A 98,842-nucleotide genomic window follows, 5' to 3' on the forward strand; every position below is an offset into this window, starting at 1 on the left:
AGCGGCTGCGCGTTCTTCCGCGGCCCTCTCCGAAAGCAGCAGCCCTCCCCCGAAGACCGACTTCCCGTGCGGCCGCTGGGCGTCCATGGCGGAGATCCGCTCGAAGTCGCCGGGGCCCACGCGGAAGTCGGTCCCGTGGTTGCTCATGTAGTTGAGCCTGGCCGCCGTCAGCACCTCGTCGGGGTACTCGTACCGGGGCAGGCTCCGGCTGCTCTGCCCGCGCGTCTCCTCGACGGCGCGGGCCACGGCCTCGTTCAGGTCGGGGGCCGAGCGCGCCCGCCACCCGTCCATGTTGGTGACGAAGCTCGTGTTCACCTGCGCGCCGTTCTCGTACTCCACCGCCGCGCCCGCGCACACGGCGCACACGCCGTCTTGACGAAGGAGGCCGAAGACGGTGAGCGCCGGGGCGAACAGCAGGAAGTCGATGCCCAGCGAGAGGTAGAAGCGCACGATCCGCGCCAGGATGGAGAACGGCGGGTTGTCCACCACGGCGCAGCCCTCGGGGTACGGGTGGCGCTCGTAGTCGCCGCCGGGGAAGAACGGGCGGACGATCTCGCGGCCGTCCAGGCCGTACTCGCGCGATGCCCAGTCGAGCACCGCGCCGTAGACCAGCGGCGGCGTGTAGCAGTCGTCGGTGGTCCTCTTCGGCTCGAACTTGGCCACGAAGCCGTCGTAGTCGTTGAACAGCTCCGCGCTCTGCGACGTCGCCGCCATGTCAGGCCCCCAGCAGGTGCGCCCAGGTGTCGGGGCCGCAGGAGTAGTCCTGGGCGATGCCGAGGCGCTTCTGGGCGTCGCCGATGGCGGCGTGGGTCGCGGGGCCGGCGCTGCCGTCAACGGCCAAACTGCCGCCGAACCTCTCGTTGTAGGCCGATTGGAAGAGCGACACGTGGTCGCCCCTCATGCCCTTGCGAACGGATCTGAACGAGTACACCTCTTCCCCCCTCCCCGGCGCGGCGGGCTCCCCCGCCCTGGCGCCGTCGGTCACCTGGATGTTCACGTGCCTCTTCTCGTTGAGGACGATCGCGCCGCGAGGCAGATAGGCGTCGCCAGTCAGGAACCTCGATTCCGTGCGGGCCTCGTAGCCCGCCCCGACGAGGGCGGCGCGCAGGTTGCCTGTGTAGCAGTCCTTGGAGACTTTCTGCAGCCTCTCATCGCCGAGGCGGTGGCCCGCCCCCTGCACGATGGCGGCCGTGCCGCTTGAACAGTCGGCCTCGCAGTCGGCGGCGATCTTCTCGGGGCGCCACCCGGCGGCCTTCAGCTGCTCGTAGAAGGTCGTCCGGTGGGCCTGGCAGTAGCCCACGCGGTCGTTGCGGGCTGCCGCCTCGGCCATGTCGGCCACGAGGGCGTTCACCCGGGCGTCGGGGTGGACCAGCACCACGTTCTGCCTGAAGCCGTACCAACTGCGAAGGCGCCACTCGCCGCCGGTCTGGTCGCCGGGCCTGCCGCCGGTGATTCCGCCGAACTCGTTGGAGCCGCAGTTCGAGACCGTCATCGGGCCTCCTCGCTCGCCCCGTCCTCCGCAGGGGCGGCCCAGTCCACCATCTTGGCGTCGGCCGCGGCGCACTGCTCCTCGAACTCGCGCAGGCCGTAGGCGCTCGCGTTGGGCGCGGGCGCGTCGTAGAGCAGCGCGCGGGGGCTGTCGCCGTAGCCCTGCGTGGTGGTGTCCACGGGGATGCCGAGCAGCACCAGCACGGCGAACGCGGTGCCCGCCAGGGACAGCAGCGCCTCCATGACGGGGCCGTCGTACAGATGCCCCGCTTGGATGCTGCCGAGCACCACCCACAGCCCCCACAGCTGGTCGAGCAGCAGCAGGACGGCGGGGATCAGGGTGAGCCAGAACCACTTCTGGCGCACTCGCACCTTCCAGTTGATCATGCGCGTTCCTTTCATCTCTCTAGCAGGTGGTCGTGGATCGCGTCGCGCACCTCGGCCAGCTTGTCCACGTGGTTGCCGTCCAGCTCGTGGGTGATGAGCTGCATCTGGCCGCGCAGGAGCAGCTTGACCGACTCCTCCAGGGTGTCGATCTTCCGCTTGTCCCGCGCCAGGCACTGCCTGAAGCGCTCGTGCTCGGATATGGCCTCGTCCACGTGGGCGCGCCTCTCCTCGCCGGGGCGCCGGGCGGCCCGCCAGGCCCGCGCCACCCACGCGGCCGCGCCGCCGGCGACGACCACGGCGCCGAAGAGGCCCAGCGCGTAGTCGCTGCCCTGGGCCAGCCACTGGGCGAGCGTCACTCTCCACCGCCCTTCCCGTCGGCCGCGAGCATCGCGGCGACCTCAGCGCGCCAGCGGGCCGGCACGTCCTCCAGGCGCCACTTGCCCGCGCGGATCCGGTTGTAGTAGATCTTCGCCATGTCACTCTCCTTCCATCGCCGCGAGCAGCGAGCCCAGCTCGGCCACGGCGTCCAGCACTTCCTCCATGGTGACGGCGGTGCCGTCCGCCATCGCCCCCAGCTCGGCCAGCGCCTGGCAGGCGTCGTCCAGCTTGCCCGGGGCAGACTCCAGCCACGCCTCGCGCTCGGCGGCGGCGCGCTCGGCCTCCTCGGCCGCCAGACGGGCCTCCTCGGCCTCGACCAGCTCCTCGTCGGTCCACGGCAGGTAGCAGCCGTAGCGCCACATCTCGGCCATGGGCGTCTCGCGCGGCCAATCGGGGGGCACCTCGCCGTCCCACAGCCCGACGGGGCGGCCCTTCCCGTCGCGGGCCTCCCAGTGCCCCCGCTCGGGGAGGTCGATCACCCACGCGACGTCGCGGCCGCCCGTCTCCGGGTACTCGGCCGCCGTCTCCCAGTGGCCGCGCTCGGGCTCGTCTACCGCCCACGACACGGTAACGGCTAGCGCGCGCTCCTCGACGCGCCCCAGCGTCAGGTCGGGCTCCGCCACGGGCGCGCCCGACTCGTCTACGACGATCATCCGGTTCTCCTCTCTAGGCCGTGCGCCGCCAGGCGTACAGGTCCTGGTAGGCTGGCATATTGTTGTGGGCGCCGCCGGAGCCGGCGGCGTAGGTGCTCCAGGTCGGCTGCGCCGTCGTCGTGCCGCTGTCGCGGTACACCCACCGATTGGACGAGATCGCCAGCGAGCCATTTCCCGCCCACGCCATCGGCATGCCGTGGTCGTGCCTCGGCATCTGGGCGGCGGTCAGCGTGTGGGTGTCGGCGCCGCCGGTGGACACGTCGTTTGCCATGCGAACGAACCGCCCCGTCATCTGGACCCACGTACCGCCGAACAGGGCCGCCGGCGAGGTCGGCGAGTACGAGAAGTACACCGAGCCCACGGGGTGCGCCTTGAGCGCCAGCGCCTTGTCGGTGGCAACCCCCGTGCCGCCGCGCTCCACGGGCAGCGTGCCCGAGGAGATGTCGGCGGCGTCGTGGCCGTGGTCCGAGTCCGCCTTGTTGGCGATGGTCCGCGCGAACTCCTCGTCGATGGCCGACTCGGGCAGCGTGCGCTCCTCGATGTCGCCGCCGGAGTGCTTGTGCCCCGCTGCCGCGTAGGCGGCGTCGGCAGCGCGCTTTCCGGCGGCCCACAGGGCCGTGACCACGGTGGCGGTCGCCACCTCGCCGCCGTCCACCTTCTCGCCGGCCGCCACGGCCGCCACCTGCTCGGCGGTCATGGGGGCCACATCCATCTCGGGCGCGCTCAGTGCCTCCCACCGCTCGCCCTCGCCGTCCCACATCCATTTCGCGTAGACCACCGCGGTGCCGGCCACGGCCAGGGGCACGAAGTACAGCGTGCCGGCGTCGGGCTCGCCGACGGTCGGCGCCAGCGTGTCGGGGTCGTACTCGCCCTCGCCGCAGTAGCGGCGCAGCCACCCGCGCGAGCGCTGAACGATGTCCTCCCACAGACTCTGGCGCCGGGCCTCGGCACCGACGCGGGCGCTCTCCGCCTCGCGGCGCGCCCTCTCGGCCTCGCGGCGCGCCCTCTCGGCCTCCTCCGTCTCGTCGGCGATGGCGCCCGCAGCGCCGGCGGCGGCCAGGGCGTCCGACACGGCGCCCTCGGCCCGCTCCTTGTAGTCGGCCAGGTCGCGCTGGGACAGCAGCGCCGATGCGGCCGCGGCCCGTACCGAGCCGGCCGCCTCCTCCACGATGCGGGACACCGCCGGCATGTACGACTCGTACTCGGCCGCCGACATGTCCACCCCGGTGTTCACGTTGATCGAGAAGCCCTGGGTGGTCAGAGTGTCGGGCATGCCGTCCTCCCCCTCGCGGGTGAGGCTGAAGTACGCCAGGTCGGTGCGCCCCCGGTGGCCCAGGATGATGCCGGGCACCTCGTACTCGATGACCGAGCCCGACACGTTGCAGGCGTCGTCCATCACCTCCAGGTCGCCGGGCATGATCGCCATGAACGAGGCCGCGTACCCGTCGAGCGGCCAGTCGGCCCCCTCGTGCACGGCCCGCGCCCTGATGACGGTGGACCCCTCCTCGCCGCGCCGCAGCTGCACCGTGCGCGGCCGCGACAGCGTGGTCGCGCCCTTCGCGACGTCCAGCTCGATGTCGATGTAGAGCCTCCCCATCTACGCCCTCCTCTCCCATACGTGCCGCACGACGTAGGGCGGCATGTTGTCGTGAGCCTGCCCCGCGCCCGCCGATCCCGTGCTGGCGGCCGCGCTGGCCCTGGTGGTGCCCGACACGCTGTGCGCGTGCGCCCCCGCCTCCTCGGTGGTCAGGCGCCAGTCGGAGAACTCCTTCGACGAGTTGGCCGTCCACTGCTCGTGGCCAGACACCCAGTCGCGGCCCCAGGGCATCTTCGCCCGGTGGAAGTGGGCTCCGGCGACGGCCGTCGTCGCCGAGAAGGAGTGCGTGTGCTGGGGCGAGGTGTGCTTGTGGGCCGGCATGTGCGCCGCCGCGAGCGCCACCTCCTCGGCGCCGCCCCGCGCGCCCGCGTCCCGCTTGCCGCTGGCCAGCACGAAGACGTCCTCCAGCTTCACCCACTCCCCGCCGAACAGGTCGGCGGGGTCGTCGTCCTCGAACGTGACGTACTGCGAGCCCACCGGGTGGGCGTGGTCGTCCATCAGGGCCAGGAAGGCCGCGAAGACCGATGCGTCCGCCATCATCTACCTCCCGTCTGTCTCAGTGCCGTTGATGATATCGTCGTGGCCCGCGCCGAGAGCGGGGCCGCCCAGCTGGAGCCGACCCGCATGACGGCCGAGCCCGGCGCGCACATGTCGAAGCCCTCCACGGCCTCGCACAGGAGCGGCGCCGACAGCCCGAAGGTGGGCAGCTCGCAGCGCACGCGCACGCCGGGCCGGAACCAGTCGAGCTCGGACGGCCACCCGCGCGGGCGGTGCCGCGCGTCCTCGGGGCTGCGGTCGAGCGCACGCATCGACGCCGAAGCCGAGGCGCGCGACGTCGCCGCCAGCTCGGCGCAGGCCCGGGCGGCCAGCTCCTCGACCGTGCGGGCGTCCTCGAAGGTGATGCGCCTCGCGCGGGGGCCGCTCTCGGCCACGGCGCCCTCGTCGTACACAACGCGCCCGGCCTTCGCCATCCCGCGCGAGCCCGGCACGCTGGCCAAACCGGCGTCGGGCATCCACTCCGCCCTGAGATCGAGCCTCATCGAAGGGGCCGCGCTCGCCTCATACGCCGGAGATGCGAGCGCGAAGTCGGGCGCCCGCTCCTCCCCCTGCGCGAACACCCTCCCCGAGTGCGTCGCATCGCTCCACTCGGGCGCCCGCTCGACGTAGAAGGCCCCGTCTCGGAAAGGCGGAACGCGCCTACGCCAGCGGGGCGCGGCCCCGAAGGACGGAGCCCGCTTGGCGTACACCGCGTAGCGCCCCGCCGGCACGTCGCCCACCGTCGCGGGGAAGTCCACGAAGCCCCCCGCCAGCCATTCTGGGTGCCATTTGCCGAACACCTGGTTGGCCGCGAAGGGCGGGAAGGCGTCGGCGCCCAGATCGGAGAGCGTGACAAACTTGCCGCCACGCCGCACGGCATAGGTTGACTTGATGTCGTCGAAGTTGTCCCGGTCGTAGTCTGAGGGCCTGGCGGCGAGCGGCTGCCACGCGTCGATGCCGCGGTACTCGCCCAAGGGCGCCACGAACACGCTGTAATCGGAGTAGGAGCCGTGGTTCAGCTTCCAGCGCTCGTTCTCCCAGCTCCACCAGCTGTCCCAGTTTTCCGGCTTCCAGCCCTGCCGCACGTAACCCGGCACGGGGAAGTACGGGGCGGTGGGGCACATCGCGGGGTCCGGGAGCAGGTTCGCGTCGCGGCCACCCTGGTCGGTGAAGTACGAGGCCCAGGCCGTGTCCCAGTCGTCCGGCGCGGCGCCCAGGCGCTCGTGCACCTCGGAGACCGAGCGCCACGACCCCGTCCACGAGGTCCCGTGGACGGGGTCGTGCGCCGTGCTCGCCGGCTCGACGCACCTCTTCCACACCGGATCGACCCCCGTGTCCCAACTGGAGTACTCGGCGCCGTTGAACCAGTAGGTGAGGGGGCGCCCCGTCAGCCGCTGGAAGTTCGCGCGGGTGAGCGCCTCGCGGGCCGGCTCCACGGGGTTGCGGACGATGTAGGAATAGGCGGTCCAGCCCACCTCGGCCCCGGGCCGCAGCACGCCCGAGGCGTCCGCGGCGCCCTCGGGCACCGCGGGGCACACGGCCCGGCACACGTGGCCCGGCCGCAGCGCGCCGCCGGCGTCGACCACCCCCAGCGAGTAGGAGGAGTACGACGCGTCCCAATCGGCCGGCCTGCGCAGGATGGGCGTCCAGGCGTCTCCGGGGACGCTCTGGAACTGGGACCCCTCGTCGGCAGCGGGGTCGGCGGGATCGGCCGCGAGCGCCTTCCAGAACACCGCCGCGCGCCGGCCGTCGGGCAGCCTCGACGCGGGGTCGGTCTCGGCGATGAAGTCCGGCGCCGAGCTGAGCCCCCACACGGGATCGTCCAGGCGCCGGAACTGCGCCCACATGTCGCCGATCCTGGCGCAGCAGGGGCCGTCGGGCCGGGCGTCGGTGAGCCGCATGCCCCAGTACCGCCGCCATCCCACCGGCTCGCCGTCGCGGTACCCGTCCTCGATGGCCCAGTCGGCGGGCCTGCCCGTCAGGGGCTCGAACATGCGCCGCACCGAGTAGGAGGCCCAGGACTCGTCCCAGTCGGCCGGGCGCGCGGCCAGCTGCGAGTAGGCCGTGAAGAGCCGGCCCTGGTAGGGCGTCTCCGACAGAGGGGCGCCGAGGGGCTCGACGCACGGGGACTGGTCCACGGCCGAGCGGGCGAAGGAGAACCCCTCCGACATGACGTTCAGCCCGAGCACCGCAGGCTGGTTCGACTCGGGGAAGGCCTCCGCGTTGCCGGGCGAGCACACGTCCAGGTACACGCCGTCGTCCTCGTAGCGCAGGCGCATGCGGGCGCCCAGCGCCGTGCGGGCAGGGTCGGGCGACTCCACGAAGTAGCCGCGCAGCTCGGCGAGCACGGTGGCGTCGTCGGCCTGGCCGTCCGAGGCCGCGCGCACCGACGCCACCCCGAAGTCGTCCACGATGCCGCAGCGGATGCGCCAGTTGGCGCGCCCCATTGAGGCCCACCACCCGTTTGCGGCGGACAGCAGGAACTCCACGTACTGGCGGCAGGCGCTCGCCCCCGGGCGCGAGTCCAGCGCCACCGAGTAGGCCGGGCACGGCACGTCCGCCAGGAGCGACAGCTCGCCCACGGCCGTGATCTGCTTGCGGCCGTCCAAACCGTCGCGCCCGTCGAAAGACTCGTCCACGATCACCCCGCGCCAGAACACCCGGCCGTCGCGCTTGCACTGCAGAAAAGACTCCGGGTCGTTCAGCCGCAGAAGGTCGAAGGCGGGGTTCTCGGGGTTGACCGTCTCCACGAGCTGTCCGGCCGTGCCCGAGATGTTCCAGTCGAGGGCCATGCCGTACACCTGGCGCAGGCGCATGAGCGGGTGGTACACCGGCTCCTCGCCGCCGTGCAGGTAGTCTCCGAAGTCCTGGGTGAACACTACAGGCACCCCCTCTCCCACCTAAACGCGACGCGGACTCGCGACTGCCGCTCCCAGAAGAGCCCGGGCGCAAACGGGGGCCGGGCGCCGTTCGGCACGGGCTCCAGCTCATCCGAGGGCTCGAAGGCGGAAAACGTCCCCCAGGGAGGCAGCGCCACCAGGTCGGAGCAGCACACCAGCCCGCCCTCCTGCAGGACGCGCCACTCGCATCCCGCCGGGGGCCGGGCGAAGGCCTCCCACCCCTCCGGCTGCTCGCCCATGGCGCGGTAGCGCCACCAGGCCCCAGACGGAAAGTCGGCCGGCTCGTCTGCGAGGGGTGACCACACGGCGGGCTGGTATGGCACGCGCAGCAGGATCTCGTGACGCCCGTGGCCGAGCGGCCAGGGCAGCACAGCGGCGCCAGGAGGCAGCTCCGCGGTCTCGCCGCGGTAGGTCGCGCTCATCGCGTAGTTGCCCTCGACCGACACCTCGGAGCACATGTCGGTGTCCACAGAGAGCACCGCCGTGCGCTCGATGGGCATATGGGCGCCCTCTCCGTCGGCCGGCGACGAGACGGCGAAGGTGGAGCCGACGGCCACGGCGCGGTCGCCCAGCCCCACCACGGCGCGCGCGTCACCCACGGACGAGCCCTCGGCCCACGTCGCCATGTCGAAGGTGACGAAGCTGCGTCCCTCCCCGACGGCCACGACCGCGCCGCCCGCGGCGCACATCGACTCCACCGCCACGGGCAGCGCCGACTCGGCGAAGGAGCGGCCCGCGTCCCGGGTGGCGAGCACGAGCGTGCCCCCGCTGCCCGGGCACGCGAACAGCCGCGCGCCCGGCGCGCGGCAGGTCGCCGAGACCCCCTCCGCGGGCAGGTCTACGGCCCGCGCCCAGTGCTCGAAGTCGCGGGTAGCCGCCAGGCCGCCAGGCCCCGCGAACGCCGCCACGCCGTCGACCACGGCGGCCGACTCCAGGGGGACGGGCAGCCCCTCCGCCTCGCGCCACTCGGCCATGTCCCGGCTCCACCACGCGCCCAGCTCCGACCACAGCACGGCCAGCCCGCCGTCGGCGGCGATCCGCACGCCCGGCCCCATGGGCTCGGCCGCCTGCCGCACGAGAACGAGGCCGTCCGCGGTGGACCACAGGGTGCCGTCCGGGCACGTGACCCACAGCTCGCCCAGCATCGCGGCGGCCGAGGTCACCGCGCGGCCGTCGGCGGCCTCGAAGGTGGCGGCCCCAACGTCGATGGGCCACTCGGCGGCGAGCTCCTCCGTGTGCGTCCCGTCGGGCATGCGGCGGTACGGCCGCCGCTGCCAGGACACCCTGACCTTCTCCAGCGTCCCCGGGTCGGCGGACACGTCCTCCACCGAGCACGTGCCGTACCACTCCAAGGCGCGGCCGTCGTCGGCGGTGAACAGCGAGCAGGTCATGGCCGCGTCGGCGCCGTGCACGTTGGCCACGAGCCATCGCCACGCCGCCTGGCGCCCCTCGAAATCGTCGGCCATGACCCAGAAGTCGGCGTACTCGTCGTCCACCAGGCCGTAGGTCATGCGCCCCGCCACGAAGCGGGAAGTGTCCACCGGCTCGCCGTAGTCGGGGGTGGCCCACGTGACGTTCGGCGCCGCCGGGTGCAGGTTCACGCTCTTCGAGGCGACGAGGCCCAAATCGGTGGCCCTCACGCCGTCGAAGGTGAAGTCGAGCTCGGGAAAGTCCACTTAAGCCCCCTTCCTCGCGCGCAGGGCCGCCAGGCGGCCCTGCCTCTCGTCCACGCTGCGGGAGACGGCCCGCCCGTCCAGGCTCACGCTGAGGGCCGAGTACAGGTTGTCGGCCAGGAAGCGCAGGCACGCCACGGCCTCGTCGCCCGCGAGCGCGCCCGCGGCGCTCGCCGCGGGCACCGGCGCCGCCGGAGCGGGGGCCGAGAGCGCGGCGGCCGACGTTGCCGCCAGAGAGGCCGCAGACCTCGCGGCCATGGGGGCGTAGTCGTCGATGCCGCCGGCGAAGCCCTCCACGAAGAACCGGCCCGTCCTGCGGGTGGCCCTCGACGGCGAGTGGACCTCCAGGCCCGCGTTCAGGGAGTTCTTCGCCGCCTGGGCCATACGGAAGGCCATCGCCGCGGCCTCCGATATGTACTTCTCCATGCCGCCAACGAACCCCAGGCCCGCCATCTCGCCGGAGGACGCGAACGCCTCGGGCACGTCCAGCATGGGCGCCGTGGCCTGGATCGCCATCTCCTCGGCCGCGCCGGCCGCCATCGGGCCGCCGGCCTCGATGGACGCCACGTACCTCTCCACCGATTCCCGGGTCGGGGTCTCCAGGTCGAGGTTCGCGCGGATGGCGTCCACGATCTCCTGGCAGCTCGCCTCGGCCAGGTTCAGGCCCCCGGTCACGGCCGAGGGATCGCCCAGGGAGTTCACCATCTCCAGGAGCGCGTCCCTGCCGACGTCGGCCGCGCCGCCCTTCAGGCCGTCGAAGTTGATCAGGATGGCCTCGACCGCCGAGCGCGTGGAGGCGTCCAGCTGCCCCTCGGCCGCGGCGGCCTGCCCGGCCGCCTCCAGGATGCCCGCGGCCGCCTGGGCGGCCCCCTCGGGCATGGCGGCCCATGCCTCGAGGAACTGCTGCTTGGTGATGTGCGCGTTGTCGCGCAGCACCTGGTTCGAGTACACCACGTGGCCGTCGGCCGTCAGCTGCATCTCACGGAACTCCCCCAGACCCTGGGTCATGCGCCCGTAGGCGGCAACCACCTCGGAGGCGTTGGCGGCGGTCTGCAGCGCGCCGGCCGACTGGGCCTGCCCGATGGCGGCCTCGATCTCCTCAACCCGCTGCCCGTGCTCGGCCTTCGCCGCGAGGAGCGCCGCCGAGTACTGCTGCTCGTCGGTGATGCCCTGGGCGTGCTGCGCCGCGAGCTGGTCGCGCTGCCTCGCGAAGTTCTCCTCCTCCATGGCCAGCGCCTGGTCGCCGCGCTCCTTGATGCCGCCCACCCAGGCGGCCACCTCCTCGGCGCTCATGCCCCGCATGACCTCGGGCGCAACCTGGGCCTCGCTCTGCAGGGCCGCCACGTGGGCCGCGGCCTGCTCGCCGTAGGCCGCGGCGATGGCCTCGTTGTGCCCGTTGATGGCGTCGATCTCCTCCTGGCGCAGGGCGCGCTTCTCCTCGTTGGCCCCGCGGATGATCTCGACGATGGCCGCCTCGCCCTCGTCCACCGTGGCGGCCAGCTGCTCCACCGTGCGCCCCGACTCGCCCAAAAGGCCGTCGGAGGACACCCGCGACGCCCCCTCGCTGAAGGCGTCCACCATGGACCGGTGGCCCTGGGCCAGCTCGCCCATCTTGGACTCCAGCTTGCCGGCCTCGGTCTGGGCGTACCACAGCCCGTAGACGAAGCTGCCCACCTCGAAGGCCGCGAACCCCGCCGCGAGGAGGGGCACCGCGCCGGCGGCGAAGGAGAGGGTCTTGGAAAGCCCCAACACCATGGTCGAGGCCGCCCTGCTGCCGCTGGCGATGCCGCCGATGGCCGCGGGGAGGCCCGTCATGGCCCCCTTGCCGTTCCTCGCGGCCGTCGCCATCACCGCCATCTGCCCCTGGAACGATCGCACGGCCCCGACGCCGGAGCGCATGGCCCCGAACACGCCCCCGACGCCCGAGGCCAGCGGCCCCACGACCTTCAGGGCCGGCCCCGCCGCCAGCGCGATGCCGGCGAGCGCCTTCAGCTGGCCCTGCTGCTCGGGCGAGAGGTTGCCCCACATCTCCTGCGCCGTCTCGGAGAGCTCCCTTACGGCCTCCACGCCCTCCACCAGGCCGTCGGCCAGCATGGCGCCGCCCTCCGAGGCGATGTCGCAGAAGCCGTCGATGCCCTCGGTCGCCTCGCCGAGCAGCGGCTTCAGGCGGCCGAAGAAGCCCTCGCCGTCGTCGCCCGTGTCGAGGAAGGCCGCGCCCACGCGGCCCACGGCGGCCCACAGGTTGTCGATGGTGCCGGTCATGGACTCGCCCGACGCCAGGGCCGCGCCTCCGAAGGCGCCGCGCATGGCCGCCTCGAAGGTGGCGAAGTCGATCTCGCCGGCGGAGGTCATCTCGGTGACCTCCTCGGCCGTCTTGCCGAGGTAGTCGGCGAGCGTCTGCAGCACGGGCACGCCGCGCTCCGACAGCTGCAGCATCTCGTCGGCCTGCATCTTGCCCTTCGACATGACCTTGTTGAACACCGAGGCCACGCCCTGGTAGTCGCCGCCGGCGATGGTCGCGGTGTCGCCGATGGTGGCGAGCACGCGGGTGAGGTCGTCGCCCTCGGCCACGCCGGCCGCCAGCGCCGACACGGCGGCCCCGGCCGCGTCGCCCAGGCCGTAGGCGGTGCCCTTCACCGAGGCCAGGGCCGAGCCCATGATGCCCTCGATGCTCTCGGCCGAGTAGCCCAGGCCCTTCAGCTTGCTCTCGGCGGTGTCGATGGCCGTCAGGCGCTCCCAGCCCTTGGCGAGGAAGATGCCGCCCACGGCCGCGCCCGCCGCCAGCGCCGGCGCGGTGATCTTGGCCGTCAGCAGGTTGCCGGCCGAGGTCATGGCCGCGCCGCCGCCCTTGAGCGCGCCCGCCATGCCGGCCAGGAAGCCCTCGCCGGCGCGGCGGCCGGCCGAGGACATGCCCGCGCCGTTCATCTGCGCCATGAGCTGGGCGGAGAACGCGGGCGACAGGTACGGGTGGATCTCGACGCTCGCGCTGGCGAGCACCTCCGATTCGGCCACGGGCTACCCCCTCTTCCTCTTCAGCTTCTCCTCCAGCTCGTCGCGCGTCACCCCCGCCCCGTCGCCGGGCGGCTCGGGGCCGGGCGCGATCAAGCGCGGGGCGTTTCTGCCCTCGCGGCCGTCCTCGGTGTTGTGCCACGCGAGCACCCGCAGGCCGTGCTCGATGCGGGCCAGCAGCCACCGCGTGTCGTCCCAGCCCCACGGCTGGCCCTCCGGGGTCGCGCAGCGCGACCCGGCGGGCAGGCACGCGGCCAGGTCGGCCGCCTCAGACACGGGCAGCGACCGGCCCAACTCCCCCAGGCCGACCCCGTAGAACTGGCGCAGGTCGGCCCGCAGCTCGGCCGGCCGCGCGCGCATCAGGCGGCCGAGCGTCAGGAGTTTTTTGCGTTCGCCGCCTCGATGACGCGCAGCACCCACAGGCGCGCCGCCGAGATGGGGATGACGCCCCGCCCGTCGCGCAGGGACTCTCGCACGGCGCGGGCGCCCTCCTCGCCGGCCAGCTTCCCCATCACCGGGGGAAGCGCCGACGGGTCGCCGGCGTCCATGGCGCAGATCTGCTCGAACAGCTCCAGGTCGTCGCGCCACCCCTCGGGCAGCGCCGCGGCCACCTCGGCGGGGTCGGTGGGGACCGGGCAGCCCTTCGCCTTTTCCTTCTTCGCCACTACTCATCGCCGCCTTCCTGCTGGCCCTCGGCCGCCTTGATGGCGGCCAGGATGTCGGCCTTCAGGGCGAGGCCGGTCAAATCGATGGATCGCTCGGCCGCGTAGGCCCTCAGCTCCTCCACCGTCATATCGTCGAGGGCCTTGGGCGCGACGGGCTCGCCGTCGCCGCCGGGGGCGGACGGCTGGCCGCCCCCGTCGGGGCCGGTCGGCCCCTCGGGGTCGTCGCCGCCCGGCTCGGAGGGCTCCGGGGGCGCCACCACGGCCACATAGTCGTTGTAGGTGTCGCCATCCAGGTTGGAGAACATCGCGAGCGTGACCTTGTAGCTCATGAAGTCCTCGTTGTTGCGCTTGACCTCCTCGATCTCGGAGACCTGGGCCTTGTCGATGACCGTGCGCATCACCTTGTCGGCGCCCAGGAGCTGCTCGACCACCCACACGTGGCTCTCCAGCTCCTTGGAGTTGTGGCGCACGCGCCAGCCGCCCCTGCCGTCCTCGATCACGTTGTCGTCGCCGTAGACCAGGCGCAGGTTGGCCGCCGTGGTCTCCAGCATCTCCAGCGTGGCCGTGTCGGCGTACTCCGACTGGGAGCTGCCCACGGTGTCGCCGCCCCAGGCCTGCTTGGTCTCGCTCTTTCGCGTGTTGCTGGTGGCGAAGCCGTCGGCGGAGATGTAGCCGACGCAGGTGAACGCCTCGGCCAGCTCGCCCACGGCATCGGTCGGCACGGGCGTGCCCAGAGGCGCCGTGAACACCGCGCCGCCGACCCTCGGCTTCGCCGCGTATACGTTGTCGTTGTTGTTGGATCCGGTAGCTGCCATGGGGCATCCGCCTTTCCCCCGCTTCCGCGGGCTAGTCCGTCTCGTACGCGGTCAGGGAGTAGACCGCCTGGTAGCGCGGGCTCCCCTCGGCGGGGAACCGCGCGAATCCGATGCGCCTGCACGATGTGACCGGGCGCCCGTCGGCCAGCCGCGCCTGGATGGCGCGGTCGGCGGCGGCCATGAGGGCCTGGGCCTCGACCAGGGTCGGAGCCCAGGCCTGCACGGCCACGGTCGGCCGGTCCATGCGGAAGTCGCCGGCGCCACCGGTGCGCTCCACGGTGAGGAGCTGGTCGGGGCGCTCCTCCGGCACCTCGGGAAGGGCCTGCGCCCCCAGCGCCTGGGCGTTCAAAAAGCCGATCAGGTGCGGCTCGATGTCCACGCCCCTCACCCCCTCCCCGCGTCGATGCTGCGCAGGACCGTGTTGTTCCGCGCGTTGTCGCGGCACGCGGCCGAGGAGCCGGGGTGCACGACGGCCCGGCATCGCTGGGGGCCGGCCTGCACGTCGGCGTAGTAGGCCTCGCCCGAGGCCCGCCCGCAGGCCGACGCGATGCGCTGGGCGCGGGCGAGCACGGCCGCCTGCACCTCCGGGGCGTTTCGGAAGGCGTTGGCCCCCGCGGGCACCACGCGGCAGCCCGTGCACAGGAACCCGCCGTCAGCCATCGATTCTCACCGCCCCGGCCGTGACCCCGTAGGGAACCACGCTCACACTGGGCGCGGGGCGCTGCCACTCGATGCGGTAGCGCTCGCCGCGAACGAGCGCGTCCGTGCCGCGCACGTCGCGGTCGAAACCGACCGGGAAGCACAGCACCGCGTCGGTGCGCTGCCCGGCCGGCCGCGCGGCGTCGCCCAGGGCCGAGGCCCCGAAGTTCACGAGCACGCCGGGGACCTCCACCGGGCGCTCCTCCCACACGGGCTGGTTCATGGCGTCGCGGCCGGCCTCGGCGCGCTCCAGGAGCGCGACCGTCTCGCCGAAGGCCGCCAGCAGGTCGTCATCCACGGGGGCCTCCCATCTGCGCCATGGCCGCCCTGGCCGGGCGGCGCGAGAAGATGCCGAGCTGCTCGCGCTCGGCCTGGGTGAGCTGCATCACGCCGTCGGCCACCGCCGCGCTCGTGGTAACGCTCGCCTGGAAGCCGTCGGCGGTCTGGGTGCGCTGGGTCACGCCCACCATGGAGTCGCCCAGCGCCATGTGCCGGCGGGCCATGGAGCAGGCCACGTCCGCCAGGGACGCGGCCTGCAGCTCGTCGGCCGGGTCGATCTCAACCCGCGCGCTGCGCATGGCCGCGCGGATGGCCGTGGAGGCCCGGGCGAGCAGCACCTGCGCCCGGGCCTTCTCCGCCTCGCCCAGCTCGCGCCAGCCCGCCGCGAGGTCACCGACCGTCGCGAAGGGCTCCACGGCTACTCCCCGCCCTCGGGATCAGCGCCGTCCCCGGCCTCGGCCGCGCGGATGGCCTCCAGGATCTCGGCGTTGGTGCCGCACCCGGACACGTCGATGCCGCTGGCCTCGGCGTAGGCGGTCAGCTCGGCCTTGTTGGACTTTGAGTCCACCTTCTCCGGCGCTGGCTCGTCGGCGGCGCGGGGCTCCGCGGCGGCCGGCACGGCGCCGGAGGCTCCGCCGATGGTCGCCTTCACGATGTAGTTGGACACCTCGGCGGTCATGGTCTCGCCCAGAAGCGCGTTCACCTCGCAGGAGGTGCGGGCGTAGTTGGGCTGGTGGCTCACGCCGATCAGGCCGCAGTCGTCCACCTCGTAGGCGAGCCCCGCGTCCTGCAGCGTGGCGAAGTCGATGCCGTAGACGTGGATGTTCTCCGCTGAGGTGGCGTACACCGTGCCCTGGGGCACCTTGGAGGTGACGAAGATGTGCTGCACGCCGAGGAAGTCCTTCACGTACTCCATGCCGTAGACGGTCTGGGTGGTGATGGCCGCGTCCTCCAGGTAGTCGGCGATGTCTTTGCGGCACACGAAGTGGAAGATGCCCTCCGTGGTGTCGTCCTTGCTCTCCAGCTCGTCGCGCAGGGCGCAGTCGGCCTGGACGAGCGCGCCGGGCAGGTGCTTGCCCTGGGCGGTCAGCGTGCCCTTGCTCAGGAAGGAGAAGAAGTCGGCCACCACGAGGTTGCGCATGGCGGTGAGCATCTTGCGGTCGCCGCGCAGCACCGAGTTCTCGAAGCCGCCGCGCAGGATGGACTGGCCCGTGATGAGGCGGCGGAACGGGCGCGGGTCCGCCACGGCCGCCGGGATGCGCTCGGTCTTGAACTTGGACAGCGGCGTCTCGTCGCCCTCGGCCACCTCCTCGGCGGACAGCTCGCCGGAGACGACGTAGCGGAACAGCGCCGCGCCGGCCGGCACGGTCTCGGTGCCCACGATGCCCAGGATCTCCATCAGGCGGTCGTGGTCCTGCTTGTAGGAGGTGACGGCCTCGATGTCGAGGGCCTTGACGGTGTCGGCCGCCTTGGTGGTGTTGGCGATCTCTGCCATTGGCAGTCCTTTCTCTCGCGCCCTATCGGTACAGGGCGATGTTGTCGCGGCGGGCGCGCACGCGCTCCGCCGGGTCCTTGATGGCCTCGATGTCCTCCACGGTCACCGGGGCCGCGCCGGCGCCGCCGGCATCGGGCACGTCGGGAAACGCCGGCCCCTTGGCGAAGGCCAGGAGCGCGTCGGCGTTCTCGGCGATCTCCTCGGGGGTGTCGCCGGCCATGCGGGCGAGCAGCCCCGCGTCCACGCCCTTCTCGCGGGCCACCTCGGCCACGGCGCCCGTTCGGGCGATCTGGGCCTTCAGGCTCGCGATCTCGGCGTCCTTCTCGTCGGCCTTGGCCTTGTGGGCCTTGGCGCGGCTCTCCCACTGGCGGCTGCGAGCCTTCCAGTCGGTCTGGTCGGCCTCGGGCTCCGGATCGGGCTCGGCCTCCGGGTCGGCCCCTCGGGGCTCGTCCTGCGCGCCGCCGTCCGCCCGGGGATCGGCCGCCGCCTCCTGCTCGGGCCCGACGGCCCCGCTGTCCTCTCCTGCCATGGAAAGGCCTCCTCTCAGCGCCCCGTTCCGGGGCATCGGTGTTGCCGCCCCGTGCGGGGCGATTGATCAAATACCCGTCTCCGGGCATGAAAAAAGCCCCCGTTCGGGAGCCTGATTCCGTGGTATGATCGAACTGTGAAAGCCGATAGGTCCTCTGCTGTGACGGAGATCGCCTTCGGCTTTCTTATGTTCGAGAGATTGATTCCGTGGTATAATCCAAGCGTAAATTTACAGCTAAAGGCGGTACAGCCATCCAGCCAGTTGGAAGGCCAGGGCCGCCTTTAGTTGTGCTTCCATCGGCTTATGACGCCTCCGTCAGCCGATATGAACAAGCCCTCGGCACATCCGTACTGCGCAAGCCTCCTGAAAAACTCCGCCATAACTTCATCGTCTGGACGCCTGCTCTCGCTGTTGCTCAGAACGACCAGCGGATCTCGGAGGTTCAGCTTCCGCCACTTTTTCGCGGCGTCCCGAACGCGATCCTCGACCGCATGCTTTCCTCCGCCCGGGCTCTTCAGCTCCCAGAGATCGCCCCCTATGAGGAAATCGATATTTGCGGGGGCCGTCAGATCCTCGTCCTTTGCAACAACCTGGAAGCCGTGTCTGGCAAGAGCATCTACGGCTTTCCGCTCTTTGGGCTCCATGCGCTTGCGGGGCTTTTCATAGACGACCTCCGGCACCTTGCCGAACCACAGCCAGTCGGGGTCGCGGGTCTCGCACTCGGCCTGCACCAGCTTCCGGCGCTCCGCGTCCGAGGCCCGCTCCCAGGCGTCGCCGTGGGCCACCGCCGCCTCGCACTGCCCCCAGCGCCCGCGCATGGCGTCGAAGTCGAAGCCCTCCACGGACGTCTGGCCCTCGAAGCCCGGCACCACGCGGCACCGGCAGCTCGGGTGGTTGGGGTGGTCGGGGCTCTCGCCCTGCGCCCTGTAGGCGAAGCCCAGCGAGGCGATCATGAAGCAGAACCCGCAGGCCTCCGCGTCGGACGGCACGCGCGCGTAGCGCAGCGACGCCTGGAGCGCCGATGCCCTGGCGATGTTCTCGGCCATGGCGGCGTTCGGCGCGGCCTCCACGGAGGCCCTCAGCGTCGCCTGCAGGCTGCTGAGCACCTTGGCGTCGTCCCACCCGCGCTCGAACAGGCAGGCCGCGACCGAGCGGACGCGGGCCATCGCCTCGTCGCGGCCCATGGCCCCGTGGGCCGCGGGCGCCTTGCGCTCGATGCCCTCGGCCAGGGCGGCCTCGCGCCACAGCTCGTCGGCCAGGGCGGCGCACACCTCCTGGCCGTCGGCGGCGGCAGCCCGATAGGCGTCGGCCAGCGCCGAGCGCCACACGGCCCGCTCCTCCTCGTCGGCGGCCGCGCGGAACAGCGCCACCAGCTCCAGCATCTCGGGGCCGAACTCAGAGGCCGCCGCCTCCACCGCCGCCGCTATCTCCTCGCCGTAGACCCGCAGCCTGTCCCTGGTTACCTGCGCCATCGGCGGCGGCCCTCCTCTCGCGCAGGGCCGCGAGGCCCGCGCTCTGGCTCTTCTGCGACTGGATGCGCGCGATGTCCTCCTGGGAGAACCCGCACATCTCCCAGAACACGTCGGTGTCGGCGAAGCCCGGGCACGCCGCCGCCAGCTTCGTGGCCGCGTCGGTCTGGGACACCACCGAGGGCATCGACGGGTCGCGGAAGTGCGCCCCCACGGACAGCTGGCGCTCGGTCAGCCCCTCCACGGGGCAGTCGCCCTCCACGCACATGGCCATGAGGGCCACGTTGCGCAGGGCGACCTTGTTCGACGTGTTCAGGTCGTCGGCGGCGATGCAGATGTCCTCGCGGGCGGCCGCGATGGCCTGGGCGCTCGACGGGTTCTCGGTCGTCACGCCGAGCGAGTTCAGCGGCACGCCGGTCTCGGCGGAGAACTGCTGGGCGTAGATGCGGAACTGCTCCACGAGCGGCTGGGGGCTCGCGGCCGCCAGCTGCACCGCCTGGGGCACCTCGCCGTTGCCGCCGCGCTCGGCCAGGAACACCGAGTTCATGAGCCAGCGCCACTTGTCGCCGCTCATGGCGTCGAACTGCTCCTCGGTGAGGCCCAAAAACGCCCTCATCGGCACCGAGTAGAAGGCCGCCGCCACCGACAGGTAGCGGAACAGGCGCATGGCCTCGTCGGCGATGGCCATGACCGAGCGCGTGATGCGCGAGGCGCCGAAGGGGCGCCCTCCGTCCGCCCGGAACGCGAACGCCTCCATCATGGGGCGGTCGATGGGCAGCGGCAGGTACTCGGCGCGCCAGCGCACCTGGCTCACCCGATCCAGGGCCACGACGTAGCCGGGCATGTGCAGGTTCGCGCGCACGGGCTGCGGCCTCGTGCGGGACCAGGCCGTGCGCCGGCGGTCGGCGACCACCAGGCCCGCGCCCAGGCGGCCCGCGCCCTCGTCCCACAGCCCCGAGGCCTGCTCGGCGGTGTGGAAGCGCACGATGGCCCGCCCGGCGCACCGCCCGACGGTCGCGAACATGCAGCCGTGCTTCAGCTCGCTGGGCGCGTGGCGGCGGTAGGCGTCCACGAGCGCGTTGTCGCGCACCACGCGGTCGAGGGAGGGATCCCCCTCGCCGTCGGCGAACACGAAGCCGTCGAAGCGGCTGCGCTCGGCCACGGCCGTGACCGCCTTGCGCGGCCATCCGCTCGGCACGTGGGCGCCCACGCCCTCGGGCACGTTGGACACGCCGATGTCGGGCGGCTCCACCTCCTCGTCGTAGTAGGCGGTGCGCAGCGCGTTGCGCGCGGCCCTGGCCCGGGCCACGTCCAGAAGGTCGATCAGCGCCGCCCTGTCGGCGGCCCTCAGGCCCGCCGCGTCGGCGATGTTCGGGAGCGTCTCCACGTCAGCCCACCCTCGCTTTCCTTCTCGGGTTCCTCTTGGTGGTGCGGGCCGCCCAGGCGGCCAGCGCCAGCGCCTCGCACGCGACCTCGGCGGCCGGGTCGCCCTCGCAGCGGAAGCCGAAGCCCCCGGCGGCGCCGATGGGGCGCTTCTCGGCGAGCGCCACCACGGCGTCGAGGCCGGGCTGGCCGCCGTGGGCAACCGTCCCCTCGGCGATGCCGGCGACGAGCATCGAGCACGCCGCCGCGACATCGCCGGGGGCCGGCTCCACGATGCACGGCCCGGGCACGCGGGCTGTCCTCAGGCGGTCGGCCATGTCGACGGAGTGCGCCTTTCCGTCCACGACGATCTGGGCGGCGGTTCGGCCCCTCGCGGCGAGCCAGGACGCGGCCGCCGGAATTCCCTCAGTCGCGTCGAACACAGCCCAGTCGCCGGGGATCTCCGCGAACACCGACCCGTCGGCGCGGCGCACGGCGGCCGCCACCGCGCCGGCCGAGCCGTCGGGCGAGAACTTCACGGCCAGGCACTCCACGTCGGCCGGCTCGGGCTCGGGCGGCTCCCGCCGCGCCGCCTCCCAGGCAGCCTCCGGGATGACGCGCTCCACGGCGCGGCCCGACGGCAGCCAGTAGCCGAGGCATTCCTGAGCGAAGGAAAGGTCCTCCTTGAACATGTTCCGCAGGTCGAGGATGGTGCTCTCGTCGATGAGGTATCCCATGGTGGGGTTCAGGCGCCACCAGCGCTCTCTATCGGACACGTCGCCGACCTCGTCGGCGCTCCACTCCGACCACGACAGGGCCTCGGTCGCCCCTCCCGCGCGAGCCTTGGCCCTCATGTCGGCGAAGGTGCTGTTCGGGTACTCCGGCCCCGGCGGCGTGCCGAGGAAGATGAACTGCGGGCGGCGCGAGGTGGTGGCGGTCGATGCGATGGCTTTCTGGTGCTCGTCGGTGAGCGCCTGGGCCTCGTCGTATATGACCACGTCCACGGTGTAGCCGCGCTTGGCAGACTTTGTGCGCGTTGACAGGTATACAGCCGAGCCGTTCTTGAAGAAGATCGCCTCCTTGCCGGTGCCCTTGCGCACCGAGCGCACGAGGGCGTTCAGCTCGGGGTGCTGGGCGTCGGGATCCCCGGCTCTCTCGCCGAAGAACTCCTTGAGGCGATCGAAGAGCTTCGTGACCGTCGAGTAGTCGTGGGCGGTGTACAGGATCGTCTCGCCCATGGCCGCCACCCCTGCCAGGATGCGGGTCTCGACGAGGGCCGTCTTGCCGTTCTGGCGCGGCACCTCCAGGCCGCAGCGGCGGTGGACGTAGCGGAAGTCCTCGGTGACGGCCATCCAGTCGTTCATGACCGCGCGCTGCCACGGGAACAGATCGACGCCGACGGCGCTGCCGAGGGCGGCCACCTGGGGGCCGAGGGTCGAGCTATAGGACTCCGCCGCCCTCCAGGTCGGCTCCTGGCATCCCCGCCGCTTTCCCGAACAGCGCCACGATGTCGGCGAGGCCGCCGGATCCATCATCGCCATGAGGCCCAGCCTCCTCCTCGCGCCTTATCGCGACGCAGAGCTCGCGATACTCCTTGGCGATCCTCGCCACGGACGACCCCTCCGCGTCGCGAAGCTCCGAGAGCAGGATGTCCCGGGCCTCGTACATTCGCTTCAGCCATTCATCCCGCGGCGAGTCCAGGAGCTGCGCCGGCGGACCCTCGATGCGCGCCGGGCTCCTCTCCCTGCGGCCGCGACGAGGCTTTCTCGGCGCCGACAGCCCCAGCTTCTTCGCCCGCCTGGACACGTTCGACTGGTTGATGCCGATGGCCTCCGCGATCTCGCGGGTGGTCATGCGGCCGTAGTGCTCGGCGATATAGATGTCCTTCTCGTCTGCCATGTCCCGCCGCACCTCCTCCGTCCGCATCGCGTGCCGCGCATCGCATCAAAAAAGGATCCAGGAGAGAAAAAAGCCCTTGCCGCCCGGGAGGGCCTGGCGGGCGCCGGGGAGGGCATCCCCCCCCTTCCCCTTCCACGCCGTCTAGGGCCGCTCTCGCGGCCGCTGCGCTCCCCACTCGCGCGATGGCGGGAACTTCTCCGTTTCGTCGTTCGGCCGCGAATCTGGGGGCTTAGGAGCCGTCTTGTTCCCTTTTCGCTGGTTGCAGATCCTATGAGCCGGCTGCACGTTGGCCCGCTCGAACGGGCTGCCGCCCTTGGAGACGGGCACGATCTCGTCCAGCTCGTAGCTCATCGGGTCGCCCGCCGGCAGCGAGTAGTCGATGGGCATCCCGCACAGGGCGCAGGGCAGGCCCTCGGCCCGCACCGCGTCGCGCAGCTTGCGCCGCGCCGACCCGTTGGCCTTGCGCGGGTTCGGCCCGCGGCTCACAGCCAGCGCCCGTCCATGGGGCTCTCGCGGTTGGCCCGGCACTCGGCCAGACCGTCGTAGCGCTCGGCCGGAACGGCCGCCCACAGGCGGCCCGCAGGGTACTCCGCGGGGATGCCCAGGGCCTTCAGCATGGCCCAGGCCGGGAGGGTGCGCTTCCTGCGCCATGCCCTCAGGGCGGACGCCCCCATGTACTCTCGCGTGACCACTGCCGCCTCCCCTCCGCCCCCGGAAACGCAGAGAGGCCGCCCAAATGCGTTGGACGGCCTCTCTGCAAGGAGGGCAAGGAATCGTCTGCTCCGTCTTCGCGTTCCCGCGAAATGACCCGGATACACAATAGCGCGTTTTCACCTGACACGGACTGCCAACTTTACGGGACGGCGAAATTTCCCTCACGCCCAGTCAACGCCGGCGGGGCGGCAGTCGGGGAAAGCCAGGCGCCTCCACTGCTCCGGCATCACCGACCACAGGGCGACGTAGGCGAACTCGCCCACGCGGTAGGCGCTCCTCTCGCTCACGTGCAGCTCGGCGGCGACCTCCTCCCATGTGCGCCCGTTGGCCCTTGCCGCCAGAGCCAGCCGGTAGGCCGGGTCGGGCACCTCGGCCAGGCACCGCCTGAACTCGGCCGACTCGGAGGCCAGCTCGGCGGCGTCGGCCTCCCACTCGGCCTGCAGCTCGGCTGTCCTGGCCACGAGCGAGAACACCGCGTCGTCGCCGCGCTCCGGGCCGCCGCCCGAGGACTGGGTGAGCGCCTGGGCCCTCACCGCGCCGCTCCTGGCGGCCTCCAGCTCCATGGCGACCGCGGCCTCGCGCAACCTGAGCGAGCGCATGTGCTCCACGTACATCCTCGCCGCCATCGCCATAGTGACTCCGCTGTGCCCTTCGGCGCTTGCCCTTCCCATAGCCTCATTGTCCTTTCTCGCGAATAGCTCTCTCTTTTCCGTCCGCGGCCGTTTCACCCGCGGGGGTGTCGGTGCGGGGTGTAGTCCTGCGCGACACAAGGGAGGCGCGCCCTTGGCGCCTCCCGTCCCCGCACTACGCCCTCCGGGTGTAGGGTGTAAACCCTATTCTTTGATATAGCCTTTACACCCCCTACCCCCTATAAAGGCTATTAGCCTTTACACCCCGTTTCCTACACCCCAAGGTGTAAAGGCTGGGTCTTACACCCTTACACCCCGCTCTCGCCCCAGCCCTCCGTCGCCGCCTCCAGCTCCGTGTCGTAGAGCACCCACACGCCGTCGTCCTCCCTCCTCGCGCGTATCGGGCTCCACTCGGCCTTCGCCGTCGTCCAGTTCTTCACGCCGGTGGCTGGCATCTTGCCGCCCTCGGCCTCGACAGCCTCCGCCACGCGCTCGGCGACCGCCTCGCGGGTCGGCCTCACGCCCTCGCGGGAGCACCGGTCGATGGCCTCCCGCATGGCGGCAACCTTCGCGGCGTGCCCCTTGGCGGCCCTCGCCTTGGTGGCCCTCGTGCCGCGCGCCTTCGCGTCGGCCAGGGCCTCCGGGCTCGTGTCCCCCTCGGCGAACAGGTCGGAGAGCGCGCCCGTGGCGTCCCGCACGTGGGCCGGGTGCTCGAACCACAGGTTCGCCGGCTCGAAGCGCGGGAACTCGCGCAGCGTGCCCTCCACCCGCCAGGCCGTCATGGCCCGCGCCCGCTCCCTGGCGGCGTGCACGGCCGCGAGGAGCGCGTCCTGGAGTCCCAGCGGGCGGCACAGCTCCTTGGCCGCCGCGACCATCTTGGCCTCGGCCACTTGGTCGTCCTGGGCCACCAGCCCCCGCCAGCCCTCCAGGCGCGGCTCGGCGTCCAGGAACCCGGCGCAGGCGCGGCAGGCGGCCGTCCCCTCGGCGGCGGCGCGGCACTCGTCGGTCAGATGCAGCTCGATCATGTCCAGCAGGGCGTCCGGGTCGCGCGCGAACACGCCCGAGCCGCTGGCGCGGTCCATCGACCGCTTGCCGCCCTGCAGGCCCTTGCTGTGGTGGTGGCAGTACACGACCGCGCAGCCCAGCGCGTCGGCCACCTTGTCGAACTGGTTGCAGAAGGCCGCCATCTGGTCGGCCGAGTTCTCGTCGCCGGTGATGACCTTGTAGATGGGGTCGATCACCACGCAGATCGGCCGCGTCCTGAGGGCGCGGCGTATGAGCGCCGGCGCCAGCTCGTCCATGGGCTTCGACTTGCCGCGCAGGTTCCACACGTCGATGTCGGCCACGTGGGCCGGCTCGGCCCCCATGGCCCGGTACACGTCGCGGAAGCGGTGCAGGCAGCTCGCGCGGTCGAGCTCCAGGTTGACGTAGAGAACCCGGCCGCGGGCCTCCACCGGGAAGCCCATCCAGGGCACGCCCTCGGCCAGCGCCACGCACAGCTCGATGAGCGCGTAGGACTTGCCGGCCTTCGACGGGCCGGCCAGCAGCATCTTGTGCCCCTGCCGGAGCACCCCGCCGATCAGCGGCGGCGAGAGCTCCGGCAGGTCGTCCCACACGTCGGCCAGGCTCTCGGGGTCGGGCAGGTCGTCGGTCTGGGCGTCGTACCACTCCCGCCACTCGGCCCACGACTCGCAGCCCAGGCGCAGCCCCATGAGCCACTGCCTGCGGCCGCCCCGCATGACGCCGGGCATCCGCGACAGGCGGCTCGGGTTCTTGTTCTGGGTGTCCACCGCCAGGCCGTTCTCGCGGCAGATGCGGTAGAGCTCGTCCACGCGCCGGCGGTACTCGTCGTAGTCCTTCGCGTCCACGCGCACCACGGCGTGGGCGCTCTTGCCGCCCGACGACACGAGCGCGGTCACCGGCAGCCTCAGCTCCCTGATGATGGCCACCTGCTTGCCCACGGGCAGCGAGTCGGACTCCACCAGCGCGTGCCTGAACTCGGCCACGTTGTCGTTGCGGACGCCCCCGCCGTCCAGCGGGTTGAAGCGGATCCACGCGCCCGCATCGGGGTTCGGCCGCCCGATGGCGCTGTCCAGATCGCCGCCGTACTTCTCCAGCGCCTCCAGCAGCTCCCCGGCGGTGCGGTCGTGCGGCCCCTTGCCGGACGGCACCCAGCGGCCGTCCTTGTCCCAGGCGTCGGTGACGTAGCCCACCACCTCGCCGGGCTCGAACACGGCCTCCAGGTAGGCGGCCAGGTCGCGCCACCCCTCCCATGCGGCCCCGGGCTCCTCGATCTCGGCGCCCTCCACCCACGTGGGGTCCACCACGCGGGGCTTGGCGGCGCCCGCGGCCGGCACGGAGGCGTCGTCCCACCCCAGCGCCTCGCCGAGGTCGCACGCCGGCTCCCAGCCCCGGTCGCGGGCGGCCTGCACCAGCGTGCCGCCGGTCACGGGGGCGCCGGCGGCGTTCGCGTCGGAGAACCCGTCCCACTTCCGCCGCAGCGTGCCCTTGTAGCGGGCCGCGTCGCGGGCGGCCCAGGAGTCCCACGCCTCGAAGGGCAGGCCCTCGTGCTTGAGGGCCATGCCGATCTCCACGAACTCCTGGTAAGCCAGGCCCGCCGGGTCTATCGACCCCAGCGCGTCCAGCAGCGCCTCCCTGTCCGTCATCTCATCGTCCTCTCACTCCTCGGCCCCCGATTCCCGCTCATATCTCTCGGGGTGCCGCCAATAGCGCCGCGAGCACAGCGGCGAGCAGAACACCGTGCGCTTGTCAACGGGGTCGTTGACGTGGACGAACGCCCCGCAGGTGCGGCAGCGCACCAGTTCGCACGTCAGGGGCTGCCCGTAGAAGCTCTGGGGCGGCTGCCCGGTCAGGGCCATGTGCGTCTCTGCCACGCAGTCCGAAAACTTGATGATGTACTCACTCACGGCCAGCCTCAAGCCACTCGCCCACGGTCCTGCACGGGATCCCGCACGCCTCGGCCACGGCCTTCTCAAGCCTCGCGCCCTCCGACTGCTCCCAGCCTTCGAGGAGGGCCACGCCGTCGTAAGAGAAGCCGCCAAACCGCCACCACGTCAGCTCGTTGATGCACGTGCGCATGGCCCGCTCGTGAGTCGCCGACGGCAGGACGATCTGGTGCGGGATGATGGCCGTATGGCCGGTATCGACTAGCGAACGCTGCGCCTCGCGAAACGCATCAAAGTTGCGGTTCTCGCGGCCCGTCACGGGGCCGCTTATGTAGATGTGCGCCATGGCTACTCGCCTCCCTTCTCGGGACAAAGCGCCGCGCAGCAATCGGGATGGTAGTCGGGGCAATCGGCGTCGAAGCGGCGGTGGCCGAACCTGATCTGCCCCATCCATGCGCGCGGCTCGACCTTTCTGAGGTGCGCCGGGTTGCATGCTGCGGCCGTGCAGCCGGTCGTGAAACAGACGAACACCCTGCCGTCTTCGGCCACAGATGCGACGCGCCCGTAGTCTCCATCGCCGAACTCGTTGATGTGCACTACGTAGTCGCCCTTGGTGAACTCGCTCATTTCACACCATCCTTGCGGGCATCCAGCTCGCGCTGGCGGCGGAGCAGGTCGATGGTCTTGGCGGTCTCGCAACCCGGGGCGTTGTATCGCTGTGCGGGCGTCTTGCCGTCGATCTTTACGGGGCAGTCTCCGCACAGCACGCCGACGCAGCCCCAGTACTCGACTACTTCTTTCCGCACATCAATGTCGATGCGCTCCTGGGTGTCGGGCGGGGTGTGGGTGAGCGCAGAGCATGAGACACAGGGCGACCACCTGTACTCGGAATATTCGACGTACGCCGTGGCGTTGTCTCTGTCCACGGACTTCACCGTTCCCTCGGTGCCGTCCAACAGGTACACCGTCTCGCCCTCCACGACGGGCAGCCCGTCGGCTCCCAGTACCTCGGGGGCGGGGCGCTTGACGCGCTGGCCGGGGCCGACCTCGCAGATGGTCTCGGGGGTCTCGTCGAGCAGGATTGCGGTGCCGTCCTCGCAAAACGCCATCTCACGCAGGATGGCCCCGCATTCGTCCGATCCGGCCACCTCTTCGCCGATCTGCACCGGCTCGCCGTCCTCGTAGCGCGGGCGCTGGATGAAGCAGCGTTCGAGCCACTCGCCGAAGCCCTCTCCCTCGCGGAATTCGGGCCATCCGTTGGCCTTGGCCCAGATGGCGGCTCCCTGGAGCAGGGACAGCTCGCGGGCCTGGGCCAGCTCGGCGTCGATCCTGTCGGCGAGGCGATACGCCCAGGATGCACAGCCTGTCGTAGCGCACGACTCGTCTCCCGTCATGACGAGATGGCACATAGAGCACGGGCTGCTGTCAGCTTCGCGCAGCAACTCCGATGCGGTCATGCCCTTGGAGTTTTTCTCGATCATAGGTTTCTCCTATATCGGGGGCCGCCCCCGGAGGGCGGCCCGTCGGTTGTCGTTTAGATCTGCAGCTGAGGCTGAGGCTGCGGCTGCCCCTCTTGGGGCGACCTCTTCGGCGGGACGTAGGTAGCAGGGTCCACGCCGCGTGGGGTTCGCCAGCCGTTCGAGCTGATGCGCGTGATCATCGCGCTGGCAGCCTCGAAGGGCCACTCCCCAACGCGGAGAAAGCCCCTGCCCTCCAGGAAGCGGATCTGCTTCGGGGTGGACAGCCCGGCCGCCTGGCGCTTCTTCAGCTTGTCAAGCAGCAGCGACGCCTTGCCGGCGCACTCGATGGAGTCCGGGAAGATGCCCCGCTTCTCCAGGGCCGCCAGCTGCGCCTCGCTCGCCGGCGCCATCTCCCACGCGAAGGAGGGGACGTAGCCGGCCAGGTCGGCCTCGCCGATGCTCACCTCGTACTGCAGCGGGTCCACCAGCTTGCGCCGGCGGGTGCGCATCTCCTTGAGCTCCTTCTGCAGGGACTCCTCGCGCTGGGCCACCACGTCGGCCGACGCGGCCCGCTCCACGTCCCCCAGCTCCGCCGGCGCCCCGGCCGCGGCCAGCCGCCCGGTCATGGCCTCGGCCACCTCGGGCGTGGAGGCCACCAGGTGGGCCGGCCGGCACAGGTCGTGGCGCTCGGTGTGCCACAGGAAGTCGAGCAGCAGCAGGTGGTCCTTGCCGGTCTCCGGCGAAAGGCGCGTGCCGCGCCCGACCATCTGCTGGTAGAGCCCGTTGGAGCGCGTGGGCCGCAGGACGATCACGCAGTCCACCGCCGGGCAGTCCCAGCCCTCGGTGAGCAGCATCGAGTTGCACAGCACCTGGTAGCGCCCGGCCTCGAAGTCGGCCAGCACCTCGGCGCGGTCCCCGCTCTCGCCGTTGACCTCGGCGGCGCGGAAGCCCCGCTGCTCCAGGATCGCGCGGAACTTCTTCGAGGTGGCCACGAGCGGCAGGAACACCACCGTGCGGCGACCCATGCAGCCCGCCGCGGCCATCTCGTCGGCGATCTGCCACAGGTACGGGTCGAGCGCGGTGCCGAGGTCCCCGGCCGAGAAGTCCCCGGCCGACTGGCGCACGGCCGACAGGTCGATGGACAGCGGCACCGTCTGCGCCCTGATGGGGCACAGGTAGCCGTCCCGGATGGCCTCGGGCAGCGTGTACTCGTAGGCCAGAGAGTCGAAGACCGTGCCCAGGTCGCGGCGGTCGGACCGGTCGGGCGTGGCGGTCACGCCCAGAACGTCGGCCCCGGGGAACCAGTCCAGCACCGCTCCGTAGCTGTCCGACACGGCGTGGTGCGCCTCGTCGATGACCACGGCGTCGAACCAGTCGTGGGGGAACCGCGCCAGGCGGCTCTCGCGCATCATCGACTGGACGGAGCCCACGGTCACGCGGAACCACTCGCCGGCCGACGTGCGCTCCGCCTTCTCCACCGAGCAGCCGAGCCCCGTGGCGGCCATGATCTTGTCGGCGGCCTGGTCCAGGAGCTCGCCCCGGTGCGCCAGCACGAGGACGCGGCCGCCGGCGTCCACCACCCGCTTGGCCACGTTGGCGAACACCACGGTCTTGCCGCAGCCGGTGGGCAGGACCAGCAGCGTGCGCCGCCGGCCCTGCTCCCACTCGTCCAGCACGGCATCGACCGCGGCGGCCTGGTAGGGCCGCAGGGCCATGCCGGCCACGCTACACGCTCCAGGACTGGTGCGGCGCGGCCGGCTGAGGCGGCAGGGGCATCGCCGTCTGCTGCGGCGCCTGCGGGGCCATGGCCTCGGCGATGCGAGGGTCCCCCGGCGCCAGGAACTCCTCGACCTCGTTGGCCTCGCCCTTCGAGCCGTCCTTCTTGGTGTACTCGCGCACCTTGAGCTTGAGGTAGCCGCCCTTGCCCTCAACCTCGTTCCACGCGACCCGCACGCTCCCGTCCTCGCTCTTCGGGAAGCCCAGGCTCTCGAAGAACCTGGCCACCCGCCACAGCACCTTGGTGTTGAGCATCAGCCGCTCGTGGACCGCGCCGGACGTCCCGTCGGGGCCGACCACCGAGAGCGTCAGGTGGGCTCGGGGACAGGGCGCCATCTTCGCCGACCCCTCGAACCGCTCCTTCTCGAACTTGTCCACCCCGAAGGCGTAGATGCCGGCGGGGAGCAGCTGGAATGCGCCGTCGCCGGACGCCTCCCCCATGTCCCAGTCCAGCGCCTCGCCGATGTTGGTCTCGTCTGCCATGTTGGCTCCTCTCTGCTAGTCGAACGGGACCGGCTCGGCGTCGGCCCGCATATTGTCGATGTGCTCCCTGAACGCCGGCCAGTTCGCGGCCACGAAGCCGTCCAGGTAGTCGGCAGGGTAGCTCTCCGCCGGGGTGTCGGCTGTGAAGTTCCCGAGCATGACCGAGGCGGCCATGACCTCCTCGCAGCTGTAGCCATCGGAGGCGCACAGCTGCGCCACGCGGTCCCACTGGGGCGGCATCTTGGCCGCGGCGGCCGCGGGACCGGTCCCCGCCGGGGCGACCGTGGGGCCGCCGGCCCCGCAGGTGATCGTCTGGCCGGGCCCGGCCGTCACGGGCGCCGATGCGGCGCTTGGCAACGGATTTTGCTGGCAAGCGGTCTTGGCAACGTTTTCTGTTGCCAAGACGCCCTGGCGCATGTCGGACACGTGGGGAGCGATGGCCTCGAACCCCAGCGGCGACTCGTCGGGCAGGCCCCAGCGGTTCTTCGCGTCCCAGCAGGGGTGGTGGCTGGCGTACATGACTCGCTTGCCGCCGCGGGCCTTGCCCTTGGCGCCGAAGCCCTCGCCCACCTTCTCCACGATGGTCTTGTAGGTGAGGAAGAGCACCGCGTCGGCCCACTCCTTGACGAGCGGGGCGGTCTTCTTCTGCAGCTTCAGCTCCCAGCGGTCGTAGGCCGCCGCCTCGTCGGGCTGCTCGAACTTCCGCATGGCCGCGTGGGCCGCGAGCACCACGTTCACGCCCGCCCCGGCCGCCTCGGTCAGCTTGTCCAGCAGCCGACCGAACTCCTCGGCAAGCTCGGTGTATCCCTTGCCGTAGCCCGGCGTCTCGATGGAGGCCCACCTGTTCTTCGCGCACAGGTGCTCGGCGCACAGGCGCTCGGCCCAGTCGGCGGTGTCGATCACGAGCGTGGCGCACGGGCGCTCGGCAGCCACGGCATCCACGGCCGACAGCAGCGCGGCCCACGACCTCGGGGCCTCGACGCGGGCGACGTCCATGTGGGCGCTGCCGCCCTCCACGTCGACGAACAGCGGGTCGGGGAACCGGGCGGCCAGCGTTGTCTTGCCGATTCCCTCGGGGCCGTACACGACCACCTTCTGCGCCTTGGGGACGATGCCCCGGGTGATGTTGAGCGCCATCTAGATCACCCACTTCCCGGTCGAGCCGTACTCCCGCAGGGCCTCCAGGCGCTCGGCGGTCGGCTCGTCCGGATCGGGCTCCGGCGCGGCCGCCGCCCCGGCCTCCGGCTCCTCGCCCCGGGCGTAGCTCGTGCCGTCCTCGATGATGATCTGGCAGGTGTCGTCGGACGCCACGCGGGTGCCGATGACCTGGAGCCCCTCGGAGGCGGCCCACTCGCCGAACTCTGCGAGCGTGCCCGGGTCCATCTGCTCCAGCTTGTCCACGAGCACGAAGCCGCACTCGGGCTTCACGGCGCGCGCGATGGCGGCGGACACCTTCAGCTGGTCGCTGCCGCTCATGCCGTCCCAGCGGCGCCCATTGTAGACGAGCTCGCCGGACTCCACCGACAGGCCCGGCAGGGGCAGGTCGGCGCCCTCCAGGAGAGCCATCTTCGCGGACCGGGCGGCCTCCACCGCCTCCGTCAGGGCGTCGTACTCGCACTTCAGCCCGTCGGCCTCCGCCAGCGCGTCGGCGCGCCGGCGGTTGTCGCGCACCTTGGCGTTCACGGCGTCGATCTCCGCGATGTCCGCCTCGATGGCGTCGGTGGCCTCGTCCACCAGCTGCTCCGCCGTCTTCGCGGCCAGGGCCGCGGTGTCGGACGCCTCCTGGAGATCCATCACCATCGCGTTGCGGCGGGACTCGAGGTCGGCCATCTGCTCGTCGATGCGCACGAGGTCGGCGGCCAGCGCCTCTGCCCTGCGCGACGCCTCGGCTGCCTCCATGCGCTTGCGCTGGTTCTCGGCGTTTCGGGCCAGGATGTCGGTCTGGCGCTGCACGAGGTCGGCGGCGCTCACCGGCTCGGCGGGCGCGTCGGGCCACATCTGCATCTCCTCGGCCAGGGCGCGCTTCTGGCGCTCCTGCTGGCCCACCAGGGTGCGCTTGTCGTAGGCGGCGCGCTCCTCGGCCTCCAGGCGGCACAGCTCCTCGCCCACGCCGATGACCTCCAGGAGCGTCCGCGCCTTCTCGGCGGCGCTCGACTCCATGAACTTCGGCAGGTCGAGCGCGAACTGTCCGACGAAGGAGTTCAGCAGCTGCTGGCCGCCCCGGCGGCCCTCCCGGTCGATGACCTTGAGCGCCGAGTTCCTCCCCGCCCGCTCCACTACCAGGCCGTTGGACAGCTCGACCCTCAGGCGCGGGTCGAGCACCGAGCCGTCGCGGTGCGGCTCGCTCGGGCGGTAGCGCTCGCCGCCGAGCGCCCAGGCTATGGCGTCCAGCACCGTGGTCTTGCCCTGGCCGTTGCGGCCGCCGATGACGGTGAGCCCGTCGGGCGCGGGCTCCAGGGCCACGGCTTTGACTCGCTTGACGTTCTCGGCCTCCAGGGCCGTGATCTTCACCTTGCTACTCATCCTCTTCCTCCTTATTTGCGAACTTCTCGATCGCCTCGGCGACCATGCCCTCCAGTTCGATCTCGTCCGGCGAGGGGCGGTACCCGAGCGACCGCATGACGCACCCGAGGGCCAGCCAGCTCTCGGCGTTTTTGCTGGGGCGCGGCTCGCCGTCCACGTAGTCGGTCCACAGCGGGTCGCATCCCAGCGTGACGAAGGCGCGCACGATGTGCCCGGTCTCCACAAGCCGGTCGGCCATGCCCTGCTCATTGAGCCACTGTCCCGTGCCGTAGTCGTATGGGTTCGGCGACGTGCCGTAAACTTCGCGGTGGGCCTCCACGATGGGCATCATGTCGGTCCAGAAGTCCTCGCGCTCGACCATCTGGCGTTGCAGCCACGCCGAGCGCGCGGCCAGGGCGTCGGCCATGAGCTTCTTCACCCGCTTGCTCTCGGCACGGCGCGCCGCCTTCTCCAGGTCATCGTCCGACTCCTCGGATGCCGGTCCGTAGAAGCGCACCTCCGGGCCGCCCCAGCTCTCTACGCATATCCAGCCCACCGTGCCGTCCGGCTGCCCCGCGAACACCTCTGCCACGCGATCGGCGTACGCGCAGGCGCGGTAGGAACGGCCCTCCCCGTTGGCCTCCTCGGCAGTATCGGCGAGCGGGACTCCGGCGGCTTTGCACGCCTCGCGCAGAGCGCCGACCTTCGCGGCCCTCTTGTTGGCCCCCTCGATCTCGCGGGCGACGGTGCGGAAGCCGCGCGACGAGTCGTCCTCGGGGGCGTCCAGCACCCTCTTGCGGTCGTCGGGGTCTTCGAACTCCTCGGCCGCCAGCAGGTGGTCGATGCTCAGCTGCTCGGTGCCCTCGCGGGCGACCTTGGCCACGCGGCGGGCGGTGCCGCGCTTGAGGCGCGCGGCCTTGTCCACCTCCTCGGGGGCCACGCCGACGGCGAGCATCTGCTGCACGCCGCGCGACAGCTCCGCGTCGGTCAGCCGCGCCTTGTCGTCGGTCGCCACCATGGCGGCCATGGCGTTGGCCTCGTCCATGGAGCACACGACGGCCGCGCAGGCGGACACCGCCTCGCGCTTGACCATGGCGCGCCAGCGGCGCTCTCCGTCCACGATGCGGTACATCTGGCCGCGCGCGCTCACGCCGTCGGGCACCACCGTGGGCGGGTTCACCGGCTCGAACGGGCGCACCGCGTTCATCTCGAAGGTGTCGGCGAGCGCGTCTAGGTCGCCGAAGTCCTTCCTGGGGTTGTTGGGGTCCGGCCACATGTTGGCCAGGGGTATTACCTGGAGCTCCATCTACTCCTCCTTGCTCGGTATCTCGTCGGTCACGGTCACGATGGCCCCCGGCGCCACGGCGTCGAAGTGCAGCCAGTGCTGGATGCCCACCACGCAGTCGGGGCCGTCGTCGGGCAGCACGCCGGCGGCCACCAGGCCGTCCAGCACCCACTTCTGGCCGGAGCCCGCCACGTTGTCCAGGTCGCGGCGCTTGTTCGGCTCGTACCAGTCGAAGATGACGACCACGGGCCCCTCGAAGCGCGGCATCATCTGGAGCCGCGCCAGGGACGCCACCCGGCGCTTCGCGGCGCGGGCCATGTCGTTGCCGGCGTGGGGGCTGCGCTGGATCGCGTCGCGCCAGTCGTTGAGCCCCTTCATGGTGCCGTCGATGACCAGGGTCGCGATCATGGGAGCACCACCGCCTGGTAGACCAGCCCGCACAGCGCGGGCAGGCCCAGGAACGCGGCCGCGAGGGCGGAGCCCAGGGCCGCGTCTGCTACAATCTTGTCGGCCGCTTCGCGGTCCGACACTGTGGGGCGCGGCAGTCCGGCAAGACATTCGAGCCGCGCCTCCTTCCTCGTTCTGGGCATCAGGGTGCCTCCTTCCCTATCGCGTAGTCCGCTATCGCGGCCACGCGTATCAGCTTCTTCTTCCCCGACGGTATGTAGGGGATGTGGTCGATCGGGGAGTTCGCCCACTCCCTCATCATGTGCTCGGACACGCCCGCGATGCGGGCGGCCTCCTCGATGCTCACATAGAGCGCCGGCGACCGGGTGACCGCCTTCACGGCTACTCGCCGCCCTCGATGACGGCCAGCGCGTCGGCCAGGGCGTTGGCGCGGACGCCGTTGCCGCTCTCGCGGGCGGCGTCGCGCATCTTGCGGATGAGCGCCAGGGCCCTCGGGGCGATGCGGGCCGCCGGCTCGCCCGCGGGCAGGCCGCGCGGCCCGTCCGCGGGCGGCTCCTCGGGAGCGCCCTCCCCCTCCTCGCGCCGCACGAAGCCCGCCGGCGCGTCCAGGGTCTCGGCGCAGTCCACCTCGCCGGCGGCGTGCAGGCGCCGCATCGACGGGAACACCTCGCAGAACAGCCACTCGCCAGCGGCCGTGCGCTCCTCGGCGTACCTCTTGGCGGGCGAGGCGACCACGCGCCACACGTCGGCCTCGCCGAGCGCCCGCATGGTCTGGGAGCCGAACTCGCCGCCCACGGGCACGTAGGTCGGGGGCTCGGCGCAGTAGTAGCGCATGGTGCCGTTGTTGGCGGTGTAGCCGCACAGGGCGGCCAGGTCGCGGAAGAGCACCATCGGCTCCCCCTCGACCATGACGGCGCGCACGCTGGCGCCGTCGCGCTTGAACGTCTTGATGTCCATAGGGTCTTTCCTTTCTCCTTGGAATGGGGCCCCCGCCGGGAATCGAACCCGGACGCCCGGCTTAGGAGGCCGGCGCTCTGTCCGTTGAGCCACGGGGGCGGTTCTCCTTCCGGGGTCGCTTTTCCGGCCAGCGTTCCCGGCAGTCGGCCATTCGGTTGTCAAGGTGCGGGGCCGCGGGCCCCTAGCGGGGCGGCACGCGCCCGGAGAGCTCGTCCAGGCCCATGCCGAAGAACTCGGCCAGCGTCAGCGCGTTCTCGAAGCTCATGCCGCTCTTGCCGCGCTCGTAGCCGGCCAGCGTGGTCTGCGCGATGCCGGTGGCCTCGGCCAGCTCGGCCTGCGTCAGCCCCCGGCGCGCCCGCTCCGCGCGGATCGTCGCCCCCACGTGGACTGCGTCCATCATTCGCCATCACCTCCCCTCCGCTTCTCCGCGAGCTTCCAGCCCACGCAGACGCCGCAGCACAGGAGACTCATCGCCATGAACGGCGTGGCCGCTATGGCGTTTCCCGTCGCCAATAAGGCGTACATGGCCGCTATGCTCGACCACCAGATGACCTGGAAAAGAACACCCATCGCCTACTCCGCCTCCCCGCAGAACTCCGCCTCTAGCTCGGCCGCGATCTCGGCGGCAAGGGCCGCCGCCCCGTCCGCGGCGAAGTCGAGGCCCCGCTCCCAGGCGTACACCTCTCGGCCAACCTCGTCGCGGATGTGCAGCTTCGACACGTTGCCGCCCCCGGGGAATCGATCCGTGGGGATGCCGAAAACACTGGGCAGGTCGTACACCTTGGCGTCGAAGGCGTGGCCCTCGTCCGTGCTGCCGCTCACCCAGCCCATCGTGTCGCGTCTCCCGATCTCCATGGCCCAGCTCCTTCCTAGTCGCGGAACCGGATACCCCGCGCTGCGGCGGCCTGGTAGAATCACCTCGGAAGGAGGTGATAGAAAATGTCGGACAAGTACTTGGACTACGCCATCCAACTCGCCGCCGGCGCGCTCGCCGGCGGGAAGGTCGATCGCCCCGAGGAGGCGGTGGACTTCGCCGAGGACTGTTACAAGCACCTGGCGCGCCTCGGCGAGAGGTTGGAGGATCTGGAGCAGATGCACCGGGCCAACGGGATCTAGCTCCTCCACGCTCTCACCAGATCGGCCAGGGCGCTCACCATGCTCGCCCTGACCGCCTGGTACTTCTCCCTCTTCAGGGCCTCGGCAATAAGTTCGGCAGTCTGCACCGTCGCCTCGCAGAGGGCTTGGCGCACCGCCATCTCGTCTTGCGTGATCATCGCTTCTTCGCTTGCGTCTTTTTCCATATGCGGCTCCCTTCCGGTCGCCGCAGCGCGGGGTATTCGGTTCTCAAGGTGTCGTGTTTTTAATTCGTTCCGAACTAAAAACAAGGCATATATTAGTCATTCTGAACTACTTGTCAACGATTTTTTGAAAAATATCTTGCCTATTTTGTTCAGTGTGAATAAAATTTCGCTACGAAAGGAGGGAGGCATGAAAACGCAGCTCCAACGAATTAGGAAAGAAAAAGGTTTCAAGAGCGCGAAGGCGTTTGCTGAACACATTGGAATGAGCAAGAACACCTACACCAACTACGAGCAAGGAACGAGGCCTCTAACCCTTGAACTAGCCTGGGAGTTCGCCGACGCGCTGGAGTGCACGCTGGACGAGCTGGCGGGCCGCGAGTGGCCAGCCCCCGTCTTCTCAGACCCCGGCCAGGCCGCCCTGAACGGATACTGGGAGTCGATGAACGACGACGGCCGCGATGCCCTGGTGCACACGGCTAGGCTTATGAGCGGGTCTCCGGACACGCGTATCGAAAAAGATAGGCCCGCACATGATGGAGTACCGGCCGAGGTGGAGAGGAGCGCGTAGGTGAGAATGGAGGGAAAGAGGATCAGCTTTTGGGAGAGGGCGGCTGACTGCAAGCCCCTGATGGCCGTCGGCTCCGTGTGCAGCATCGTAGGCCTGCCGTTCTCCGCTCTCTCCTTGTCAGGCGTCCAGATGCCGGGGCTGCTCGATGCCGTCGGGCGAGCGTCGTTTGTCTGGCTGCCCATCCTCACGCTCGCCACAGGCTTCCTGATCGGCTGGAACTCGCGCAGGTACCAGATGGCCAAAGACAACATCACCGCCGAGCGCATCGCGGAGCTGAAAGCGGAGAACGAAGAACTGGCCGCCAGGAACAAGAGACTCGCCAAGCGGCCTTCGGGGGAGCAGTTCGATTTTCTCCAGGCGCGGCTTAAAAAGTACGAGGACAAAAGGAGAAGGATCGAGCGGACGATCGACGGAATGAGCCCGGCGTGCGCCGCGTTGCTGTCGCGGCTCTACGACGCGGGGGAGGCCATCGACCGCCGCGACCCCTGGGTTCCCCGCATAGACCATGCCGCCCCGTGTCTCATCGCCCGCGGGCTGGTCGTCGAGAGGGACGACAAGCTCGTCCTCGACGCCGATGCGGAGGAGTACATCAGGGACACGCCGGGCCTGGCGGAGAAGCTAGCCGAGACGGCCGTCGACTGCCTCAGCGAGGACATCGAGATGCAGAGCCTGTTCGGCGACATCGATGCGGAAAACGCCCTCAGGGAGCAGGCGTCGGCCGATATCGAGGCCCTGCGGTCGGAGCCCTACTGGCAGAAGGTCATGCTCGCGTGTCTGCGGGACAAGGGGAGGGTGCTGCTGTTCCACGACCCCGCCGTCTCGACCGACCAGCTGGGCACCTTCGCCGAGGGGCGCTCGGAGGCCATGGGGCGCCTCGTGACGCTCGTCACCGTGGGCGCGGCGGGCACGAGGGTGGAACTCTCGGACGAGGGGTCCTACGTCGTCGAAACGTGCCCCGAGCTGCTCCGGGACACCGACTGGAGGACGTTCGCCCCCATAGACCGCGAGTTCGCGGACGACCCTGCCTGCAGCCCGTTCACCGTCACGTGCCAGGGCATGCAGTGGATGGTCAACGTGGATCTGTAGCGAGAAAGAAGGCCCCGCCCGATCTTTGGCGAGACGGGGGCGGGGCCGCAAGGTGAATACCATCCGACAAGCGGAAGGCGGGGTGAATTGTACCATGACCGTGACCGAGCGGGCGCTGGCGGACGGCACGATCGTCTACGACGTGCGCGAGTACGTGGGCTTCACGCGCGAGGGGAAGCCGGACCGCACCTGCGTGACGTGCCGCACGCGCGCGGAGGCCAAGGTGGAGCAGGCCAAGCTGATAGCGATGCGCGACGGGATGCGCAACCGGTCGGGCCGCTGCACCTTCGGCCAGTACGTGGACCGCGTGTTCTGGCCCGCCTGCGCCGGCCTGGAGGCGTCCAGCCGCGCCACCTACGAGCGCGAGCTGCGGCTGCGGCTGATACCGGCCTTCGAGAACGTGGACATCCGCGACATAGACCGCCCGCGCATCCAGCGCATGGTGGACGGCTGCGCCACCGAGAGCGTGGCCCGCAAGGCCGTGGGGCTGCTGAAGACCGTCCTGAACGAGGCGAAGGGCGACGGCCTCATCCTGTCGAACCCCGCCGAGGCGCGGTTCCGGATGCCGCCGCCGGGCCGCAGGCGCGACAACGGCGTCGTGATCACCACGTTCCAGGCCATGTCGCCGCTCCTCGCGGCCGTGGAGGACTACGGCGAGGACTCGGTCATGAAGGTGGCCTTCCTGGGCCTCCTGATGGGCCTCAGGCCCGAGGAGCGCTACGGCATGGACGACGCCGACGTTGACGCCGCCGCCGGCACGGTGCTGGTGCGCCAGGCGTACACGCCCTCCTCGGCGGCCGAGGGCGGCAACAACCTGAAGGGCACCAAGACCGAGCGGGGCACGCGCCTGCTGCCCATGACCGGCCCCCTCCTGCAGAGGCTGCCGCTGCTGGACCGCAACCCCGGCGGTCCCTTCGTCCTCGGGGCGGCGGGCGGCCGCATATCGCCGTCGACGGCGCAGCACCGGTGGGCCCGCTTCCTGCGCTGGTGCTCGGAAACCGGGCGGGACGTGCCGCCCGTCACCATCGAGAACATGCGCCACAGCTTCGCGACGAGCTATCTGCACGCCGGCGGCTCGGTGGCCGACCTGTCGGTGATCCTCGGCCACGCGGACATCAACACCACCCTGAGGCGCTACGTGAGGCCCGGAGGGGCCGACGTGGCCCGCGGCATGGGGGCCGTGCCCTCGATCTGAAGCACTCCCCCGCCGCCCTGTCAAGCGACGCGCCCTGGGTGTCCCGTTTTCGGTCAGATTATTGGCTGTTTATTGGCTAAAGTTGTGAGAAGCTGCGAGAAATCCCAGGTCGTTTACAGCCAATAAATAGCCAATTTCACAATTCCTACATATTTCAAAAACGAAGAAAAAGCCCCTCTGACCAGGCAGGTTTCCGGTCAGAGGGGCCGATTTTCGTTGGTGGAGCCGCGGAGAATCGAACTCCGGTCCATACTAAATCGTCCACGAGGCTCTACAAGCTTAGTTGGCGATCGGAGTTCGGAGCGGATCGGTTCGCCAACCAACGTGGCCGCTCCTAGTCGGTTCTCTCTTTTCCCGGGCCATACCGGCTACGTGCCCGGGAGCATTCCCCTGAAGTTGACGCCTTGGCCGGTTCGGGGAAACACCGGCCTCGGCGATCACCAGGTTGCTGTTAGGCAGCCATGGCGGCCGGCATGTAGTAGCCGGTCTTAGCAGTGTTTTTGCCAATTAACTTGACGTTACCCCTGTTTAACGTGGCGAGGAGACCACGACCTGCTCCTCGTTTCGGACTTACCATGTCGAAACCAGTCGGCCCCAATAAGGGTATCGATTCATTGTAGCCGCCCCGGCCCCGCTGTCAAGGGCGCAAACGATCGCCCCTAGGCCGCGGCCACGCACAGCAGCTCGGCGCCGCCCAGGTCGTAGTCGTCCATGCACGCGCTGCGCCGAGCCGGCTCCTCGTAGGTGCACCAGTAGTAGGTGCGCGTCGCCGCCGAGAAGCCATCGGAGAACAGGGTGTACTCGTAGCGGCCGTCGGTCATCTTCGCGCCGCCCTTGCACATGGAGGCGCCCTCCAGTGTGCGGAACAGGCGCGTCACGTTGGCGTCCTCCCCTTCCTCAACCGGGTAGTTCGCATTCAGGAAGGCGACCCGCACAAACCGGCTGGCCGGGTCGTAGCCGCCGGGGAAACCCACCATGCCGGCACCGGTGCCGAAGGCCTTCAAGGTGTCGCGGGTCCAGGTGACCGGCTCGGGATGCTCGCAGCTCACGTGCATATAGTTGCGCACGTTCTCGGCATGCCAGGGGAAGGGCGGCTGGTTGGTCAGCACGTCCAAACCGTTGTCGTAGACGTGCATGCCGTCAGCCTCGCACTCGATGACGAGGGACTCGGTGCCGTCGCCCACGATCCAGTGCAGGGGAGACACGGCCCACAGGTCGTTCACGGCCTTGTTCACGATGGTGACGTTGCCCAGAGCCGCGCGCACCTCGGCCACGGTGGAGAACTGCGAGGCGATCCACAGCGGCACCTCGTAGGCGGCCAGGTTCACCGTACCTTCCACGGGCTCGGGGGCGAACACCGCGTAGCCGGGGAAGTTCAGCCCCGCCACGGCCAGGCCCGCCTCGTTGGCGCAGTCGAAGTACAAAGGCGCCCCGGCCTCGATGATGGCCATGCCGATGCAGGCGTACTTCGGGCAGATGGTGCCCAGAAACGGCGACGGGATGCGGGCAGCGCGCGGCGTGATGACCACGCCCTCCCCGTAGTGCTCGCACCAATCCAGGTTGCGGCCGAAATACAGATTGCCCTTGCTGTCAGCGAAGCGAACGCCCGTACACATGATGATCTCCTAACGACGAAACGGGAGCGACCGGTCCGATCGCTCCCGTTCATAGTAGGGGCCGCGTCGCGCCCTGCACGGGCCGCGCGCCCCTTGGTTGCCGTTTTGACAGCGCCGCGTCGCCGTTACTTCTTTTTCTTCAGGAAGCTGAAAGAGTCGGCGATCTCGTCAAAGGTGTCCTTCAACTCGGAGGCCACGGCCACGCCGTCCTTGTAGATGGCGTTCACGTCTTTGGTGGCCGCGGCCACGCCCTCGCGGCTGATGCCCAAGTCGAACTCGTCGCCATCGGAGGTGCGCTCCACGCGCACGCCGTCGTCGTCATTGTCCTCGTCGACGTAATAGTATTCCTGCTCGTTGCCGTCCTCATCGAGCAGCACGAATCCGATCTCGTTGTCGAACTCGTCCACGATGACCGCGTACACGTCGCCGTCCTCGATCTCCATCTCGATGACCTCGCTCTCCTCCGCGGGAACCTCCTCGATGTGATAGCCCTCGGAGTGCAGGATGTCGGCGTCTTCCTCGTCCCGCACGGCGCGCTCGACTTCGTCTTCGTCCCAACCGTCGTAGTCCGCCTCGTTGTCGGTCATGAAGCTGTCGTAGGCGTGCTCCACATCGCTTTCCGCCGCGTCTTCGCCGAAGATCTCGTCCTCGTCGCTCTCCACGTCCTCAAGCTCGGTTTCCTGGTCGGTCCACTCGGCATCGGTCTCGCCGAGCTCTTCCACACTCTCCAGCTCTTCGTCCAGGCCCATGGTGGCACTCCTTTTATCGTGTCCGTCCTTCAGGGCCGCCGCAGCGACCGCCCTTCTATGATGCCATCCCACCGCCCGACGCGCCCAGGCGGTGCGGTTTCGTTTCCCTAACGTGAACGCTCTTTCATGACGCGGTCGATCTCGCGCTTGGCATCGCGCTCCTTCATGCTCGCCCGCTTGTCGTAGAGCTTCTTGCCCCGGGCCAGGGCCAGTTCCACCTTCACCCGACCGTCGGCGTTGAAGTACAGCTTCAAGGGTACGATGGCCAGACCCTTCTCGGCTACCTTCGCGTCCAGATAGCGGATCTGCTTCTTGTGCAGCAAGAGTCGCCGCTTGCGATCGGGGTCGGGATTGAAGATGCTGCCGTTGGCGTAGGGCGGGATGTGCACGTTGTTCAGCCACACCTCTCCACCGCGGATCAGCGCGAAGCAGTCGGTGAGCTGGCAATGGTTGTCGCGCAGCGAGCGCACCTCGGTGCCCGTCAGCTCGATGCCCGCCTCGTAGGTCTCCAAGATCTCGTAGTCGTGGAAGGCCCGGCGGTTCTTCGCGATGGTCTTCTCGTCGCGCTTGGGCACGATGCTACTCCTCCCCCGCCGCCTCGGCGTCCGCCTCGCCGCCGACGATCGCGCCGCCCATGCCCGGCACGAAGCTGGCCTCGGCGGTCAGATCGAGGGCGAAGCGGGTGATGAGGCGCACCGTGGCATCCAGATCGGCCAGGCAAACCACCTCGGTGGGCGTGTGCATGTAGCGCAGCGGCACCGAGATGAGACCCGTGGGAATGCCGGAGCGTGTCACCTGGATGGCCCGGGCGTCGGTGCCGGTCACGGAGGGCTCGGCCTCCAACTGGTAAGGAATGCCCTCAGCCTTGGCCGCGGCCACCAGGCGCTCGAACACCACCGGGTTGATGTTCGGGCCGCGGGCGATGACCGGGCCCGCCCCGCAGACGATGTTCCCGTACTTGGTCTTGTCGATACCCGGGTAGTCGGTGGCGTGGGTCACGTCGAAGGCCAGCGCCACGTCGGGGTTCCAGGCATGGGCAGCCGTCATGGCGCCGCGGGTACCGATCTCCTCCTGGGTGGTGGCCACGGCGATGAAGTCGCCCGCCGCGCGACCGGCCCCGGCCAGCTTCTCCATGACGCGGCAGGCCACCCATACGCCGCACTTGTCGTCGAAGCACTTGGAGACGGCCATGCCGTCGCCGAAGCGCTCGAAGCCCACGCCGAAGGTGATCGGATCGCCCACGGACACGAGCTTCTTCACGCGCTTGGGCTTGAGCCCCAAATCGATCACGAGGCCCGAAAGAGGCGTGACGCTCTTGCGCTCGTCAGGCTCGATGAGGTGGATGGGCTTGCGGCCCACGATGCCGCGCAGCACGCCGCTTTCCGTGTGCACGTCCACGCGCATGCCGGGCAGAATGGCCGCGTCCACGCCACCGAGGGCGGCGACGGAAAGGAAGCCGTCGTCGGAGATGTAGGTGACCATGAGGCCGATCTCATCCATATGGGCCGCCAGCATCAGCGTCGGCGCCTCGCGGTCGGTGCCCTCGAGCACCGCGCTCACCGAGCCCATGGTGTCGGTGGACACCTCGTCGGCCACGCCCCCCAGCCGCTCGCGCACCAGGGCGGCGGCCGGCTCCTCGAACCCGGTGGGGGACGGGGTCTCCAGCAGCTGCTTCAAGAACTTCACGTGCTTCTTCTTCATGGCGGTACTCCCGTTCGCTTTCTACCAGTAGCCCTTCGAGTGCTTGCGCTTGCGCTCCGGCTTCGGGGGCCGGAAGTCCAGGGCCAGCTGGCCGTCGGTGATCTTCTCTTGTTTCTCGGCCGGAGCCGCAGCCTTGCGCTCCACCTTCTCGATGGTCCACGACACCGCCGTGGCGCCGAACAGCTCCAGCATCTTCAGCCGTGCATCGTGGGCATTGGCCTTCGTGCCCGCCCGCGCGTCGCTCTCGAACTCGAACAGCCCCCGCTCCCGTTCGTAGGAGCCCTTGGGTGATTGGTAATGAGCGATGTAGGTTTGCATAGACCAGCCAATTCCTCTCAAAAAGGCCAGCAACGCGAAGCTGCTGGCCTGAGATTTCTGGAGCCGGTGACAGGAATCGAACCCGCAACCCACTGATTACAAATCAGTTGCTCTACCGTTGAGCCACACCGGCAAGGCAAAAGGCACCGTGCCTCTCGCATCCGCATATTGTACGCCAAGGAGAAGATTTAGGGAAGCCGTCTCGCCACCCGGCGCAGCGCTCCCGTAGGGGCGGCCTTCAGCCTGCCCGCAACCACGGCCGCTCTCCCTGGGGAGCACCCGCCAGGACTACTCCTTGGCTCCCCACTGCTCGTAGTAGGCATCGATGGCCGCCGCGATGTCGTCGTCGATGACCACGCGGCCGGCCACCTCGTGGTTGTGCAGGCATTCCTTCACCTCGGCCATGGACACGATGGAGGCCACCGGGAATCCGTACTTCGCCTCGATCTCCTTCTGGGCCGTGGTCACGCCGCCCTTCCCCACTTCCATGCGGTTCAGAGACACGATGAGCCCGCGCACGTCCACGTCGGCGGCGGCCTGCAGGATGGGGTAGGTCTCGTCGATGGACTTGCCCGAAGTGGTCACGTCCTCCACCATGATGACGCGATCGCCGTCATGCAGCTCGGCGCCGAGCAGGTTGCCCGCATCGGCCCCGTGGTCCTTCACTTCCTTGCGGTTGCAGCAGTACTTCACTTCCTTGCCGTAGAGCTCCTGCAGCGCCATGGCGGTGACCACGGCCAGGGGGATGCCCTTGTAGGCCGGCCCGAACACCACGTCGAAGTCGAGCCCGAAGTTGTCGTTGATGGCCTGGGCGTAGTACAGGCCCAGACGGTGCAGCTGCTCGCCGGTCACATAGGCGCCCGCGTTCATGAAGAACGGCGACTTGCGTCCGCTCTTCAACGTGAAGTCGCCGAACTTCAGCACGTCGCTTTGAACCATGAACTCGATGAACTCGCGCTTGTAAGCCTCCATGGCCATCCTTTCGCTCCGGGGACCCTCTCATTTTCCATGGCCACCATGATACCCGATTCGACAGAGGGTGCGACCGCGCGGCGACAGTTTCGCGGTTAGTTGACACCCGAACATATATTCGGTTATTATAGCGTACATCCATTCGGGCGAACGGGTGTGCTTGCTTAGAAGCGACCGCAGGGAAGGAGGCCGGGCCGTGAACGTTATCGAGAAGCTGGAAGTGCTGGCCGATGCGGCGAAGTACGATGTGGCCTGCACTTCCTCCGGCGTGCAGCGTTCGGGGAAGAAGGGGCAGCTGGGCGCGGCGCACCAGGCGGGCTGCTGCCATTCCTTCACGCCCGACGGACGCTGCGTCACGCTGCTGAAGGTGCTCATGACCAACGCCTGTGTCTACGACTGCGCCTACTGCGTGAACCGCGCCAGCAACGCCACGGTCCCGCGCACGGCCTTCACCCCGCGGGAACTGGCCGACCTTACCATCGGGTTCTACCGTCGCAACTACATCGAGGGGCTCTTCCTCTCCTCGGGGGTGGCCGGCTGCCCCGACCGCACTACCGAGCTCATGGTGCAGGCCCTGCGCATCCTGCGGGAAGAATACGGCTTTCGCGGCTACATCCACACCAAGACCATCCCCGGCACGTCCCTGGAACTCATCGACGAGCTGGGCCGCCTGTCCGATCGCCTCTCGGTGAACCTGGAATTGCCGAGCAAGCAGAGCCTGGGGCTTCTGGCCCCCAACAAGTCGCGCCACTCCATCCTAACCCCCATGCGCCACATCTTCGAGTCGGTGGCCGAAGATAAGGAATCCCGCGCCCTCTCCCAGCGCCGCACTACGGTGTACCGGGAGAAGAGGATGGCCCGCAAGACGCGGGCCTTCGCCCCGGCGGGCCAGTCCACCCAGATGATCATCGGCGCCACCCCGGAAAGCGACTACCAGATACTGAACCTGTCGGCGGCGCTCTACACCCAGCTGTCCTTGAAGCGCGTGTTCTTCAGCGCCTATCTGCCCGTGGTGGCCGACCCGCTCCTGCCCGCCACCGATGCCGTGCAGCTGAACCGCGAGCACCGCCTGTACCAGGCCGATTGGCTTCTGCGCTACTACGGCTTCAACGTGAGCGAGATCATCGACGAGGAGAACCCCTTCCTCGCCCCCGATGTGGACCCGAAGGCCAACTGGGCCTTAAACCACCTGGATTTCTTCCCCGTGGAGGTGAATACCGCGCCCCTCGAGGCGCTGCTGCGCGTGCCCGGCATCGGCGTGCGCGGGGCGCGGCTCATCCTGCGGGCCCGACGCCAGTCCACCCTGGGCGAGGCGGAGCTGCGCCGCCTCGGCATCGCCTACAAGCGCGCCCGCTACTTCATCACCATGAACGGCGCCTACGGAGGCTCCGGCATCGACTTCTCCCGCGATGCGCTGCACGCGCGCCTCTCCGCTCCCATCGAGGGCGGCCGCCACGGGCGCCGAGCAGACCGGGCCGTGCAGGGCCAAATGAGCCTCTTCGAGGCGGTGGACGCGCCGCCGGTGCTGCCCGAGACGAGCCCCGCCAACCGTGCCGCCCTCGATGTCGCCTTCGAGGCCCAGCGCCGCGCTCTGGCCCAGGGGGCGCTGGCCCGGGCGATGGCCGACGGCGCTGGGGGCGAGCGGCGGATGGCCCTCAACGCAGAAGCGCCCCGCACCAGAGATGAAAGCCCGCTGCACGAGAACGCCCCGCACGATAATGATGCCCGCGAGCCACTGCTCTCCGTAGCCTAGGAGAGCGTCGTGCACCGCGCAAACGCTACCGCGCCCGCAAGCCCCGCCCTGGTCGGCGCATACCCGGCCGGAGCGGACACGTCCCCCTCCGAGGCGGGCAGCCCCCACCACCTTCCCCTCCCAGCCGTCCCATCGGCGGCTTCTGACGGCATCTACGACGAGGTGGCCTACGCCTACGACGGCACCTTGGAAGGACTGCTCTCGGCCATCTTCGCCGCCTACGAGCGCCACGAGAACCCGACCGATGTGGCACCTGCAGAACGGCTGCAGCCGCGCCTGGGCCAGCGCGTCGCGACCATCTCCACCGATATGACCCACGCTACCCGGGTGCTGCGCGGACTGCGGCGAGCCTGCGGCTGGCGGGCGGCCCATGCCGTGAAGCAGGCCAGCTGCTCCGACGAGCCCGATGCGGGCACGGCCGTCTACCGCTTCGTGCGCTATGCCATGGACGAGCAGAAGCGCCGCAACTGCGAGCACTGCCGCAAGCGATCGTCCTGCCCTGGGCGCAGCGGTGCGGGCCCCTGCCCCAAGATGCGGGGCCGCGCCCTCTCAGACATCACCCATCCGGCCGTGGAACGGCTCTTCCGCATCTCCCGCTCCATCAGCCAGGAATGCGAGCACCTGCGCCAGTTCGTCCGTTTCCAACACCTGCAGGGCGAGAGCGTGGGCGACGACACCGGCACCGAAGTGTGGTTCGCCCGGGTGAACCCCAAGGCCTCGGTGGTACCGCTGGTCATGGACCACTTCGTGGAGCGGCTCGGCGTGCAGCCCTTCATCATCTACGACGAGGTGCACGAGTTGGCCGGCGTCTACGACGGAGGCGACTGGCACCTCGTGGCCACCGCCGGCCAAGGCGATCTCGCCCAGGCCCTCCCCGATCCTACGGCCGACGAGGCCCTCTTCAGCGAGGCCTGGCGCACCTTCTACCGTTCGGTATCGGTGGACGCCCGCTACCACCCCGAGCTGCGCCGCCAGTTCATGCCCAAGCGCTTCTGGAAGAACCTCACCGAGCTTCAGGAGAGCCCCGCTGCCCTGCGCACGGCCCGGTCTTAGCCCCGCTCGTCTTCTCTGGAACCGACGCCCCCAGGGCGACCCTCGTTTCGCGCCCCCTACAGGCTGAACAGCAGCTCGCTCGCCGGAGCCGTCAGCTTACCGGGCACCGGGCGCTCGCACTCGTAGGCCAGTCCCACGGCCGGCCCCACGTGCACGCCGATCACGGGACTCACGGGCAGCACGTCCACGGCCCGCCCCACCACCGGCTCGATAGCCTCGCGGGCCCACGCCACCGCTGGAGACGCCGACCCGATATAGTGCACCACCACGCGCTTGAGACCACAGATCCCGATGTCCTCCCTGAACACGTCCACCATGCGCGCCAGCGTCTTCTTCCACGTGCGCACCTTGGCCAGGGTGGTAGTCTCCCAATCGGCCACGGTCAGCACCGGGGAGATCTGCAGCAAGCCGCCGAGCAGGGCCGAAGCGCCGCCGATGCGGCCGCCCGCCTTCAGGAACGCCAGGCTCTCCGGGGCGAAGATAAACCGCGATGCCGCCACGGCATCGGTGGCCGCCGCCGCGCAGCCCTCCAAATCGGCACCATTATCGCGGGCATCGGCGGCATCCAGCACCGCGAACATCTCATCGCCGCAGTTCGACGTGGAATCGACCAGCGTGCAGCGGAACTGCTCGTAGCGCTCCTTACAGGCCCGGGCGCTGCGCACGGCGCTCTCGAAGGTGCCCGACATCTTCGACGACAGGAAGATGCCCAGCACTTCATCGCGTGCCTCGGCCGCCCGATCGAAGATCGCCTCCAGCGCGTGCAGAGACGGTTGGCTCGAGGTCGGCGGTTGCTCGATCATGTCATAGATATCCTCGTAGAACGCATCCACGTCCATGTCGGTCTCACGGTACTCGCGACCATCGCGGTTCACATACAGCGACACCACTTCGATATCGCGCTCGCGCACCACATCAGCGGGAATCGAGGCCACAGAATCGGTGACGATCTTGATCACGGGGGTCTCCTTTCGAAGAGACGGGCCGATGCGCGCCCCTACGGGGCCCGCGCGCTTTCACCGCTTCATCCTACACTATTGGGCCCGAGCCGCCCGCCACAGCGAGGGAAGTTTACAGCCCTGTGAAGTCGAAGGCGGGGATGAAGCTCTCCTCGGCCGCACCGCCCTCCTGCCAGAAGTAGTCCGACACCCCCAGCTCGTCAGCGAAGTCCAGCAGCGCCTCGTACTCCTCGTCGGGCACCGTGTTGCCCAGCTCGGGGCATGCCGCCAGCGCCGAGGCGGCCCGGGCGCTGCCCGCTTCGGCCTCGCGGGCGAGCACCGGCGTGTACTGGTTCATGAGCGAGAGGCGGACGGCGTCGCCGAAGCGCTCGTGCAGAAGGCGCACCACGGCCTTCGAGTTCTCTAGCGCCCCGGGCAGCATCAGATGGCGCACCACCACACCGCCGATCAGACGCTCCTGGCCGCGGTACTCGTCGTAGGCGCAGGGCCCCACCGCCCGCACCATGGCTTCAAGGGCAGCCAGGGCCACCTCGGGGTAATCCGCTGCCGACGAATAGCGCCGGGCCATATCGCCGTCGGCGTACTTGAAGTCGGTGAGATAGGCGTCCACGCACCCCGCGTTCGCCTCCACGGCGGCCACGGTCTCGTACCCGCTCGTGTTCCACAGCACCGGCAGACGCATCCCCGTCGCCCGCGCGAGTCCCACCGCCGCGCGAATCTGCGGCGCGTAGTGCGTGGGCGTCACGCAGTTGATGTTCAGGGCGCCCGCCGCCTCCAACTCCCCCATGATGGCGGCCAGCCGATCGACGGTGATCTCGCGCCCCACCTCCCCGTGGGCGATGCCGTAGTTCTGGCAGTACACGCAGCCCAGCGGGCAGTGAGCGAAGAAGATCGTACCGCTGCCGTCCTCGCCGGAAATCGGCGGCTCCTCCCAGAAGTGCAGGGCCGCCCGCGATACCAGCAGGCGCCCGTCGGCCCCGCACGCCCCGCGCTTGCCCGCCGCCCGATCCGCCCCGCAGGCGCGGGGGCACTCACGGCAGTCGCGCGGCAGAAGGCGAGCGGCCGAATTCAATTCTTGCATCCCAAACCCCCCGATTTGCGCAACAAACGCCGCAATGTAGACATCTGCCCCTTCCTTTTACTGCCTTTCGGATCAATCACGTCGTGACTGGGCACTGTAGCACCTGATCACGGTTTGCCGAAGAAAACTTTTTACCTGACCCTTCGAGCGAAGGAGTCTACCTACCGAAGTTTACTGCGCAAAACGACGACTTAACGATGCGGACAGCCGAATCAAGGCACCCCACCTGCCCACCGCTCGCCTCTCCGCAGCAAGCGGCAGGGCCGGGCGCTTCCGCCGAGCGAGAGTCATCGGAAAGCGAGGGGGCGGGCCATCCCGCGCCTCGCCAGGGCGCACGGTGCAGAATTAGTTGGACGAGTAGTCGAACCCATCGTAGTCGGCGCCGTCGTTCCAGTCGTCATCGTCGTCGAAGCGATCCCAGTCCTCGTCGTCATCGTCGTGATGATGGTCATGGCCGTAGGCCTGCTCGGCACGGGTCCAATCGAGCCCCGCCTCGGCGCCGGCGGCCTCGTCACGGTACACCAGCGACAACGCCGCCGGGGCCATATCGGCGCCGCCGATCACGGCCAGAAGCTCCAACAGGTGCATGGTGGCCTCGGCCTGGGGCAGGATGATCTCGGCATCGTCGGCCGCCATCAGGGCCGCCGACAGCTCGGCCAAAAGCATCTCCACGGTATAGCCACCGGCGAAGCGCTTCTGGCGCACCGCCTGCACCACCGGGTCGGTGCTCACGGGACTGAACAGCGGAATCTGGTCGGCATCTAGGGCGCCCACCGTGCGGGCCGCCGCGTCGTCTAGGGCCAGCGCCTCGATGGACGAGGCGAGGTTTGCCGCCAGGGGCAGCGTATGGATGTTGCGCAGCAGCTGCGCGCGTCCCGGCGCTCCCACTTCCACCACTTCGCCGAACAGGGCGTCCAGAAGCGCGCGCACCTCGGGGGCAATCTCGCTCTCGGAGGCCACCGGCCCCAGCAGGTTGTCGCGCCCGAAGGCATCGGCGGCCACCAGCGAGCGCACGGTCAGCGGCGCCTCCACCATGATCAGGTCGTTCACGCAGGCCACGGCGTTCACCTCGCGGGCGAAGTTCGGCGTGGCCGCCGACAGATCCACGAGCACCGTGCCCGGGGCCACCGTGGTCACCAGGCCCTCGGTGCCGAAGTAGGCGTCTTCCAGCACGCTTTGGGACACACAGAACGTGAGCACGTAGTGGGCCGAGGCCACATCTTCCACGCGGGAGAACCCGGCCTCGGTCAGGCGCGGCTGAACCGCTTCGATGAAACCGGGCACGCCCACATAGGCATACAGCTTCGCCATGGTTACTTCTCCCCTTTCACCTTGCGGGCGATACGATCGGCCACCGACACGTTGTCGCGCTTATCGGAGCCCCAGAACACCACGGCCAGCATCTCGGGGCCCACATGGCTGCCGATCACCGGGCCGATGCTGCACGTCAGCACGAGCAGGTTCGGATCCTCCTTCATGAGCAGGTCCTTCAGGCGGCCGGCGTCCTTCGGGCAATCGGCGTGACCGATGATCGCCATATGGCTCGGCCCCGAACCGTCGACGTTTCTCTTGTAGTAGTCCACCAGCTGCTTAATGCCCTTCTTGCGGCCGCGGGCCACGCCCGTCAGGGCCAGCTTGCCGTCCTCGCCGATCACCAGCAGAGGCTTCACGTCTAAAGCCGCGCCGGCCACAGCCACCGAGGCCGGGATGCGGCCGCCCCGGCGCAGAGCGCCCAGATCATCCACCATGAACTCCTCGTTCACGAAGCAGCGCGCCTCCTCGGCCCAGGCGGCCAGCTCGGAAGCGGTCATGCCCTTCTCGTGCTGGATGAGGGCCTCGTAGATGAGCAGGCCCTCGGCCACCGAGGCCAGGCGCGTGTCCACCAGATGCAGCTCGAAGTCGGGATATTCGGCACGCACCTGCTCGGCCACCACGCAGGCGGCGTCGTAGGTGGCCGACAGACCGCTGGAGAACGCCAGGTACACGCAGGGCTCGCCCGAACGGGCCGCTGCCGTGAACGTGTCGGTCAGCGTCTGCAGCGTCACCTGGGCCGTGCTGGGCTCGGCGCCCTTGCGCATGGCGCCGTAGAACGCCTCGACCGTCGTGGTCTGGAACAGGTCGTCCTCGAAGGTGCCCCCGTCCATGATGTAGGGGAACTTCATCAGCGTGACCCCCTCGCGCTTCACCACGTCGGCGGGCAGATCACAGCACGAGTCGATGATCAGATGACAGTTGGCCATAGCGACCCCTTCCTGCCGGCCTCTGCAAAGACCGGCTTCTTTTGCAAACGCTCCGCGCGGGCGAAGCGTCCGTTACACGATATGGCGCAGCTCCGCCACCAGGGCGCGGCGGCGCTCGTTCAGCCCCAGCTCCAACCCGACGGGATAGGTGTGGGGGTTCAGCATGCGCAGCTGGCTCTCGTCCAGCGTTTCCAGCCCCGCCAGGGCGCGCTCGCGCGCGGACATCGCCGAGCGCTCCTCGCGTGACAGCGCCACCTGGCCGCCACGGGCCAAGGGCGCCAGCAGCGTCTCGAAGCGCTTGCCCGCCAGGCGCTTCTGACGCAGATCGTCCAGCGGGTCCACGATGATCTGGCGATCGTCCACCGGGCGCGTGACGTCGAACACCATGTCGCCGGCGATGATGCCGTTGTCCAGGTAGTAGCGGCGCGCATCCAGCACGCCGGGCGTAGTCAGCTTCGCCACCGACTCGGAGATCTTCAGGCGGCTCGTCCACGGGGCGTCCTTGTCGGGCCGCACCGCCGCCAGCTTGTACACGCCGCCCAGGGTGGGCTGGTCATAAGCACTCGCCAGCTTGGTGCCCACACCGAAGGACATCACGTCGGCTCCCTCGCCCAAGATGGAGTCGATGGTGAACTCGTCCAAATCGTTGGACAGCACGATGCCGCAGTCCTCAAGGCCCGCCGCGTCCAGCATCTGGCGCGCCGTCTTCGACAGCCACGACAGGTCGCCCGAGTCGATGCGGATGCCGGCCAACCGCTCGCCGCGCTCGCGCATCTCCAGCCCCACGGTGATGGCGTTTCGGATGCCCTGTTCCACGTCGTAGGTGTCCACCAGCAGCACGCAGTTCTTGGGGAAGATGCGCGCATACTCGCGAAACGCCGTCAGCTCGTCGGAAAACGACATCACCCAGGAATGGGCATGGGTGCCCGATACGGGAATGTCGAACAGGCGGCCGGCCAGCACGTCGGAGGTGGAGGCGCAGCCGCCCACGACCGCCGCCCGGCTCGCCCACACGCCGCCCAGTCCCTGGGCACGGCGCAGGCCGAACTCGGCCACGGGGCGCCCGGCGGCGGAACGCACCACGCGAGCGGCCTTGGTGGCGATGAGCGTTTGGAAGTTCACCATGTTCAGCAGAGCCGTCTCGATGAGCTGGCACTGCATGATGGGGCCGGTGACCCGCACGATGGGCTCGTGGGGAAACACGATGGTTCCCTCGAGCACCGCGTCGATGTCCACGGTCAGGCGCAGATCGCGCAGATACTCCAGGAAGTCGGGGTTGAACAGAGGGCCGCCGCCCGGAGCATCCAGGGAAGCCAGGTACGCGACGTCCTCGTCGGAAAAGCGGTACTGCTCCACCAGATCGGCCAGCTGGGCCATGCCGCATGCCACCGCATAGCCCCCCTTGAACGGGTAGTCGCGGAAGTACATGTTGAAGCAGGCCTGCTCGCCGACCTTGCCCGCGTCCCAATAGCCCTGGGCCATGGTCAGTTGGTACAGATCGGTCAGAAGCGCGTAATCTACCTTCATTTACTGGACACCTCCCGCACCTTCGCCCCCGCGGGGCGCGCCTTCGCCGCCCTTGTTCGAGCGCCGGCGCCGACGGCGGCGGGGCTTGGAAACGCCCGACCCCTGCCCCTCGCCGGCGGCACGCTCGCCGCCGCGCGGGGCGCTCGCGCGCTGGCCGCCCTCGCCGGCCTGGCGCAGACCCGACGACTTCTGGCCGGGGCGCACCGATCCGCGCTGCTTGGCGCCGGAGCCGTTGGAGCTGCCATTGCCGCCGGCAGCTCCGCCCTTGGGCCCGCGCCCCGTCGCGCCCGTGCTGCCGCGGTTCGCGCCATCGCCGCCCTTCGAGCGCTGGCGGCTGCGACGCGGCTTGGCCGCCGCGCCCTCCTTGCCCGCAGCGCCCTTGTCCGCCGGGGCCGCCTCGTCCCGCGAGGTGGACACGCGCTCCAAGCCGTGCCCGTCGTCGCCGGCAGCCAGCTTCGTGGAGCGGCGGCGCTTGCGCGGGGCCGCCGGGGCCGGGGCCGCCTGCTCGCCGCGGCCGCCCCCGCGGCGGCTCCGGCTGCGCTCCGACGAGCCGCCCTTGCCCGCACGGCGGCCCTCCCCCGCCTTGCGGGCGGTGCCGGTGTGGCGCACCTTCGCGCCCTCGGCCAGCTTGTCCGAGCCGGTGAACTGGCTTGTGGAGAAGATAAGCGACTCGCCGCCGGCGGTGCCGTGATCGGTGGTGGCCCGTTCCCAGGCCTCCTCGCCCACGGTGTTGGGGCGCGCCGTGCCCTCGGGAGCGGGATCGAAATCGGCCAGGGGCACCTTCACGGGCTTCTCGCCCTCCACTTTCAGCGACACGATCTCGCGGGGCACGTCATGATCGACCACCTTGGCCGGGCCGGCCGGCGTTTGCACCGTGCCGTTCAGCTTGGGGGCGCGGCCCTTGAAGTCCTTGTAGGCGTCGAACTCGTAGCGCAGACAGCACATGAGGCGCCCGCACAGCCCCGAGATCTTCTGAGGGTTCAGCGAGAGCCCCTGCTCCTTGGCCATGCGGATGGACACGGGGCAGAACTCGCCGCCGAGGCGCTTGCAGCACAGCTCCTGGCCGCAGTGGCCCACGCCGCCCACCATGCGGGCCTCGTCGCGCACGCCGATCTGGCGCATATCGATACGCACATGAAAGCGGCTGGCCAGCTTGCGCACCAGCTCGCGAAAATCGATGCGCTCCTCGGCCTCGAAGTAGAACACGGCCTTGTCGCCGTCCAGCAGGAACTCCACCGACACCGGGTGCATGTCCTCGTGGGCCTCCCGGGCCATCTCCTTGAAGATGGGCAGGGCCTCGCGGGACTTCTCCTCCATCTCGGCGGCGCGCTGCACATCCTCTTCCGTGGCCACGCGCTCCACCGGGCGCAGGGCGCTCTTCAAGGCGCGCACCTGGTCCTCGCCCACCTCGATCACCTCGCTGGCGGCAATGCCGAACTCGGTGCCGCGGGCGGTGCGCACCACTACGGGGTCGTCCTTTCGAATCTCCAAGTCGCCGGGATCGAACCACAGCGTCTTGGGGTTGAAGGTTAAGTTAATCGGTGCTACCCGAACCATGTAAAACCTCTCTTACGTCGAACAGCAACGCATCGATGCACGTTTCTGGGGATACATTATAGGCAAGGGCCTGCTCGCACTCGTCCACCTTGGACACCGCCCGGGACAGACGGCCCGCATCGGCCTTCGAGAACCGCGCCGTCAGCACGTCGAGCGCGTCGCGGTTGATCACGAGCTCGGGCGTGCCCACGGCCACCATGAGCCCGTCGCGCAGCCACGAGCGCACGAGCGAGGTGGTCTGGCGCAGGTATTCCGTGGTCTTCGCCGACAGCTGACGCTTGTTGCGCGCCTCGATCTGACGGATGGCCGACTTCGCCAGAAAGTCGGCGTTCTCGGCCAGCTCGGCCTCCTGGGAGGCGCGCACCGCGTCCAGCGGCGCCTTGGAGGCCTCCACAATACCCCGGGCCATCTCGATCACATCCCAATCATCGGCGCAGTTCAGCCGCGCCAAGGCCTCGAACAGCCGAGTGCGGAAGGCCAAACGCTCGTTGCCCGGTGCCTGGAGGAAGGCCACGGCCCCGGTGATGGAGCCGCCGCAAGCCTCGATGGCCACCCGGGCCGCCTCGGGGCGCACGCCCGTGTTCTGGGCCACGATGCCGGCGGCCTCGGAGGCGGGAATGTGCCGGAAGGGCACCACCTGGCAGCGCGAGACGATGGTGGGCAGCACCGCCGCCCGGGTGCGGGCAAGCAGGATGAGCACCACGTCGTCGGCCGGCTCCTCCAAAGTCTTCAGGAAGGCGTTGGCGGCGCTGGCGCCCAGCTGGTCCACCCGATCGAGGATGTAGATCTTGCGGTCGGCCTGGATGGGGGCCATGGAGGTGTCGGCCACGATCTCGCGCACCTGCTCCACCAGATAGCCGTTAGCGCCCCCGGGGGCGAAGTAGCGCACGTCGGGATGCTTGCGGCGCATCACCTTATCGCAGCGGTTGCAGTCGCCGCACATGCCGCCGCGCGGCCCGCGGGGGCCCTTGGGGCACAGAAGCGCCTGGGCGAGCGCGTAGGCGGCCATGGTCTTGTTGGAGCCGGCCGGCCCCACGAACAGGTAGGCCTGGGTCACGCGCTCGGCGACGACCGAGGCGCGCAAAAACTCGCGCACCTTCGGCTGGCCCAGGATGTTCTCGAAGGCGTCAGCCACGGTTGTCCCCCTTCTCGGCCCGCGGGTGCCCCTCGGCGCCCTTCTTGGCCGCGCCCCCGCGGCGGCGCTTGCCCCCGCGACGGCGGCCGCGGCCCTTCTTGCGCTGCTCGGCCGCCCGCTGCTCGGCGGCGCGCTCGCGGCGCTTCTCCACCATAACTGCGTCCACCACCCGCACAAGCGCGGCCTCATCGGCATCCAGGGCCTCGCCGGCCTCGGGCAGCACCGATGCCAGCGCGGCCAGAACGGCGCGGAAGGTGTCGATGCGCTGCTGGTGCGAGGCCACGGTGCGCACGCGCTCGGGCTCGGCGGCGGCCAGCGCGGCGAAGCCGGCGGCCACGCGCCGGTGGAAGGCGGCCCCCGCCCGTTCCAGCCGGTCGGCATCGGATCTGCGGCCCATGCGCGAGCGCACGGCCTCCTCGGGCGCCACGAGCAAGATGGTGGCGTCGGGTGCCAGGCCGTCGCAAGCGAAGCGGTTGGCCGCCTCGATGAAGGCGCCGTCCAGCCCGCGCCCGGCTCCCTGGTAGGCCACCGTGGAATCGAAGAAGCGGTCGCACAGCACCACAGTGCCCCGGTCGAGCGCCGGCTTGATCACCTCGTCGACGATCTGGGCCCGGGCCGCCTCGTAGATGAGCAGCTCGGCGCGATCGCTCATGGCACCGTGGGCCGGATCCAGCACCACATGGCGCAGAGCCTCGCCCACAGCGGTGCCCCCGGGCTCGCGCAGGCACAGCACCGCGCGGCCCCGCTCTTCCAGAAGCCGGGCCAGAAAGCGGATCTGGGTGGACTTGCCCGCCCCATCGCCCCCTTCGAAGGTGATGAGCACGCCGCGCGCGCCGCCGCGCCTCTCTGCCATGGTGTCAGTCACAACCTAGGCGTTCCCGCAGCCGGCGTCTACGGCGCTCTCGCGCACGGCGGCGGCCACGGCATCGGCCGCGCGCGGATCGAAGGGGTCGGGCATGATGAAGTCCTCGCGCAGCTCCTCGTCGGACACCAGCTCGGCCAGGGCGCGGGCCGCAGCCAGCTTCATGGGCTCGGTAATGCGCTCGGCGCGGGCCTGCAGGGCCCCCTTGAAGATACCGGGGAAGGCGATGACGTTGTTCACCTGGTTCGGGAAGTCCGAGCGCCCGGTGCCCACGATGCGGGCGCCGGCGGCCTTCGCCTCGTCGGGGAAGATCTCGGGCGTGGGGTTGGCCATGGCGAACACGATGGCGTCGTCGGCCATGGAGGACACCATGGCGGGAGTGATCGCGCCCGGAGCCGACACGCCGACGACGATATCGGCACCGACCATGGCGTCGGCCAGGGTGCCCTGGGCGTCATCGAGATTCGTCACCGCGAGCATGGCGCGCTGGGCGTCGTTCATGCCCTCGTAAGCGCTGCTCAGGATGCCGCGGATGTCGCACATGGTGACGTTTTCGAAGCCGTAGCTCAGCAGCAGCTTGGCGATGGCGATGCCGGCCGACCCGGCGCCGTTGACCACCACGCGGACCGTCTCGGGATCCTTCCCCGTCAGGCGCAGGGCATTGATGATGCCCGACAGCACCACGATGGCCGTGCCGTGCTGATCGTCGTGGAACACCGGGATGTCCAGGGCGTCGTTCAGGCGCGCCTCGATCTCAAAGCAGCGGGGCGCCGCGATGTCCTCCAGGTTGATGCCGCCGAAGGCCGGGGCGATGCGGATGACCGTCTCCACGATCTCGTCGGTGTCCTGGGTGTCCAGGCAGAGCGGGAACGCGTCCACGCCGCCGAACTGCTTGAACAGCACCGCCTTGCCCTCCATGACGGGCATGGCGGCCGCAGGGCCGATGTTGCCCAGGCCCAGCACCGCGCTGCCGTCGGAGATAACGGCCACGGTGTTGCCCTTGATGGTGTAGTCGTAGGCCGCTTCCGCGTTCTCCGCAATCACCTTGCAGGGCTCGGCCACGCCAGGCGTGTAGGCCACGGCCAGATCGTGGCGGGTGGCGATGTCCATCTTCGGGTTGAAGGCCAGCTTGCCCTTCCAGGCAGCATGCTGGGCAAGGGCTTCCTCTGCAATATCCATAACGGTACGTTCCTTAGAACCATCGGGCGAATAGAGTCGTTAACCTGCTTATTGTACCCCAAGGCGCCCCGATAACCACCGCTGCGCACAAGCTACACGCAGACGCCCGGCCCCGAAGGCCGCCCGCCGACGGCCACCGCGGGCGGCCCGCGCCCCGTTTTCGTTGCGGAATGCCCCTCGGAGAAACAACGCGAAGTGCGCTACACTGATTTCGTCGAAAGGAACGCCATGGGAACTGACACCTTGAACGCCGAGGCGGTGGCCGCCGCCGTCTACGACGCCATCCGCAAAAGCGCCACCATCCTGCGCCCCGACTTTCGCCGCGCCATCGAAGAAGCCTGCGCCCGGGCCGAGCCGGCAAGCCGTGCCGAAGGCGTGCTCGATCGCATCCTGGAGAACGCCGACATCGCGGCTTCGGACAACGTGCCCATCTGCCAGGACACCGGCAGCGTGTGGGTTTGCCTGGAGGTGGGCGACGAACTTTCCGTGCCCGGCAACATCTTCGGCGGCGTGAACGATGCGGTGGCCCGGGCCTATACCGACGGGCGCCTGCGCATGTCGCTCGTGCGCGATGCCCTGTTCGACCGCGCGAACACCGGCGACAACACCCCGGCCTTCTGCGAGCTGAAGTTCGTGCCCGGCGCCCGCGCCACCCTGCACGTGCTTTTGAAGGGCGGCGGCTCGGACAACGCCTCCCGCGTGGTCATGCTGCCGCCGGGCGCGGGAGCCGCCGGCGTGCGCGAGGTGGTGCTCGACTGCGTGCGCGAGAAGGCCGCCAACGCTTGCCCGCCCCTCGTCATCGGCCTGGGCGTGGGCGCCACCTTCGACAAGGTGGCGGGGCTTGCCAAGCACGCCCTGCTGCGCGAGGTGGGTGGCCCCGCCGCCAGCGCCGAGGCCGCGGCTTTCGAGGCGGAGCTGCTCGCCGAGGTGAACGCTTTGGGAATCGGCCCGGGCGCCCTGGGCGGCGCTCCCACCGCCGTGGCCGTGCACCTGGAGGTGGCCCCCTGCCACATCGCCGCGCTACCCGTGGCCGTGAACATGGGCTGCTGCGCCATGCGCAGCGCGTCCGTCCGACTCGTGTAAGGAGAAACCGCCATGGCGAAAACCGTCTCCCTCACCCTGCCGCTGACCCGCGAGACCGTCGCCGATCTGGAAGTCGGCGACGAGGTGCTGCTCTCGGGCCCCGTGTACACCATGCGCGATGCCGGCCATAAGCGCGCTCTGGAATGCCTGGAAGATACGGGGCGCTTGCCCTTCGATCTGGAAGGCGCCACGCTGTTCTACGCCGGCCCCACGCCGGCCGCCGCGGGACGGCCCTTGGGCTCGGTGGGTCCCACCACCGCCAGCCGCATGGACTTCGCCACCCCGGCCCTGTTCAAAGCCGGCATCGTCGCCGCCATCGGCAAGGGCAAACGCAGCGCCGAAGTGGTAAAGGCCTGCCAGGAAACCGGCAGCGTCTACCTGTGCACCATCGGCGGTATAGCGGCGCTCCTTGCCAAGTCCGTCACCGCAAGCGAGCTCATCGGCTGGGATGACCTGGGCACTGAGGCCTTGAGAAAGCTAGAACTCGAGAACTTCCCCGCCTACGTCGCCGTCGACACCAAAGGCCGCGATCTCTACCGCGAAATAGAGGCCGCCGCCCAATAGAACCCAGCAAAGACCACCATGCGTGAAGCGCTCGGAGGTGCCCGCTCGCAGACCTCTGAGCGCCCCGCGGAGAACGCGATTCTTAAGAAATAGCTTCCACTTCAGCACCAGCGATACCGGGATTGTACCGAAATGCGTGCGTCATCTTCGCTATTTCCTCAATCGCGTTCGCAGCGGGACAGAGCGCTCAGTGGGCTGCGAGCGGGCACCTCCGAGCGCTTCCCAACAATTTCCTTAACGGCGTTCGCAGCGGGAACAGCGCCCAGCGGGCTGCGAGCAGCCGCCGCCGAGCGCTTCCCGGAAACGTTACTTCTTCTTAGCCGGAGCCTTCTTACCGCCCTTCTTGGCCGCCTTGGCCTTCTCCTCTTCCTCTTTCCCCGGGCAATCGAAGTTCGGGCAGAGCTTCCACGGCCCGCGGGCGGTCTTGATCACCACCAGGGGCGCGCCGCAGTGCTCGCACACCTCCTCGGTGGGGATGATGTCGCCGTACTGGGGCAGCGGGTAGCGCGTGGCGCACTCATCGAAGTTCTCGCAGGTGACCGAACGCTTCAGGGTGCGCGGGTTGCGCCGGGCGATGAGCTGCTTGTCGAGACCCTTGGCCGCGCAGACAGGGCACTTCCCCACCACCACCTCGGGCTCCTGGTTGCTCGCGCAGCTCGGGTCGATGCACTGAACGCGGGGCTTGCTGCGGAACGCCGTCACCTTCACCTGGGGCATGCCGCAGGTGGGGCACTGCTCGGGCACCGCCTCGATCTTGCCCTTGGGAAGCGGGAAGGTCACGTCGCAATCGGGCCAGCCGGCGCAGCCGATGAACATCGACTTGGTCTTGTGGCTCGCCCGCAGCTGCAGGTCCTTGCCGCACTTCGGGCAGGGGCCCACGTAGGCATCGGCCGCCACGGCGTCCGACAGAGCCTCGGCCACTTCCTCGGAATGGGGCATCAACGTGGCCAGCTGCTCGGACAGAAGCTCGCGCGACTTCTCCACCACCTCGGCCTTGGTCACCTCGCCCTCAGCGATGCGGTCCATGGAGTGCTCCAGCTCGGCGGTCATCTCGGCGTGGGTGATGTGCGGAGCGAACTTGTCCAGGGCCTCGATGACGGCGATGCCGAGCTGCGAGGGCTCGATGGGGTCGTTCTGCACGTACTTCACTTGGTAGAGACGCTCGATGATGGAGGCGCGGGTGGATTTGGTGCCCAGGCCCAACTTCTCCATCTCCTGGACGAGCTTGCCCTGGGAGTAGCGGGCCGGCGGCTCGGTCTGCTTCTTCGTACAGGTGGCGCCGTTGAAGGCGATGGTGGCGCCCTCGGCCATGGCGGGAAGCTGCTCGTCCTTCTTCAGGCCGTAGGGATAGATGGCGCGGAAGCCGGGCACCGCCAGCACATCGCCCTTGGCCACGAAGGGCTCGCCGGCCACGTCCAGCGTCACCTTTGTGCCCTCCACCGTGGCCGGGCCCGACAGCGTGGCCAAAAAGCGCCGCGCAATGAGGTTGTACAGTTTGTAGTCAGCCGGCGACAGGTCGTCGGGCGTGGCCTTGGCCGTGGGGTAGATAGGCGGGTGGTCGGTGGTCTCGGTCTTGCCGCGGGTGGCCTTCAGGGGGCCGGCGGCCAGCAGCTCCTTGCAGTAGGGGCCGTAGGCCGGGTTGCCCGCGATGGCGTTCACCACCTCGGCCAGATCGAGCGAGTCGGGATACACCGTGTTGTCCACGCGCGGGTATGAGATGTAGCCGTCCATGTACAGGCTCTCGGCGATACGCATGCAGCGCGCGGGGCTGATGCCCTCCGACGAGGCCGCCGCCATGAGCGAAGTGGTGTTGAAGGGCACGGGCGGGGCCACGGTGCGCTTCTTCTTCTCCACCGACACCACGCGCGCGCTCGTGGCGCCCGCGACATGCTCCATGGCCGCGCTGGCCTCGGCTTCCACCTTGAAGCGGGCCGTCGCGTGCGGAGCCTCGAAGGCCTCGGCGCCGTCGCCGGCGGTGGGGCCGGAAGTCGCACCGGCATCGAAGGCGCCACGGATGACCCAGTAGTCCTCGGGCACGAAGGCCATGCGCTCGCGCTCGCGCTCGACGATGATGGCGAGGGTGGGCGTCTGAACGCGGCCCGACGAGCGCACGTTGCCGTAGCCGGCGAACTTCACCAACGTGAGGTAGCGCGTGAGCACCGCACCCCAGATAAGGTCGATGTCGCGACGCGATCCGCCGGCCGCGGCCAAATCGTCGTCCATGGGCACGAGGTTCGCGAAGGCATGGGTGATCTCGGGCTTGGTGAAGGCCGAGTAGCGGGCGCGGGACACCGGAGCGGTGGCGTTCACCTCGCGGCAGCATGACAGCGCGTCGGAGCCGATGAGCTCGCCCTCGCGGTCGAAGTCGGTGGCGATCACGATGGAGTCGGCCTTCTTCGCCAGGTTCTTCAGCGAGCGGATGATGTCCTTTTCCTTGGGCAGCTTCTCGATGGGCGCGTAAATAAGATAGGGCAACGCCTCCATCTTCCAGCCCTTCAATTCCACGCCGTCGGCAGTGAAGGGCTTCTTCTTTTTGAAGGGGGGTACCGGCAGGCTCGCGGGCAGGGTGGCGGGTACGGCCTCGCCCTCGGCGGTCACGCCGGACCAGCCGCCGCGCTTCTTATATATAAGAGACGGGGTGAAGTCGGGCTCCAGGATGTGGCCGCGCAGGCCGATGGTCACCCACTCCTCGCCATCCACATCGAATCGGTACACCGGGGTGTTGAACACCTTGTCGGCCTTGGGCTTCGTGGCTCCCAGAAGATCGGCAATCTTCACCGCCGCGTCGTTCTTCTCGGTGACGATCAGCTTCATGTAAGACTCTCTCCTCCTTCTGGGCCGCCCGCGCGGCCGATGACATTCGCACGATTCCCCATTCAAGTTTTACGTGCGCGGGGTTCGGGGAAGCGAATGCGCCCAGCGGGGGCGCTTTTCGCGTGGGGCTAAAGGATACACGATTTTTCGCGCCGCACAAGAAAAAACCCACACGGGCGGAAAAGGGGCTCCAAACGAAACTGTCAGGTCCGTGACCGTTTCGTGGGCGTCCCGTAGTCGATTTATGGAGGGGCGCAATGCGGGGTACCATGGGCGGGCGGCACCGTCGAATCACAGCACAGATTCGCCGAAACCGAGCATCGCACGCACTACCGACGGCGCCCCTTGCAGCTTCGCGAGCCTTTAGCGGCCGCCCCTACGTAGCCGACGCGACCCCGCCCTGCGCCTGAGCGGCGCGGCTCTTCCAGGAGGAACCCCGTGGACAAGATCATCAAGGCCCTCGTCGGACTCATCTTCGCGTTCATCCTCCTCGTCGGCGTGTTCGGCATCCTGCCCCAGCTGGGCCTGGGCAACCCCTTCGCCAACTTCGAGAACCCCCTGGCCGGCCTGTTCGAGCAGGGCAAGAACACCGCCGCCAACGCAGCGCTCGATGCCAGCGGCCTGAAGTCCAAAGCCAACGAGGCCCTGCGCAACAACCGCGACAAGATCGCGGAGGTCACGGGCATGGCGCCCTCCGACGTGGATGCCGCTATCGCCGCCCTCGACATCGAGAACTGGGAGGTGACCACATTGCCCGACGGCGCAAGTCCCACGGACAGCGCCAACGTTACTTACGGCGGCACCGATGCCACCATCACCACCTACGACGACCCGAGCGTCGTCACCGTGGAAGCTCTGGGCCAAGACATCACCCTCGCCGTCCCCGACTCCGCCCAAAGCTACCTGCCCTTCCTGGGATATTTGGGGTAAGCGCTTTCCGAACATCCCTATCGTGCGCCCTTGAGGCGTTTCTGGTAGGCGCGCACGAACTGCGAGAGGGTGAAGCACACCGCGAAGTAGATAAGCGCCAGAAGCCCGAAGATGGCGAAGATCTGCACGGTGGAGTTGAAGCTGTTCATGAGGATCATGCCGCGGCCCATCAGTTCCTGCAGCGCCATGGCACCCCACAGATACGACGTGTCCTTGATGGTGGTCACGAACTGCGACAGCAGCGCCGGCACCATGTTGCGCAGGGCCTGGGGCAGGATGACGAGCACGTACATCTGCGGGGCCGAGAAGCCCTGGGAACGGGCCGCCTCGTACTGGCCCGCGGGCACGCTGGCCAAACCCCCGCGCACGATCTCGGCCACCGAGGCCGCTGTGAACAGGGTGAACGCCACCACGGCTGCGGGCAGGGGTGGCAGCTGGGCCACGAAGAACGTGAACATGATCCACAGCAAAAGCGGCGTGTTCTTGAACAGCTCCACGTAGGCGATGGAGATGCCCCGCAGCACGCGCAGCCGCGAGCCGCGCATGATGGAGATGACCGCGCCGAGCACAACCGAGCAGGCGATGGACAGCGCTGAGATGACGAGCGTGAGCCCCAGGCCCTCCAGAAGGAACTGCAGGTTCGTCCAGGTGAGCAGCGCTATGATATCGCTCATTTCCGGCCTCCTCTCCCGCGACGCGCGCCGCCGGCCTGGCGCCGCCGATCCCGCGAGGCGAAGCGCTTCGCGTGGCCCTTGCGGGGCTTGCGGGGGCGCGGATAACTGCCGTGGGCCGGGTCGGGCCACGCCCCGCGGTCAACCCCGTACAGCTCGGCGTAGGTGAGGTAGCGGCCCTTGTCGCTCACCGGCGGCACGAGCAAGGTCGTGCCCTCCATCATCGTCGTCACGCCGCCGGCCAGAGCCGCCGCAGCCGCCCGCCCGGTCAGGTCGTGGGTGCCCGGGGTCACCTCGGCGCCGTCGGCCTCCAACACCTCGGTGGCGTCGCCCGTCACCACATGGCGGCGGCTGCGCATACGGCGCTCCAGGTACACCGCCGCCCGCGACAGGGGGAAGCAGATGGCGAAGTACAGCACCGCGGCCGCCCCGTAGGCCGGCCCGTAGTAGCTCGTGTCGCCGGCGAAGGAGTTGGAGAAGTACATGAGCTCGCCGCCGGCGATAAGGGCCAGCACGCTCGTGTTCTTCACCAAATTCGCCGCCTGCACGGCCAAAGGCGGCAGGATGATGCGCATGGCCTGGGGCAGAATGACGAGCATCATGGTCTGCAGGTAGGTAAAGCCCTGGCTCTTTGCCGCTTCGAACTGCCCGCGGTGGATGGACCCGATGCCGCTGCGCACCACTTCCGACATGTAGGCGCCGTGGTACACCCCGATGGCCAGCACGCCGATCCAGAACGACGCGAGCGAGAGTCCCAGCAGCGGAAACACCGCGTACAGCACGAACACCTGCAAAAGCAGCGGCACGTTCTGCACCACCTCCACGTACACGCGGGCCACACCGCGCAGGGGCTTGAAGCGCGACACCGACAGCATGCTGAAGGCAAACCCCAGCGCCAGCGCCAGCACGAGGGCGCCGGCCGAGATGCCCACCGTGGTGCCGAAGGCGGCGAGGATGTCGGGCCAGCGCGCGAAGAGCGCCTCCCATTTGTAGGGCGCGAAGATCTCCCCCATCACGCACCTCCCCCGCGCACCGGCGCATCGTCGGCCGCATCCCCCGCGCCGAGTCCCGTGCTGCCGGCCGCCTGCTCCGCCTCCACGTCGGCCTCGGTCACAAGCGACAGCCCCCAGCGTTCCTTCAGCGATGGCAGCGTGCCGTCGGCCTCCATGGCCGCGATGGCCGCATCCACCTGGCCTGTCAGCTCGCTGCCCTTGGCCGTGGCCACGCCGTACTCCTGGGGCGCGAACTGCGTGTCCAGAAGACGGGTCGTGTCGTCCTGGTAGCCCAGCAGAATGGAGCGGTCCACCGAGAAGGCGTCCACCCGCCCCACCACGAGCGCGATCTTGATCTCGGGATAGGTGGCGTACTCGGCGAAGTTCAGCGTGATGCCGAGCGCATCGGCCGCCTCGCGCAGCTTGTCCTTCGTAGTGGCCGACAGCGCCACGCCCACGGTCTTGCCGTCAAGGCCGGCCAAATCCGAAATACCGGAGTCCTTCTTCACCAGAATGCCGATGGTATCGATGTAGTAGGGCCGCGAGAAATCGTAGCTGCGGCGACGGTCCTCGGTGATGGTGAAGGTGGCCAGCGCCGCGTCGAGCGCCCCGTTGTCCAGCATGGCGCCGCGGGTGGTGGCGTTCACCCCGGTGAGCTCGAGCGCGTTCGCATCGCCCTTGATGCGGGCGGCAAGCTCCCGGGCCACATCCACCTCCAGGCCCTCCACGTTGCCCGTCTCGGGGTTCTGGAAGCCGAAGCCGGGCACGTCTACCTTGGTGCCCACCCGCAGCACGTCGCCGGCCGGCGCACAGCCGGCCATAGGCAGCGCAGCGCCCAGGGCCACCGCACCGGCCGCCGCGGCTGCCGTGCGCACGAAGGCGCGGCGCGTGAGAAGTCGTTTTCCCATGGCAGCCGCCTCCTACAGTATCTTCGAGAGGAAGGCCTGCACGCGCTCGTTGGAGTCGGGCCCGAACAAGTACTCCGGCGTGCCGGCATCTACCACGAGGCCGTTTTCCATGAACACCACCTTGTCGGCGGCATCGCGGGCGAGGCCCATCTCGTGGGTTACCATCACGATGGTCATGTTCGTCTCGGCAAGCGACTTGATGACGTCGAGCACCTCGTTCACCATCTCGGGGTCCAGCGCACTCGTCGGCTCGTCCAACAGCATGATCTTCGGGTGCATGTTCAGCGCCCGGGCGATGGCCACGCGCTGCTGCTGGCCGCCCGAGAGCTGGTCGGGGTACTTGTCCAGCTTGCTCGTGAGCCCCACGCGCTCCAAGTATTCGAGCGCCCGCGCCTTCGCCTCGGCGGCGGGCACCTTCAGCACCTTCTCGGGCGCGAAGGTGACGTTTTCCAGCACGGTCTTGTGCGGGTACAGGTTGTAGCCCTGGAACACCATGGCCACCCGGCTTGCCAGGGCGCGGCTGTCCACCTTGCGGGCCATAAGGTCCATCCCGTCCACGGTAAGCTCGCCGGAATCGGGGCGCTCCAGCGCGTTCATGCAACGGATGAGCACGCTTTTCCCCGAGCCTGACGGCCCGATGACGACCACCTTCTCGCCCTCAGCCACATCGAGGGACACGCCTTTCAAGGCCTCCACGTGGCCGAAGTTCTTCTTGAGATCTTTCGCGGAGATAAGAGGCTCCATCACATCCCACGCTCCTATCTGGCACGTTGCACCGAATAGATTGGTGAGATTGTAACGTTCAGCTTGCAGGTCGTGGTTTCGCCGCCGCAACGGCTTTTTCACGGCTCATTGACAGGCCGTCACGACGCGGCGATCGTCTCCGTCGCATCAGTTGCCCGGGCCGCCTCGGCCTCCTCGCGGGCCAGCACCGTCTGCATGGCGGCGATGGCGCACTCCATCTGGGCATCGTCGGGCTCGTGGGTGGTCAGGTACTGCATCTGCATGCCGGGCCACAGGATCACCTTCACAAGCGGGTTGTCCGGATGGCTTCCCGCCCACTTCACCGTGATCTCGTAGGAGATGCCGGCGATCACGGGCATGAGCACGATACGCGCCACGATGACCAAGAGCAGCTTGGGCAGGCCGTCGGGCACCCCAAAGCCGGAGATGATAGCGTTTAAGGGGAAGATGGTGTACACCAGAATAGCGATGACCATCACCATGATGAGAAAGGCCGTGCCGCAGCGCACGTGCAGGCGCGGGAACTGCCGGGCGTTCTCAGGCGTCATGGGCAGCCCGTGCTCGAAGCAGTGGATGGCCTTGTGCTCGGCGCCGTGGTACATGAACATGCGCTTGATGTCCTCCATGCGCCCGATAAGCCAGATGTAGAACACGAACACGGCCACGCGCAGAAGGCCGTCCACGATGTTCCAGGCCAAGGTGTGGTCGTCGTACTCCCCCACGATGAGGTTCGTCACGGCCGCCGGCGCCACGATGAACAGCACCACACCCAGCACGAGCCCCACGATCATGGAGATCATCATCTCGCGGTGCCCGAACTCCTCTTCTTCCTCGCGCGTCTCGGCATCTTCGGTCAGCGTCGTCTCGTAGTCCACGGCCTCGGCCGAAGCCTCCGCAGCGGCTTTCTGCTCACCCTCCTCGTCGCCGAAGGCGTGCAGGGCGGCAATCTCCAAGGCCTTGAAGCCCAGCATGAGCGACTCCACGAGCGCCCGGCAGCCGCGCACGAGCGGCCAGTACATCCAGCCGTTCTTATCCTGGCCGCTCTTCAGATCGTGCTCTTCCACGTAGATGGCGCCGCTCGGCTCGCGCACAGCCACGGCCCAGTTGTACTTGCCGCGCATCATCACGCCCTCGATGAGGGCCTGGCCGCCCACGTGGGTCTTAACGGCCCCGTCCTCGGAAAAGGCGCGGGACAGATCGCTCTTCTGCTTTGCCATGGATCCTTCGTATCTCTTTTCGCTCTCGAATACCTCGCTTGACGCGCCCCGACAAGCGGGGCGGTGCCGAACCGCCTACTGGTCCAACGTCGCGCGATCCACGCGCGGGAAGGGGTTGCCGCAGGTCATCTTGCCCTCGGGGCAGATGCCGTGCACGCAGGGCGCGCCGGCGTCGGCGAAGATGTAGGGAGCCGTGGGCCGCGCCAGCTCCAGCATCTCCCAGGCCAGATCGCGAATCTCCCATTGGGCGCGGTTGCAGCAGCGCAGCTCGAAGAAGTGCAGCAGCTCGCGCACGTTCATGGTGATGACGATCTTCGTCTCAGCGGCGTTGGGCAGAAGGTAGCGCGCGTCCTCGGCGGGAATACCGGCCTCCACCAGCACGCGGTAGGCCTCGGTCACCTTCGCGATGGCCTCGTCGAACAGGGCGTCCGTCTCGGGGTCGGCGGCCACACTGGCCGGCTTCACCACAGGAATCTCGCCCTTGAACTTCACATAGCGCTGGGACTGCTGGTTGAAACTGGCGATGCGGTGGCGCACCAGCTGGTGGGTGAGCGCCCGGGACACACCGTCCACGGCGAAGGTGTAGCTCGCGTGCTCCAAGGTGGAGAAGTGCCCCGAGCCCATGATAGTGGACAGCACCGACCGCACCCGCTCGGGCGGCATGGTCTCCATGAGCTCGCTCGCACCCACCGGGGCGTAGCACAAACGGGCCGCCGTGGCGATGGCGCGCTCGGGATCGGGGGTGTGGTACAGCAACTCTACCTGCATGGGCTTCTCCCTTTCGCTCGATGTTTCCCTCGAAGTATAATAGGTGCGCAAGACGGGGCGCCCGAGGGTTCGGCGAACCTCGCAAGGAACCACAACCCTGGCCCATGGAGAGGACGCCTGTGGCACACGACGATTTCACGCCCCTGCTGACTACCACCGACTGGAATGAAGAGTGGAAGGCCCTGCAGCAGCGCCGCCGCCCGCCCGATGACGCGGCCTGGTGGGACAAGCGGGCAGCCACCTTCCGCACCCACGATGCGCCCTCGGCCTATACCGACCAGTTTCTGGCCCTGGCCGCTATCCGGCCCGACGAGACCGTCTTCGACATGGGCTGCGGCAACGGTGCCCTGGCCCTGCCCTTGGCGACCGCGGGCCACCCCGTGATCGCCGCCGACTTCTCCCGCGGTATGCTGGATGACCTGGCCGCCAAGGCAGCCGCCCGCGGCGTGGAGGATCGCATCGAGTGTGTCTGTCTCAGCTGGGAGGACGATTGGGAGGCCGCGGGCTTCGGGGCGAACTGCGTCGATGTGGCCCTCGCCTCCCGATCGGTGGCCACGGCCGATCTGGGCGCGGCCCTGGGAAAGCTGTCGTCGGTCGCGCGGCGCCGGGCCTGCGCCACCTTGACCACCGGGCCCTCGCCCCATGTGGACGTCACGGTCTTCGAGGGTCTGGGACTGCCCGTGCCGAAGAGCTTCGACTACCTCTACGCCCTGCTCGTGCTGACCGAGCAGGGCTATCAGCCGGAACTGCGCCTCATCGCCAGCGAACGCATTCGCAGCTACCACAACGTCGAAGAGGCCGCGGCGTCCCTTGCCGCCATGATCGAGAAGCACGCCGGGCGCGCGGCCGCCCCCGATCAAATCGCGGCCGCCTTAGAACGGCTGCCCGCTTGGGTGGCCGAGCACCTCGTGCCCAACGAGCGCGCCGGCGCCGACGACGGCCACGGCGGCACCGAGAAGGCCCTGCGCCTGCGCGATCCCCGCCCCGTCCAGTGGGCCTTCCTCTCCTGGGACACCAGCCGCACGCCCCACCCCACCTGGTAGCGCCCCTCTTCCGCAAAAGCACCTTTTCACCGAGCGAGATGCGACGCGTTTTCTGGCTTGGAAATGACGGTTTCGGGGAAATTCGGGCGGAAAGCGCCCCCCTTGCTGCGTGCTGATGTGCAGCGACCAGGCGAAATGCGCCGAAAGCGGTGCTCGAAGGGACTTCGGGAGCCTCTTTCGTCCCCGAAACCGTCATTTACAAGCCAGAATTCGCCTTCGCAGCTGCGCGCCATGTCCCGCTCAGCACCATCCCTCCCGCCCATGCGCGCAAAAAAGAAGGGCTCCGGAAATTCCGGAGCCCTTCGGCGTTGATGGAGTATCTAAAGCCTAGAGACGTTCCACGTTGCTCGCCTGCAGCTTGCCGTTCTGGCCCTCGGTCACCTCGAAGGTAACGGCGTCGCCCTCGTTGAGGGTCTTGAAGCCCGACATCTTGATCTCAGAGAAGTGAACGAACAGATCCTCGCCGTCGTTCTGAGAAATGAAGCCGTAGCCCTTCTCGGGGTTGAACCACTTGACAGTGCCTTCCGCCATGATGCTTTCCTCTTTCCTCCCTCCCGTCCTACGAGAGGGGATAGTAACACGGGCCCTGAGGCCCCAGCTCCCCATTTAGGAGCGCCCCATCACTATACGCTAAGTTGCGCGGTTTTTCGCGGGGAATTCCCGCTATTCTGTCGCCTCCTCAAGAAAAGCCTCAAGTTCTTGATCGGTCATCGCCTCCGAGGGCAGTTCGTGCCCAAAAGCGGCGGCCAGGGCCCGGGCCTGGTTCGAGCGCAAGGCGGCCATATCGTCGTTGCCCGCCTCGGCGTAGTAGCGGGACGAGAGCGAGAGGCTGCGGGCGATGTGCTCCGTCAGGTGCGGGTCCACCCCCGACACCTGCAGGATAGCGGCCATAGACTCCGGTGCCAGGGAAAGCAGCGCCTCGCCGTCCAGATCGGTGGCCTCCCCCACTGCCATATCCAGCATCCGCGCAGCCCCGTCGGGATCCTCCTCTCCCGCCGCCCGCTCCATGGACCGCCGAATAGCTCCCATGAGCTGGGCGATAATGCGCATCAGATAATCTTGCTCGAACACAGTTGCTCCTCCAATAACTCCGCAGGGGCGCCTTTCGGGGCGCCTGCCTTCCTCCTCCAAATGGAACAAGCCTCTTTCGCGCCTTCGTAGGGGCGGACCCTCAGGCCGGCCGCCCGACAACGTCAGCGCCCGCAGGGAGGGGCGGACGAAATCGACTCGAGCCGAGCTAACAGCCCTCGGGCGCCATAAGGCCCAAGTGCTCCCAGGCGCCGGGGGTGGCCTGGCGGCCCTTGGGCGTGCGCATCATCAGGCCCTGCTGCATGAGGTAGGGCTCGTACACGTCTTCCACCGTGTCGGGGTCTTCCGCCAGGGCGCTCGCCAGGGTGGTGAGCCCCACCGGGCGCCCCGAGAACTGCACGCAGAGCACCTCCAGCAGGCGGTTGTCCACCGCATCGAGCCCCAGGTGGTCCACCTCGAAGAACGTGAGGGCCTCGGCGGCCACGTCCTCGGTGATGGCGCCGTCGCCGCGCACCTGGGCCCAGTCGCGCACGCGCTTCAGCAGGCGGTTCGCCAGACGGGGCGTGCCCCGCGAGCGTCGCGCGATTTCCAGCGCGCCCTCCTCGTCGATGGACACGTTCAAGATAGCGGCCGACCGGCACACGATGAGCGCCAGCTCCTCGGGCGTGTAGTACTGCAGGCGGAAGGCCACGCCGAAGCGGTCGCGCAAAGGGCCGGTGAGCAGGCCCGTGCGCGTGGTGGCTCCGATGAGCGTGAAGCGCGGCAGGTCGAGCCGGATGGAGCGGGCCGCCGGCCCCTTGCCCACCACGATGTCCAACTCGAAATCCTCCAGCGCCGGGTACAGCACCTCCTCCACCATGCGGTTCAAACGGTGAATCTCGTCGATGAACAGCACGTCGCCCTCTTCGAGGTTCGTGAGGATGGCGGCCAGGTCCCCCGTGCGGGCGATAGCCGGCCCCGAGGTGGTGCGGATGGAAGCGCCCAGCTCGTTGGCCACCACCGTGGCGAGCGTGGTCTTGCCCAGGCCCGGAGGCCCCGAGAACAAAATGTGGTCGGCCACATCGCCCCGGGCCCGGGCCGCGTCGATCATAATGCCGAGCGATTCCTTCACCTTGGTCTGACCCAGGTAGTCGTCCAGCCGCTTCGGCCGCAGCGAGAAATCCAGTTCCAGGTCGTCTTCGGTGAAGGTGGGGGCCACGGCCCGCTCGCGGCCCTCGGCCGTCGCGCGCCCCGAAGACGCGCCGCCCTCGGCCACGTACCCGATGCCCTCTATGTCCAGATCAAATGCCATGGCTGCCTATCGCTATCGGTTTCCCAAACGTTTCAGCGCATATTGTAGCAGCGCGCCCTCGCCAGTGCCCTCGGGAGCGCCCTTCAAGGCCACCTCGGCCTCGGCGGAGGTGAAGCCCATGGAGAGCAGCGCCTCGGTGGCGCCGGTCAGCGCCACGCTGGCCGCCGAGGCGGCCCCGTCCGCGGCACCGCTGTCGAACAGCGTTTCCAAACCGCGCTCCAGCGTGCCCTTCAACTCCAGAATGATGCGCTCGGCCGTCTTCTTGCCCACACCGGGAATGTGGGACACCCGCGCGATGTCCTGGGCGGCGATGGCGTGGGCCAGCTCGCGGGGGGTGTAGGTGGAAAGGGCCGCCAGGGCCATCTTCGGCCCCACCTTTGACACGCCGATGAGCTTCTCGAACAGGGCCTTCTCCTCGTCGGAGAGGAACCCGTAGAGCCCCAGGCCGTTGTCGCTCACCGACAGGTAGGTGAGCACGCGCGCGGGCTTGCCCACTTCCAGCTTGCCCAAGTCTCCCTGGGGCATGGACACCGCGTAGCCCACCCCGGTCACATCGATGTAGGCCGTATTCGGCGGCAGCACCGCCGCCACTTCCCCGCTCAGAAACGCTATCATGCGAACCTCCCCGTCTCGTGGGTCGTATAGCAAATGGCCGCGGCCAGGGCGTCGGCCGCATGGTCGGGCGCCGGATCGCGCTCGAGTTTCAGCAGATGGCGCACCATGTACTGCACCTGCTCCTTCTCGGCCGTGCCCTCGCCCACCACAGCGAGCTTTATCTGGCTCGGCGAGTACTCGCCCACGGCAAGCCCCATCTCGGCGCAGGCCACCAGCGCCGCACCGCGGGCCTGGCCCGTGGCGAAGGCGGCCGTCACGTTGTTGCCGAACCACACCGTCTCGATGCCCACGCAGCTGGGCCGGAACCGCTCGATCACAGCCCCCACCTGATGGTGTATCTTCAGCAGCCGCTCGGCCAGGGGTCTATCGGCCGGCGTGGCCACGCACCCGTAGGCCACGCATCCCAGCCGCGAGCCGCACTGCTCCACCACGCCCCAGCCCGTGTGGGCCAGGCCCGGGTCGATTCCCAGTATGATGCGCGCCGTGCCAGCCAACAGATAAGCCCCACTTTCCAAAATCGGTGGGGCTTATCATAGAACATATGTTTGCTGATTGCAAGCCGGCTATCTCTCAACGGATTGCGAGGAAGGTCCCGGCGAATCACAGGCAGGAAGCCCCGCATCCCGAAGTATCTCCTTCGCCAAGTACTCATCGCTTCGGCAATGAAGATCGGCAACACCCTCCTGGATCAACGGCATCAAAGGCGCGTTATAGAAGACGTCCATCGCCTCCTCGGGCGTCATCTGCCCGAGCCGGGCCATGGCATCAATAATGCGAGCGTACTTCATCTGCAATACGGTCTGCTTTCCTGCATTGCTCACGAGAGTTCCTCCGCCCCGCAAAATCTTAACGCGCGATCGATTGCCCGCTGAGTTCGGAAACATAGCTGGTCGTTGGGCTTCACGTAGGTCAATCGCCCCAACGCCTCGTCTTTGGTTATCTCGCCCGCGAAGTACAAATCGACCGTGGTGAACACACGGTCGTTGGCAATGCCGCCCATAACAACGTCCCAAGAGGTGTCGTCAGCGCCCCCGCGGCATGCCATGACGAAATCGAGCCATTGCTCATCGTAGGCCGAGAACTCGAGGACGGCCAGGGATGCAAGCGCATCTTCATCAAGGCCGTACTCCCCCACATAGGCCTTTCGGCCACGGCGAAGAAAGCGCTGGGCGTAGCTGACTGCCTGATCCCTCATCGTCGTGACGTAGAAGCCACGCCCGAAATCGAGATTGCCACGAGAATGCTCGGTGTCGGGACTGCTCACCACGCAGTCGGATGCATGGTAGACCCTCATGCGACCAGCTTCTTCTCACGCATATAACCGATGAGGTCTTCCATGAGGTAGTCTTTGCCGAAGGTGTGCAGCACATCGTAAGAGGCAACGATGTAATCCTGGAGAATACCGCTGCGTGCCAGCAGGTTGTAAATCTCGGTTTGGCTCCGCCCAAGTCGCTCGGACAAATTGCCGATGCAGTACGTTACGAATTCAACCTCTCGCTTCGACACGAAGACACCTCCTTCATCCTACCAGCAACCACGCTTTATTGTACCAAGGCGCCGGCCGGCCCCTCAAGCCCCAGCCCGTATGGGCCAGGCCCGGGTCGATTCCCAGTATGATGCGCGCCGTGCCAGCCAACAGATAAGCCCCACTTTCCAAAATCGGTGGGGCTTATCATAGAACATATGTTTGCTGATTGCAAGCTGGAATTCGGCCTATCGCACCTCTACACGTTGTACATGCCCGAGTTGGGATAGTCAGCCAGATTCGCAGGCGCGTCGATGGCGCCGAGGAACTTCCCGTCCTGGATGCACGCCAGCGCATAGGGCTCCGCGGTGGTGTCGTTGCAGATGCCCCACCACCCGTCGTGGAGGTAGCAGGCGCGGAAGTCCTCGGGGATGGTCAGCGCGGCATCGGTCATGGAGGCGTCGAAGACCACCTCTCCCGAAGCGCTCACGATAGCCGACCGAAGCGCCGCGTCGCCGCCGGATGAGCCGGCGGCATCCCCGCCAGCCGCAGCGGCGCCGTCCCCGCTCGTCGCAGCGGCCGCGCCGTCCCCGCTGGCCGCAGAACCGATCGGGCCCGCCGTGCGCACCCACAGCATGCCGTCGTTGGCATCGCTGAAGGCGTCCAGCTCCTCGCCCAGCGGCACGATCCACGCGCCGGCGCCCACCGAGTACAGGCCGGCCAGAGACTTGTTGGCGCCGCCATAGGGGTTCTGGCGCTCGGCCTCCACGGCCACGATGCCGCTGCCGCCGGGCTGGTCGTAGTCCAGCTTCCCGCCAATGATGTCGCCCTCGTTCACACTGGCAGCGTCGAACAGGGGCTGGCCGTCGTAGCCGTAGACCTTCTGGTCGTCTGGGGCGTCCTTGCGGTAGTACCCGCAGCCGAGGGAGCCGATCGGGGCGCCTGCCTCCTGACTCGAAGCGAGCACGTTGCCGCTCCCATCCAGAAGGTACTCCTCACCGTGGCCCGCGCGGGCCAGCAGCACCCCGTCGTGGAAGGCGTCGGCCGCGGGCCACCCCGAAAGCGGGCCCTCCTCCGCCTTCCCCAGCTCGAACGCAAGGCCGCCCTGTTCGTTAAGCACCAAAAACACTTTGCTCTGGCCGGCCTCTTGGGCAATCACCGTTAAAACGAGGCGGCCGTCGGCATAGGAGGTCACGTCGCCCGACACGCTGGACTGCCCCGTGATGCCGGCTGCCGCCAAAACGGGATCGAGGTCAACCGCCGCCGCGCCAGCGCTGTCGAAGAGCGCGTAGTGGGTCTGCTCGTCGTGCACGGCGTCCCACTCGGCGTCGTACTCGCTCGTCTCCCAGGTGCCCAGCGAGAAGCCACCCGCGAAGGGCGTCTTAAGCACGGCATCGGAAACCGCCGGCACCGTGACGTTGCCGTACTCGTTCACCAGGGAGAAGCCGTCGCTAGCATGGGCGCCGAACCACACCGCGGGAAGCGCCGGCACCGCCGGCTCCGACGCGGCTGCGGGCTCGGCGTCGGCAGCCGCCTCGGGCTCGGGATCGGTCGCCTCGGGCTCGGCGGCCGGCTCCTCGACCGGCGCGGACGCGGGCTCAGGCGCGGGTTCCGGTGCCGCGAAGGGGTTCGCCACGGCGATGCCCACCGCCGCCAGCGCCACCACCGCCGCCACGGCTATGCCCGCTACGAGCGCCCCGCGCTTCTTCTTGGGCGTCGCCGCAGCCTCGGGCGCGCCGGCAGCAGGAACACCCTGCCCAGGCGCGCCATCAGCGGTCGCGGCACCCGTCGGAGTCTTCGGGGTCGCGGTGCTCCCGAAGGCAGCACCGCACTTCGTGCAGAACTTGGAACCATCCGGCATCTCATTGCCGCATTTGGTACAGAACATGTAGTATCTCCTTAGAACACTTCGATCTCGGAAATGGCGCAGTCCTCGTACTTCGAGCCGGGATACGCGCTCTCCACCGCTATCCGCAGTTCGCTGCCGGGATAGGTGCTGCCGAAGTCGATACGCTGGGAGGTCAGCCCGGCGTCCTCAAGGTCGAAGCGACCCACAAGCTCCCCATCGACGTACACGCCGACACGCGACGGGCGCGCGTTCATCTCGTAGTGGCGGTCGGACTTCTGATACCCGCTCCAAATGGTGAAGCCGCTGAACCCCTGCTCACCGCCACCCGAGAGGGAAATCCACTCGTTCAGACCCGACCCGGAAACGCCCTCGACCCAAGCGCTCTTCAAGTCGCCGTCGAGAACATTCGACGCATCGTAGCCGCTCGTGTTTACCTCGTCCACAGGCAGCGCGCTGCTCGCCTCGGCCGATGTGATGCCCTTGAAGGCCACGGGCTCGACGGCCTCCTCGGGAACCGCAGCCTCGGGCTGGGTCTCCGCCTCATCAGCCTGCCCGCCCTCGGAAGAGCCGCGCTCGGCCTCGGGAGAAGCGCCGCTCTGGCCCTTCGCCGACGTTTCGCCAGCTGCAGCCGTCGCGCCCCCATCCGCAACCTCGAAGGCAGCCGGGACGCCGCCGTAAATCAGCTGGGAGTCGGCCCGATCCTCCGCGAACGCGCGGAAGGGGTTCCAGAAGTACGGATCGAGGCAGGCGGACAGGATATTGTCGATCTGCGCGAAACGCGGCGCGTCGTAGTCCTCCTCCAGGGTGACGAACCGCTTGTAGGACAACGTGCACTCCCCCGACTTCGCAGCCCCGTCGCTTGCCGTGTCCCCGTATTGCGGCTGCCACTTCACCAAGCGGCCTCGGTCGTCGTACTCGAACGACGTGGAGGAGACGGTCGGAAAGCTCCAGTGCATGACGCCCGTGTTCGCCTCGACCTCGCGAACCGCGTCGGACAGCGTGCCGGAGTCGGTATAGGACATCGTCTGCGCATAGGAGCCGTAGTGCCCCCAGCGGTACGACACCCGAACTGGCTCGCCGTCGCCATTGCGCTCCACGCCATAGGCCTTCGCTTCAAAGGAGTCGGCGTCAGGGCTCGATACCGACGATATACGTCCATCATCCCCGTAGGCGACGACCAGCACGGAATCATTGCCGCCCTCGTAGCGGTGGCTCCACGAGGCAAGGCGGCCGTCAGTGTCGTACGAGAAGACGAGCGTGCTCGCGCCTCCCTGGCCTACCACCACCCGGCACGTCTCGGGCAGCCCGTTGGCGCCGTATCTCACCGTGTACCTGTCGCCCATATCGGACGATGCCTGGGACAGGCGCCCCGCCTCGTCGTAGGAGACGTCCCAGTGGACGGCCGGCGAGCCGTTGGTCCCGCTGTCGTCCATGGCCACGAGGCGCCCTGCCTCATCGTAGGAGTACTCGTAGCGCTCCTCCTGGTCGTACGGGTACGTGGAAAGGGCGATGAGCCTGCCGGCATCGTCGAACTCGCCCTCGGCGCGCACCTCATAGCCCTCGATATCGCCCAGATCGGGAACCGCTCGCGTAAACGAGCTGACAGCCCAATGCTCATGCAGGGGCGTTGCGTCCAGGCTATCCAACCGTACGGCATCGTCGACGAGCAGCTCGGACAGGACGCCGTTATCTGACAAATCGAGCGCCGTCAGGGCGGTTCCCCTCACGTTGAGCGACGCCAGGCCGGTGCATGCGCCCAAGGCGAGCTCGGGCAGGGGACTTCCTTCCAGGTCCAAGGTCTCCAGAGCGGGCGCTCGGGAAAGATCGATGTTCGCAATCTCGGCATTTGGCGCTAAGAAGACGCGCAGAGCGGGCTTTTCGCCCAAGATCACCTCGGCCAGCTGCACGCACCCCTCAGCTGAGAGTGACTCCAGGGCCGTGCAATCGGCGACGTCGACCGAGCGCAGGGCCTCGCCCGACAGCGCCAGGGCCTTCAGGTTGGGGAAGATGCCCAGCCCTGCCACGTTCGAGGCACCGTCCACGGAGAGCGACTCAACGGCCGCCGCCTCGTCGCGGGCCACCTTGCCATCGCCATCGGGATCGACCTGGTCCAGGATCGCCTGCCTCAGGACCGGATCGGGAAAGCGGCTCTCGTCGATGTCGTAAGGAGCAAAGAAGACCGCCCAGATAGCGAAGGACACACCCGCAACCGCGACCGCCGCCGCAGCGATGACCGCGACCATCTTCACCTTGCGGGGAGACAGCCGCGCGCCGGAACTAAGCGCCGCAGCACCCGTCGGAGCCTCCGGTGTTGCGGCGCCCCCGAAGGCAGCGCCGCACTTCGTGCAGAACTTGGAACCATCCGGCATCTCGTTGCCGCATTTGGTACAGAACATGGGCACCCCCCCTTACGCCTTCGCCTGGCGGGAAATGAGCACGCACACGATGGCGGCAACAGAGGCCATGCCGCACACGATGGCGTTCGTCGCCCCGCCCGAGGCGGCCAGGCCCGCCGACTCCAAAACGCCGTAGGAAACGAAGGCCCAGGCGAGGGCCTCGGCCGCCAGAAGCCCGGTGCCGATACCCAGCACCAGGCCGTTGCGGCCGCGGGTCGCCAGAGCGCACACGACGCCGGCGACGACCACGAGGCAGGACGCAGCCCAGCGCACCATCGCCCCGAACAGCGCCTCCGCCGGCTTGCGCGACCCCTGGGGCTCGGCGAGGCTGATGGCCCGCGCGCGGCCCGACGCCGCGGCCTCGGCGGCCTCCGCCGCATCGGCTATCTGTGCCTCGGCGTCCAGATAGGTCGTCGCCGTGGCCGCCAGTTCACCGAACTGGAACGGCGCGTAGCTCTCCTCGAACTCGGGCAGCGACACATCGGCACCGGTAAGCCCGGCGATGAGCTCGGCGCCGCCCGAGGCGTAGCCGCTCGCGGTCACCGCCGCGGAGCTGGTGGTGAACCACGGCATGAGGGCGAACAGCAGGGCAACGGCGGCCGCTACGATGGCGGCGATACGCAGAGGCGGAAACGCTCCCGCGGCCGACGGGGCCTTGAAGACCGCAGGCGCCGCCGCAACCGGCCCCCTCGCGCCCGCAACGGGGGCAGAAGCCGGCACCGCACCGAGCTGGGCGCCGCATTTGCCGCAGAAGGCGCTGCCGTCGGGCAGCTGGTTGCCGCACTGGGGACAGAACATGGCTACTCGCCTCCCTTCGGGGCGCCCGCGCCGCCGGGCGTCACGGTCGCGCCGCCGTCGCCGCCCGCCTCCACCAGCTCGGACTCGCCGATGCCCGCATTCTCCGCCAGATCGGACTCGCCCACTCCGGCACCGTCGCTAACCGCGGGCGCCGCCACCTTGGCCCCGCAGCTCATGCAGAACATGTCGCCTTCGCCGAGCGGCGCCCCGCAGCTCGCGCACGCAGGTCCGGCCGCGTGCGCGGGAGTCGGCGCGGCGGGCGCCTGGGCCCGGGCTTTCTCGGCCGGGGTGCCGCAGCCGGCGCAGAACAGGTCGGCGCCGGTCATGTGCGCCCCGCACACCGCACAGGCAAAGCCCGTGGCGGCGGTCGCCGCAGCCGCGGCCTGCTCGTCGATGGCCGCAATCTGCCGCTGGCACTCCTCGCGCTCGGCGTCGATGCGGGCGATGCCGTCGTAGAGCGCCTCGCGACCGGCCGTGAGTGCCGCGTCGCCCCGCGTGGCCTCGTACAGGCTCGCCCCCAGCTGAGCCGCCAGGTTCTGTCGCTGGCGGTTCAGCTCGCCGATGCGAGCGTTCAGCTTGATCTTGTCGGCGCCGCGTCCCGCGGCCGCCGTCCCCCGGTTCACCGCCGAGGTCACGTTGTCCAGAAATCCCATGGTCGTCCTTTCCTTACTCGATCCTTGCATCTATCTCACTAACATGCCAGGCATTCCCGCCAGGGGACACCGAATACCGCATAGAAGTAACGGTCCATCTTGCATTGCAGAAAACCCGCCGCATCGCCTCGGGCCAGGGTGCCGCGCCAAGAGGCATAGGATCGCGCTGCATCCCCATAGCTGATGCGTCCCTCGCCTATCATGCTCCGAAACTTCCGCAGTCGTCTTTTTTCGCGTTTGAGGCCCTCGGCGCACACTCGGCGGTGCACCCGTCCCCGCTCGTCCAGCTGGAACCGCGTCTTCAGAAACACGAATGGCGCTGTCGCGGGCACCATACGGAACTTGCGCGGGTTCACCGCAATACCCAGCGCCGCGCATTGCTTCTGGAACGCAATGGCGAACCGCTTCATCTCATCCCAGTCGGCGAACAGAGCGTAACCGTCGTCCATGTATCGGCCGTAACCGCGCACGCGCCACGTCTCCTTCACCCAATGGTCTATGCCGCTGGGGTAGAAAATAGCCCCGGTCTGGGAGGTTTGGTTGCCCAGGCCCAAGCCGCGTTCCTCGCTGCGCAGAAACAGCTCCACGAACCGCACCAGCGGCGGATAGCCCAACGCGCCGTCCATCATCGCCACCAGCTTGTTCACGTCTATGGACTCGAAGAACTTCGAGAAGTCGAACAGCAAAATACCCCCGACCGCGCCATGGCGACGGTAATGCTCCCGCAGGTGCCGTTCCAGCCTATCGAGCGAGAACGACGTCCCCTTCCCCTTCAGGCTCGCGCCGTTGTCGTAGATGAGCGTCCGGCGCACAAGCGGCACCAGCACCGTATCGCACAGCGCTCGCTGCACCACGCGGTCGCGGAAGGGCACTGCGCTGATCGAGCGCGTTTTGCCTCGCTCGCTCACCGTGAAGCGCTTGGCCTCGCCGGGCGCATAGGCGCCGGAAAGCCACATCTGGTGCAGGCGGGCGCACTGCAGCACGCGGTTCAGGCAGAATCCCTGCACATTGCGCTTCCAGGCAACCCCTCGCTGACAATGATGCGAGGCATCCACCAGCGAGCGCAGCGACAAGGCGGCGTCCAAGCCGCCCGCCGCCAAAATGGCATCGCGCCTCCGCGCTTCGCGCGACATCCGGCGCCGCCGGTAACGGCGCTCGCGGCGCTCCTCGCTTCTCAAAGCCATGCCTCCTCTCGATCTGACTGGCCGCCCGAAGGCGGCAGCGTTCTCATAGGGCCCCGCAGGCAGCCCTGGCACCGAAGGCCCTGCCGTATCAGGCCGCCCCTGGCAGCTGGGCATGAAAGGGCGCTCGGGCACGGCCGCGCCCCCATGCAAGCAGCGTTCGCCCACCGCCGTCGGGACCCATGGTTTATCCGCCGCAGCGGAAGGGATGCCTCCTCCTTCTGTCCGTTCATCCGTGTTCGCCGCAAGGCGGTTACTGAGCCGTCCATGAACAGAATCCGGGAACCACGCCATTGGAATTGCTGGCGTTGTCGTTGTTGTTCGGGTTGCCGTCGGAGTTCACGTTCTGGAAGTTGTCCGAGTTGTTCGGATTCGGAGAACGCTCCCACCAGTTGTTCGGCGATCAGGATGCACCCCGGAAAACCGGCCTGGGCCGGCATTTCCCAAAAATCAGGTATCGAAGAGCCCCAGCTGGGCCGACACGGCCGCCGCACTCTCCTTGGCGTAGTAGCCTCCGAAGCGCTTTTTATCGGAGGCCATCACGCCCTTCACGAGCTTGAACTCCCGATCGATGGACTCCACCCAGCGCAAGTAGCTCGCCTGCGAGATACACGCGCCGCCGCCGTCCTCGCGAGAGGGAAAGCGCTCGAACATCTCATCTACGTAGCTGGCGAGCACCTGAGCGTAGCAGTAGGCCTGGTTCAGGTGAAACCGCCGCAGGTCGGCATCTACCGCGCAGGTGACGTAGATGCTGTTGGCGGCCTTGGCGTGCTCGAGCACCCGAGCCGCCGCATCCACGGTGCGCTCAGTCAGCAGGAACATCCAGCGCTTCGGCAACTTCATAGCGCAGTCCAGGGTAAAACTGTACAGCCGCGCTGCGTTGTACACGTATTCGACGTTTGAAAGTTCTCTCTTCGATGGGGGTACGTTGCTCATCGCAAGCCCTTTCCGTCCCCCCCCCCATGCCATATAGGCATGGGGGTTTAGATTGCAGGATGGTTTATAGACAGAAGCCGGGAACCACGCCACCGGAATTGCTGGCGCCGCCGTAGCTGCCCGGGTAGCCGTCGGAGTACACGCCCTGGAAGCCGCCCGAGATGCCCGGATTCGGAGAACGCTCCCACCAGATGATCGGCGAGTTCTGGTAGTTCTTGACGAGGATCGGGTTTTCGATGTTTTCCCAAACTACATTCGTATCGCGATACAACTTGTACTGAGAGCCCTCGGCATTAAAAACTGGAGCATCAGACGAAGCATCATCAGGAAGCCATCCCACGAGCTCCGCGAAGGAGGGCAGCCACAGCGAGTCAGAGGTGGTCGTCACCGCCGACACGTCCTGGGTCTCGCCCGCGTTGTTGGTAAGCTTGTCCACGGGAGCAACGACCTTCTTTAAATCCTCGGGGAGCAGCGCCATGCCGTCGCCGTTCAGGTAGGCGCGCATCTGCGAGGCCTCCCAGCCGCCGGCATTGGTCATCTCAGCGTTCATGGGCATCTCCCCAATGCACTCGCCGAATATGAAGGTGATGCCGGCCTTGCCGCCAGCGGTCTTGTCATCGTGGGCGAAGCCGACGATCTGGACGGGCACCGTCATGTTGTTGGTAAGCGTCACCAGCTTCACCTGGGTGCCGTCCAGCTTGCCCTCGGGCGTACACAGGTTGTACTTCTTCGCGACCTCGATGGCTGCCGCCTCGTCGCCGGCCGCGCCGATCTCATCGGAGATCTGCGACAGCTCGTCCCACGTGTAGGCCTCCACCGCCGACTTCACCGTGGCGGCCTCGCCGCCCTGATCGCCCGCACTCGTTGCGCCCGCAACGTCGCCGTCCGCGTCGCCCGCGCCCTGGCTTGCCGCCGGTACGTCCACGGCCTCCTTCGGCTGCACGCCCGCCAGCCCGAACCAGTTCGTCGCGAACCCAGCCACGAGCACCACTACGACCACGGCCGCAGCCGCAATGATGCCGACCTTCGCGCCGCCCTTCTTAGGAGCAGGCGCGCCGACTCCGGCACCGGCGGCCGCGCCCTGAGCGCCCGCCTCGGCCCGAGCCACCCCGCCCACCGGAGCACCTACCGACGCCCCACACTTCCCGCAGAAGGCCGACCCCTCCGCAACCTCGTTTCCGCACTTAGGACAAAACATGATTACCTACCTTTCTTTTACGATTCCGTTCTCTTTAAGTTCAGGCCCCCAGAGACCCTCCGATAAGACTATCAACCGTTAGAACAAGAGCCGTTACGCCAAACAGCGCTACTGCAAGCTCAAGATATTCATCATGAAACCCCTTCTCATTCTGCGTCGCACCCTTTTTCTTGCTCTCAAAGAATTTGGCGCCGTAGAGGGCGATGGTCAGAACGCCCAACGCTGCGAGAACAATCATTGCAAGACACTTAATCAAGCTGAAACTTACTAGCCCGAACAACGCGAACAAGACAAGCGTTGCGATCACGCCCAGAACGATCTTGACAAGGGTCCCCTTGCTGGACGCGCTTTCATCGCGACTAACAATGACAAATATCGCCGCCGCAAACGCCGCAAAACACAAGAGGGGGACTATCGAAACCCGTAGGTCGCAATTTGTGCAGACGCAGAGCAGGTCAGGAAAGGGAAGGATTGACACAAAGGCGTGCACGGTCATTTCGGTTGCCAAGAAGAGAGTTACACATAGAGTCACACTGGCAATTATCGATTCAATCGAAACCGACTGTTTCTTGCCCATCAGAAGGGTTCCTTTCCGCCCCAAAGCGCAAAGGAACCCAAGCACCCTTGGGCTTTAAGACTTTCTATTCGGTTGTATCTCCGTGATTGCTGCGGGAACCTGCCCCGCGAAATTACTGCCCTAAAGCGCGGCGGCCTACGCCGATTTAACGGTGAGACCCCCCCCAGACATGTGTATGTGCGCTTGGTTAACAGCATGAGCGCAAGTGTATCACAAGTTGGCAACACCGCACGACGATTTCCGCTGACAGGAACGCAGAACGCGCATCGAGTGGCGAATGCCGCCAGCAAGCCGCAAGCCTTCTGAAGCTATTCGCCCTCCATGCCAAGAATCTTGCCGAATCCGATATCGACGAGAAAACCAACCACCTCGTCGGAATAAGCGATAGCCTCGCGAGCGTCCTCGGCGCTTATCTCGAAACCCGCAGGATAACGAGCCATGGTGACATAGGCTGACAGCTGCGCAGCATGATCAAGTATTTCCTCTGGAACTTCAATTTCCTTCGCCTGAGCCACAGCCTCGACAAGATCGTCAATCTGATGGGTGCGACCATAGCTTCCCAGAACCTCCAAGGCAACTGCTTTGGCATATTTCTCGGCACGTTGTTGCGCATGGAAAGACGCCTGGCCACCGAGATAATCAGGATCGGAGTTCATGAGAACGGAACAGGCGCGGGCATCACGTTCGGCAGCGGCTACGAGCTCTTGCGCATTGCTAAGCTGCATAGATGGTCACGCCCTTAAGATACACTTCTTGCTCCACCGACCCCGCCATGGCTCTTCTCTGTCGGTAATCGCCGACGCTCGCTGCGATCACGTCGCGCTTGAGCCCTCGGCGTCGCGCCGGTGCGGCAGCTGCCGCCGCGCATGCCATGGTCGTATGGAGACGATCCCGTTCGTACCCATCGACGAGTACGAAAAGATCCAAGTCGCTGTCGGAAGAATAAGTGCCGTCGGCGCGAGAGCCGAAGAGAATAAGCTCGCGCACACCGGGCACGCGGCCCGCAATGGCCGAGGCCAACTCTTCTATCAGCCCATCGGAAATGCCCACCGGGTGAGCGGGCGTCCGTATTGCCGAGTTTTCCACCACGCCTCCTCTCGCGCTCCAAATGCTCACCGCCAGTGTAACACGAGAGCGGCCCGATGGCCCGAGCGGCCACCGCGGCGCAAGAAAACAATTTCCCAATCTGGAGCGTACTTACAGGCGCAGGCCCATGCCGCCTTCCGGGGTGAGAGTCTCGCCGCTCATGAACTTGAAGTCGGGGTTCGCGAGCTGCACCACCAGCTAGCCGCGATCGTCTCCGTAACGCTCGCGCACGTAGCGCTCTAGAGCCTTGAAATCGCAGCAAACCGCGGCCATCTGCGCGTCCTCTCCAGACGTGGCGGTGCGGTACACGTGGAGCGCCTTGGATTTAATCCGTCGCGCATGCTTGTTGCAGTATGCTAGCTCTTCGATCAGCAGTCGCTTGCGCTTCGGATCTTCTGCCGAGAAGTCCTTAATCACCTGGAGACCCTTCGGGATGGGAAACATGAAGCTAAACCGCACGCACCCCACCAGCTTGCCTTTGGAATTCTTGATGATGAAGTTCGTCTTCTGCTGGCGCTTAAACGAAGATATGGGCGCGAAGTACTCATGGCCCGCAATTTCGAAGAGCACACCGCAGGCGAACTTGTCGTGCGTCTCGTATTTGATGTTCGGCACTTTCGGATCGACGGCCTGCAGCGCCTCGATGTAGTCCGGATCAACCGTATAGAAGTTCATCTCCTTCATGCCAGCCCCTTCCCCCTGTACCAAGCGAGCGGCCCGACCGAAGCCGAACCGCTCTGCTTACCAGCCGCTCTTATCGGTGGCGGAACACCTTGCATAAACCAGCCGCTCTTATCGGTGGCGGAACACCTTGAATAAACCAGCCGCTCTTATCGGTGGCGGAACACCTTGAATAACCCAGCCGCTCTTATCGGTGGCGGAACACCTTGAATGACGCTAGTGTGCTGTAATACAAGCGAGAAATCAAGGGTGTTTCCGAAAACCGTCGCAGCATTCCACGGAAAGATGCTGCAGGTTTCCCGGGAACACGCCTACAGGCGCAGGCCCATGCCGCCTTCCGGGGTGAGAGTCTCGCCGCTCATGAACTTGAAGTCGGGGTTCGCCAGCTGCACCACCACGCGCCCGATCTCGGTCTCCACGTTGCCGTAGTGGCCCATGGGAGGCATGTGCACGTTGGCCTCGAAGGCGTCGGGGTAGGCCTCCTGGAAGTTCTCCGAGGTCTTCTTTGCGGCATTGTCAAGCTACCCTGCCCAAAAGTACCGCCGCGTCCTCACATTTCCATCAGTCTCCGCAAGCCCATCCGAAGCGAGGCCCTTCAGGTACTTCGCTGCAGTTTTCGACGTAATGTGCAACTCAGCGGCCACATCACCCGCCGAGAGCGCCCCTCTTTCTTCCAAGAGAGCAAGAACCGCGAGTCGCGTACTCTCTTTCAATGCACCGGAAGCCCGATCTCCCTCGGCCAAGCCCTTCTTCCGCGGAATCTGCGCTACGAAAACATCCCCCTCGCTCAACACGGGATCGGCCCCGAGAAGCGCTTTCGAGTACTTCTCCAGGTTCCTCAGTCCGCTTCCCAGTTCTTCGGCATAGCCGATTTGCGTAAAGAAGCTGGCAATGATGGGATTTTTCGGCATGGGGTTGAAGTCCGACAACGTCAAGCGCCCCTCGAAGAGGGCTCGACTCGCGTTCTCGGTCCGAAACCCCGACTCGTCAATAATGAGTTTTGCGGGAAAGGGGCTCGTGAACTCACGATGGATAAGCGTGTTGGACACCATTTCCCTCACTACGATATCGCGCACGCTCACCCTCCGGTCGCCTTCAAGATAGAACGGGTCGAGAAGATGCTTCGCGCAGAAATCGCGCAACGTTCCGTAGGCTGTCACAAGATTATCCCTCACGGTCTCCCGGTCATCATAGCGATCAGCCTGCCGCTCGCGAAACACCGCATCCGTCTTGTAAGCCGGGCAAGCCGCCAGTACCACTTCGCGGCGCCCGAGAAGCAGCGCCGCAGCTCGATTGAGGCCTTCGGCGCCCGTCTCGATATCCCTCGTGTAGAGCTGCGCACTTCGCAGCAGCTCCATGTCATCCATTTCGGCCCAGGGATGACCCGGTCTTCGAGATGAGGCAATCTGCCGGCACTTGTCGATAAGGCCAGGCTCCAAATCCTCGATGCGCAGATGAGGAAAGATGTGCTGCTCGGTAAAAATGGAGTACTTCCTCAGATAGAGGGATGCGATCTGAGTATCGGCCTTCAAGACAATATCCGCATCGGCAAGCCTATCGTATACGCGTCCTTTAAAGCGGTACACTCCCTGGGTAGGAGGCACCCAAACGCGCAAGACCCACTGTCCTCCGTACTCTATCTGCTCGAACTCCAAGCTAGGCGGCATGTTGAACAAGTCGGGGTTGCATGTGCAGTTGATGAGATTGCGCTCTATCTCAAGTAGATTTTGGTAGGGGATGCCTTGGATTTCCCCGCTATCCGTCACGCCCAGAAAGAGGCTGCCCCCGTTTCTGTTGGCAAAAGAGCAAATTGTTTCAAGGGAATCCCGCTCCGGCCTTGAGCCGCAACGCTTGAACTCGATTGTCGTAGATTCCCCTCGCCGTAGAATGTCCTCGAATACAGAATGCTCCACCACTCCCCCTTTCTTTTCATAGATACAAGATAAGGGAAGAAATAAGGGAATAAGGGAAGAAATAAGGGAATAAGGGAAGAAATAAGGGAAATTCTCCCGAAGAGTATCTGAACCTTCGAGACATCCGCACAACGGCGACGCGCCCCTCCCAAAGCCAACCGGCCCGGAAGGCGCTCGCACCTTCCGGGCCGGTTTGATGCTGCAGGTTTTCCGCGGCGCGCTTACGGACGCAGGCCCATGCCGCCTTCCAGGGTGAGGGTCTCGCCGCTCATGAACTTGAAGTCGGGGTTCGCGAGCTGCACCACCACGCGCCCGATCTCGGTCTCCACGTTGCCGTAGTGGCCCATGGGAGGCATGTGCACATTGGCCTCGAAGGCGTCGGGGTAGGCCTCCTGGAAGTTCTCCAGGGCGGCGGTCCAGGCCAGCGGGCACACCACGTTCACGTTGATGCCGTCGGGGCCCCACTCGGTGGCGGCCACGCGGGTAAGGCCGCGGATGCCCTCCTTGGCCGCCGCGTAGGCGCACTGGCCGAAGTTGCCGAACAGCCCCGCACCGCTGGCGAAGTTGATGACCGAGCCCTTCGTCTCTTTCAAGTGCGGGTAGCACGCCTGCATGTAGTAGAAGGTGGCGTACAGGCCCGAGTAGATGGCCAGATCGAACTGGTCGGTGGTGTGGTCGGCCAGGGTAACGCCGGAAGCGGAGGCCTGAGCGTTGTTCACCAGCACGTCGATGCGGCCGAACTTCTCGATGGCCAAATCCACCACGTTCTGCACCACGGCTTTGTTGTCGGCGCCCGCGTTCACGTCGGCGGCCACCACGAGCACCTGGATGCCGAACTCGGCCTCCAGCTTTTCCTTGGCCGTCTCCAGCTTCTGCACGTTGCGGCCGGTGATGACCAGGTTCGCGCCCTCCTTGGCATAGGCCGTGGCGATGCCGTAGCCGATGGAGCCGGCGCTGCCGTCCTTCAGTGCCGCGAAGCCGGCGCCGGTGATGATGGCGGTCTTACCTTCGAGAAAACCCATGGAGCCTCCCTTGTCGAATGGCGGGGCACCGCGCCTGGCAGCATGTCTCCCGCGCGTTTACGTGCCTTTACCCTACCAGATTTCCCCGCCCCGATGTTTCCGGAATGTTGCACGGGGCGTCTGCGTCCCCGAAAGGCACCACGACGAGGGAGCCGCCTCCTGACAGCCCCCCCCATGAGAAGAGGCGCCGCCACCGCCCGCACGTCAAAAAGGGGCGCCGAGCCTGAGCTCGGCGCCCCTTGCAGGTGCACGCTATGCGAGGCTGCGCGATTACTCGTCGAGCGCCTCGGCGATCTCGTCGGTGATGTCCATGGTGTGGTACACCGCCTGCAGATCCTCCAGTTCTTCTAGCTTGTCGATGAGACGCATGACCTTCTTCGCGTCGGCCACGCTCACCTCGGTGGGAGTGCCGGCGATCATGGTCATCTCGGCGCCCTTCACCTGGATGCCCTGGGCCTCCAGCTCCTTCACCACGGCCATGAGATCGCTCGGCGCGGTGTAGACGATCCACTCCTCGTCGGCGTCCTCGTAGTCGTCGCCGCCGGCCTCGGCCACGGCCAGCATGAACTCCTCCTCGTCGGCCGCAGCGCCGTTGGGGCCAACAGGGTTCTTCTTGTCGCCGGTCTCCACTTCCTTGGACACGATGATCTGGCCCTTGCGGTCGAACTGGAAGGCCACCGAACCCGAGGTGCCCAGATTGCCGCCGGAATGGGAGAACGCCGCGCGCACGTCGGCAGCGGTGCGGTTGCGGTTATCGGTCAGGGCCTCGCAGAGCACGGCCACGCCGGCCGGGCCGTAGCCCTCGTAGACCACGGTCTCGTAGCTGGCGGCGTCCTTGCCGGAACCGAAGGCTTTGTCGATGGCGGTCTTGATCTTGTCCTTGGGCATGGAATAGCCCTTGGCCTTCTCGATGGCAGCGGCCAGCGACGCGTTGTTGTCGGGGTTCGGGTCGCCACCCTCCTTGGCGGCCACGGTGATGTTGCGAGCCAGCTTGGAGAACAGAGCCGAGCGCTTAGCGTCCTGCGCGGCCTTGCGATGTTTGGTGGTTGCCCACTTAGAATGCCCTGACATGGATACGTCCCTTCAAAACACGAATACAACAGCGGTTCATGGTATCACAGCTCCTACCCCTCGTCCACCCGCTCCAGCAGCTCCTCGCGGGAGCTCACGCCGACCTTGCGGTAGATAGCCTTCACGTGGGTGCGCACCGTGCTCTCGGAGATGACGAGCGTTCCCGCAATGAACGCGATGCCGTGGCCGCGGCCCAGATACCCCAGAATCTCCCGCTCGCGCGGGGTGAGCGCCGCCCCATCGGCCAGCAGCGCGCAGCGGGCGGCCACGTCGCGCGCAGCCGGCACTGGCGCGGGCGGGCGGCCGGGCAGGTCGTCAGCTTCTCCCTCCCCCGCGTCATGCGAGGTCGCACCCCGCGATGCACGCCACAGCGCCGCCAGCGCATCGCCGATAAGCGCCACGAAGAACAGCGTGCTCACCACCAGAAGCGCCGGACCTCCGCCCTGCTCCTGGAAGGGAGGCAGCCACGCCGCCGCCACGCCGGCGATGGAGCACAGGGCGAAGCCGGCCACAGCCACGCCGTAGACGAAACCGCAGGGCAGCTCGCCCCCATGGGCAAGGGCCGCCAGGCTCGCCAGAGCCAGAATAGCGAGCATGCCAAAGAACACATAGGTCAGCCACGCCGCGAACCACAGAGGCGGCGTGCCCGCGGGAAAGCTGTTCAGAAAGACGAGCGCCAGCGCGAAGGCCGGCAGCACGAGCCGGTAGATGACGGGCAGAAGCGGCCGCGACGAGCGCACGAAGCACAATGGCACCACCACCAGCGCCCCCAGCACGCAGCCGAGCACCTCCATGTGCACCACGTCGAACAAGATGAACTTGCGCGCGCCCATGAGGAAGGCGAACACCATGAGCCCCGCAAAGGGCATGGCCAGAAGGCGGACCATGATGGCGAATCCACGAACCAGGCTGCAGCCAGCCGCCTCCCCGACGGCCCCGCGGGACGCCCCCAATTCGCCTCGGCGCGCCTTCCAACAGGGCAGAAAGCAGCTGAGGGGCAGCAGCACACAGAACACGAGCAGACCCACGGCAAACGTCGGCGAGGCTAGCAGCATCTCCAGAAGGGACGAAAGTCCCACCATAACCGCCACCCATAGAAGCGCCTGACGCAAATCGTACTGGGCCATGTAGGCGCCCCACGCCACGGCCAGCTCCACCGTGCCCGCGGCAAGGAGCGCACCAGCGGCCACGGCCAGGCCCGACGCCGCGAAACCGGGAACGGCAGCCGCCAGAATGAACAGCCCGTAGCCGGCAAGATAGCACGCCGCCCCCGCATACACCCACCGGCTTCCGAGCAGCCGCGCACGGCCGCCCTCTCGGGAGGAGAGCCATGCGGCCAGCATACCACCCGCGACAGAGCCGCCGAGCAGCGTGTTGGCGAAAGGGGCCATATAGGCGCCCGCATCGTAGACCCCCGCTTCGAAGAGCAGGTGGTTCGGCGCGTATATGGGCAGGGTGACCAAGAAGGCCGCCAGCATGAGCGTTTCCAATTTGAATGACGAGCTGAGATGCAACGGCACAACCCTCCCCGGTTCACGTCGCAGCAGATCGCTGCCTAGTATACCCAAAGTTTCCGATAGGGGACGTAACCGTTCCGCCATCTTTTCAAAATCAACTGTGACCTGGTGTTTAGTTGTATCTACCCCAATTCCGCGAGAGCCGCTTCCCCCCAAATACCCCGATTCAACGATTTCTCGCGCCCCCGACGCCATGCCACCATGGGGCCATCGCGGGGCAAGAGGCGCCGCGAGGCAACATCCCCGATACCTAAGGGAGGACAAGGGAAATGAGCAAGGAGAACCTGAAGGGCATGTCCCGTCGCTCGTTCATCGGCATGGGCGCCATGGCCGCCGCGGCGGCCGGCGTGGCGGGCCTGGCCGGCTGTGCGCCTGCCGCCAACGGCAACGCGAGCGCAACCGACGCCGCCGACACTGACCCGGCAGCCCAGGGAGCCGGCGCGAGCGATGTGCACATCCATAACGTCACCGATACCAGCTGGATGACGCCCCCGGCCGAGGTGACCGAGTTCGCCACCGAAATCGACTGCGACGTTGTCGTCGCGGGCATGGGCTACGCCGGCATGTGCGCATGCCGCGAGCTGGCCGAGCAGGGCAAGAAGGTCGTCATGATCGAAAAGCAGCCCGAGGACAGCTTCGCCGCCGTGGGCAACGAGTTCGCTTCGCTGAACGCAGCTATCTTGAAGGAGCGCGGCGTGCCGCACATCGATCCGGTGGAGTTCTACCAGAACTTCATGAAGATCACCTCGAATATGCCGAACCCGTCTTTGGTCATGAAGTTCGCCCAGAACTCCGAGGCCAACTCCAACTGGTACCTCGATCAGCTGACCGACGATGACTTCGCATCCATGACCACGGCGTTCTTCCCGCCCACCGAGCATCAGATGAGCGAGCTTTCCGGCATCAAGTTCTGGGCCAGCGTCTGCTCGTTCTACGGCCAGGAGTGCAACCAGACCAAGATCATCCTTTCCAACAAGGCCGCTGCCGAGGACAAAGGCGCCGAGTTCCACTTCGGCACTACCGCCGAGTACGTCATCATGGAGAACGGCGCGGTCGCGGGCCTCGTGGCGAAGGACGACAGCGGCTACATCAAGGTGAACAGCAAGGCCGTCGTCATCGCCTGCGGCGGCATGGGCGGCAATCCCGAGATGATGGCCTACTTCATGCCCGACATGGCCCAGGCCCTTGCCGGCAACGACGCGCTGACCTCCATGTCGGCCAACGACGGCCGCGGCGTGCAGATGGCCTACTGGGCCGGCGCGCACCTGGAGACGACCCCGGTGGCCGGCATGAACATGAAGGGCCTGGCTGTGCCCGGTAAGATGAACTGCCTGCCCCAGGCCGTATGGATCGATGAGTCTGGCAAGCGCTTCGCCAACGAGTACTATCCTACCAGCGAGCAGCGCGGCTACCAGACGGTGTTCATGAGCCGCAAGACCAAGTACGCCGTGGTGGACAACAACTTCACCGACTACCGCCAGTACACCCTGCCCCAGCACGCCGGCTTCACTGCCAACGAGGAGAACATCTCCTCCCTGCGCGAGTCCCTGGACACCGCCTATGCCAAGTTCAAGGGCACCTACGAAGAGCCCGAGCAGACCGAGGAAGAAGGCCCGGGCGGCCACGGCCCCATGACCCAGGTGGAGTGGATCGCCGACGACACCCTCGAGGGCCTCGCCTCCCAGATGGGCCTTTCTGGCGACGCCGTCACCGAGTTCGTCGCCCAGATGGAGCGTTGGAACGGCTACTGCGACGCTGGCGTGGACGAGGAGTTTGGCCGTGCGAAGGAAGTGCTCTTCCCGGTGAAGGACGGCCCCTTCTACGCCTGCACCTTCGACCCGGTGCTCGGCGAGACCATGGTCACCATGGGCGGCATCATCACCGACGGCGAACAGAACGCGCTGGACGCCAACTACGAGCCCATCCCCGGCCTGTACGTGTCGGGCAACGACTGCGGCCGCCGCTTCGGCACCGAATACGTGACCCCCATTCCCGGCTGCTCGCTCGCTTTCGCGCTGGTGCTCGGCCGCGAGTGCGGCAAGTCCGTGGCGAAGTTCCTCGGCTAGTAATGTCAGATGGGTCGGAGCGCCGCCGACATCGGCCGCGCTCCGACCCATCTGAAACGCCATTCCCGCTGCGGGGCCTTCTCCCTCCCGGCTGCCGCAGATCATCAATAAAGCCCCCGGCCGTCCCCTCCCCGGCCGAGGGCTTTTCGTCTGCGAAAAGAATGCCCGGCTCCCGGCCGGGCATCGTCGTCTTCGTTGCATGCGGCGAATCTGGCGCTCCTACCCCTCCCGCAGCCACAGGCCCGTCTTGCCGCCGTCCTTCTTCAGCAGGCGCACATCGCTGATCTCCATACCGCGATCCACCGCCTTGCACATGTCGTACACAGTGAGGCAGGCCACGGAAGCAGCCGTCAGCGCCTCCATCTCGATGCCGGTCTTGCCGGTCACGCCGCAGGTGCACGTCACGTGAATGCCCACACGGCCGTCGGCACGCTCGCCCTCGCGCACCGGCGCGCACTCCACCTTGGCCTTCGTGATGTTCAGCGGATGGCACATGGGGATGAGATCGCTCGTCTTCTTCGCGGCCATCACCCCGGCCACGCGCGCGCAGGCCAGCACATCGCCCTTGGCCGCCTTACCCTCCACGATAAGCGCCAGCGTTTCCGGCTTCATGGAGATGAAGCCCTCGGCCACGGCCACGCGCTCGGTGTCGGCCTTCTGCGAGACGTCCACCATCCGCACATCACCGTTCTCGTCGATATGGGTCAGCTCGCTCATTTATCCTCCGATCTGAGACATGTTGCGTTCGGTTCCCACTTTGTCGTGGTGTTCGTCGGGCTTGGCGCCCAAGGCCTCCAGCAGCACGGCGCGCACCACTTCGTCATCGCCGTTGCGCAGGGCCTCGCGCACGTCCAGCTCGTGGTCCGAGAACAAGCAGGGGCGCACTTTGCCGTCGGCGGTCACGCGCAGGCGGTTGCACTCGCTGCAGAAATGGCGCGACAGCGGACTGATGAAGCCCACGGTGCCCGCCGCGCCGGGGAACTCGAAATAGCGCGCCGGCCCCCAGCCCACAGGCTTGGACGACTTCGACGCCGGCACGAGCGCCGGCAGCCCCGCCGCCGCGGCCTGGGCGCTGATGAGCTCGCACAGCTCTTCCGAGGGAATCACATCGGCCTTGCCCCAGCCCGTGCCCCCCTCGCCCTCGGCGTTGCCCACGGGCATGTACTCGATGAAGCGCACATGCAGCAGCCGGTCGATGGACAGCTTCGCGAAGGCGAGGAAGTCCTGGTTCAGGCTGCGCACGGTCACCGCGTTCACCTTCACGGGCGCCAGCCCCGCTTCCAGGGCCGCGTCGATCCCGGCCAGGGTATCCTCCAGACGGCCCACCCGCGTGATCGCACGGAACTGATCGGGATCCAGCGTGTCCAGGGAGATGTTCACCCGCGAGAGCCCCGCGGCCCGCAAATCGTCGACCATGGCGGGCAGGAGCACGCCGTTGGTGGTCATAGACACGTTCTCGATGCCGTCGATAGCGGTGATGGCTCCCACCAAATCCACCACGCCCTTGCGCACGAGCGGCTCGCCGCCCGTCAGGCGCACGCTGCGAATGCCGAGGCCGGCCGCCACGCGCACCAACCGCTCGATCTCCTCGATGCGCAGAATCTCATCGTGGCCCATGGAGCAGACACCGCTCTCGGGCATGCAGTAGACGCAGCGGAAATTGCAGCGATCCGTCAGCGAGATGCGCAGATAATCGATCACGCGCCCATGCGAATCTTTCAAGGCTCCCCCTTGCTCCGTTTCTCGGAAGCTATTATACACAAGCGGGAATAAACCGCAATCGCACCTCCGGTGATACTGCCAGAAACAAGGGACCGCACAAAGGGGCCGCCCGCAAACTCGACCCTAGCGCGTCACGAGATACACGCGATCGGGCGGGATGCGCACCCACAGCTCGTCGCCCACTTCGGGCAACGGAGCCGCGCCATCGTGTTTGCCCACGCGCCAGAACAGGTGCTGATGCAAGTAGCTCATCTCGTTGTCCTGGAAGGCCACCGCGCTCTCGGCGGCTCGTTCGCGATCGAGGAACCCCAGCAGCACCGTGCGCTCGAACCGCGAATCGCTTGTGCGGTCCACGCGCACCCGGTAGCAGTTCTCCCCGGGCCCGCTTGCCCGCTCGACGAAAAAGGCGCGCAGACCCAGGCATCGGACCGTCTCGGGTACCGCATCGGCAGTGCGCACCGCGATGCCCCAACGAGGCAGGTACACCTCGTGCTCGCCGATGCGCTCGGCCGGCGTAACGTTCTTGCAGCCCGACAGCTTCAACCCCGCCACCGACTGCGGTCGGTTCACCAGCGCATCCCCCGACCCCACCTCGACGAGACGCCCGGCTTCCACCACCGCGATGCGGTCGCAGAAGCGCAGTGCCTCGTCGATGTCGTGGCTCACGTACAGAATCGTGCCCTCGAAGGCGCTAAAGAGGCTCACCAGGTTCTGCTCGAGCACTCCCTTCAGGTGCGCATCCAAAGCGCTGAAGGGCTCGTCCAACATGAGAATGCCCGGACGGGCCGCCAGCATGCGGGCCAGGGCCACGCGCTGCTGCTGGCCGCCCGAGAGCTGGGAGGGATAGCGCTGGCCGAAACCGCGCAGACCGAAGCGCGCGAGCTCCTCGGAAATGATGCGCGCCCGCGCCGTCTTGTCCATCGTCCGGTCGATGCCGGCACCGATATTCTCGGCTACGGTCAAGTTCGGGAACAGCATGTAGTTCTGGAACAGCAGGGCCGTCTTGCGCTGCTGCGGCGTCAAGTTGATGCGGGCCGCCGAATCGAAGAACACGCGATCGTTCACGATAATGCGGCCCTCATCGGGCGTTTCGATACCCGCGATGCAGCGCAGGGTAAGGCTCTTGCCACAGCCCGATGCCCCCAGAAAGCCCAAGGTCTCATCGTGCGCCTCGAAGGCCACATCCAGCTGGAAAGAGCCGAAGTCCTTGCGAATGTCCACCAGAAGACTCATCGCGCCCCTCCTTCCCCGCCGAGCAGGTCGCCTTCCCGGGCAACACCGCAAGCCGCCCCCATGTCAGTCGCTCCGCGCCAGCTGTCGCCGTGGCTGCGCCGCGAGCCGCCGCGCGTGCCCGAGCGTCGCGGCTTGGGCGAGCGCCCGTCAAGGCGGGGTCGCTGACGGTAGCGCGTAGTGTGGCGACTCCACAAATTAATGAACAGGATCACCACGAAGCTGAACACCAGAAGCACGATGGTCCAGAACCACGTGGCCTCGGTGTTTCCGTTCATCCACTCGAAGTAAATGGCGATGGGGATAGTGCGCGTCGTGCCCAACTGATTGCCGGCGAGAAACAGCGTGCAGCCGAACTCGCCCAGGGCCCGGGCGAAGGCGAGCACCGTGCCCGAGGCGATAGAGGACCAGGACAGCGGCAGCATCAGCTTCACGAAGATGCGTCCGTTGGACCATCCCAAGGTGCGGGCCGCATCCATCATGTTCGGATCCAGGCTTTCAAAGGCCCCGCGGGCGCTGCGGTACATGAGCGGGAAGGCCACCACCACCGCGGCGATGACCGTGGCCTGCCAGCTGAACACCAACGGGAAGCCCACATCCTGGAAAAACTGGCCGAGGGCCGTATTGCGCCCCAGGGCCATAAGCAGCAGAAAGCCGCACACCGTCGGCGGCAACACCATCGGGATGGTGAAGATGGTGTCGAAGACGTCCTGGGCCCGCTTGGAAATGCGCATGGTGAAATAGGCCGCTGCGAGCCCGAGGACGAACACGAACACAATAGCCACGCCGCAGGTCTTTAGTGTCACCCACAAAGGCGACAAGTCCACCGAGGCAAGAAAGACGCCCAGTGATTCCACCGGTCCTGCCTCCTCGGCGATATGAGCCGCATCGGCAGCCACCAGGCGAAAGCTGTCCATCTGGGCCGGCCGTACTTCGGCCTTCACATCGTAGGCCTCATCGGAGCCTTCCACCGTCACGTAGAAGCGCCCCTCGGTCAGCTCGCGCCCGAAGGTGTAGGTGACCTCGCCCACGGTAAGGGAGGCGTCGGGGCCGTCGCCCGGCACGCCGACGAACGCATACCATTCGTCCTGGCCGGCCAAGGGGCTCACCCCCGCAGAGAAGTTGGAGTCCAGTGCCGCCAGCAAGCTCTTCACGTCATCCAAAGCCGGACCCTCCGACGCAATGCCGAATCGGTCGGCCGCCTCCTGGGGAATGAAGAGCACCGCGTAGTCCGCCGTGTTCACCACGGCCACGCGGTCTGGGGCGCTCATGCGATAGGTGTAGCCGAAGTCGCGCCCATCGACGGCTCGGGCCGATCCGGTGCGGGAACACTCGAAGGCCTCGGCGGCGAAATCGCAGCCCTCGATGCGGGCGGCATCGCCATCGGCCGACACCTCCACCTCGGGTGCGGCCCGCGAGGCCTCCGCACCGCTTTCGGCCCAAGCTGCCTGGGGAGAGAGAACAGCCAGGCACAGTGCCAGGCCAAGCCCCATCAACCGTCGCAGCATAGTCTTCCTTCCCACAGTGTTATCCCCAAGATGGCGGGACGGGGCGCATCGGCCCCGTTACCGCTCGCTTATCTCATTGTCTCACATATCGGCCGCTACGCAGCGCGCTCGAAGCCCCATCGCTCCCAAATCTGAGCGCAGTCCTCGTCGGTCATGCACCAGGTGAGAAAGGCCTGGGCGGCCTCGGCGTTCTCGCTTTCAGCGCACACGGCACCAGGATAGGTGATGGGCCTGTGGGTATCGGCGGGTACCACCGAGCAAATCTCCACGCCACCCATACGGTACACATCGGAGGTGTACACCATGGCAATGTCTACCTCGCCAGACTCGGCGTACTTGCACACATCGCCCACCTTGCCGCCCAAAGTCACCTTACTTTTGATGGCATCGGAGAAGGAGCCCCCCTTGCCCGTGGCATCGGCACCGGTCGCACCGTCGGGCTCGATATAGGCACCCACGGTCGTGAGCGCCTGGCAGGCGTAGTTGCCGGCGGGCACATTCTCATCGCCCACTGCCAGGGTGTACTTGCCTGCAGCGATATCGGCCAGCGTGATATCGGTTCCCACCAGATCGCCGCCCTGCTTAGTCACAACGACGAGATCGTTGTTGAACATCGTCTGGCGCGTGTCCTCCTTCACATAGTCCTTTTCCACCGCATCGTCCATGGTGCCCTTCGAAGCCGTGATGAGCACGTCGGCGTACTGGCCTGCGGCGAGCATCTCCACCAGCGTGCCCGAGCCCTCGTACTGGGTATCGGCGAAGGTGACGTTCGGATGCTGAGATGTATAGAGCTCCTGAGCCTCAGCCATGGCCTTGGTAAGCGAGTTCGCGGCGAAAATCTGGAGCTTCACCGGCTCGCCCGTCGCGGACCCCTCCCCCGCGCCGGTGGCTGTCGCGTTCGGCTGCTCCTGACCCGACTCGGCACCCTTTGCCGGCTCCTCCGAGCTTTGGCCGCCGCAGCCGGCAAGACCGAGGGCAGCGATCATCATCGTGGCCGCGAGAGCGGCAAACAATCTCCTGGATATGTTCTTCATAGGACCTCCCTTGATTATATTATTCTCATATGCGAATAATTCATGGACCTATAATAGCGCTCCCGATACCTCACCGCAAGGGTCATTATTCATATATGAGAATAAAGAAAGCCCCCAAACCATAGGTCCGGGGGCTAAACTGCGTACAGCGGAGGGCGCGAAAAAGCGCCCCCTGCGAGCGGAACGACCTGTCCTCCCGCGGCCTCGCGCCGCAGTACTTTCGGCGAGGTGGGGCTTAACTGCCGAGTTCGGAATGGGATCGGGTGATCCCCCACTCCATGGTTCCGCTCGCGGGAGGCGCTCCCGCGCGGCGATATCCTGCCGCCGAGGGGCGTGGGGCCTCCCCCGCGCCGCCCTGGCGCCTGCATGCGCGCGACATCCCATCACGACCGGATCGCATGTTACTGGCAATGAAGAAGAGCTCGGGCTATTAGTAGCGCTCGCCTGAGCAGGTCGCCCTGCTT

General features: G+C 67.8%; 106 protein-coding genes, 2 tRNA genes, 1 rRNA gene and 1 other RNA gene. 11 read left to right on the forward strand and 99 right to left on the reverse strand.

Going from position 1 to position 98,842, the window contains the following annotated elements:
- The 44 genes from G503_RS0108705 to G503_RS0108925 form a co-directional block, all read right to left on the reverse strand.
- Positions 1–714 (reverse strand): hypothetical protein (locus G503_RS0108705; RefSeq protein WP_028027281.1); only part of this gene is annotated, 714 nt, incomplete at its 3' end.
- Between the two features lies 1 nt (position 715).
- Positions 716–1,492 (reverse strand): peptidoglycan-binding domain-containing protein, encoded by a 777-nt coding sequence (locus tag G503_RS14495; RefSeq protein WP_051191078.1) that lies wholly within the window; start codon positions 1,490–1,492, stop codon positions 716–718.
- Positions 1,489–1,875 (reverse strand): phage holin, encoded by a 387-nt coding sequence (locus G503_RS14500; RefSeq protein WP_051191079.1) that lies wholly within the window; start codon positions 1,873–1,875, stop codon positions 1,489–1,491. Before G503_RS14500 ends, G503_RS14495 begins: the two co-directional genes overlap by 4 nt.
- A gap of 11 nt (positions 1,876–1,886) precedes the next feature.
- Entirely contained in the window at positions 1,887–2,231 is a 345-nt protein-coding gene (locus G503_RS0108720; protein ID WP_028027282.1) for a hypothetical protein, read from the reverse strand.
- The gene (locus tag G503_RS16890; RefSeq protein ID WP_257483121.1) at positions 2,228–2,350 is read right to left on the reverse strand and encodes a CD1375 family protein; all 123 of its coding nucleotides are present in this window, start codon (positions 2,348–2,350) and stop codon (positions 2,228–2,230) included. The genes G503_RS0108720 and G503_RS16890 overlap by 4 nt, the downstream gene beginning before the upstream one ends.
- Before the next feature lies 1 nt (position 2,351).
- Positions 2,352–2,906, reverse strand: a complete 555-nt coding sequence (locus G503_RS0108730; protein ID WP_028027283.1) for a hypothetical protein — start codon at positions 2,904–2,906, stop codon at positions 2,352–2,354.
- 13 nt (positions 2,907–2,919) lie between these two features.
- A complete protein-coding gene (locus G503_RS15670; RefSeq protein WP_051191080.1) occupies positions 2,920–4,503 on the reverse strand; it encodes a phage baseplate protein in 1,584 nt (527 codons plus the stop codon).
- Entirely contained in the window at positions 4,504–5,043 is a 540-nt protein-coding gene (locus G503_RS0108740) for a phage baseplate protein (RefSeq protein WP_028027284.1), read from the reverse strand.
- Complete coding sequence (locus G503_RS0108745) at positions 5,040–7,928, reverse strand: hypothetical protein (RefSeq protein WP_156891978.1); 2,889 nt, start codon at positions 7,926–7,928, stop codon at positions 5,040–5,042. The genes G503_RS0108740 and G503_RS0108745 overlap by 4 nt, the downstream gene beginning before the upstream one ends.
- A complete protein-coding gene (locus G503_RS0108750; RefSeq protein ID WP_028027286.1) occupies positions 7,919–9,616 on the reverse strand; it encodes a hypothetical protein in 1,698 nt (565 codons plus the stop codon). Before G503_RS0108750 ends, G503_RS0108745 begins: the two co-directional genes overlap by 10 nt.
- Positions 9,617–12,625: a tape measure protein gene (locus tag G503_RS0108755; protein WP_028027287.1), complete on the reverse strand. Its 3,009-nt coding sequence runs from the start codon at positions 12,623–12,625 to the stop codon at positions 9,617–9,619.
- 3 nt (positions 12,626–12,628) lie between these two features.
- Positions 12,629–12,982 carry a DUF5361 domain-containing protein gene (locus G503_RS0108760; protein WP_028027288.1) on the reverse strand — a complete coding sequence of 118 codons (354 nt, stop codon included), beginning with the start codon at positions 12,980–12,982 and terminating at the stop codon, positions 12,629–12,631.
- Between the two features lie 14 nt (positions 12,983–12,996).
- The gene (locus G503_RS0108765) at positions 12,997–13,287 is read right to left on the reverse strand and encodes a hypothetical protein (protein ID WP_028027289.1); all 291 of its coding nucleotides are present in this window, start codon (positions 13,285–13,287) and stop codon (positions 12,997–12,999) included.
- A complete protein-coding gene (locus G503_RS14510; RefSeq protein ID WP_051191081.1) occupies positions 13,287–14,102 on the reverse strand; it encodes a Rho termination factor N-terminal domain-containing protein in 816 nt (271 codons plus the stop codon). The genes G503_RS0108765 and G503_RS14510 overlap by 1 nt, the downstream gene beginning before the upstream one ends.
- A 31-nt stretch (positions 14,103–14,133) precedes the next feature.
- The gene (locus G503_RS14515; RefSeq protein WP_156891979.1) at positions 14,134–14,490 is read right to left on the reverse strand and encodes a DUF3168 domain-containing protein; all 357 of its coding nucleotides are present in this window, start codon (positions 14,488–14,490) and stop codon (positions 14,134–14,136) included.
- Positions 14,487–14,762: a hypothetical protein gene (locus tag G503_RS0108780; protein ID WP_028027290.1), complete on the reverse strand. Its 276-nt coding sequence runs from the start codon at positions 14,760–14,762 to the stop codon at positions 14,487–14,489. Before G503_RS0108780 ends, G503_RS14515 begins: the two co-directional genes overlap by 4 nt.
- Entirely contained in the window at positions 14,755–15,099 is a 345-nt protein-coding gene (locus G503_RS0108785; protein ID WP_028027291.1) for a hypothetical protein, read from the reverse strand. The genes G503_RS0108780 and G503_RS0108785 overlap by 8 nt, the downstream gene beginning before the upstream one ends.
- A complete protein-coding gene (locus tag G503_RS14520) occupies positions 15,092–15,496 on the reverse strand; it encodes a Gp19/Gp15/Gp42 family protein (RefSeq protein WP_051191082.1) in 405 nt (134 codons plus the stop codon). The genes G503_RS0108785 and G503_RS14520 overlap by 8 nt, the downstream gene beginning before the upstream one ends.
- Positions 15,497–15,498: 2 nt before the next feature.
- The gene (locus G503_RS16770) at positions 15,499–16,575 is read right to left on the reverse strand and encodes a hypothetical protein (protein ID WP_028027292.1); all 1,077 of its coding nucleotides are present in this window, start codon (positions 16,573–16,575) and stop codon (positions 15,499–15,501) included.
- Between the two features lie 22 nt (positions 16,576–16,597).
- Positions 16,598–17,104, reverse strand: a complete 507-nt coding sequence (locus G503_RS0108800) for a hypothetical protein (RefSeq protein ID WP_028027293.1) — start codon at positions 17,102–17,104, stop codon at positions 16,598–16,600.
- 281 nt (positions 17,105–17,385) lie between these two features.
- Entirely contained in the window at positions 17,386–18,576 is a 1,191-nt protein-coding gene (locus tag G503_RS0108805; protein WP_156891980.1) for a VG15 protein, read from the reverse strand.
- Positions 18,500–19,960 (reverse strand): phage portal protein, encoded by a 1,461-nt coding sequence (locus tag G503_RS0108810; RefSeq protein WP_028027295.1) that lies wholly within the window; start codon positions 19,958–19,960, stop codon positions 18,500–18,502. The genes G503_RS0108805 and G503_RS0108810 overlap by 77 nt, the downstream gene beginning before the upstream one ends.
- Position 19,961: 1 nt before the next feature.
- Complete coding sequence (locus tag G503_RS16505; protein ID WP_169628160.1) at positions 19,962–21,476, reverse strand: hypothetical protein; 1,515 nt, start codon at positions 21,474–21,476, stop codon at positions 19,962–19,964.
- Complete coding sequence (locus tag G503_RS0108820; protein ID WP_028027297.1) at positions 21,376–21,834, reverse strand: winged helix-turn-helix transcriptional regulator; 459 nt, start codon at positions 21,832–21,834, stop codon at positions 21,376–21,378. Before G503_RS0108820 ends, G503_RS16505 begins: the two co-directional genes overlap by 101 nt.
- Before the next feature lie 141 nt (positions 21,835–21,975).
- Positions 21,976–22,320: an HNH endonuclease gene (locus G503_RS14525; protein ID WP_084636465.1), complete on the reverse strand. Its 345-nt coding sequence runs from the start codon at positions 22,318–22,320 to the stop codon at positions 21,976–21,978.
- The gene (locus G503_RS0108830; RefSeq protein WP_028027298.1) at positions 22,317–22,526 is read right to left on the reverse strand and encodes a hypothetical protein; all 210 of its coding nucleotides are present in this window, start codon (positions 22,524–22,526) and stop codon (positions 22,317–22,319) included. The genes G503_RS14525 and G503_RS0108830 overlap by 4 nt, the downstream gene beginning before the upstream one ends.
- A 183-nt stretch (positions 22,527–22,709) precedes the next feature.
- Entirely contained in the window at positions 22,710–23,219 is a 510-nt protein-coding gene (locus G503_RS0108835; RefSeq protein ID WP_156891982.1) for a hypothetical protein, read from the reverse strand.
- A 266-nt stretch (positions 23,220–23,485) separates the two neighbouring features.
- A complete protein-coding gene (locus G503_RS14530; RefSeq protein WP_051191083.1) occupies positions 23,486–25,843 on the reverse strand; it encodes an AAA family ATPase in 2,358 nt (785 codons plus the stop codon).
- A 12-nt stretch (positions 25,844–25,855) separates the two neighbouring features.
- Positions 25,856–26,104: a hypothetical protein gene (locus G503_RS14535; RefSeq protein WP_035022596.1), complete on the reverse strand. Its 249-nt coding sequence runs from the start codon at positions 26,102–26,104 to the stop codon at positions 25,856–25,858.
- The gene (locus G503_RS14540; RefSeq protein WP_051191084.1) at positions 26,097–26,429 is read right to left on the reverse strand and encodes a DUF4406 domain-containing protein; all 333 of its coding nucleotides are present in this window, start codon (positions 26,427–26,429) and stop codon (positions 26,097–26,099) included. Before G503_RS14540 ends, G503_RS14535 begins: the two co-directional genes overlap by 8 nt.
- A 2-nt stretch (positions 26,430–26,431) precedes the next feature.
- Complete coding sequence (locus tag G503_RS16510; RefSeq protein ID WP_028027300.1) at positions 26,432–26,710, reverse strand: hypothetical protein; 279 nt, start codon at positions 26,708–26,710, stop codon at positions 26,432–26,434.
- Positions 26,707–27,564, reverse strand: coding sequence for a hypothetical protein (locus tag G503_RS0108860; protein ID WP_028027301.1), 858 nt, complete (start codon positions 27,562–27,564; stop codon positions 26,707–26,709). Before G503_RS0108860 ends, G503_RS16510 begins: the two co-directional genes overlap by 4 nt.
- 53 nt (positions 27,565–27,617) lie before the next feature.
- Positions 27,618–29,258 carry a DEAD/DEAH box helicase gene (locus tag G503_RS14545; RefSeq protein ID WP_051191092.1) on the reverse strand — a complete coding sequence of 547 codons (1,641 nt, stop codon included), beginning with the start codon at positions 29,256–29,258 and terminating at the stop codon, positions 27,618–27,620.
- 10 nt (positions 29,259–29,268) lie between these two features.
- The gene (locus G503_RS14550) at positions 29,269–29,802 is read right to left on the reverse strand and encodes a hypothetical protein (protein WP_051191085.1); all 534 of its coding nucleotides are present in this window, start codon (positions 29,800–29,802) and stop codon (positions 29,269–29,271) included.
- A gap of 15 nt (positions 29,803–29,817) precedes the next feature.
- Positions 29,818–30,939, reverse strand: coding sequence for an ATP-binding protein (locus G503_RS0108875; RefSeq protein ID WP_028027302.1), 1,122 nt, complete (start codon positions 30,937–30,939; stop codon positions 29,818–29,820).
- Complete coding sequence (locus G503_RS14555; RefSeq protein ID WP_051191086.1) at positions 30,940–32,325, reverse strand: AAA family ATPase; 1,386 nt, start codon at positions 32,323–32,325, stop codon at positions 30,940–30,942.
- Entirely contained in the window at positions 32,318–33,610 is a 1,293-nt protein-coding gene (locus G503_RS0108885) for a ParB/RepB/Spo0J family partition protein (protein ID WP_028027303.1), read from the reverse strand. Before G503_RS0108885 ends, G503_RS14555 begins: the two co-directional genes overlap by 8 nt.
- A complete protein-coding gene (locus tag G503_RS14560; protein WP_035022599.1) occupies positions 33,611–33,997 on the reverse strand; it encodes a RusA family crossover junction endodeoxyribonuclease in 387 nt (128 codons plus the stop codon).
- Complete coding sequence (locus G503_RS0108895; protein ID WP_028027304.1) at positions 33,994–34,179, reverse strand: hypothetical protein; 186 nt, start codon at positions 34,177–34,179, stop codon at positions 33,994–33,996. Before G503_RS0108895 ends, G503_RS14560 begins: the two co-directional genes overlap by 4 nt.
- Positions 34,179–34,376 (reverse strand): helix-turn-helix domain-containing protein, encoded by a 198-nt coding sequence (locus G503_RS0108900; protein WP_028027305.1) that lies wholly within the window; start codon positions 34,374–34,376, stop codon positions 34,179–34,181. Before G503_RS0108900 ends, G503_RS0108895 begins: the two co-directional genes overlap by 1 nt.
- Before the next feature lie 2 nt (positions 34,377–34,378).
- Positions 34,379–34,954 carry a hypothetical protein gene (locus G503_RS0108905; RefSeq protein WP_028027306.1) on the reverse strand — a complete coding sequence of 192 codons (576 nt, stop codon included), beginning with the start codon at positions 34,952–34,954 and terminating at the stop codon, positions 34,379–34,381.
- Between the two features lie 24 nt (positions 34,955–34,978).
- A tRNA-Arg gene (locus tag G503_RS0108910) sits at positions 34,979–35,053 on the reverse strand.
- Between the two features lie 82 nt (positions 35,054–35,135).
- Positions 35,136–35,354 (reverse strand): helix-turn-helix transcriptional regulator, encoded by a 219-nt coding sequence (locus tag G503_RS14565; RefSeq protein WP_035022602.1) that lies wholly within the window; start codon positions 35,352–35,354, stop codon positions 35,136–35,138.
- A 173-nt stretch (positions 35,355–35,527) separates the two neighbouring features.
- Positions 35,528–35,809 (reverse strand): DUF7678 domain-containing protein, encoded by a 282-nt coding sequence (locus G503_RS0108925; protein WP_028027307.1) that lies wholly within the window; start codon positions 35,807–35,809, stop codon positions 35,528–35,530.
- Between the two features lie 84 nt (positions 35,810–35,893).
- On the opposite strand from G503_RS0108925, the gene G503_RS16380 reads away from it, so the two are divergent.
- Positions 35,894–36,070, forward strand: a complete 177-nt coding sequence (locus G503_RS16380) for a hypothetical protein (RefSeq protein WP_156891983.1) — start codon at positions 35,894–35,896, stop codon at positions 36,068–36,070.
- Here the strand turns inward: G503_RS16380 and G503_RS16515 are convergent.
- Entirely contained in the window at positions 36,067–36,255 is a 189-nt protein-coding gene (locus G503_RS16515) for a hypothetical protein (RefSeq protein ID WP_028027308.1), read from the reverse strand. The two genes, G503_RS16380 and G503_RS16515, sit on opposite strands and share 4 nt — an antisense overlap.
- 187 nt (positions 36,256–36,442) lie before the next feature.
- Between G503_RS16515 and G503_RS16520 the strand changes: the two genes are divergently transcribed.
- The 3 genes from G503_RS16520 (at position 36,443) to G503_RS0108950 (ending at position 39,104) form a co-directional block, all read left to right on the forward strand.
- The gene (locus tag G503_RS16520; protein WP_035022605.1) at positions 36,443–36,823 is read left to right on the forward strand and encodes a helix-turn-helix domain-containing protein; all 381 of its coding nucleotides are present in this window, start codon (positions 36,443–36,445) and stop codon (positions 36,821–36,823) included.
- Positions 36,824–37,909 (forward strand): hypothetical protein, encoded by a 1,086-nt coding sequence (locus G503_RS0108945; protein ID WP_028027309.1) that lies wholly within the window; start codon positions 36,824–36,826, stop codon positions 37,907–37,909.
- A gap of 82 nt (positions 37,910–37,991) precedes the next feature.
- Entirely contained in the window at positions 37,992–39,104 is a 1,113-nt protein-coding gene (locus G503_RS0108950) for a site-specific integrase (protein WP_156891984.1), read from the forward strand.
- A gap of 217 nt (positions 39,105–39,321) precedes the next feature.
- Here G503_RS0108950 and ssrA read toward each other — a convergent pair.
- The 8 genes from ssrA to pyrE all read right to left on the reverse strand — a co-directional run bounded on the left by ssrA (position 39,322) and on the right by pyrE (position 44,460).
- Positions 39,322–39,700, reverse strand: a transfer-messenger RNA (tmRNA) gene (gene ssrA / locus G503_RS16040).
- Between the two features lie 63 nt (positions 39,701–39,763).
- Positions 39,764–40,720, reverse strand: a complete 957-nt coding sequence (gene bsh, locus G503_RS0108955; RefSeq protein WP_028027311.1) for a choloylglycine hydrolase — start codon at positions 40,718–40,720, stop codon at positions 39,764–39,766.
- Positions 40,721–40,845: 125 nt separating this feature from the next.
- A complete protein-coding gene (locus G503_RS0108960) occupies positions 40,846–41,469 on the reverse strand; it encodes a hypothetical protein (protein ID WP_028027312.1) in 624 nt (207 codons plus the stop codon).
- 107 nt (positions 41,470–41,576) lie between these two features.
- Positions 41,577–42,044 carry an SsrA-binding protein SmpB gene (smpB, locus tag G503_RS0108965; RefSeq protein ID WP_028027313.1) on the reverse strand — a complete coding sequence of 156 codons (468 nt, stop codon included), beginning with the start codon at positions 42,042–42,044 and terminating at the stop codon, positions 41,577–41,579.
- A gap of 4 nt (positions 42,045–42,048) precedes the next feature.
- Entirely contained in the window at positions 42,049–43,170 is a 1,122-nt protein-coding gene (locus G503_RS0108970; RefSeq protein ID WP_028027314.1) for a M42 family metallopeptidase, read from the reverse strand.
- Between the two features lie 21 nt (positions 43,171–43,191).
- Complete coding sequence (locus G503_RS0108975; RefSeq protein ID WP_028027315.1) at positions 43,192–43,488, reverse strand: hypothetical protein; 297 nt, start codon at positions 43,486–43,488, stop codon at positions 43,192–43,194.
- Positions 43,489–43,546: 58 nt separating this feature from the next.
- Positions 43,547–43,621, reverse strand: a tRNA-Thr gene (locus tag G503_RS0108980).
- Between the two features lie 155 nt (positions 43,622–43,776).
- Positions 43,777–44,460: an orotate phosphoribosyltransferase gene (pyrE, locus tag G503_RS0108985; protein WP_028027316.1), complete on the reverse strand. Its 684-nt coding sequence runs from the start codon at positions 44,458–44,460 to the stop codon at positions 43,777–43,779.
- A gap of 196 nt (positions 44,461–44,656) precedes the next feature.
- On the opposite strand from pyrE, the gene G503_RS14575 reads away from it, so the two are divergent.
- Both G503_RS14575 and G503_RS0108995 read left to right on the forward strand, forming a co-directional pair.
- Positions 44,657–46,213: a putative DNA modification/repair radical SAM protein gene (locus G503_RS14575; RefSeq protein WP_084636471.1), complete on the forward strand. Its 1,557-nt coding sequence runs from the start codon at positions 44,657–44,659 to the stop codon at positions 46,211–46,213.
- 9 nt (positions 46,214–46,222) lie between these two features.
- A complete protein-coding gene (locus G503_RS0108995; RefSeq protein ID WP_235715534.1) occupies positions 46,223–47,266 on the forward strand; it encodes a TIGR03915 family putative DNA repair protein in 1,044 nt (347 codons plus the stop codon).
- Between the two features lie 56 nt (positions 47,267–47,322).
- Here the strand turns inward: G503_RS0108995 and G503_RS0109000 are convergent, their stop codons facing one another.
- The 9 genes from G503_RS0109000 to G503_RS0109040 form a co-directional block, all read right to left on the reverse strand.
- Positions 47,323–48,225: a DegV family protein gene (locus G503_RS0109000; RefSeq protein WP_028027318.1), complete on the reverse strand. Its 903-nt coding sequence runs from the start codon at positions 48,223–48,225 to the stop codon at positions 47,323–47,325.
- A 112-nt stretch (positions 48,226–48,337) separates the two neighbouring features.
- The gene (locus G503_RS0109005) at positions 48,338–49,306 is read right to left on the reverse strand and encodes a radical SAM protein (protein WP_051191087.1); all 969 of its coding nucleotides are present in this window, start codon (positions 49,304–49,306) and stop codon (positions 48,338–48,340) included.
- Between the two features lie 345 nt (positions 49,307–49,651).
- Positions 49,652–50,617, reverse strand: a complete 966-nt coding sequence (locus G503_RS0109010) for an NAD(P)-binding domain-containing protein (RefSeq protein ID WP_051191088.1) — start codon at positions 50,615–50,617, stop codon at positions 49,652–49,654.
- A gap of 2 nt (positions 50,618–50,619) precedes the next feature.
- Entirely contained in the window at positions 50,620–51,546 is a 927-nt protein-coding gene (locus G503_RS0109015) for a DegV family protein (RefSeq protein ID WP_028027321.1), read from the reverse strand.
- 72 nt (positions 51,547–51,618) lie between these two features.
- The gene (locus tag G503_RS0109020) at positions 51,619–53,073 is read right to left on the reverse strand and encodes a nicotinate phosphoribosyltransferase (RefSeq protein WP_028027322.1); all 1,455 of its coding nucleotides are present in this window, start codon (positions 53,071–53,073) and stop codon (positions 51,619–51,621) included.
- Entirely contained in the window at positions 53,074–54,630 is a 1,557-nt protein-coding gene (locus G503_RS0109025) for a PSP1 domain-containing protein (RefSeq protein ID WP_028027323.1), read from the reverse strand.
- The gene (locus G503_RS0109030) at positions 54,608–55,765 is read right to left on the reverse strand and encodes a DNA polymerase III subunit (RefSeq protein WP_028027324.1); all 1,158 of its coding nucleotides are present in this window, start codon (positions 55,763–55,765) and stop codon (positions 54,608–54,610) included. The genes G503_RS0109025 and G503_RS0109030 overlap by 23 nt, the downstream gene beginning before the upstream one ends.
- On the reverse strand, positions 55,758–56,618 hold the full coding sequence (tmk, locus tag G503_RS14580; RefSeq protein WP_084636487.1) for a dTMP kinase: 861 nt from the start codon (positions 56,616–56,618) through the stop codon (positions 55,758–55,760). Before tmk ends, G503_RS0109030 begins: the two co-directional genes overlap by 8 nt.
- A 15-nt stretch (positions 56,619–56,633) precedes the next feature.
- Entirely contained in the window at positions 56,634–57,806 is a 1,173-nt protein-coding gene (locus tag G503_RS0109040) for an NAD(P)-dependent malic enzyme (protein ID WP_028027325.1), read from the reverse strand.
- Between the two features lie 228 nt (positions 57,807–58,034).
- Here G503_RS0109040 and G503_RS0109045 point away from each other — a divergent pair, with 228 nt between their 5' ends.
- Positions 58,035–58,889 (forward strand): fumarate hydratase, encoded by an 855-nt coding sequence (locus tag G503_RS0109045; RefSeq protein ID WP_028027326.1) that lies wholly within the window; start codon positions 58,035–58,037, stop codon positions 58,887–58,889.
- Positions 58,890–58,901: 12 nt separating this feature from the next.
- A complete protein-coding gene (locus G503_RS0109050; protein ID WP_028027327.1) occupies positions 58,902–59,453 on the forward strand; it encodes a FumA C-terminus/TtdB family hydratase beta subunit in 552 nt (183 codons plus the stop codon).
- A 306-nt stretch (positions 59,454–59,759) separates the two neighbouring features.
- Here G503_RS0109050 and G503_RS0109055 read toward each other — a convergent pair whose 3' ends face one another.
- On the reverse strand, positions 59,760–62,267 hold the full coding sequence (locus tag G503_RS0109055) for a DNA topoisomerase I (RefSeq protein WP_028027328.1): 2,508 nt from the start codon (positions 62,265–62,267) through the stop codon (positions 59,760–59,762).
- Positions 62,268–62,705: 438 nt separating this feature from the next.
- Between G503_RS0109055 and G503_RS0109060 the strand changes: the two genes are divergently transcribed.
- Positions 62,706–63,197: a hypothetical protein gene (locus tag G503_RS0109060; RefSeq protein WP_028027329.1), complete on the forward strand. Its 492-nt coding sequence runs from the start codon at positions 62,706–62,708 to the stop codon at positions 63,195–63,197.
- Positions 63,198–63,214: 17 nt separating this feature from the next.
- Here G503_RS0109060 and G503_RS0109065 read toward each other — a convergent pair whose 3' ends face one another.
- The 6 genes from G503_RS0109065 to thyX all read right to left on the reverse strand — a co-directional run bounded on the left by G503_RS0109065 (position 63,215) and on the right by thyX (position 68,497).
- The gene (locus G503_RS0109065; RefSeq protein ID WP_035022609.1) at positions 63,215–63,871 is read right to left on the reverse strand and encodes an amino acid ABC transporter permease; all 657 of its coding nucleotides are present in this window, start codon (positions 63,869–63,871) and stop codon (positions 63,215–63,217) included.
- A complete protein-coding gene (locus G503_RS16045) occupies positions 63,868–64,881 on the reverse strand; it encodes an amino acid ABC transporter permease (protein WP_084636473.1) in 1,014 nt (337 codons plus the stop codon). The genes G503_RS0109065 and G503_RS16045 overlap by 4 nt, the downstream gene beginning before the upstream one ends.
- Positions 64,881–65,768, reverse strand: coding sequence for a transporter substrate-binding domain-containing protein (locus tag G503_RS14590; RefSeq protein WP_084636474.1), 888 nt, complete (start codon positions 65,766–65,768; stop codon positions 64,881–64,883). The genes G503_RS16045 and G503_RS14590 overlap by 1 nt, the downstream gene beginning before the upstream one ends.
- A 12-nt stretch (positions 65,769–65,780) precedes the next feature.
- The gene (locus G503_RS0109080) at positions 65,781–66,512 is read right to left on the reverse strand and encodes an amino acid ABC transporter ATP-binding protein (RefSeq protein ID WP_028027331.1); all 732 of its coding nucleotides are present in this window, start codon (positions 66,510–66,512) and stop codon (positions 65,781–65,783) included.
- 119 nt (positions 66,513–66,631) lie between these two features.
- Positions 66,632–67,729 (reverse strand): DUF1385 domain-containing protein, encoded by a 1,098-nt coding sequence (locus G503_RS0109085; protein WP_028027332.1) that lies wholly within the window; start codon positions 67,727–67,729, stop codon positions 66,632–66,634.
- A gap of 75 nt (positions 67,730–67,804) precedes the next feature.
- The gene (thyX, locus tag G503_RS0109090) at positions 67,805–68,497 is read right to left on the reverse strand and encodes an FAD-dependent thymidylate synthase (RefSeq protein ID WP_028027333.1); all 693 of its coding nucleotides are present in this window, start codon (positions 68,495–68,497) and stop codon (positions 67,805–67,807) included.
- A 119-nt stretch (positions 68,498–68,616) separates the two neighbouring features.
- On the opposite strand from thyX, the gene G503_RS0109095 reads away from it, so the two are divergent.
- Positions 68,617–69,540: a class I SAM-dependent methyltransferase gene (locus G503_RS0109095; RefSeq protein ID WP_028027334.1), complete on the forward strand. Its 924-nt coding sequence runs from the start codon at positions 68,617–68,619 to the stop codon at positions 69,538–69,540.
- 327 nt (positions 69,541–69,867) lie between these two features.
- On the opposite strand, the gene G503_RS0109100 is transcribed toward G503_RS0109095, so the two are convergent.
- From G503_RS0109100 to G503_RS0109220, 24 genes are all read right to left on the reverse strand, one after another.
- Positions 69,868–70,071 carry a cold-shock protein gene (locus tag G503_RS0109100; protein ID WP_016309120.1) on the reverse strand — a complete coding sequence of 68 codons (204 nt, stop codon included), beginning with the start codon at positions 70,069–70,071 and terminating at the stop codon, positions 69,868–69,870.
- 132 nt (positions 70,072–70,203) lie between these two features.
- Positions 70,204–70,611 (reverse strand): hypothetical protein, encoded by a 408-nt coding sequence (locus G503_RS14595; RefSeq protein ID WP_051191090.1) that lies wholly within the window; start codon positions 70,609–70,611, stop codon positions 70,204–70,206.
- 166 nt (positions 70,612–70,777) lie between these two features.
- Positions 70,778–71,860: a Holliday junction branch migration DNA helicase RuvB gene (gene ruvB / locus G503_RS0109110; RefSeq protein WP_028027335.1), complete on the reverse strand. Its 1,083-nt coding sequence runs from the start codon at positions 71,858–71,860 to the stop codon at positions 70,778–70,780.
- A gap of 12 nt (positions 71,861–71,872) precedes the next feature.
- On the reverse strand, positions 71,873–72,475 hold the full coding sequence (gene ruvA / locus G503_RS0109115) for a Holliday junction branch migration protein RuvA (RefSeq protein WP_028027336.1): 603 nt from the start codon (positions 72,473–72,475) through the stop codon (positions 71,873–71,875).
- Entirely contained in the window at positions 72,472–72,969 is a 498-nt protein-coding gene (ruvC, locus tag G503_RS0109120) for a crossover junction endodeoxyribonuclease RuvC (RefSeq protein ID WP_016309124.1), read from the reverse strand. Before ruvC ends, ruvA begins: the two co-directional genes overlap by 4 nt.
- Positions 72,970–73,038: 69 nt before the next feature.
- On the reverse strand, positions 73,039–73,296 hold the full coding sequence (locus tag G503_RS0109125) for a hypothetical protein (RefSeq protein WP_028027337.1): 258 nt from the start codon (positions 73,294–73,296) through the stop codon (positions 73,039–73,041).
- Entirely contained in the window at positions 73,293–73,769 is a 477-nt protein-coding gene (locus G503_RS0109130) for a DUF3990 domain-containing protein (RefSeq protein WP_028027338.1), read from the reverse strand. Before G503_RS0109130 ends, G503_RS0109125 begins: the two co-directional genes overlap by 4 nt.
- On the reverse strand, positions 73,766–73,981 hold the full coding sequence (locus tag G503_RS0109135; RefSeq protein ID WP_028027339.1) for a DUF3791 domain-containing protein: 216 nt from the start codon (positions 73,979–73,981) through the stop codon (positions 73,766–73,768). Before G503_RS0109135 ends, G503_RS0109130 begins: the two co-directional genes overlap by 4 nt.
- A 218-nt stretch (positions 73,982–74,199) precedes the next feature.
- The gene (locus tag G503_RS0109140) at positions 74,200–75,828 is read right to left on the reverse strand and encodes a zinc ribbon domain-containing protein (RefSeq protein ID WP_028027340.1); all 1,629 of its coding nucleotides are present in this window, start codon (positions 75,826–75,828) and stop codon (positions 74,200–74,202) included.
- A gap of 11 nt (positions 75,829–75,839) precedes the next feature.
- A complete protein-coding gene (locus G503_RS0109145) occupies positions 75,840–78,185 on the reverse strand; it encodes an NADase-type glycan-binding domain-containing protein (RefSeq protein WP_028027341.1) in 2,346 nt (781 codons plus the stop codon).
- A 12-nt stretch (positions 78,186–78,197) separates the two neighbouring features.
- Entirely contained in the window at positions 78,198–78,983 is a 786-nt protein-coding gene (locus G503_RS16590) for a zinc ribbon domain-containing protein (protein ID WP_028027342.1), read from the reverse strand.
- A gap of 2 nt (positions 78,984–78,985) precedes the next feature.
- Positions 78,986–79,636: a zinc-ribbon domain-containing protein gene (locus G503_RS14600; protein WP_169628161.1), complete on the reverse strand. Its 651-nt coding sequence runs from the start codon at positions 79,634–79,636 to the stop codon at positions 78,986–78,988.
- A gap of 38 nt (positions 79,637–79,674) precedes the next feature.
- Positions 79,675–80,820 (reverse strand): reverse transcriptase domain-containing protein, encoded by a 1,146-nt coding sequence (locus tag G503_RS0109160; protein WP_169628162.1) that lies wholly within the window; start codon positions 80,818–80,820, stop codon positions 79,675–79,677.
- Between the two features lie 447 nt (positions 80,821–81,267).
- The gene (locus tag G503_RS0109165) at positions 81,268–81,753 is read right to left on the reverse strand and encodes a hypothetical protein (protein ID WP_156891985.1); all 486 of its coding nucleotides are present in this window, start codon (positions 81,751–81,753) and stop codon (positions 81,268–81,270) included.
- Between the two features lie 64 nt (positions 81,754–81,817).
- Complete coding sequence (locus tag G503_RS0109170) at positions 81,818–82,951, reverse strand: DUF6273 domain-containing protein (protein WP_084636477.1); 1,134 nt, start codon at positions 82,949–82,951, stop codon at positions 81,818–81,820.
- 40 nt (positions 82,952–82,991) lie between these two features.
- Positions 82,992–83,528, reverse strand: a complete 537-nt coding sequence (locus tag G503_RS0109175) for a hypothetical protein (RefSeq protein WP_028027346.1) — start codon at positions 83,526–83,528, stop codon at positions 82,992–82,994.
- A gap of 308 nt (positions 83,529–83,836) precedes the next feature.
- Positions 83,837–84,253, reverse strand: coding sequence for a HEPN domain-containing protein (locus G503_RS15675; RefSeq protein WP_051191091.1), 417 nt, complete (start codon positions 84,251–84,253; stop codon positions 83,837–83,839).
- Positions 84,243–84,614, reverse strand: coding sequence for a nucleotidyltransferase domain-containing protein (locus G503_RS14610; RefSeq protein ID WP_035022613.1), 372 nt, complete (start codon positions 84,612–84,614; stop codon positions 84,243–84,245). Before G503_RS14610 ends, G503_RS15675 begins: the two co-directional genes overlap by 11 nt.
- Before the next feature lie 198 nt (positions 84,615–84,812).
- Positions 84,813–85,298, reverse strand: coding sequence for a type III toxin-antitoxin system ToxN/AbiQ family toxin (locus tag G503_RS0109195; protein ID WP_028027347.1), 486 nt, complete (start codon positions 85,296–85,298; stop codon positions 84,813–84,815).
- A 308-nt stretch (positions 85,299–85,606) separates the two neighbouring features.
- Positions 85,607–85,741 carry a hypothetical protein gene (locus tag G503_RS16895; RefSeq protein ID WP_268869886.1) on the reverse strand — a complete coding sequence of 45 codons (135 nt, stop codon included), beginning with the start codon at positions 85,739–85,741 and terminating at the stop codon, positions 85,607–85,609.
- A 75-nt stretch (positions 85,742–85,816) separates the two neighbouring features.
- The gene (locus G503_RS0109205) at positions 85,817–87,208 is read right to left on the reverse strand and encodes an RNA-binding domain-containing protein (RefSeq protein ID WP_028027348.1); all 1,392 of its coding nucleotides are present in this window, start codon (positions 87,206–87,208) and stop codon (positions 85,817–85,819) included.
- A 221-nt stretch (positions 87,209–87,429) separates the two neighbouring features.
- Positions 87,430–88,230: an SDR family NAD(P)-dependent oxidoreductase gene (locus G503_RS0109210; protein WP_028027349.1), complete on the reverse strand. Its 801-nt coding sequence runs from the start codon at positions 88,228–88,230 to the stop codon at positions 87,430–87,432.
- Between the two features lie 270 nt (positions 88,231–88,500).
- Positions 88,501–89,301 carry a YebC/PmpR family DNA-binding transcriptional regulator gene (locus tag G503_RS0109215; protein WP_028027350.1) on the reverse strand — a complete coding sequence of 267 codons (801 nt, stop codon included), beginning with the start codon at positions 89,299–89,301 and terminating at the stop codon, positions 88,501–88,503.
- A gap of 53 nt (positions 89,302–89,354) precedes the next feature.
- A complete protein-coding gene (locus G503_RS0109220) occupies positions 89,355–90,779 on the reverse strand; it encodes a helix-turn-helix transcriptional regulator (RefSeq protein WP_028027351.1) in 1,425 nt (474 codons plus the stop codon).
- Positions 90,780–91,087: 308 nt separating this feature from the next.
- On the opposite strand from G503_RS0109220, the gene G503_RS0109225 reads away from it, so the two are divergent.
- A complete protein-coding gene (locus G503_RS0109225) occupies positions 91,088–92,884 on the forward strand; it encodes an FAD-dependent oxidoreductase (RefSeq protein WP_084636483.1) in 1,797 nt (598 codons plus the stop codon).
- A gap of 219 nt (positions 92,885–93,103) precedes the next feature.
- Here the strand turns inward: G503_RS0109225 and moaC are convergent, their stop codons facing one another.
- The 6 genes from moaC to rrf form a co-directional block, all read right to left on the reverse strand.
- Positions 93,104–93,601 (reverse strand): cyclic pyranopterin monophosphate synthase MoaC, encoded by a 498-nt coding sequence (gene moaC, locus G503_RS0109230; RefSeq protein ID WP_028027353.1) that lies wholly within the window; start codon positions 93,599–93,601, stop codon positions 93,104–93,106.
- Entirely contained in the window at positions 93,602–94,606 is a 1,005-nt protein-coding gene (gene moaA / locus G503_RS0109235) for a GTP 3',8-cyclase MoaA (protein WP_028027354.1), read from the reverse strand.
- A 123-nt stretch (positions 94,607–94,729) separates the two neighbouring features.
- Positions 94,730–95,839: a sulfate/molybdate ABC transporter ATP-binding protein gene (locus G503_RS0109240; RefSeq protein WP_028027355.1), complete on the reverse strand. Its 1,110-nt coding sequence runs from the start codon at positions 95,837–95,839 to the stop codon at positions 94,730–94,732.
- A complete protein-coding gene (gene modB / locus G503_RS14615; RefSeq protein WP_156891987.1) occupies positions 95,836–97,344 on the reverse strand; it encodes a molybdate ABC transporter permease subunit in 1,509 nt (502 codons plus the stop codon). Before modB ends, G503_RS0109240 begins: the two co-directional genes overlap by 4 nt.
- A 95-nt stretch (positions 97,345–97,439) precedes the next feature.
- Positions 97,440–98,378 carry a molybdate ABC transporter substrate-binding protein gene (locus G503_RS0109250; protein ID WP_028027356.1) on the reverse strand — a complete coding sequence of 313 codons (939 nt, stop codon included), beginning with the start codon at positions 98,376–98,378 and terminating at the stop codon, positions 97,440–97,442.
- Between the two features lie 175 nt (positions 98,379–98,553).
- Positions 98,554–98,668, reverse strand: a 5S ribosomal RNA gene (rrf, locus tag G503_RS0109255).
- Positions 98,669–98,842 lie beyond the last annotated feature (174 nt).

The organism is Adlercreutzia mucosicola DSM 19490, assembly GCF_000422625.1.
GTDB classification, from domain to species: domain Bacteria; phylum Actinomycetota; class Coriobacteriia; order Coriobacteriales; family Eggerthellaceae; genus Adlercreutzia; species Adlercreutzia mucosicola.

Coding starts and splice junctions, on each gene's coding strand:
- G503_RS14495 (WP_051191078.1), bottom strand. CDS start 1,492: ATGACGGTCTCGAACTGCGGCTCCAACGAGTTCGGCGGAATCACCGGC.
- G503_RS14500 (WP_051191079.1), bottom strand. CDS start 1,875: ATGATCAACTGGAAGGTGCGAGTGCGCCAGAAGTGGTTCTGGCTCACC.
- G503_RS16890 (WP_257483121.1), bottom strand. CDS start 2,350: ATGGCGAAGATCTACTACAACCGGATCCGCGCGGGCAAGTGGCGCCTG.
- G503_RS0108730 (WP_028027283.1), bottom strand. CDS start 2,906: ATGATCGTCGTAGACGAGTCGGGCGCGCCCGTGGCGGAGCCCGACCTG.
- G503_RS15670 (WP_051191080.1), bottom strand. CDS start 4,503: ATGGGGAGGCTCTACATCGACATCGAGCTGGACGTCGCGAAGGGCGCG.
- G503_RS0108740 (WP_028027284.1), bottom strand. CDS start 5,043: ATGATGGCGGACGCATCGGTCTTCGCGGCCTTCCTGGCCCTGATGGAC.
- G503_RS0108760 (WP_028027288.1), bottom strand. CDS start 12,982: ATGCGCGCGCGGCCGGCCGAGCTGCGGGCCGACCTGCGCCAGTTCTAC.
- G503_RS14510 (WP_051191081.1), bottom strand. CDS start 14,102: ATGGCAGCTACCGGATCCAACAACAACGACAACGTATACGCGGCGAAG.
- G503_RS0108780 (WP_028027290.1), bottom strand. CDS start 14,762: ATGGCTGACGGCGGGTTCCTGTGCACGGGCTGCCGCGTGGTGCCCGCG.
- G503_RS16770 (WP_028027292.1), bottom strand. CDS start 16,575: ATGGCAGAGATCGCCAACACCACCAAGGCGGCCGACACCGTCAAGGCC.
- G503_RS0108800 (WP_028027293.1), bottom strand. CDS start 17,104: ATGGCAGGAGAGGACAGCGGGGCCGTCGGGCCCGAGCAGGAGGCGGCG.
- G503_RS0108805 (WP_156891980.1), bottom strand. CDS start 18,576: ATGGCGCAGGTAACCAGGGACAGGCTGCGGGTCTACGGCGAGGAGATA.
- G503_RS16505 (WP_169628160.1), bottom strand. CDS start 21,476: ATGGCGATGATGGATCCGGCGGCCTCGCCGACATCGTGGCGCTGTTCG.
- G503_RS0108820 (WP_028027297.1), bottom strand. CDS start 21,834: ATGGCAGACGAGAAGGACATCTATATCGCCGAGCACTACGGCCGCATG.
- G503_RS0108835 (WP_156891982.1), bottom strand. CDS start 23,219: ATGGGAAGGGCAAGCGCCGAAGGGCACAGCGGAGTCACTATGGCGATG.
- G503_RS14530 (WP_051191083.1), bottom strand. CDS start 25,843: ATGACGGACAGGGAGGCGCTGCTGGACGCGCTGGGGTCGATAGACCCG.
- G503_RS14540 (WP_051191084.1), bottom strand. CDS start 26,429: ATGGCGCACATCTACATAAGCGGCCCCGTGACGGGCCGCGAGAACCGC.
- G503_RS16510 (WP_028027300.1), bottom strand. CDS start 26,710: ATGAGCGAGTTCACCAAGGGCGACTACGTAGTGCACATCAACGAGTTC.
- G503_RS0108860 (WP_028027301.1), bottom strand. CDS start 27,564: ATGATCGAGAAAAACTCCAAGGGCATGACCGCATCGGAGTTGCTGCGC.
- G503_RS14545 (WP_051191092.1), bottom strand. CDS start 29,258: ATGGCCCTGCGGCCCTACCAGGCCGCCGCGGTCGATGCCGTGCTGGAC.
- G503_RS14550 (WP_051191085.1), bottom strand. CDS start 29,802: ATGGCAGACGAGACCAACATCGGCGAGGCGCTGGACTGGGACATGGGG.
- G503_RS0108875 (WP_028027302.1), bottom strand. CDS start 30,939: ATGGCGCTCAACATCACCCGGGGCATCGTCCCCAAGGCGCAGAAGGTG.
- G503_RS14555 (WP_051191086.1), bottom strand. CDS start 32,325: ATGAGTAGCAAGGTGAAGATCACGGCCCTGGAGGCCGAGAACGTCAAG.
- G503_RS0108885 (WP_028027303.1), bottom strand. CDS start 33,610: ATGGAGCTCCAGGTAATACCCCTGGCCAACATGTGGCCGGACCCCAAC.
- G503_RS14560 (WP_035022599.1), bottom strand. CDS start 33,997: ATGATCGCGACCCTGGTCATCGACGGCACCATGAAGGGGCTCAACGAC.
- G503_RS0108895 (WP_028027304.1), bottom strand. CDS start 34,179: ATGCCCAGAACGAGGAAGGAGGCGCGGCTCGAATGTCTTGCCGGACTG.
- G503_RS0108905 (WP_028027306.1), bottom strand. CDS start 34,954: ATGGACATCAAGACGTTCAAGCGCGACGGCGCCAGCGTGCGCGCCGTC.
- G503_RS14565 (WP_035022602.1), bottom strand. CDS start 35,354: ATGATGGACGCAGTCCACGTGGGGGCGACGATCCGCGCGGAGCGGGCG.
- G503_RS0108925 (WP_028027307.1), bottom strand. CDS start 35,809: ATGGAGATCGGGAGACGCGACACGATGGGCTGGGTGAGCGGCAGCACG.
- G503_RS16380 (WP_156891983.1), top strand. CDS start 35,894: ATGTCGGACAAGTACTTGGACTACGCCATCCAACTCGCCGCCGGCGCG.
- G503_RS16515 (WP_028027308.1), bottom strand. CDS start 36,255: ATGGAAAAAGACGCAAGCGAAGAAGCGATGATCACGCAAGACGAGATG.
- G503_RS16520 (WP_035022605.1), top strand. CDS start 36,443: ATGAAAACGCAGCTCCAACGAATTAGGAAAGAAAAAGGTTTCAAGAGC.
- bsh (WP_028027311.1), bottom strand. CDS start 40,720: ATGTGTACGGGCGTTCGCTTCGCTGACAGCAAGGGCAATCTGTATTTC.
- G503_RS0108960 (WP_028027312.1), bottom strand. CDS start 41,469: ATGGGCCTGGACGAAGAGCTGGAGAGTGTGGAAGAGCTCGGCGAGACC.
- G503_RS0108970 (WP_028027314.1), bottom strand. CDS start 43,170: ATGAAGAAGAAGCACGTGAAGTTCTTGAAGCAGCTGCTGGAGACCCCG.
- G503_RS0108975 (WP_028027315.1), bottom strand. CDS start 43,488: ATGCAAACCTACATCGCTCATTACCAATCACCCAAGGGCTCCTACGAA.
- pyrE (WP_028027316.1), bottom strand. CDS start 44,460: ATGGAGGCTTACAAGCGCGAGTTCATCGAGTTCATGGTTCAAAGCGAC.
- G503_RS0109005 (WP_051191087.1), bottom strand. CDS start 49,306: ATGCAAGAATTGAATTCGGCCGCTCGCCTTCTGCCGCGCGACTGCCGT.
- G503_RS0109010 (WP_051191088.1), bottom strand. CDS start 50,617: ATGGCGAAGCTGTATGCCTATGTGGGCGTGCCCGGTTTCATCGAAGCG.
- G503_RS0109015 (WP_028027321.1), bottom strand. CDS start 51,546: ATGGCCAACTGTCATCTGATCATCGACTCGTGCTGTGATCTGCCCGCC.
- G503_RS0109020 (WP_028027322.1), bottom strand. CDS start 53,073: ATGAAGGTAGATTACGCGCTTCTGACCGATCTGTACCAACTGACCATG.
- G503_RS0109025 (WP_028027323.1), bottom strand. CDS start 54,630: ATGGTTCGGGTAGCACCGATTAACTTAACCTTCAACCCCAAGACGCTG.
- tmk (WP_084636487.1), bottom strand. CDS start 56,618: ATGGCAGAGAGGCGCGGCGGCGCGCGCGGCGTGCTCATCACCTTCGAA.
- G503_RS0109040 (WP_028027325.1), bottom strand. CDS start 57,806: ATGGATATTGCAGAGGAAGCCCTTGCCCAGCATGCTGCCTGGAAGGGC.
- G503_RS0109045 (WP_028027326.1), top strand. CDS start 58,035: ATGGGAACTGACACCTTGAACGCCGAGGCGGTGGCCGCCGCCGTCTAC.
- G503_RS0109050 (WP_028027327.1), top strand. CDS start 58,902: ATGGCGAAAACCGTCTCCCTCACCCTGCCGCTGACCCGCGAGACCGTC.
- G503_RS0109055 (WP_028027328.1), bottom strand. CDS start 62,267: ATGAAGCTGATCGTCACCGAGAAGAACGACGCGGCGGTGAAGATTGCC.
- G503_RS0109065 (WP_035022609.1), bottom strand. CDS start 63,871: ATGAGCGATATCATAGCGCTGCTCACCTGGACGAACCTGCAGTTCCTT.
- G503_RS16045 (WP_084636473.1), bottom strand. CDS start 64,881: ATGGGGGAGATCTTCGCGCCCTACAAATGGGAGGCGCTCTTCGCGCGC.
- G503_RS14590 (WP_084636474.1), bottom strand. CDS start 65,768: ATGGGAAAACGACTTCTCACGCGCCGCGCCTTCGTGCGCACGGCAGCC.
- G503_RS0109080 (WP_028027331.1), bottom strand. CDS start 66,512: ATGGAGCCTCTTATCTCCGCGAAAGATCTCAAGAAGAACTTCGGCCAC.
- G503_RS0109085 (WP_028027332.1), bottom strand. CDS start 67,729: ATGGCAAAGCAGAAGAGCGATCTGTCCCGCGCCTTTTCCGAGGACGGG.
- thyX (WP_028027333.1), bottom strand. CDS start 68,497: ATGCAGGTAGAGTTGCTGTACCACACCCCCGATCCCGAGCGCGCCATC.
- G503_RS0109100 (WP_016309120.1), bottom strand. CDS start 70,071: ATGGCGGAAGGCACTGTCAAGTGGTTCAACCCCGAGAAGGGCTACGGC.
- ruvB (WP_028027335.1), bottom strand. CDS start 71,860: ATGGCATTTGATCTGGACATAGAGGGCATCGGGTACGTGGCCGAGGGC.
- ruvA (WP_028027336.1), bottom strand. CDS start 72,475: ATGATAGCGTTTCTGAGCGGGGAAGTGGCGGCGGTGCTGCCGCCGAAT.
- G503_RS0109130 (WP_028027338.1), bottom strand. CDS start 73,769: ATGAGGGTCTACCATGCATCCGACTGCGTGGTGAGCAGTCCCGACACC.
- G503_RS0109140 (WP_028027340.1), bottom strand. CDS start 75,828: ATGTTCTGTACCAAATGCGGCAATGAGATGCCGGATGGTTCCAAGTTC.
- G503_RS0109145 (WP_028027341.1), bottom strand. CDS start 78,185: ATGTTCTGTACCAAATGCGGCAACGAGATGCCGGATGGTTCCAAGTTC.
- G503_RS16590 (WP_028027342.1), bottom strand. CDS start 78,983: ATGTTCTGTCCCCAGTGCGGCAACCAGCTGCCCGACGGCAGCGCCTTC.
- G503_RS14600 (WP_169628161.1), bottom strand. CDS start 79,636: ATGGGATTTCTGGACAACGTGACCTCGGCGGTGAACCGGGGGACGGCG.
- G503_RS0109160 (WP_169628162.1), bottom strand. CDS start 80,820: ATGGCTTTGAGAAGCGAGGAGCGCCGCGAGCGCCGTTACCGGCGGCGC.
- G503_RS0109165 (WP_156891985.1), bottom strand. CDS start 81,753: ATGAGCAACGTACCCCCATCGAAGAGAGAACTTTCAAACGTCGAATAC.
- G503_RS0109170 (WP_084636477.1), bottom strand. CDS start 82,951: ATGTTTTGTCCTAAGTGCGGAAACGAGGTTGCGGAGGGGTCGGCCTTC.
- G503_RS0109175 (WP_028027346.1), bottom strand. CDS start 83,528: ATGGGCAAGAAACAGTCGGTTTCGATTGAATCGATAATTGCCAGTGTG.
- G503_RS15675 (WP_051191091.1), bottom strand. CDS start 84,253: ATGCAGCTTAGCAATGCGCAAGAGCTCGTAGCCGCTGCCGAACGTGAT.
- G503_RS0109195 (WP_028027347.1), bottom strand. CDS start 85,298: ATGAAGGAGATGAACTTCTATACGGTTGATCCGGACTACATCGAGGCG.
- G503_RS16895 (WP_268869886.1), bottom strand. CDS start 85,741: ATGCCTCCCATGGGCCACTACGGCAACGTGGAGACCGAGATCGGGCGC.
- G503_RS0109210 (WP_028027349.1), bottom strand. CDS start 88,230: ATGGGTTTTCTCGAAGGTAAGACCGCCATCATCACCGGCGCCGGCTTC.
- G503_RS0109215 (WP_028027350.1), bottom strand. CDS start 89,301: ATGTCAGGGCATTCTAAGTGGGCAACCACCAAACATCGCAAGGCCGCG.
- G503_RS0109220 (WP_028027351.1), bottom strand. CDS start 90,779: ATGCTGGCGGCCTTCTTGGTCACCCTGCCCATATACGCGCCGAACCAC.
- G503_RS0109225 (WP_084636483.1), top strand. CDS start 91,088: ATGAGCAAGGAGAACCTGAAGGGCATGTCCCGTCGCTCGTTCATCGGC.
- moaC (WP_028027353.1), bottom strand. CDS start 93,601: ATGAGCGAGCTGACCCATATCGACGAGAACGGTGATGTGCGGATGGTG.
- G503_RS0109240 (WP_028027355.1), bottom strand. CDS start 95,839: ATGAGTCTTCTGGTGGACATTCGCAAGGACTTCGGCTCTTTCCAGCTG.
- modB (WP_156891987.1), bottom strand. CDS start 97,344: ATGCTGCGACGGTTGATGGGGCTTGGCCTGGCACTGTGCCTGGCTGTT.
- G503_RS0109250 (WP_028027356.1), bottom strand. CDS start 98,378: ATGAAGAACATATCCAGGAGATTGTTTGCCGCTCTCGCGGCCACGATG.